This window comes from Roseospira marina (assembly GCF_014197855.1).
GTDB classification, from domain to species: Bacteria; Pseudomonadota; Alphaproteobacteria; order Rhodospirillales; family Rhodospirillaceae; genus Rhodospira; species Rhodospira marina.
Genome location: NZ_JACIGJ010000005.1, coordinates 1 through 115,343, shown reverse-complemented (window position 1 = coordinate 115,343; position 115,343 = coordinate 1). Strand labels below are relative to the sequence as shown.

Genomic DNA, 115,343 nt, shown 5'->3' with positions numbered 1-115,343 from the left:
ACGGCCGGCCGCATGGTTCTGTTGCGCGTCGTGGAACCGCCCGATTTCCAGCACTTTGGGTTCATTGGCGACAAGATGCAGTCGGAGGCGCTGGGCGACGCGGAAAAGCGCCTTCAGCGGCTGGCCGCCGAGGTGCAGAAGGACTCCGGCCGCATGCCTATGGTGATGGTCCGCCAAGGCAAGACCACCGACGAGATCGTGGCCATTGTCCAGGAAGACCCGTCGATTTCGGTGCTCGTCCTGGCCGCCGGCAAGGGCAAAGACGGCCCCGGTCCCCTGGTCAAGGGCCTTGCCGGTTCGTTCGGCGCTCGCCTGAAGGTTCCGGTCCTGGTGGTGCCTCCCCATCTCACCGACGAGGATCTCCAACGCCTGACGACCTGACGCAAGGGGCGCGGGGTCCAGACCGGCACGACAACGTGAGGGAGGCACCACGATGAACGGATCCTGGCGCATGGAGCAAGGCGGATCCCTGCTGACAGTGGGCGAGATGACGCGCGCCGATGCGCTCGCGGTCGAGGCCGGTGTGCCGTCCCTGCGCCTGATGGAGGCCGCCGGCTTCGCCGTGGCCCGCGCGATCCGCCACCGCTGGTCGCCGCGCCGTGTGACCGTGCTGTGCGGTCCGGGCAACAACGGCGGCGACGGCTTCGTGATCGCCCGCCTGCTGCGGGCGGCGGGCTGGCCGGTCACCGTCCGCCTGCTGGGGGCGCGCGAGCACCTGACGGAGGACGCGGCCGTCAACGCCGCGCGCTGGCACGGACCGGTCGCCCCCCTCGACCTAAGCGCGCTGCATGGCGCCGATCTGTTCGTGGACGCCCTGTTCGGGGCGGGCCTGTCGCGGCCCGTCGATGGCGTGGCCGGCTCGGTCCTGGATGCGCTGAGCGCCCATCCCGAACGCCCGGTGGTCGCGGTCGACGTGCCGAGTGGCCTGGACGGCGACACCGGGCGCATTCGGGGCACCGCGGCCCGCGCCGCCCTGACCGTGACGTTCTTCCGACCGAAGCCCGGCCATGTGCTGGGCCACGGGCCGCGCGTCTGCGGGGATCTGGTGGTGACCGACATCGGTATTCCGCCGACGGTGCTGGACATGATCGGACCGGCCGCCGCGCTGAACGGCCCGGCGCTCTGGTCCCTGCCGCGTCCCGGCCCGGGCGATCATAAGTACACGCGGGGGCACGCCGTGGTGTTCGGCGGCCCGGTGATGACCGGCGCGGGGCGGCTGGCGGCTCGGGCGGCGCGGCGGCTCGGTGCCGGCCTCCTGACGGTCGCGGCCGCGCCGGAGGCCCTCCCGCTGTACGCTCAGGACGCGCCCGGCGTGCTCTGCCGCGCACTCCAGACACCCGAGAACGTCGGCGCCCTGTTGGACGATGCGCGTCTCAACGCCCTGCTGATCGGTCCGGGGGCCGGGCGCGGCCCGCACACCGCCGCGCGGGTCCTATCGGTTCTGGAGCGCGGCCGGCCCACCGTGCTGGATGCCGACGCCCTGACGAGCTTCGCCGACGATCCCGGCGCCCTGTACGACGCCATCACCGGCCCGGCTGTGATGACGCCACACGACGGAGAGTTCCGCGCGCTGTTTCCCGATCTGGCCGACGAGGACACGCACACCGGCGACCGTCTCGCCCGGGTGCGGATGGCCGCCCGCCGCGCCGGCGCGGTCGTGCTGCTGAAGGGGCCGCGCACCCTTATCGCCGCCCCGGACGGCCAGGTGATCGTGAACGCGAACGCCCCCGCCACGCTGGCCACAGCCGGCAGCGGCGACGTTCTGGCCGGCGCGATCCTGGGGCTGCTGGCGCAGGGGCTGCCGGCGCGCGCGGCGGCGGCAGCCGCGAGTTGGCTGCATGGGGCCGGCGCGCGCCTCGGCCCGCCCGGCCTGCTCGCCGAGGACCTGCCGGAGGCGATGGCACGAGCCGCGGCGGAGGGGACCGGAGAGGGGGCGGCCGGGACGGCCGTCTGAGCCGTGCCTTTCATCCGGGTATTTTACGCGGGTATCATCCGCACCAGATAGAGGGAGCGGCCGGGGACGCGGCCGCGTTGCGCACACGGGCCGTCAGGAGGGACTTGGCTGATGAACAAGGAGGTTTCGCCGGGGTTTTTTGGTCGCCTGATGACCTGGGGCGGCCTATGGCGGGACATCGCGGACAAGGTGTCCGGCGCCGATGACCTGGACAATCTGAACCCCGACCTTCCGGAAGACGACGCGCGCAAGATCCGCGCCGGCATGGACGATTGCCTCGCCTCACGCGGCGGCGAGGTTTCGGCGCGGGCCCGCGCCGCCACCCTTGGCCGCGCCTATCTCAGCCTCAACGACCAGGGCCGCGCCCGCTTCCTGGAAATGTTGGCGCGCGAGTATGCCACCGACCATGACCGCGTGCGCGACACCGCCGCCGCGCTGATGTCGGTGGACTCCGAGGATTTCACCGCGCTTCAGGCGGCCGAGGGCCAGATGCGCGACGCCCTGGTGCCGCCGCGCCTGCGCCTGCTGAAGCAGTTCAACGCCCTGCCCCGGGGCATCAAGTTCCTGGTGGACATGCGCGCCGAACTAAAGCGTCTGGCGCGCGAGAACCCGGCCCTGCGCGGCCTGGAGCGCGATATGCGCGACCTGCTGGCGTCATGGTTCGACATCGGCTTCCTGGAGCTGCAGCGCATCACCTGGAACTCGCCGGCCGCGTTCCTGGAGAAGATCATCACCTACGAGGCCGTGCACGAGATCCGAAGCTGGGCGGATCTCAAAGACCGGCTCGACCATGACCGGCGGCTGTATGCGTTCGTGCATCCGAACATGCCGGAGGAGCCGCTTATCTTCGTCGAGGTGGCGCTGGTCCACGGCATCGCCGGCAATGTCCACGACCTGCTGGACATGTCGGCGCCGGCCCTGGACCCGGAGGACGCCGACACCGCTATTTTCTATTCGATCTCGAACGCCCAGGAAGGTCTGGCTGGGATCAGCTTCGGCAACTTCCTCATCAAGCAGGTGGTCGAGCGGCTGAGCCACTCCTTCCCCAAGGTCACGACGTTTTCCACCCTGTCGCCGATTCCCGGCTTCCGGACCTGGCTCGACCATCGGCTGGCAGAGGGCGAGCCCGGCCTGCTGCTGCCCGCCGAACGCAAGGTCCTGACCCAGTTGTCCGAGACCGGCGGGGACGAGGGCGATTCGACCGGCACGCCCAGTGGCACCAAAGGGCAGTTCAAGGCCCTGATCGCCGACCCGGAGTGGCCGAATCACGAGCCCGTCGCCAACGCGCTGAAGACCCCGCTGACCCGGTTGTGCGCACGCTATCTGGTCAACGAGCGGCGACCGCCGCGCGTGGAGGGACGGCCGGCGACCGTGCTGGATCCGGTGGCGCACTTCCACCTGACCAACGGGGCCCGGGTGGAGCGCCTGAACTGGTTGGGCAACCGGTCGTCAAAAGGGCTGGCGCAGTCGGCCGGCCTGATGGTCAACTACCTTTACAAGCTCAACGAAATTGAGAAAAACCACGAGGCGTACCAGGGTCAGGGCAAGGTTCCGACCTCCACGGCGATCCGCTCCCTGGCCCGCACCTGACGCAGGGCGCGACGCGGACCGGGGCGTGGGGCGACGCACAGCCCCGCACGTCCGGAACCCGCCGAACGCCAGCGCGGAACGATCGGGAGGACGATCGTTCCGCAAGTGACCCGCGCGGTGTGGTTTGACTTCCGGGCGCTCCCGTCGTTCCATTGATGGGCGCGGTCACGGCGCAACGTCCGGGGGGGTCGGAAAGACTTCGGACCGGGGGATTGGAACAGCTCATGACATCCACGGTCGCGGACAGCCGATCCGGCGGCGACGGCGGGCTCGGCCACGCCGTCCACGGATCCTCCTGGCTGCGGTACACCCCGCGCCCCGGCGTCTTCGATGAGATGATGGCGCCGGACGGCACCGTACGTCCGCACTGGCGCGACCTGATGGCTCAACTTGACGCCCTGGGTCCGCGCGAGATGGCCCTGCGCGCCGACCGCTCGCGGCGCCTGATCCGCGACAACGGGGTCACCTACAACGTCTACGACGACCCGGCGGGCCATGATCGGCCCTGGATGCTCGATCCCGTGCCCGTCCTGATGGAGGAGCGCGAGTGGATCGACCTGGAGCGCGCCCTGATCCAGCGCGCCCACCTGCTCAACGCCGTGCTGAAGGACCTCTACGGCCCGCGCCATCTGCTGTCCGAGGGCATTCTGCCGTCGGCGCTGGTGTACGCGAACCCGGCTTACCTGCGCCCGCTGGTCGGCGCCAAGCCCCGCAACGACCGCTTCCTGCATGTTCTCGCGGTCGATCTGGCGCGCTCGCCCGACGGCCGCTGGTGGGTGGTGGACACGCGCACTGAAGCCCCCTCGGGCATGGGCTATGCGATTGAGAATCGCATCATCATGAACCGCGTGCTGCCGGAGGTGCTGCCCGCCCTGCCCGTGCACCGCATCCGCAATCACCTCTCCGTCATCCGCGACGCCCTGATCGCCAGCACCCCGCGCACCCGCGAGAACCCGCGCGTGGTGCTGTGGACGCCCGGCCCGCTGAACGAAACCTATTTCGAGCATGTCTACCTCGCCCGCTACCTGGGCCTGACATTGGTCGAGGGCGAGGATCTGACGGTGCGCGATGGCCGCGTCTACCTGAAGACACTAGAGGGCCTGCACCCCGTCGACGTCATCCTGCGCCGCAATGAAAGCAGCTTCTGCGACCCGTTGGAGCTGCGCGGCGAGTCCGCCCTCGGCGCCCCTGGACTGGTGGAGGCGGTCCACGACGGCTCCGTGACGCTCGCCAACGCGCTCGGATCCGGGCTGGCGGAGAGCCCCGGCCTGATGCCGTTCCTGCCGGCCTTATGCAACCGCCTGCTGGGCGAGGACCTGTACATGCCGTCCGTGGCCACGTGGTGGTGCGGGCAGGCGCGCGAGCGGGCCTACACTCAGGACCGGATGGCGGAGCTTCGGGTGCGCTCCGCCTTCGACCCGACCGGTCCCGTGCTTGAAGGGTCCCAGTTGGACGCGGCGGGCCGCGAGGCGCTGCGCGAGGCGCTCGACCGTCACCCGCACGCCTGGGTCGGGCAGGAGTCCGTGGCGCTGTCCACCGCGCCAGCCTGGACCGAGAACGGGCTGGCGCCGCGCACGCTGGTGCTTCGCGTGCACGTCTGCGCCAGCCGCGACGGCTACGTCGTCATTCCGGGCGGCCTGGGACGGTTCGCCGGCGGGGATGATTCCTCCAATGTCTCCATGCAGAACGGCGGCGGCAGCAAGGACGTCTGGGTCCTGTCGCGCCACCCGCTTGGTCTGCCCCCGCGCTTCCGGGCCGGCGAACACCCGATCACCGTGGTGCGCGGGGTGCGCGATCTGCCCTCGCGCGTCGCTGACGATCTGTTCTGGCTGGGCCGCTACGTCGAGCGCTGCGACGCCACGACGCGGATGCTCCGGGCGATGGTCGGGCGGCTGGCCGAGCACGGTGCCGGATCCGTGGCGCTGGATGTCGTGCTGCGCCTGATGTGGCCCATGGGGCACCCGCCCTTCGCACCGCCGCCGGGGTCGGAGGCGGGCGATCACGCCCAGACCGTCCGCGCCATCCTGGACGCCAACCTGCAACCCTACAACCCGACCGGGCTCGCCTCGATGGTGCTGAATGTGCACCGGATCGGCGTGCGGGTGCGCGACCGCCTGTCGGTCGACAACTGGCGCGCCATTGATGCCCTGATCGATACCCTCGCCCTGTGGCGCCACACCAACAGCGTGCCGGTCGCGGGCGCACCGCCGCCGTCCACGGCGGCGACCCTGACCCTGCGGCCGGAAGAGGCCGCACCCCGCCTGTCCGCCGTGCTGATGCCGCTCCAGGTCATGGCCGGGCTGGCCAACGAGAACATGACGCGCGGGCTGGGCTGGCGCTTCCTCGACACCGGGCGCCGCATCGAGCGCGCGCTGCACATCCTCGAGACGTTCGAGAACGTCGCGCGCACGTCCGGCGAGACTCGCGACGCCGCGCTCGACATGGCGCTGGAACTGGGCGACAGCCAGATGACCTACCGTGCCCGCTATCTGGATGCGCCCCAAACCGTGCCGGTGCTCGACGTGATGATCGCGGACGAGAGCAACCCACGTTCCCTAGCGTATCAGTTTGCGCGGCTGGGCCTGCACATGGATAGCCTCGCCCCGGATCAGGCGTTCGGCCTGCGCACCCATGAACAGCGCCTCGCGGTGCGGCTGCTGGGCATCACACGCACCGTGGACCTGGACCGCATGGACCTGATGGAGCCGGCGGACGGCCGCAGGCCGCCTGGCGATTCCGCCACAAATCGGTCGCTCCACGACACGGCCGCGATGCCACCGCCCGAAGACCTGCCCGCGCTGTTGCGGCTGTTGCGCAGCCTTCTGACCGCGCTGTCGGAATCGCTGGCCCGGCAGTACTTCGCCCACGCGGTCGAAATGCGCCACGGCAGCGGCGCGCCCCGGTTCCATGTCGCGGACGATGTCCTGGGGGCACAGCCATGAGCGCCCCACGCCCCATGGACTACCACGTCCGTCACGTCACCACGTACCGCTACGCTGGAGCGGTCACCATCAGCCACCATGCCGGCCGCCTGATTCCGCGCGCGTTTGCCGCGCAGAAGGTGCACAGCGCCGGGATCGAGATCTCTCCAACGCCGTCGCACCGCTGCCAGCGCAAGGACTTCTTCGGCAACACTCTGACCAACTTCACATTGACGGAGCCCTACAGCACCCTGCGCGTGACGGCCACGGCGCGGGTGTCGGTGCAGCCGCCGCCCCTGCCGGAGGCCCTGGCCACCCCATCGTGGGAAAGCGTGGCCAGCCGCCTGTCCTCGGCCGTGGGCGCGGATCTGGCCGACGCCTGCCAGTTCACCTTCAATTCGCCACTGATCACCGGGTCGGACGCGCTGCGGGCCTATGGCGCAGAGGTGTTCACGCCCGGCCGGCCGATCCTGGACGGCGCGGTGGAGCTGTGCCGGCGCATCCACACGGATTTCACCTACGACCCTACCGCCACCACGATCGCCACACCGCTGGGACAGGTGATGCAGGACCGCCGCGGAGTCTGCCAGGACTTCGCCCACGTCATGATTGGCGCCATGCGCTCGTTGGGCCTTGCCGCGCGCTATGTCAGCGGCTACGTGCTCACGCAGATGCCGGGCACGGGCGACCACCTGGAGGGGGGCGACGCCTCGCACGCCTGGGTCTCGGTGTTCGTCCCGGTGGCGGGCGCCCCGAACGGCGGGTGGATCGACATCGATCCCACCAACAACAAGATCGTGACCCATGAACACATCGTCACGGCCTGGGGGCGGGATTTCGATGATGTGTCGCCGATCAAGGGAGTCATGCTGGGCGGCGACGCCGGCACGCCGGAGGTCTCCGTCGCGGTCACGCCGATCAACCCGGACGGGTCAACGATGACCGGCAACAATCTTTGATATAAAGATATTTGGGGTTGCACTGAACCCTGCATTTCTTCTCTAGTAGGCAAGTGGCTGCGTCGCCCACCGCCTCTGTGTGGCGAGCCTAGCCTATTTCAACGATAGCGTTTTTCTTGAAGAGGCGCGCGCTGAACACCGCGTCCGGGAGGAGCCCGATGTCCCGTGTCTTGACCGGTCCCCTCCGGCGGACCGCCGCCACCGCCACCCTGCTGGCCGGCGTCGCCACCCCCGCCGCCGCCGACAGCCTGTGCCAAGGCTTCGGCCCGCAAACCCCGCGCGACATCGCCAGCACGGCGGGCACCAATCCCCGCGTCTTTCCGGTGGCCCCGCCCGCGAGCGAGATGACCCTGTGCAACATCCATTTCCACGTGAACGCCGAACACAAGGGCCCCGGGTTCTCGATCTCCGCCGGCGACGGCGAGCACGGCGGCTTCCAGTGCAACGAGACCGGCAGCCTGACCGGCGCCGAACTGAGCGCGCCGGAGCACGGCAGCTCCGAATGCCATGGTGTCAAACCGGGCGACACCATCGAGGTGCACTGGGTCCACACCACCTGCGACGTGACACCCGGCCCCGGCCTGACCTCCTGCGTCTCCGACACCTGCCGCAATCCGCAGCTTCGGGTGGAAGCGCAGGTCTTCCTGGTGGTCAATGACCCGACCGCCCTGGACTTCGCCGATTTCGTCTATGGCGGTCATGTGGTGGAGGGGCGATCTCAAGCCAAGGCCCTGCCCACGGGCACGGGCGCCCCCGTTCAGTTCCTCGGCTCCACCACCGGCCCGACGTACACCGACGAGGCGTGCTCGCCGATGGAGGTGACGTGGAATGTTCGGCCGAGCTGCGCCAAGGTGAACATCGTCTCCCTGAACGCCTGGTGTGGCGGCAACGTGTTCGAGGAGGACCATGCCCACGGCGTGCGTCATCTGGTCACGGCCCCGGACTTGCTGTCCGAGATCCACTGACCGCGCCCGCCACACCGCGCGTTTGGCGGAGTGCGCCCCTGAGCCGCCGAACGGTTCCCTTTCGGCGGCTCAGGGGCGTTTTTCTTCAGCCCCCTCCGGCGCTCAGCGCCCGTCGGCGGCGGCCATGCGCGCGAACCCGGCCTCCAGATCCGCAATCAGATCGTCGGGATGTTCCAGACCAACGTGCAGCCGCAACACTGGACCGTCGTGAGTCCATGCGGTCGCCGAGCGGCTGATCGACGCCGTGGTGTCCAGGATCAGGCTTTCAAAGCCGCCCCAACTGAAGCCCATCGAGAACAGACGCATGCCGTCCAGCAGGGCCGCGATCGCCTCGGGCGACGGCCCCTTCTTGAGCCGCACGCCGAACAGCCCGCACGCCCCGGTGAAATCGCGTTTCCACAGGGCGTGACCCGGATCCTCCGGCAGCGCCGGATGCAACACCCGCTCCACCTCCGGCCGCCCCTGAAGCCAGCGGGCGACTGCCACACCGGACTCCCCATGCTGGCGCAGGCGCGTCGGCAGCGTGCGAAGACCGCGCAGGCCCAGATAAGCCTCGTCCGCGCCAACGGCATGCCCGACCTGCCCGGCGACCGTCTTGACGCGCTCGAACAGCGCCCGGTCGGTCATGGTGATCGTGCCCAGCATGGCGTCGGAATGCCCGACGATGTACTTCGTGGCCGCCTGGATCGACAGATCCACACCGTTCTCGAACGGACGGAACAGCACAGGGCTCGCCCAAGTGTTGTCGAGCGCCACAAGGGCACCGGCGGCATGGGCCGCTTCGGCGATCGCCCGCACATCCTGCGTCTCGAAGGTCAGCGAGCCCGGGGATTCCGTAAACACGAGGCGGGTTTCCGGCTCGATCAGGTCGCGAATACCCGCGCCGATCAAGGGATCGTAATACGTGGTGCGCACACCCATGTTCTTCAGAAGGGTGTCGCAGAAGTTCCGGGTCGGCCAATACACGGAATCGACCATAAGAAGGTGATCGCCGGCCTTGAGAAGCGCCATGAGCGTGCAGGACACGGCCGCCATGCCGGACCCCACGGACACACACCAGCGCCCGCCCTCGAGATCCGCCACCGCTTCGTCAAAGGCGCGGGTGGTCGGCGTGCCGTACCGGCCGTAATAGACATCATCGAACTTGCGGCCGTTTTTTTCCTTCAGGGCCGCCACAGTCGGAAATGTGATGGTCGAGGCGTGGTACACGGGTACGTTCACGGCGCCATGCGTATCGTCGGGATGGCGACCGGCGTGAGCGGCCCGGGTTTCGGTATGGTGCTGGGCTGTGGCCGTGTTCTGGTCGCTGTTGGTGTTGCTCATGGGGCGGAAACTCCGAATCGCTCGCTAGGACATGCGCACCTTCGGGGATCGCCGGCCAGGGCGCAAGCGACCCGCGCTCCGTCGTGTGTCGCTCCCCTCAAAAGACGCATGACAGGCCCCCGTTCGAAGCAGGGCAAAGGCGCTTCTGTACGACCCCTGACAAAGGATATGGTCCGTTGGTCGGTACATACGCCTTTTGATAAAACTCAAAGCCGAAACAAAACCGATGACAGGACCTTCGTTAGAAAACCCGCTTTGGAACCAGGGCCACTTTTGCCCGCAAGTCTAATCAAGCCCTGATTTTATTAGGTCATACCCGAGTACTAAGACTTTCGGCCAGCCAGAAGACCCTGGACAGTTCCTGCCCCCTGCGATATGTTGCACTGCGAAAAAGACGGGGGTCGCGGACGGTCGATGTCATATGCTATGACGCGCCTCAACCCGACAGCCCTACGAGGATCAACGTCCTTGGCCAATTGTCCAAGGGTGGAGTCAATCACATGAGCCATACGCCCACGTCCTACCACGCGTTCAACCTGTTCACCCTGACCATGGAAAGCCGCTACGGGGCGCGGTGGCGCAATTCCGTGGAGCCCGAGACCGTCGCCGTCATGGCCGACGAGATCGCGCTCGGCTTTGGGGGCATTGCCGAAACGCCGACCAGCACCGTCACGGGCGGGAGCGCGCCGACCGTGTGGCGCCTGCCGGACGAGTCGCGCGTCCGCACCGGCCGATTCGGTCTAAAAATGGAGCTGGAGGACGAAGGTCACCTCGCTGCCGGGTGAGCGCGGTCGCTCCCGGTCTTCGGATCGGGCGCCGTCCCACGTCAACCCCGGGGTCAGGATGCCCCGCACCGTCCCCCAGATCCTCCGCCCCGGTTCCGATCCAACACTCTCCGACCCCAGCGAACGCCCCGTGCCCGTCTCCGTGATGGCCGGGGCGTTCGCTGTCAGCGCCCCGGCGATTCTCGCACATAGGGCTCTCGCCGACGCTTTGCGCGGTCAGCGTGTGACCGGCAAGTCGACGCGATCGCCCCATTCGGCCCAGGATCCATCGTAGACGGCGACGTCGTCGCGCCCGATGCAGGCCAGCGCCAGCGCGCTGTAACAGGCCGTCACTCCCGATCCGCACGACGTCACGATCGGCTTGGACAAGTCCACGCCGGCCTCTTTGAACTGTGCCTGAATGACGTCGGGCGCCGCCATCTGGTTGAACGGACCGGTCTGCAACGGCCCGAACGGCGCGTTGATCGCCCCGGGCATGTGCCCGGCCCGGGAACTCGGGCGAGGCTCCACCACCTCTCCGCGAAAGCGCTCCGGACCCCGGACGTCCAGCACCTGCGCGCTGCCCGCCTCCAGATGACGCAGCACATCGTCCGCGCGGGCGAGCAGCCCGGCGTTCATGCGCGCCGTGAAATGCCGGCGGGTGGCGAACACCTCGCGGTCATCCACCGGGCGCCCCTCGTGCTGCCATTTGGGCAGGCCGCCGTCGAGAACGCAGACCTCCCTATGGCCGAAGGCCCGGAACATCCACCACACCCGCGCCGCCGCGCAGGCGCCACCGACGTGGTCGTACACCACGATACGGTGCCCGTCCCCCAGGCCCAGATCCCGCACCCGAGAGGAAAACAGCTCCGGGCTCGGCAGCATGTGCGGCAGCGTGCTGGACGGGTCGCAGATGGCATCAATGTCGAAGAACACGGCACCGGGAATATGCGCGCGGGCGTATTCCTCCGCCGCCTTGTGCGAATCGCCGGGCATGTAGAAGCGCGCATCGACGATGCGCACGTCGGGGGCCGTGAGGTGTTCGGCCAGCCAATCGGTGGTGACCAGGGGACCGGTCGTGGCATGCGGCATGAGATATCCGTCCTTGTCTCGAGCGCGTTTCGCGGAGCGCAGGGCTCCCTCGGTCAAGCAGCACCGGCTTCCATCCAGGGCGGAACGGGCAAGCCCTTCTCGCGCAGAAACGCTGGGTTGTAGATCTTGCTTTGATAGCGCGCGCCCTGATCACACAGAACGGTGACCACCGTGTGACCGGGGCCCAGGGATTCAGCCACCCGCATGGCGGCGGCGACATTGATGCCGGACGACCCGCCGAGCACCAGACCATCGTGCCGGACAAGGTGGAACAGCACGTCCAGCGCGTCGGCGTCGGCGATGCGAACGGCGTCGTCGATCGGCGCCCCGTCCAGATTGGCGGTCACCCGGCCCTGGCCGATGCCCTCGGTGATCGAGGAGCCATCGGCGCGCGGCTCGCCCTCGGTGATCCAGGCATACAGGCCGGAGCCGTGCGGATCGGCGAGAACCGTCCGGATGCCAGGATCCGCCGCCTTCAGCGCCAGAGCCACGCCCGCCAGCGTGCCGCCGGTCCCGGCCGCGCAGGTGAAGGCGTCGAGGCGCCCGCCGGTCTGCCGCAGGATCTCCGGCCCGGTGGTGCGGCGATGCCCCTCGCGGTTGGCGGTGTTGTCGAACTGGTTGGCCCAGAAGCCGCCGGTCTCCTCCGCGAGGCGGCGCGAGACATGCACGTAGTTGCCGGGGTCCTTGAACGGCTTGGCCGGAACGAGCCGCAGATCGGCACCACACAGGCGCAGGGCGTCCTTCTTTTCCTCGCTCTGGGTCTCCGGCATCACGATCACGGTCTTGTAACCCAGGGCGTTCCCCACCAGCGTGAGGCCGATGCCCGTGTTGCCGGCCGTGCCCTCCACGATGGTGCCGCCCGGCTTGAGCAGGCCCCGCGCCTCGCCATCGCGGATCAGCGCCAGGGCCGCGCGGTCCTTCACCGACCCGCCGGGGTTCAGGAACTCCGCCTTGCCATAGATGGCGCAGCCGGTCCGGGCCGAGGGCCAGGGCAGACGAATCAGAGGAGTCTCGCCGATGGCGGAAAGGAAACCGTCGCGGATGTCCATAGATATCGCAGCCTTGTCTTGAACGTGTCGGCAGGCGGAGCCGCCGTGGAGCGCACAGGACAGCACACCGCCGGGTCCCGTCAGGTAACCCGCGAACGCGACGCGATCAAGACGATCCGAGCCAGCGCGCCCGAAGAGCCGCCCGGTTCAACGCCAGCCACTGCGCGGCAATCAGGACGGTGGCGTTGTCGAGCCGGCCCTGATGCAACAGATCGAGGAACGCATCGGCGGCCATCGCGACCGGCCGAATATCCTCGCCCTCCTGCGCCAGACCATGGACGCCCCCCACACGGCTGCTGTCCACGCGGCCCACGAACAACTCGACCGTTTCCGAGGTGCAGCCGGGCGAGGACAGCCAGCGCGCCACCGACTCCAGGTCCGCCACGTGGCAGCCGCTTTCCTCCTTGGTTTCGCGTGCCGCCACGGCCTCGGCCGTCTCACCCGGATCGATGACCCCGGCCACGACCTCCAGCAGCCACGGCCCCATCCCGGCGGCCAGAGCGCCGATGCGGAACTGCTCCAGCAGCACCACCTCATCCCGCACCGGATCGTAGGGCAGCACGGCGACGGCGTGACCGCGCTCCAGCAGCTCGCGCGTGATCGCCGAGCCGAGCCCGCCGGCGAACTGGGCATGACGCAACGTGTAACGATCAACGCGAAAATACGCCCTGAACGCGACGTCTTTAGATTCAACCACCACCGCGTCGGTCCGGGCGTTGAGATCCCCCGCCGTTTGGGTCGGTTCGGCGGCTTTTGTCATGCGTTTGCCCTCCTGTCGCCCGGTTCGATCGGGCTTATATCATGGATAGGGGGCACGCGACGGCTGTGGACCGGGCGGCTCCCGTCTTCCATCGTGTTCCCTGCCTCCAGGATGGAGCCCCCATGCACCCCTCGTACACTCCTGCGGAACGCTGGCTCGACGGCGCGGTTCATGTGACCGGCGTCGTGCTGGCCATCCTAGCCTTCGTGATCCTTCTCGTCCGGGCCATCCCCACCGGCGACGCCCAGACCATCAGCGCAGTGACCGTCTACGGCCTCGGCATGCTGGCCAGTTTCGGCATGTCGGCGGCCTACAACATCACCTGGGCGCCGCACTGGAAGGAACGGCTGCGCCGCCTCGATCACGCCGCGATCTACCTGCTCATCGCCGGCACCTACACCCCGTTCGCCCTGGTAAACCTGAGCGGCTGGGTGGGCAACGCCCTCCTCGCGGCGATCTGGCCGGTCGCCCTGCTCGGGCTGGTGCTGAAGCTGATCTGGCCGCGCCGGTTCGAACGCCTGTCGCTGGTGCTGTACCTCGCCCTCGGCTGGATCGGCCTGAGCGCCGTGGGCGCGATGATCGCCGCTCTGCCCGTCGAATCCCTCGTCCTGCTGCTGATCGGCGGCCTGCTGTACAGCGGCGGTGTCGCCTTCCATCTGGCCAAGCGCCTGCGGTTCCACAACGCGATCTGGCATATGTGCGTGCTGGTCGCGGCCGTGTGCCACTACGTCGCCGTCAGCGAGGCGGTTCTGCCGGGTTAACCTCCACCGGGTCCCGCCGCCGGCCGTCGTAGAACAGATGCGCGGCGGCGGCGGCCCAGGTCAGGCCCACCGCCGTCCCGGCGCGCACCGCCACCTCAGGGCCGAGACGCGCCACCACGGGCTCCCCGCCCTCCACGTCCACATGGACCAGGAGGGACTCCCCCAGGTGTTCCACCAGCGCGACCGGGCCCGCAATAAACCCCGCTTCGGATTCGCAGGGCGCCAGCGCCTCCGGCCGGATCCCGACCTCGACCGCTGCGCCGGAGGGCAGCCCGCGCGCGGCCTCCAGCGTCACGCGCCCGCCGCCCTCCAGGGCCACGGTGCCCTCCCCATCCACGACCGTGCCCGCCCGCAGGTTCATGGGCGGCGTCCCCAGAAAGCGCGCAGCGAACGGCGTCGCCGGCCGGCCGTACAGCTCCAGCGGGGGGCCGATCTGCACCACCCGCCCCGCCTCCATCAGCACCATGACATCCGCCAGCGTCATCGCCTCCGTCTGGTCGTGGGTGACATGCACCATGGTGGTGCCCAGGCGCCGATGCAGCGTGGCCAGCTCCCGCCGCACGGCGAGGCGCAGGCCCGCGTCCAGGTTGGACAGCGGCTCGTCCAGCAGCAGCACCGCCGGATCCCGCACCACCGCGCGGCCGATTGCGACGCGCTGGCGTTGCCCACCGGACAGGGCCGCCGGCCGCCGGTTCAGCAGGTCCTCCAGGTGGAGCATGCGCGCGGCTTCCCGCACACGACCGGTAATCGCCGCCCGGTCGCGCCGGCCGTCCCGCAGGCGCAGACCGAACGCCATGTTCTCGAACACCGTCATATGCGGATAGAGCGCATAGGACTGGAACACCATCGCGATATCGCGGTGTTTCGGGGGGCGCGCGGTCACGTCCGCGTCCCCGATACGGATGGTGCCGGCGTCCGGCTCCTCCAGCCCGGCCAGCAGGCGCAGCAACGTCGACTTGCCGCAGCCCGACCGGCCCACGATCACGGCATAGGTGCCGTCGGCCAGCGTCGCCGTCACCCCGTCGAGCGCCGCGACGCGCCCGAACCGCTTCACCAGTCCCTCGACGGCCACGCCCGCCATGACGCCTCCCCCTACCCTTTCACCGCACCGGCCGTCAGGCCGGAGACGATCCAGCGCTGGAACACCAGCACCAGCAGGACCATCGGCACCGTCACGATCACCGACGCCGCCATGATGCGCCCCCACGGCAGTTCGTGCTGACTGGCGCCGGAGATCAGCGCGATCGCCACCGGCACCGTCCGCGTCTCCGCCGTCAGCGTGAAGGTCAGCGCGAACAGGAACTCGTTCCACGCCACGACGAAGGCCAGCAAGCCGGTGCTCACCAGCGCCGGCCACAGCAGCGGCAGGAACACCCGGCCGATGATCGTCAGCGGCCCGGCGCCGTCGAGGATGGCCGCCTCCTCCAGCTCCTTCGGAAGCTGCCGCAGGAACGTCGTCAGCATCCACACCGTGAACGGCAGGGTGAGCATCAGATAGCTCAAGCCCAACCCGGCCAGGGAGTTGTAGAGGCCCAGCGATCGTATCAGTAGGAACATCCCGGACAGCACGGCCACTTGCGGGAACATCGACACGCACAGCACCGTGCCAAGCAGAAGGCCCCGACCTCGGAACGCCACCCGCGCCAGCGCATACGCCGCCGTCAGCGACAGCAGCAGCGACACCGCGACCACGCCACCCGCCACCACAATGGAATTGAGAATGTTGCGCCCGAAGGGCTGGTCCGCGAACACGGCGGCATAGTTCGCCAGCGTCGGTTCATCGGGCCACAAGCCGGCGGTGAACAGGCCGCCCCCGCCCTCCAGGCTGGTCAGGATGGCGTACAGCAGCGGCCCGACCGCCACCGCGACGATCAGCGCCACGACCAGCGCGAGCCCGAGACGTCGTATCATGGCGCGCCCTCCAGGGGACGTCCGACGCGGCGCAGGCGACCGGCCATCAAAATCGTCACGGCCGCCAGCGCGATCACCAGCACCACCAGCGTCGCCGCCGCCGAGCCGGTCCCCGCCGACTGGAAGTCGATCAACTCCCGCCGGGCGTAGACCGACATGGTCATGGTGGCGGGGCTGTTGGCGGTCAGCACGTAGACCAGATCGAACACCCGCAGCGCATCCAGCGCCCGGAACACGATCGCCACGATCAACGCCGGCCGGATCAGCGGCAGGGTGACGCGGAAGAACACCCGGACCGGATGGATGCCGTCGACCCGCGCTGCCTCGTAGATGTCGCGCGGCAGCATCTCCAGCGCCGCCAGCACCAACAGCGCCATGAAGGGCGTCGTCTTCCACACGTCCACGGTGATGACCGCGACCATCGACAGCAGCGGGTCGGCCGTCCACGCGAGGGGCGTGGCGATCAGACCCAAGTCCAGAAGGACAGCGTTGATGATGCCGAACTGGTCGTTGAGCATCCACGCCCATATCTTGGCGGAGACCACAGTGGGAATGGCCCAGGGCACCAGCACGGCTGCCCGCACCCAGGCCCGGCCCGGAAAGCGCCGGTGCAGCACCAGCGCGACCAGCACGCCGAGGACGGTCTCCAGGCTGACCGACACGCTCGCGAACACCAGCGTGTTGCCGACCGCGCGCCACCACTGCGGATCGGCCAGCACCCCGAACGGCTGGCCACCGAAGACGGCGTAGTAATTCTCCCAGCCGACGAACGCCGCATCCGCGCCGCCGCCCGTGAGGCCGGCATCGGTGAAGCCGAGCGCGACCGTCCGCGCCAGCGGCCACGCCGCGACCGCCAGCAGCACGATCGCCATGGGCGCGATCAACGCCCAGGCCTCGCGCACACGGCGACGAGCCAGCGGCGGCATCCCGGCCACGGTGCCGGCCCGGCCTACCAACCGGCCCGCTTGATGTGCGCCAACCGCGCGGCCAGAACGCCCACGGCCGTGGACCCGTCGGACTCCCCGCTGAGGACATCATGAACCGCGGTAAAGACGGCGGCACTGACGCGATTGTACCGCGCCCCCGTCACCGTGGCCGGGCGCGCGACCGCACCGTCGATCACCGTGGCCATCTCCGCAAGAACGGGCAAGGCGGCCAGGACCTCGGGATCCTCATAAAGCGCGGGCCGCGACGGATTGAAGGCCGCCGCGATGGCGCGCCGCTTCTGTTCCGCCGCGCTGGTCAGATACCGCACCAGATCGGTGGCGACCTCGATCTGCTCCGAATACCGGGAGACGGCGAGGTGGGCCCCGCCCAGTGTCGCGGTGGAGTGCCCCTCCGGACCGGCCGGCAAGGGCGCCACGCCGATCTTACCGGCCACGGCACTGTCCTCGTCCTGCGCCAACGCCCAGGCGTAGGGCCAGTTGCGCATGAACACCGCGCGGCCGGATTGGAACAGACCGCGCGCCTCCTCCTCCCCGTGGTTCAGCACGCCACGCGGCGAGATGGTGCCGACCCAGCCGGCGGCGCGATCAAGCGCAGCGGCGGCGGCCGGATTATCGATGGAGATGGCGCCATCCGGCGCCACAATGGTGCCCCCGCCGTAGCTGGCGATCCACTCCAGCGCGTTACAGGTCAGGCCTTCGTAAGCCCGCCCTTGCCAGACGTAGCCCCACAGTTCATCCGCGCCCGCCGCGCGCTCCTGCTCCTGGATGTACGCCGCCGTGTCGGTCAACGCGGCCCAGGTGGTCGGCACCGGACGATCGTAGGTCTCCAGAAGGTCGGCGCGGTAGTACAGCACTCCGACGTCGATGAACCACGGCACCGCGACCAGACGCCCGTCGACAGTGTCGTTGGCGATCAGGGCCGGCAGGTGCGCCTCGGCCTCGGCGCCAAGGACCGGCCCCAGATCCAGCAGGTGCTCCGCCAGCAACCCCGGCCAGACCACGTCGATCTGCAACACGTCGATGTCACCCGCCCCGGCCGCGAGAAGCTGCTGGTACAACCCCAGCCGATCCGTGGCGGAGTTGGGGATGGCCACCAGTTCAACCGTATGCCCCGTCGCCTCGCCCCAGGCCTGGGCGCCCTCCTCGCACAAAACCCGCTGCTGGCCGAGGGCGGAACAGGCGATGCGCAGGGGCTCCGCGTCGCCCGACCCGGCGCCGCCCCCCAGCAGGGCCAGAAGCACCAGTCCCGCCAACCGTCCCCTCGGCCGTCCCCTCGGCCGTACGGGACACCGCTGGATGTGTCGTCCGACGCGCATGCGGTTGCTCCTCCCCTGTGTCCGCGCCGTTTGCGACAGACGCCCTTTTTGGTTACCGCAGATCGCGCACTGTCCGCCAGGATAGAGACCCTCAGCCCACCAGGAAATCCGTCACGCGGACCATCCCTCCAACGACCGCTAACGCCCCAAAAGGATCGCCGCGATGCGATCGCCCTGGCGGCGGGCGTCGTCCGCATCCGTCGTCGGCGCCAGCAGGTTCTGACCGAAAACGTAGGCATAAAACAGCCGGGCGCGCGCGGCGGCCTCATCCGGGCCGAAACCCAACGCCTCGAACAGGGGGGCGACATGCGCCAGTCGGGCACGATCGACCGCCGCGACGGCCTCGGCGGCGATCGCATCGTGCCGCGCCCAGTCCCGCACCGCCATCTCGAGGGCCGTACCACGCGGATTCGGCTGCTCAAGGTAGCGCGCCAGCAGACGGCGCAGCACCGCCTCGGCGGTCTCTCCCTCGCCCGGGGCCACATGGCGGGCAATGACATCAACGCGACCATCCCGCCACCGGTCGAGCATGGCCGTCAGCAAATCGGCCCGGTCCTTGAAATGCCAGTAGAACCCGCCTTTGGTCACCGACAGCCGGCGCGCCAGCGGCTCGATGCGCACGTTTTCGGCGCCGCCCTCGGCCAGCATGGCGAACCCCGTTTCAAGCCAGGCCGCCCGTTGTGTCTTCGCTTCGCGCAGCGTTCGCACTCCCCTCCCGCAGTCCACGGCCCCGGTCCGCCCTGCGGCCGCGGGACGCTTGACCGGACCCGAGCTCATCCATACGCTTACGTATAGTACTTCCACCGACCGGAACCCGTCCGCCATGACCGACCGTTTTCCGACCACGACTCCGTCCTTCTCGCCCGGATGCCCGGACTATGTCCAGCGAGTCCGCGACAGCTTCGCCCGGCAAGCCTTCATGACCGCCCTCGGCGCGCGTGTGGCCGATGTGGCGCCGGGGGCCGTCGACCTGGAGCTTCCGTTCCGTGCCGACCTGACCCAGCAGAACGGGTTTTTGCATGCCGGGGTGACCGCCGCCCTGGCCGACAGTGCGGCAGGCTACGCGGCCTACAGCCTGATGCCGCCAGACAGCGACGTTCTGAGCATCGAGTTCAAACACAATTTGCTGTCGCCGGCCGTCGGGTCCCTGTTCCGGGCGCATGGTCGCGTATTGCGTGCGGGGCGCCAGATCGTCGTGGTTCAGGCATCGGTGGTCGCCGCACTGGATGACGATACGGAAAAGACCGTCGCCTTGATGCAAGCCACGATGATGCAGGTGCGGCGGGACGGATAAAGCGGTGACGCAGTGCGGGGATGACGGCTAGAATAAAAGGGCTGCCGCGCGTCGTGAGGGGATGGTGCGCGACGTTCGTTCCGTGTCCGGCCCCGCCTCGGAAGGTGAGGGCCTGGACCGGATGCGGAAACGGGCGCTCAGCCTCACGGGACACCGTGTGACGCGGGACACCGTGTGACGATGGTAGGGAGCGGTGCTTTGAAGGTGAGTCGCAAGATATGCGCCTCGGCGGTTCAGTACGGCTCAAGGTCTTCAGTGTTTCAGCCCTGTTTCTGGCAGCCCTGGTGGGGGCCGCCACGGGAATTCTATGGCTGGTGGTTCACCCCAGCTTCCTGAATCTGGAAGCCGCAGGCGCCCGCGATCACGGGACGTTGATCGAGACCATTCTGCGCCGCGATATTGCCGACCTGGACGCCCTCGTGTGGGACTGGGCGTCCTGGGACGACACGTATACGTACGTGATCGACCGCAATTCCGCATATGAGACCAGCAACCTAGTGGCCTCGACGTACACCGGCACGTCCATCGATTTGATCGCGATCTACGACGCGAGCGGGCGCCCGGTCTGGAGCCGGCAGTACGACCTCGAAAGCCAGGCGTTCGTCCAGACATGGGAATTCCAGATCCGAAGCCCCCTGGTCTTACGCTTGCAAGCGCGAATGCTGGCGTCACCGGACGGGTTCCATGGACTCCTGACCAGTTCGCGCGGCCTCATGATGATCGCCGCGCGTCCCATCCTCACGAGCCAGGACGAAGGTCCCTCCGTGGGAATGCTGGTCATGGGCCGCAGTCTGAGCGAGAGACTGCTCGCCGATCTTGGAGCCGCGACCGGATCCGCGCTGAAGGCGTGGTCCCCCGATGACCCCGACCTGCCGCCCGCCGCGCGGCAGAGTCTCAGCCTTCACGCCGAAGAGCGCATTCAGATCCGCCCGCGGAACGATGACACAACCGACGTCTATGTTGGGTTCTCCGACGTCTTCGATGGCCCCGCCCAAGTTCTGGGCACCACTCTGCCCCGCGACATCGCCGCCGCCGGAACCGCCGCCGTCGCCTCGGCCGCCGCTCTGATCGCTGCGGCCGGAAGCGTGCTGATCGCCGTGTTCCTCGGGTGCCAGCAGTTTGTCGTCCTTGGCCCCCTGAACACGCTGACCCGCCATATCCAGGGCGTGGCGGACAGCGGGGAACTCAACCGGGACATCGACATGCCCCGGAAAGATGAACTCGGCACTCTGGCCCGCGCGTTCAATCACATGCAGGCCCGCATTGCCCAGCTTGCCTACTTCGATACCGTGACGGGCCTGCCCAACCGGCGCTTGTTCGAGGACCGAGCCGACCAGATCCTGCGGAACGCGCGGCGGACCGGAAACCGCATGGCGATCCTGTTCCTCGATCTGGACACCTTCAAGGCAATCAACGACACGCGCGGCCATTCCGTCGGGGATGCGCTGCTGCACGCAGTGGCCCGGGAACTGGACGCGCTTGTGCGGGCGTCCGACACCGTCGCCCGCTTCGGCGGGGATGAATTCGTCATCGTGCTGCGTGAGTTGACCGGGCGCGCCCAGGCCAACGAGCTGGCCGAACGCTTGCTGGATCGATTTGCGCTTCCGATTCAGGCTGGCCCGGACGCCCTGTTCACCGGCGTCAGCATCGGCGTCGCCGTCTACCCGGAGGACGGCGCCACCATCGAAACCCTGGTGGCGCACGCCGACGCCGCCATGTATCAGGCGAAACGGGACGGTGGCCATCGGGCCGCGGCCTATGACGCCATCCGCCACCAGGACACGACGGCCGAATTGGACCTTGCGCAGGCCTTCCGCGATGCCCTTGTGGCCGATCGGCTGTTCCTCGAATTCCAGCCGCAAGTCGACCTGGCCACCGGGGCCGTGGTCGCTCACGAGGCCTTGGTGCGCTGGCGGCACCCGGAGCGCGGGGTGCTGAAAGCGGAGGCCTTCATCCAGGTCGCCGATCAGGGCAACCTGTACGCCTTGCTCGACGCCTGGGTGCTGACGGCGGCCTGCGCCGCGTTGGCCCAGTCGCTCGCCAACGCCCAAAACGGCCCCCGGCTCGAGCGGATCGCGGTCAACATCCATGGTGCCCACGCCGCGAGCGAAAACCTGCCGGCCTTCGTGGATGCCGTTCTCAAGGACATGAATCTGCCCCCCGACCGTCTGACCCTGGAGATCGCCGAACGGGTCTTGATCGGCCGCACAGACACCGTGGCCCCTGTGCTGACCGCGTTGCGGGCCATGGGCGTGCGGATCGCCATCGACGATTTCGGCGCGGGCCGGGTGGCCATCGAAGCCCTGCGCCAGTGCCCGGCCGATGTCATCAAGCTCAACCGCACCTTCGTGACCGACGTGCCCGGCGACACCGTCGCCGAAGCCATCCTGTCCGCAACTCTTACGCTCGCCGACGCCCTGAACCTGTCGGTTGTCGCCGTGGGCGTCGAGACGGCGGAGCAACGCGATGCCCTGCGGACCGCCGGATGCCGACGGGCCCAAGGGTATTTCCTGGGCGGGTAAGGAGGGGTCTTGGCCGGATCGGCCAACGCAGGGCTCCGCTCCGGCATACCACACCCGCATCGGGTGACATTCGAGGCCTCCACACCGCTGGCACTTGGCAGGAGCCGTTCGGGCTGCCTATGATCGGGCCACCCTCCGAGCGCGTTCACGGGCGCGGCGCGCGCCCTTTCCCCGTGACCCGCCATCACGGCAAAGGACAGCAGACACTTGGCGATTCCCATCGACGTCCACTTGTGGCTGACGCTGGCGGTGACCGCCGTCGTGGTCACGCTTTACGTGACCGAGTGGGTCTCCCTCGAACTGACCTCGCTCGGAACGATCGCGGTCCTGCTGGTGGTGTTCCAACTGTTCCCGATCACCGGGCCGGATGGATCCCTGGCGCTGACGGCCCAGGACCTTCTGGCCGGCTTCGCGAATCCGGCGCTGCTCACCGTTATGGCCCTGCTGGTGGTCGGCGAAGGGCTGATCCGCACCGGGGCCCTGGACAGCGTCGCGCATTGGGCGGCGCACCCACGGCTGTCGGCGACTTCATCCGTCGTGCTGATCCTGAGCGTGGTCCTGGGGTTGTCGGCGTTCCTGAACAACACCCCGGTCGTGGTGATTTTCATCCCCATCCTTCAGGCCATGGCGGTACGGCTGAAGGTCAATGCCAGCCAAGTGATGATGCCGTTGAGCTACGTCGCCATTCTCGGCGGCATGACCACGCTGATCGGCTCGTCCACAAACCTGCTGGTCTCCAGCGCCCTGATCGACCTGGGTCAGGCCCCGCTGGGCTTTTTCGAGATCACGATCCCCGGCCTGCTGATGGCCGTGATCGGCTTCGTCTACGTGGTGCTGGTGCTGCCGCGCCTGCTGCCGGAGCGGGCCGGCATGGCAAGCCACCTGACCCGGCACGGCAAACAGTTCATCTCCCAGATCATCGTGCCGTCCGATTCGCATCTCGTCGGACAGAAGGCGGTCGCCGGAACCTTCAAGTCGCTGCCGGACGTCACGGTGCGCCTGATCCAGCGCGGCGAGCATGCCGAGTTGCCGCCGTTCGACGATTACTCCATCCAGGCCGGCGACATGCTGGTGATCGCGGCCACCCGCGGCACCCTGACGGACCTCGCCGGGCGCCATCCGGGCCTTCTGCACCCACCGCGCCCGAGCGGCGAAGAGGACCGAACCCGCGACCGCCTGCGGGACGGCGAAGCCGACGCCGGCGACGCCCCTCGCCGCGACAGCAACGGCAACGGTGGGGGCGATACGGACCGGCCGGGACAGGCCGAACAGGTCATGGTCGAGGCCATGATCACCCCGTCCTCCCGCCTGATCGGGCCGAACCTGCAGCAGCTGGCGTTCCGTCAGCGCTATCGGTGCCTCGTCATCGGCATCCAGCGCCGCGCCCGCATGATCCGGGCCAGCATGACGCAAATACGGCTGGAAGCCGGCGACAACCTGCTCATCATGGGCCGGCAGGCCGATATTGAGTCGCTGGGGCGCGAACGGGATCTCGTCGTGCTGTCCGGCTCCACCGGCACCCTGCCCCGGCGCCACCACGCCGGGCTGGCGGCCGGCATCTTCGCGGTGGCGGTCGGCTTGGCGGCGTTGGGTATTGTGCCCATCGTTGTCGCGGCCATCGTCGCGGCCACGCTGATGATCTCCATTCAGGCCCTCAACCTGCGGCAAGCGACCCGCGCGCTCGACCGCAAGATCCTGCTGGTGGTGGTCGCCGCCCTGGCGCTGGGGCAGGCGCTGGAGGCGACCGGAGCCGCCGCCTTCGTCGCCAACGGCGCCCTCGGAGTCTTCGCCGACCTCGGCCCCGCCGTCATCCTGTCGCTGTTCTTCCTGATCGTAGCCGGGTTCACCAACGTTCTGACCAACAACGCCTGCGCGGTGCTGTTCACGCCGGTCGGGATCAGTCTGGCCGCGGAACTGGGCGTGGACCCGCATGTGTTCGCCATCACGACGCTGCTGGCGGCGAACTGCTCCTTCGCCTCGCCGGTCGGGTACCAGACCAATCTGCTCATCATGGGGCCGGGCCACTACAATTTCGGCGATTACACCCGGGTTGGGCTGCCGCTGCTGCTGCTGATCTGGGTGGCCTACAGCCTGTTCGCCCCCTGGTATTTCGGCCTCTAGACGCGCCAGCATGCGCGCCAGGGTTGGCGGAACCGCCCCGGGCGCGCTACGCTGGTCGCGTTCCTGCCCTGGTCGAAAGGCGCACCCCATGGATACCATGACTCCGTTTGGCTACGTCGTGCTCGGCACGGCGTTGGTCGCCAAGATCATGATGGCCATTACAGCGGGCGGCCTGCCCATCTGAGGCGTCGGTCCGCGCGCCGGCCGCCCAGACCATGTCTGCCCCCCTAACCTCGCCTGAACCCTGACTTCGTTTGAACCCTGACTTCGTTTGAACAGGGGGCGCGCCCCCGGGAAGGTGCTGCATGACTCCGAACACGCGCTCGGCCGCGCTGGTGCTGGCCGCTTTTTTCGTGGCCGGCCTTGTTGTGTTTGGCAACGCCGGACATCTCCGCACCACGGTGGCCACCGCGCCCGAGCCCGCGCCCGAGGTCGCGCCGGGCGGCGAGACCACAGAGGGCGGCAGCGTCGTGGCCCACGACTACATGGTCGCCGCCGCGAACCCGCTGGCGGCGGAGGCGGGCCGCGCCGTTCTGGCCGACGGCGGCTCGGCCGCCGACGCCGCCGTCGCCGTGCAGATGATGCTGAACCTCGTGGAGCCGCAGTCCAGCGGCATCGGCGGCGGCGCCTTCCTGCTGTACTGGGACGCATCCGAGCAGACTCTGACGACCCTGGACGGCCGCGAACGGGCGCCCTTGGCCGCCGACGAGACCTATTGGCTCGGCCCGGACGGCGAGCCCGTGGCGTGGTGGGACGCGGTCGTGGGCGGTCGTTCGGTCGGCGTGCCGGGCACGCTGAAGCTGCTGGAGACCCTGCACACCCAATTCGGCACGAAGCCCTGGGCCGATCTGCTGCAACCGACCATCGCCAAGGCCGACGCCGGATTCGCGATCTCACCCCGGCTGGCGGAGTCCATCGCCGCCGCGCAGGACAAGAAACTCGACCTGTTCGATACGGCGAAGGCCTACTTCTTCAACTCCGACGGCACGCCCAAGGCCGCCGGCACCCTGCTCAAGAACCCCGCGTTCGCCGAAACGCTGCGCCGGATCGCGGCGGAGGGCTCGGCGCCGTTCTACACCGGATCGATCGCCGCCGACATCGTGGCCGCGGTCAAGACCGACATCAATCCGGGCATCCTGACCCTGGACGATATGGCGGCCTACACGGTGGTGCAGCGCGAGCCGGTCTGCGTGCCCTATCGCGGCGACACGGTGTGCGGCATGGGGCCGCCGACCTCCGGCGGCCTGACGGTCGGGCAGATCCTGGGCATGCTGAGCACCTACGACCTTCCGGCGCTGGGTCCGTCGGTCGAGGGGTGGCACCTGTACATCGAGGCCGCCAAGCTCGCCTACGCCGACCGCGCCTTGTACATGGCGGATTCCGACTACGTGCCGATGCCGACCTACGGGCTGATCGACGCCACCTATCTGGCCGAGCGCGCCGCCCTGATCGACCCCGACTCCGCCATGGAGATGGCCGAACCGGGAGTCCCGCCGAAGGACCACGCCACCCTGTGGGCGCCCGACACCCAGGTGGAACGCCCGGGCACCAGCCATTTCGTCATCGTGGACGCCAACGGCGACATGGTGTCGATGACCACGACCATCGAAACCGGGTTCGGCAGCCGCGTCATGACGAACGGCTTCCTGCTGAACAACGAGCTGACCGACTTCGCCCGCGCGCCGGAGGTCGACGGCCGCCCGGTCGCGAACCGCGTCGAGGGCGGCAAGCGGCCGCGCTCGTCCATGTCGCCGACCATCGTGCTGCGCGACGGCACCCCGGTGCTGCTGGTGGGCTCGCCCGGCGGTTCCCGGATCATCAACTACGTGGCCAATGCGCTGGTGGCGATCCTGGATTGGGGCATGGATCCGCAGGGGGCGCTCGACATGGGACACGTCGTCAACCGCAACGGCCCGACGGAGCTGGAGGACGGCACCGGTGCGCTGGCCCACGCCGATGGTCTGGTCGCGCTGGGGCACGCGGTGAAGACGGGAGCGCTGGAGTCGGGCCTACACGCCATCCTGATCCAGGACGGCCGCCTGATCGGCGCCGCCGACCCGCGCCGCGAGGGCGTCGCCGTCGGCGAATAACCCTCGCCCAGACACACAACGACCGGGACCCGGTATGCCGGGTCCCGGTCGATTCCGGGAGCGCAAGCCCGATTGGGCCGCCCTCAGAACGGGAACAGGATGTCGTAAAGCTGCTGGCCGTAGCGCGGCTCGGTCAAGTCGGTGACCGAACCCCGGCCACCGTAGGAGATCCGAGCCTCGGCGATCTTATCCCAGTCGATCGTGTTGTCGGACCGAACGTCCTGCGACCGGATCACGCCCGACACGGTCAGCTCGCGCAACTCGCCGCTCACCCGCACCTCCTGGCGGCCCGAGATCACGAGGTTGCCGTTCGGCAGCACCTGGATCACCACGGCGGCGAGGCGGATGTTGATGGTCTCCGCGCGCGCGATGTTGCCGGAGCCCTGATGCTCGCTGTTGGAGCCGAAGTTGACCAGGTTGGACGGATCCAGCTCGTTCGGGAAGATGTTGGTCAGCCCCGCCTCATAGCCGAAGAAGTTGTCCAGCCCCGCGCCTTCGCCGCTCGTGCGGCCCTGCGACAGCGAATTGTTCAGGCTCGCCTGCTCGTTCTCGATATCCACCACGACGGTCAGAATGTCACCGACGTCGCTGGCGCGCTGGTCCTTGAAGAACGCCCGCGCGCCAGGCCGCCACAGGCTGTTCGGGTTCGGCGTGGCCACCTGCGGTGTCGGCATCGGCATCGTCACGGGCTTATAGTCGCGCCGCAGCGTGGGGTTCTCCACCTCCGACATGGAGGGCGGATCGCCGATCTCGGCCAGCCGCTGAAGCGTGTTGCAGCCGGCCAGCGCGCTCCCCAGAAGGCCAACGGCGGCCAGCGTGCCCAGACCCCGGGCCAAACGGCGCGCAGGCGGGGAAACGGTCGCGAGATGGGAACAGCGGGGGGCGGTCATCGGTCTTCTCCCAAACGATGGGTCGTCTGCGCGCGCGGCGCCGCGTGTCGTGGCATCAGCGGGTGGCCACGGTCACCAAATCCATGCGGACCTGGACCGTGTCGCGCCCCGTCACAACCGCCAGAACCTCCTTGTCCGACGCCAGATTGGCGATCCGCACGGTTTCGCCCCTGGCGCCGCTCTCCAACGCGCGACCGCGCGCGGTCACCGTCATAAAGGGGGTTTCCAGGACCATGGTCACGAGACCGTTGCGGTGGATCAACTCGGGCAGCCGCACTTGGTTGACGCGCACCGGGCGCCCGGCCTGGATGCCGTACCGCGCCGCACGGCCAAGCAGATCCTCGGGATCCAGCAGGATATCCGGCCGCAGGTCGGACCGACGCACCGAGTCCCAGCCCAGGTCCGCCTCCGTGATGACCATATCCCGCCGGATCGGCCGGATCAGCACGGGCACGTCCACCGAAACATGGACCGAGCCGGTCAGACGCACCGGCCGGGCGTTCGGTCCCTCGGCGGGAACCTGCAACAGCGCGTTGAAGCGGCCGGTGCGGTTGTCATAATACAGGTCGCGCACCGCGACTCGCGCCTCCTCCGGCGTACCGACGACGGCCTGAATCGTGAACATATTGACGTCCACCTCGGCCTCGGGTGGCATGCCCTCGTCGAGCAGCCGCGCCCGCAACGCCTCGACCGCATGCACCCGACCGATCGGATACCCAGTGCGGGACACGATCGCCTGAACGAACCGGCTCGCCGGACGCCAGTCCACGCCGTAATCGGTGGCCAGGGCTTCCAGATAGGCCGCATCCAGCACCAGCCGGCCGCCCGGGTCGGGGGCATGCCCGACCGGAACGCTCGCCACCTCCTTGGGCAGACCGCCGAACACATCCCCCAACTGGAGCAGGGGCCGTTCAATGGTTACCTCGGGCCGCAGAACGGCGCGGACCATACCGCCGACGCCGCGCCCGTCGCTGGAGGTGCCGTCGAGAACGGAGCGGCGCGTGGCCGCGTTCACCAAAGCGTCGGCCAGCGCCGTAATGTCGGGAAGAGGGGCAGCGGCCTCGGCACCCGCCGGCGTTCCGCCCGGATCGGCCGACACGGCCCCAGCAGCGGCCACCGGCATGACCACCTCGTTCGCGTGCGCCACCCCGGAGCCCCCAAGGGGCGCCGTTAGGAGCAGGGCCAGCCCGGCCGCCAGACCGAACGCCGCGCCAAACGCGAAGCCACGCCCCGTGCGGATCCGGCCATGCGCCGCCCCGCACCCACGCGACAGCCGTCCCCACCCCAACCGGGCGGGCGACGGAGAGCAACGGCGACGGAAACGGCGGTCGATCATGGTGGACTCTCCCTCCCGGACTCGGCGCCCGGGTGGCGTGGCAGATCGGGTGGTTACTGCATCCGGGAGATGGTGGACATCATCTCGTCGGACGTCGTGATGGCCTTCGAGTTCATCTCGTAGGCGCGCTGGGCGCTGATCAGTTCGGTGATCTCCGAGACCACATTGACATTGGAGGTCTCAAGAAATCCTTGAAGCACGGTGCCATAGCCCGGCTGACCTGGGTTGTTCGTGCTGGGCGCCCCCGAGGCCTCGGTTTCGGTAAACAGGTTATCGCCCTCGGGGTTCAGGCCGGCCTCGTTCGGGAACAGCGCAAGCTGGATCTGCCCGGCGTTCACCAGCGCGTTCTGACCGTCCAGCTTGTACAGCACCTCGCCCGACTGGTTGATGGTGATGCTGACCGCCTCGTTCGGGATGGTCGACACACCCTGGACCTTGTAGCCGTCGTGGGTGACCACCTCGCCGTCGGGGCTGAGCTGGAACGACCCGTCGCGCGTGTACCCGGTCTCGCCCGAGGGCAGATCAATCTGGAAGTAGCCCTTGCCCTCAATCGCGAGGTCGAGACTGTTGTTGGTGGACAGCATGCTGCCCTGTTCCGTGATGCGATAGACGGCCGCGGTCTTCACACCCAGGCCAAGCTGAACACCGGCCGGCACGATATCGCCGGTATCCGACGACGTGGACCCCGCGCGCCGCAGGCTTTGATACAGCAGGTCGTGAAATTCCGTGCGCCGACGGGTGTACGCCGTCGTGTTCATGTTGGCGATGTTGTTGGAAATGACTTCCACGTTCTGTTGCTGGGCCAACATGCCGGTGGCGCCGATGCTCAGCGAGCGCATGGTCTCCTCCGCCCCTTCCTGGAACCTAAGGTCCTGTTCATAATGACGCACACCGTGGGCGCGATCTGTGTTCGATCGCTCGCGACGTGCTCTAAACTTGATCTGCGCCCGTCAGGGCCTTGATAGCCCGTTGCTGGCGATCGGATTCGTCTTCGATCAGCTTCTGCACCGCCTCATAGGCCCGCTGGGTATCGATGAGGCGGGTAATCTCGCGGGTCGGCTCGACGTTGGACCCCTCCAACATGCCCTGCTCGATGGCCAGCCCCTCGGCGGCCTGTGGGTCCTGCTCGCCGGCATCGTACAGGCCCGCCTGCACCCGTAGCAGCGCCTGCTCGTCCTCGAAGGACACGATGTTCAATTGGCCGATGGCGCCGTTCTCGGTGGAGACGGTGCCGTCCCGTGCAATCACGATGTCGCGTTCGTTCGGCGCCACGAAGAACGGCGTTCCGTTCGTGCTGAGGACCGGATGGCCCTGCCCGGTGACGACCATGCCGTCGGCGTCGAGCATGAACCGACCATTGCGGGTGTAGAAGCGGCCGAAATCCGTCTCGACCTCGAAGTAGCCCGGTCCATTGATTGCGAGATCGAGGGGGTTCCCCGTCTGCTCCATGGGCCCCAGGGCGACATCGCGGTGCGAGCCGAAATCGTAGGTATAGGACAGCATGTCCGCGAACGCGCTGTCGGTGCCGCGCGACGGAGTCCGATACTCCGAGAACATGAGGCTCTCGCCCTTGAACCCCGGGGTGTTCATGTTGGCGATGTTGTTCGCCACCACATCCATCTGGCGCCACAGCGCGGTCTGACGGGACAGGGCGATGTAAGAAGGCGTCTGCATGATTCGACCGGCCTGTTGCTGTCCGACACGGGGAGTCCCCGGCATGGACCCATAGGTCCGGCTGGTCCCTAGCAGGCGGCGTGCCAGCCGTCGCCCTCAGCCCGAAGCTGGCCGGTTTCCGCGCCCTGCCGGCCCCGCGGCAGACCACGCCAGGACGGACCGGATGCCGCAGCACAGGCCCCCTGACGGTCCCCCGGCGGGCGTTGCCGGGCAGTTCTTGCCGGGTCCATGGGCACTGAACCATTTCTTAAGGAGTGGAGCCTACGCTTTGCTCCGGCGGCGGATTGGTGGTCCCATGCGCGATGCGCACAGGCCGCGCCCGCCCGCTGCCGGACCCGGCGGAACCGGCCGGATCCCGGGGCATTGCCCCGCCGGTGCGCCCGTCTGGCGCCGAACCCATGGACGGACGCGCGACCGTGCCCTCCGCCGTCAGGCCGGACCGGCACGTCCCTCGCGCCAGTGGATGCCGGAAGCGATGGCTGACGATCTGGAAGAAGACGACTACGACGCCGAAGGCGAAGACGGGCTTGACGACGGCGGCAAACGATCGGGCGGGAAGAAAAAGCTGCTGCTGATCGTGCTGCCGATCCTGCTTCTTGTGGGCGGGGCCGCCGGCGCATTCTTCACGGGCCTGCTGGATCCCATCCTAGGCGGCGGCGATGACGCGGCGCACGGGTCCGCCTCGGCGGGCGACGACGGCCATGGCGGCGGGGGCGATGGTCACGGCGGCGGTGGAGGCCACGGGGGCGACGACGGCCACGGGGGCGGTGGCGCCCTCGGCGGCACCGTGTTCTACGACCTGCCGGAAATGGTCGTTGACCTGAACACCGGCTCGCGCAAACCCCACTTTTTGAAGGTACGGGTCAGCCTCGAACTGGCCAACCCGGCAGACGTCAGCCGCGTCGAGGAGGTCATGCCGCGCGTGATCGACAACTTCCAGGTCTTTCTCCGCGAGCTGCGGGTCGAGGATCTGCAAGGCGCCGCCGGCATCTACCGGGTCCGCGAGGAGCTGCTCCGCCGCGTCGGAAATGCCGTGCGGCCAGCGCGCGTCAACGCGGTGCTGTTCAAGGAAATGCTGGTGCAATAACGGCGGACGCGGGCCACAGCGCCCGCCGCCACCATCCGACGCGTTCGAGGACCGGGGATACGCGCAGACATGACGCCTTCCGACGAACCAGGCCGCGAGGTCAGCCAGGAAGATGAGGAAGCCATGATGGCCGAATGGGCCGCCATGGTGGACGAGGACGAGGGCAAGGACGGCGGAGGGGACGGTGGTGGCGGCGGGGACGCCGATGCCAACGCCGCCGCCGAGTGGGAGGCCATGCTCGGCGATGACGACGGCGGTGGCGACGGTGAGGCGGCCGCGGGTGGTGGCGGCGGCCGGGAAAGCACCCGGGTTCTGAACCAGGACGAGATCGATAGCCTGCTGGGCTTCGACGAATCCGACGACATCAGCACCGACAAGTCCGGCATCCAGGCGATCCTGAACAGCGCCCTGGTCTCGTACGAACGCCTGCCGATGCTGGAGGTGGTGTTCGACCGGCTGGTGCGCATGATGTCCACGTCGCTGCGCAACTTCACGTCCGACAACGTCGAAGTCTCGCTCGACAACATCCTGTCGCTACGCTTCGGCGATTATCTGAACTCGATCCCCCTGCCGGCCATGCTGTCGGTGTTCAAGGCCGAGGAGTGGGACAACTCCGGCCTGCTGACCATCGATTCGTCGATGATCTATTCCATCGTGGACGTGCTGCTTGGCGGGCGGCGCGGCACGGCAGCGATGCGGATCGAGGGGCGGCCCTACACCACCATCGAACGCAATCTGGTCGAGCGGCTGGTGCATGTGGTGCTGGCCGACCTGTCGGCGGCCTTCGACCCCCTGTCGCCGGTCACCTTCCGGTTCGAGCGGCTGGAGACCAATCCCCGCTTCGCGACCATCTCGCGGCCCGCCAACGCCGCCATCGTGGCCAAGCTGCGCATCGACATGGAGGACCGCGGGGGGCGCCTGGAGCTGCTGATCCCCTACGCGACTCTCGAACCCGTGCGTGAACTTCTGCTTCAGATGTTCATGGGCGAAAAGTTCGGTCGCGATTCCATCTGGGAAACTCACCTTGCGGAGGAGATGTGGTTCACCGAGGTTGAAATGGAGGCCATCCTTGACGAGGTAGAGTTGCCATTGCGGCATATCCTGAACCTTGAGGTCGGCTCTCAGATCATGTTCAACGCCACACCGGACTCCACCGTGATGCTCCGCTGCGGCGACGTGCCGATGTTCGCCGGCCGCATGGGGCGTCGCGGCGCCAACATCGCCATCCGGGTGGACCGCAAGGCCCACCAACGGGCCAAACCGATGTGATGGTCCTGGTGATCGCATCCTGCCGCCAGACCCTGCCGGTGCCGCGTTCCGTGCTGCGCACCGTTGCACCCGAGAGGCCACCATGTCGTTGAGCACGTTCCTCGATATCGCCATTGTGGCACTGCTGGTTCCGACCATCGTGTTCGCGTGGATCCTGAACAGCCGGCTTGCGGACCTGCGTCGCAATCGCGATGAACTGGCGCGGCTGATCGGCAGTTTCAACGAGGCCACGCACCGCGCGGAATCGGGCATCCCCAAACTGCGCAAGGCGGCCGACGACGCTGGCCGCGCGTTGCAGGACCGTGTCGAGAAAGCGCAAACGCTGCGCGACGACCTCGCGTTCATGGTGGATCGGGCCGAAACCACGCTCGGCCGGCTGGAAACCGGCACGCGCGCCCCGCGTGCGTCCGGCGGGGGCACGAACGGCGCGTCGTCGGCGGCGGCCGAACGCCGCGAACTCACCCGCGCGCTCAACGAGGCCCGCGGCCGCGCCGGCCGTCCCGGGGACACGACAGCGGCCGGCAGCGGCGTGCCCGCGCCTCCCCCGGTTCCGGGCCGACGCCCGCGCGGGCTGAACCCGGCGCCTCCGGCACGGGACGACGCCGAGGAGGACGATTTTTTCATCGAGGACGAGCGCTCCGAGGCCGAGCGTGAACTGTTGCGCGCCCTTCAATCCGTGCGCTGACCCGACCGAACCGTGCCGTCGCCTCAGCCCCTACACGGGCGGCGGCGGTCCCTGCCCAACCGATCCCGCCCGCCGAATTCTCCCACATGTGCCTGGAAATACGCGCGTGGCCAGCGTAAGACAGACAGGCCGTCGTGGAGAGCGTCGGACTAAAGCGGGGGAGTGATACGCGGACTCATGGACCAGAGCCTTCTTGCATGGGTCACCGACCTGCTTTGGGTCCTGTTGTTCTGGGTCCTAGCCCTGTTTCTCGTCACGGCCGGCGTTTATATGACCGTGGGGCCGGCGTTGCGCCAGGGCCGGGCGAAGCGCCGGGTTGCGCGCGCCATCGCCCAGGCGGACCTGCCGGCGCTGCACGATCTGGTGTTGCGCGGCCGACGCGGCGGACCGATCCAGGTGGATCATGTGGTGCGCCTGCCCACGGGCTTTGTCGTCCTGGAAACCGTGGTCCGCACGGGCCGGCTGGTCGGCACGGAGCGGTCGCGCGCCTGGCATCAGTCCATCGGCTGGCACCGCCACACCTTCGGCAATCCCCTGCGCCGCCTGGAACGGGTCATGGCCGCCGTGCGCCGCGCCCTGCCCGCCCCCACCGAAGCAACCGAGCCGGTGCTGGTGACCGGCCAGGTGCTCGTGCCGGCACGCACCCGCTTCACCCGGGGCCGTCCGGAGGGCGTGTCCGGCCTGGGCGACTTCCTCGACCACCTGCGCGCGGCGAACGACGCCAACAAGGATCAGCCACCGGTTCCCGAGCTGGATCAGGCGTGGCATGCCCTCGCCGAGGCCGGGCTTGCCAGCGCCAAGGCCGGCGGCGACCCGACCTGGACCACGGCCCCCCGCCGCGTCCTGCGCCATCTGCTGGCCGACCCGCGCACCGCCACCGGCGTGGTGTGCGCCGTCACGGGCGGCCTGATGGCCCTCGGCCTGGGCCTCGGCCTGCTCCCGTAATCCTCCGTCTCTCCGTCCGAGACCGCCTCACCCGAGTGCTTTATCATGTCCAATCCGCCCCTCGACCTGGACGCCGTCCGCGCCTGGTTCCCCGCGTTTGACGCGCCCACCGGCGCCGGCTGGGCGTTTTTCGAGAACGCGGGCAGCGCCTATGTGCCGCGCCCGGTGATCGACCGCCTGACCCGCTTCATGATCGAGGCCAAGGTGCAGCCTGGGGCGCCCTTCCCCGCCTCCGCGCTGGCGACGCGGATGATGGCCGACGGCGTTGCGGCGATGGCCGCGCTGGCGAACACCGCGCCCGAGTCCCTGGTGATCGGCGCCGACACCTCGACCAATCTGCATGTGCTCGCCAACGCGCTCGCCTGCCTGCTGGCGCCCGGCGACGAGATCGTGGTCACGAACCTGGATCACGAGTCCAACATCACGCCGTGGCGTCGCCTGACGCGGACCGGCGCGACCCTGCGCGAATGGCAGTTCGATCCGGAGACCGGCGCCCTGGACGTCGCGGACCTGGAAGCCCTGCTGACCGAGAACACCCGCCTCGTCTGCCTGCCGCATGCCTCCAACATCACCGGCGCGGTCAGCGAGGCGGCGCGCGCGGTGCGGCTCGCCCACGAGGCCGGGGCACTGGCCGTGGTGGATGGCGTGTCGTTCGCCCCCCATGCCCTGGTCGACGTCGCCGCGCTGGACGCGGATGCCTACACCTTCAGCGCCTACAAGGTGTTCGGCCCGCACGTCGGCGTAATGGCGCTGCGGCCGGAACTGCTGGGGCGACTGGAGAATCAGAACCACATGTTCCTGTCCGGCACCGGAGCGCTGACTCTCAACCCCGGCGGCCCGTCGCACGAGCTGTGTGCCGCGCTGGGCGGCGTCACAGACTATCTGGAGGCGCTGGACCGCCAGCGTGGCGGCCCGGACGAGGCGTCACCCCGGGACCGGGTCGCCCGCTGCTTCGCCGCCTTCGAGGCGCACCAGACCGCCCTGACCGCGCGGCTCCTGGACGGCCTCGCCGCCGTGCCGGAGATCCGGATCATCGGTTCACCCAGCGTGGGCGCGCACCGCTCCCCCACCGTGGCCTTCACGCACGCCACCCTGTCGTCCCGCACCGTGGCGGAGCGGCTGGGGGAGCACCGGGTTGCGGTGCGGCACGGGGCGTTCTACGCATGGCGCGCCGTACACGCCCTCGGGCTGGACCCGGCCGACGGCATCGTGCGGGCCAGTCTGGTGCACTACAACACCGCCGATGAGGTGGACCGCCTGCTCAACGCCCTGCCGAGGGCGTGACCCCAAGGCACGCGGTCCCGGGGTCAAGGGGGCGGGCTGTCAATCCGCCAGTTCCTCGCGGTCGGCGAACTCGTCCAGCGCCTCCGGATTGGCCAACGCTTCCTTGTTCTTGACCGGGCGGCCATGCACCACCTCGCGCACCGCCAGTTCGACGATCTTGTTGGACTTGGTACGCGGGATGTCCGTGACCTGCACCACCTTGGCCGGGACATGGCGCGGGGTGCAGTTGGTGCGGATCTGGCGCTTGATGCGGTCGATCAGACCGTCGTCCAGCTCCATGCCCTCGCGCAGCCGCACGAACAGGACCACGCGCACGTCGCCGTCCCACTCCTGGCCGATCACCAGCGCCTCAACCACCTCGTCGAGCCGTTCGACCTGCCGGTAGATCTCGGCGGTGCCGATGCGCACGCCCCCGGGGTTCAGCGTCGCGTCGGAGCGGCCGTGGACCACGAAGCCACCGTTCTCGGTCAGTTCCACCCAATCGCCATGGGTCCAGATGCCGGGGAACCGCTCGAAGTATGCCGCCATGAACTTGTGGTTCTGCGGATCGTTCCAGAACCCCACTGGCGTGGAGGGGAACGCCTGGGTACAGACCAGTTCGCCCTTGCGGCCAACGACCGGCGTACCGTCCTCGTCGTAGACCTCGGCCTTCATGCCCAGGCCGCGCTTCTGGATCTCGCCGCGATAGACCGGGCTGATCGGACTGCCGAGCATGAAGCACGACAGCAGATCGGTGCCGCCCGAGATCGAGGACAACTGCACGTCCGGCTTCACGTCCTGATAGACGTAGTCGAACGACTCCGGCACCAGCGGCGACCCGGTGGAGGTCATCACCCGCACCGTCGCCAGGGAATGGGTCTCGCGCGGCGTCAGGCCCGCCTTCTTGATCGAATCGATCCACTTCGCCGAGGTGCCGAACATCGTCATGCGCTCGGCGTCGGCGTAGTCGAACAGCACGTTGCCCGAGGGATAGCCGGGGCTGCCGTCGTAGAGCAGCAGGGTCGCCCGTGACGCCAGCGCGGCCACCAGCCAGTTCCACATCATCCAGCCGCAGGTGGTGAAGTAGAACACGCGGTCGCCCGGCTTGATGTCGCAGTGCAGAACGTGCTCTTTCGCCTGCTGAATCAGGGTGCCGCCCTGGCCGTGCACGATGCACTTGGGCACACCGGTCGTGCCGGACGAATACATGATGTACAGCGGCGTCGCGAACGGCAGGTCATCGAAGCGGATGTCTCCGGCCGCGTGCGGCGCGATCAGGTCGCCCCACCAGACGCCCCCGCGCACACCGGACAGATCGGCGGACGCATCGCCGCTGTCGCGGGTGTAGGGCACGATGACCGTATGTTCGACCGTCGGCATGCGCTCGACGATGGCCGCCACCTTCTCCAGGCAGTCGTGCGCCTTGCCGTTGTAGTAGTAGCCCTCCGCCGCGATCAAAACGCGCGGCTCAATCTGCCCGAAGCGGTCCACGACCCCTTGCACCCCGAAATCCGGCGACGCCGTCGACCAGATCGCTCCGATCCCGGCGCAGGCCAGCATGCCGATGATGGTTTCGGGCATGTTCGGGAGGTAGCCGGCGACCCGATCACCCTTCTGAATGCCCAGGCCGATCAGCGCCTTTTGGAACCGCGACACCGCGTCCCACAGCTCCTGATAGGTCATACGCCGCCGCACGGCCTGCTCGCCCCAGAACACAAGCGCGTCGGCCGCCGGATCCCAGTCCGGCCGGAGCAGATTGCGCGCGAAATTGATCTGGCCGTTCGGGAACCACGCCGCGCCCGGCATCTTCTTCGGGTCGTCCACGACCACGTCGCCCTTGGTCCCGATCAGCCCGCAGAAATCCCAAATCGCCGACCAAAAGGCCGCCGGCTCATCCACCGACCATTGCCACACGGAGTCATAGTCATCCAACGCCAGATCATGGTCGGCGTTCACCTGCGTCATGAACGCCGTCAGATTGCTGTTGGCGATGGCGTCCGCAGTCGGGGTCCAAAGGGGTTCGGTCACGGCAAGAATCCTCCCGGAGATCGTGTGTGCCGCTTGAGGGACGGCCTTATTTTTGTTTCTCGGCCGACATTGTGCCGCAACGCAACGATGTGGAAAAGAGGAAGGACGCCCCTCAATCGGGGCCTCGCCCGGTCACAGCAGCGGATGGAGCGCCGAACCAAGCGTTTCCGCCGCACGGGCGAGGTCATGGTGCGCCGCCACCATCGCCCGCGCCTGCCGTCCGTGCGCCGCACGCGCCGCATCGTCGGCCAGTTCGTCCCTCACCGCGTGGGCGAACGCTTCGGGCGAGTCAGGCGGGACAAGCCGGCCCCCCTGGCCCTCGTGCACCACGTCGGCCACGCCACCGCTGTCGCAGGCCACCACGGGCAGGCCGTGCGCCTGGGCCTCCAGGAAGACCATGCCATAGCCTTCTTTGAGGCCGGGCCAGACGAACAGGTCGCCGGCCGCATACAACCGGGACAGCGCCGTCTCCTCCAGCGCGCCCAGGAACACGACGGGCAGACCCGCGAACGCGGTCTCAACCTCAGGCCGGGCGCGGCCGTCTCCGGCGACCAGCAGGCTCCAGGGCGGTCCGTCCAGCCCGCGCAGCGCCCGGGCGAGCGCCTGAAAGGACGCGACCTTGTCGCCCGGCCGCATCATGGCGACGGTCACCAGCCAGCGGCGATCGGGATCGAGACCGAGCGCGGCCGCCAGGGCCGCGCGCGCCGCCGCCCGATCGGCCCCCTCCGGATCACACGCGACCGGATCATCGGCCAGAAACGGCGCCAAGCGCACCAGACGGTTGCCCACCACCGGTGCCACGCCACGCGCGCCCCGCGCGGTCATCGCGAACACCCGATCGGCGCGCGCCATGGCCGCGTCCGCGGCGGCGAAGCCGTCGGACCAAGGACCGTCCGCCTGCTTGAGGGCACGGCTGGCCTCCGCCACCGCATAGGGAATGCCGAGCCGCGCGCTGACCGCCAGCCCGAGCCAGTCCGGCGCCTTATGGTACAGGTGATAGGTGAACCACAGACGGGGCCGCTCCGCCGCAGGCCGACGAACGAACGACGCCGCCAGATGCTCCGCCAGCCACAGCCCGGCCCGCCGCAAGCGCGCCTGCCGCGCGGGATCGCCCTGCCCCTCCCAGGCGCGGAACCGGCAGGCCAGTTCAACCGTGAACCCCGCCGTTTCCAGCGCCGCCATCAGCCCCCGACCAATCCGCCGATCGCCGGAGGGCACCGGATGGTCCGGCGCCTTCATCGGCGCATAGAACGCCACGCGCGGTCCCCTGCCCCTGTCTGGACCGGAACGCACGCCCGCGCTCATGCCAGCAGGTCCGACACCATCGCGGCCAGCCGGTCGAGGCCGGCGCGGGCGTCGAACAGCGCCCGAACGCGCGTTTCCCCGGCCGCCCCCAGGCGCGCCCGTCGCGCGGGATCCCCGATCAAGGCCGCCAGCGCGGCCGTCAAAGCCGGCACGTCTTCCGGTTCCACCAGCACGCCGGTCGTGCCGTCCTCGATCAGTTCGGGAATGCCGGACAGGCGCGTGGACAGGCAGGCGAGTCGCTGGCTCTGCGCCTCCATCAGCACATTGGGCAGCCCGTCGCGGTCGCCGTCGGTGTCGATCCGGCACGGCAGCACGAACAGGTCCGCCGTCCGGTACATCGCCAGCACCTCCGCCTGATCGCGGGCGCCGTGCCACGTCACCCGGTCCGACAGGCCCAACTCGTCCGCCAGGGCCTTCAGCGCCCGCGACTCGGCCCCACCCCCGATATGGTCCAGGCGCCAGTGCACCCCCTCTGGCAGCGCCGCCAGCGCGTGCAGCAGCAAATCCAGGCCCTTCTTGCGCACCGCGCGACCCACGGCGAGCAGACGAACCGGCACCGCCGGGTCCGTGCCGTCGCGATCGGACGCAGGGGGCTCCTCGGGCGACGGAAAGCGGGTCAGGTCCAGCCCATGATGCAGCAGCGTCACCCGACCGGGCGCGAGGCTGTCCAGATGCGCGGCACCGGAGGCCGTGCAGGTCACCGTCCAGCGCGTCTCGGCCAGCTTCTCCGCCTTCTCCCAGTCCGGAATGGTCCAGATGTCGCGGGCGTGGGCGGAGATCGCCAGCGGCCGCCCGCGCAGCCGCGCCGCATAGCGCCCGACCGACCCGGGCGTGTGCAGGAAGTGGACGTAGACCGCGCCCACCGCCTCCGGCATCTCCGCGGCCAGGACCAGGGCCTGCCCCCAGCGCCGCACGCGGTTGCGCGTCGGATCCCGGCGCAGATCGCGCCACCACAGCCGCCACGCGGCGCGATAAGCCGCCCGCCGCCGCACCCGCCACCATGCGCGCAGCACGCGCCCCGGCTCCTGGTGCAAATACTCCGGCAGATAGGTCACGGGCGCGGCGATCTCACCATGGACCGGGTGCGTCTTGGCGTCGGTCGGATGCCGCAGGGAATACAGGTGTAGGCGATGCCCGCGCCGCTCCAACCCCAGAAGCTCCTGGGCGATGAAGGTCTCGGACAGGCGCGGATACCCCTTCAGGACAACGGCCACAGTGCCAGGCATGAACGGTCTCTCAGCCCCCGCCCACCTGCGCGGCCAGCGTCGTCGGCGCGTCGGGCGCGACGGCACGTTCCCCGCTGACCCGCCGGGCGATGACGTCGAGCCCGTCCATCCAGCCGGCCGGCAGCACCTCCGACGGCGGACGGCGCCACGCCAACCCCCGCAGGGCCTGGACCATGGTGGCCGGGCTTGCGTCTTCCTCGTACACCCGCATATCGACGAGCCCCAGCGCGGCGGCGCGACGCGCCCGCACCAGCTGTTCCTCCCGCGGCTCCGTGCGCGGCACCATCAGGGCCGGCTTGTCGAACGACAGCATCTCGCAGAACGTGTTGTAGCCCCCCATGCACACGATGGCCTGGGCGCCCGTCATCAGGTACTCCGGCGCAGCCTCGAACTCAAGCGCCGCGCCCCGCCCCAGCGCCCGCACCCGGTCGCTGAAGCTTTCCCGGCGATCCGCGTCCATGAACGGCCCGAACAGGAACACCGGCGCCAGTGGAATCGCGGGGTCCGACTCATAGGCCGAGAGCACCCAGTCGATCAGATCGGCGCCGTCGCCGCCCCCGCCTGCCGTGACCAGCACATAAGGCTCGCGGGTCGGCGGTTCGGTCGGTCCGGCACGCTCGGCGGGCGCGGTGGTGCGCTGGAATCCCGTGAACACCAGCTTGTCGCGCACGGCCGCCGGCATCGCGAGACCCTCCAGCGGATCGTGAAAGCCCTCGGGACCGTACACCCAAATCTCGTCGTACAGCTCGCGCAGGGCGGGCATCACGTGCTTGCGCGCCCACTCCGCCTGCAAACGGTCGGGGCTGTCCATGACCTCGCGCAGCCCCAACACCAACCGGGTTCCGCGCTGCTTGAGGCGGCGCAGCGCCGGCTCAACCTCACCGCCCAGACCGAGCGGCTCCTTGTCCACCAGGAACAGGTCCGGCGCGAACGCCAGCGCGGTGTGCTGAATGATGGAGGCCCGCAGATCCAGCGTTTCCTCGATGTCAATCAGTAGATTGAGGGGGGTGTAATTGCCGTTGCGCAGCTTCACCACCCCCGGCACCCGCACGAAGTCCACGCGGGCGCGGAAATCGAAGCTGCCGATGATTGGTGACCCGGAAATGATGAGGGCGGTCAGGTTCTTGTCCGCGCCGACCAGGGCGTGCGCGATCCGCCGACAGCGGCGCAAATGACCCAGACCAAAGCTGTCATGGCTGTATATCAGGACCCGCATGGGCGCCCCTTTCCGGGTGGATCCCGGTCGGGTGTCTCCCGTCCGGGTGGATCCCGGTCGCGGTCCGGAGCCCGGGTCGCGCGCGGATGATCGGTTCCCCCGACGGCCACACAACGACCAGCACCGGCCCGGCTCGGCGGATCCGCCGCATCCCGTGCACGACCGACCGGTCCCGGACCGACCCACACACCGTCGCCCAGGCCGGAGGCGCCAGCCTAGGCAATGTGTGCAGCGCAATCAAGCCGCACGCGCGGACACGGTCGGTATCGACGACCCCGAACTCGTGCTAGATATTCGTTCCGCTCAATCCGGCTCCGATGGATCCCACACCGAGGGATCCGGCCCCCGTGGTTCCGGTATGGATCCGGCGCCGCACTTCGGCACGCCCTGGGCTTGAGAGGACGCGATGCGAGGCACGCGACGTCAGGTTTTGCGGCTCATCCCGGCCCTGGGTGCCACCTACGCCGGCGCGGTGCCGTTCGGCATTCAGCGCGCTGGAGCGACGGTGCCGGCTGGACCGCCGCCCGGCCTGCCGCTCGACATCGACTTCCGCACCGCCCGGATCGGCCGGATCGCCGGCCGTAAGGTCGTGCTCGACGGCGATGGGCATATCCTGTTGAAACCGTTCGACGGCGGGGTGCCGACGGGCCAGACCCTCGTTCGCGTGGACCCGGAACGCGGGCTGGTGCTGCGCGGCTTCATCGATCATCGCGGCCTGGGGGGGCGCACCGACGCCAAGGCCGGCTCTCACTACCAGGCCATTCAGCCGCTGCCGAACCCAATGTGGGTGGTGCCACCGAACACCACCCTCTCCTGGTGGGCCCGCTGCCACGACCTTCCGACCTGGGCCGCCTTCGCTCTGTGGACCTTCAGCACGGACTGGCTCAGCCCCAGCACCGACCGGGCGCGGACGACCGGCGAGCCCGGCTATGCGCTCGAATTGGACTTCGAGGTCGGGGGCGGGCGCGCCTCCCGGATCGGCGGCGGCACGTTCGGCGCCCACCGGCTCAACATCGGCGCGCGAAGTTGGGGCCTGAACGCGGCGGGCACGGTCTGGACTCCGCAGGACCCGCCCTGGACGGTCGACGGACGCAAACGCGATGCCCGGTTCGTCCTGCCAAAGGACCGTGAGATCCATTACGAACTCCGCCGCTCTCATGTGGCCGGCGACGACGACGCCACCGGCGTGGACTTCCTGGTCAATGGTCGGCTGATGTTTCGGGTGCGCACGCGCGATATGGCCGACGCGCCGTTTTCCGTGGGCGACTCGCCCAGCCCGCTGTCCCCGCGCGCGATCTTTCGACGCACGGCCGGGCAGGATCAGGTGGTGCGGATCACCGCCGGCGGCTACGAGGACTTTTTCTTGTCGGACCCGCCGACGGAGCCGGCGCCGCCTCGCGACATCCTGTCGGTGCGCCGGCTGCGGGTGGCGGCTCTTTAGCGCCGGCCAGCCCCCGCCGCTTATCCCTTGCTGATGGCCGAATGCAGCGCCTTGGTCTCGGCGTAGGCCTGCTTCTGCGCCGCCGTCGCCTCGCCCTGATGCGCCGCTTTCCAATCCGCGTAGTCCATGCCGTAGACCCAGCGCTGCGCCTCCGCCGCGTCCAGATCGGCGCCCTGCTTTTCGGCAGCGGCCTTGAGCCACTTCCACAAGCAGTTGCGGCAGAACCCGGACAACGTCATGAGGTCGATGTTCTGTACATCGGTGCGCCACTGCAGGTGCGCGACCAGACTGCGGAAAGCGGCGGCCTCGATCTCGGTTCGGGTGCGCGCGTCCATGACGAAACCCTCCTTTATGCGTAGCGCCCCCTTCGGCGAGGGGCGGTTGTATCGGGTTCCCGTCCGGGTGCGCCCAACGGATGATTGCCCCGAACACCCGGGTGATATAGGACAGGCGCACGATTCGGTCACGGCCCTGTCACGTTTTTGCGATCCTCGGAGGGAATACCGCCCGGTGCCCACCACCGTCCTGATCCTCAACGGCCCCAACCTCAACCTGTTGGGCCGGCGTGAGCCGACCGTCTATGGTCGCGAGACCCTGGACGACATCGCCATGGCGTGCCGCGCGCACGGTGACCGCCTGCGTCTGCGCGTCGACTTTCGGCAGAGCAACCACGAGGGCGAGCTGGTCGATTGGATCCAGCAGACCCACGCGGATGTGCGCGGCATCATCCTGAACGCCGCTGCGTATACGCACACCTCGATCGCGATTCCCGACGCGCTGCGGGCCGTGGGCCTGCCGACCATTGAGGTCCACCTCTCGAACATTCACGCCCGCGAGAGCTATCGCCACCATTCGTTCATCGCCCCGGTGGCACGCGGAAGCATCATCGGACTCGGCAGCCAGGGCTACCTCCTGGCCCTCGACGCCCTGGCCCGCATGATCGCCGACGAGCAGAGCGGTGTCGGTCCTATCGTATCGCCCGTTCCGACCTGAGCCGGTGCCTCCCCCGATGGCACCGAACCGATCCTCCTGACCCGAGACCAAAGACACCACCATGGCCACCACCCCCATCGATACCGACGCGGTTCGCGCCCTCGCCGAACTCCTCGGCGACACCGGACTGTCCGAGATCGAGTACGACACCGGAGAGCTGCGCATCCGCGTGGCCCGCACCGTAACGGTCACCGCCACCGCCCCCGCGGCACCGGCCGCCCCCGCCGCCGACACGGGCGCTTCGCCGGCCGCCAGCGGCGAGGCGCACCCGGGCGCCGTGACCTCACCGATGGTCGGCGTCGTCTATCTGGCGCCGGAACCGGGCGCGCCCAACTTCGTCAAGATCGGCGACACCGTCGACGAAGGCGCGACACTCCTGCTCATCGAGGCGATGAAGACCTTCAACCCGCTGCGCGCGCCGCGTGCCGGCCGGGTCGCCGCCATCCTGGCCAGCGACTCCATGCCGGTCGAGTATGGCGAGCCCCTGGTGATTATTGAATAAGGGGTGCCGATGTCCTCGATCCCGGCGCCCGAGCGCGCCCCCATCACCTTCGAGAAGGTGCTGATCGCCAACCGCGGCGAAATCGCCCTGCGCATCCTGCGCGCCTGCCGGGAAATGGGCATCCGCACGGTCGCGGTCCATTCCACGGCCGACGCCGAAGCCATGCACGTCCGGCTGGCCGACGAATCGGTCTGTATCGGACCGGCGTCCGCCCGCGACAGCTACCTGAACAAGGCCGCCATCCTCGCCGCTGCGACCATCACCGGCAGCGACGCAGTGCACCCCGGCTATGGCTTCCTGTCCGAGAACGCCGACTTCGCCGAGATGGTGCACGACCACAACATCGCCTTCATCGGTCCGCCCGCGCGCCTGATCCGCATGATGGGCGACAAGATCGCCGCCAAGAAGGCCGCGACCGAGGCGGGGCTGCCCTGCGTGCCCGGGTCTCCGGGCGGGGTCGCCACGGCCGAAGAGGCCCGCGCGCTGGGGGCGGAGATCGGCTATCCCGTGCTCATCAAGGCCGCCGCCGGCGGTGGCGGACGCGGCATGAAGGTGGCCGAGTCGGCCGATACGGTGGTCGAGGCGTGGCAGACCGCGCGCGCCGAAGCGACGGCGGCGTTCGGCAACGGCGAAGTGTACATGGAGAAGTACCTGGCCCGGCCGCGCCATATCGAGGTTCAGGTTCTGGCCGACACCCACGGCACCGTGGTGCACCTGGGCGAGCGCGATTGCTCACTTCAGCGCAAGCATCAGAAGGTGCTGGAGGAAGCGCCTTCCCCGGTCCTGAGCGCCGAGGAACGCGCCCGGATCGGCGGCATCGCCTGCCGGGCGGCGGCGACGCTGGGCTACCACAACGCGGGCACCATGGAGTTCCTCTACGAGGACGGCCAGTTCTACTTCATGGAGATGAACACCCGCCTGCAGGTCGAACATCCCGTCACCGAGATGATCACCACGCTGGACCTGGTGAAGGAACAGATCCGCGTCGCGCAGGGCGAGACCCTGGGCTACACGCAGGAAGACATCCGCTTCCACGGCCACGCCATCGAGTGCCGCATCAACGCGGAAAACCCGGTCACCTTCGCGCCGTCGCCGGGCACCATCGGCCGCTATCACGCGCCCGGCGGCATGGGCATCCGCGTCGAATCGGGCCTGTACACCGGCCTGAAGGTGCCGCCGCACTACGACAGCATGATCGCCAAGCTGGTGGTGCATGGCGCGAACCGGAACGAATGCCTGATGCGCCTGCGCCGAGCCCTGGGCGAATACGTGATCGAGGGTGTCGAGACCACGATTCCCCTGCACCAGCGGCTGATGGAGGCGGAGGCCTTCATCACGGGCGACTACGACATCCGCTGGCTGGAGAGCTTTGTCACCACCTCTTAGGGCACCCTCCCGGGGGATCTGGAAGAGATCGCGTCAGCGATGGACCGGACGAGTCCGGTCCATCGCCGTTCGGGTTTAAGGACGCGCCCTCGACGGACCGCCACCCGGCCCGAAATCCAGCATGTCATCGTCGTGGCCCGCCGGCCCCATCGGGCCGGCCTCGGGCCATGCTGCGGCGTCCCCGTTCGGCCCATCCGCATTCAGACCGGCCCGGTCGTGGGCGCGCGTCTGCCCGTCCAGGTGGGCCAGCGCATCGGCCACCATGAGGCTCGCGTCCCGCACCCGGTCGGCCACATCCGGGTGAAAGGCATCGAGAAGAGCCAGGGTTTCCTCCTCGGGATGCGGAAACACCCGGACCAGGATCGAGGCCGGCCCATCACCGCGGCGCCGCACACGATATAGGCGCACGTGCGGCGTCGTTCGCGCCAAGACGGCCAGCACCCCCAGAAAGACCACCGGATCGGGACAGAACGGCGACGGGTGCACAATCGTCGCCTCGGGATCGACGTCATCCAGGGTGAGGCGAACCGCGTTGGCGTCGAGGCCCGCCATGCGCGCCGCCGCCACCAGATCGACCATGGGGCCAACCAGTTCCCAGCGGGCATCGTCGTCGTCACGGGTCAAGGCATCGAAATCGAGCTCCTCGCCCCGCACAGGTCCGAGGCGCTCTGGCTCGTCGCCGGCACCGTCATCCTGCGGCGCGGCGCCGGCGGCCGGCCCGTCGCCCCGCGACGCAGCGGTCTCATGGGCATCGGAGGGGGAGCCTGTGGGGGGATCCGCCGGATGATCGGGCAGAGCGTCCCGAAGGGCGTCCGAGGCCGATGACCGCGACTCCGGAGCACGGGTTACGACCTCAACCCCATCGGTTGGCACCGTCGGCGCCACCGGCGGCGGCGCCGCCGCGCCCACATCCCCCAGGGCCCGGCGGCCGAACGCCGATCGAACGGGCGTTGACGCCACGGCGGCCCGCCGCGCAAGCCCCGCCGGATCCACACCGTGCCGAAGCATTACGCGGGCCAGGGCCGCCTGGGCCTCCGGTGGCCCCTTGGCGACCGCTTTCATCAGCGCGAGCCAGTCGTGGACACTGACGGTTTCGATGTCTCCCGCCATAGCGGCCTTCCGTTCGTGGGTCCCAGGATGACCATGCGTCCAGCCCGAAACGGAGACGATCAGCCCACACCATCATGACCCGGGAGCCGATGCCGGGACAAGGGCCTGGCCCAGGGCGCCGTCGCGCCGACACCGCTCGCCGCGCCTTTGCGCCGAGGCGGCACCCACGCAGCGACACCGGCCCGGGACTTGCGTTCCGACGCGGGATCGGAAACAGTGCCGCGCGCCGGGGGCTCCGTTGTCTCCGCCATCCGAACGCCGTCGGCGAGCCCCGCCACGGGCGTGATCGTGTTGTTGTTCGAGGAGCGTCATGAAGGGCATCATCCTGGCCGGCGGCTCCGGCACCCGCCTCCACCCCCTGACCCGGGCGGTGTCGAAGCAACTTCTGCCGGTGTACGACAAGCCGATGATCTACTACCCGCTGTCGGTTCTGATGCTGGCCGGAATCCGTGAGATCCTCGTGATTACCACGCCGCATGACGCCCCGATGTTCGAGACCCTGTTGGGCGACGGCGCGGACTGGGGCATTTCGATCCAATACGCCCAACAGCCACGCCCCGAGGGGCTCGCCCAAGCATTCCTGATCGGGCGGGAGTTCCTGAACGGCAGCCCCTGCGCCCTGATCCTCGGGGACAACATCTTCTACGGCCACGGCCTGACCGACCAGCTGCGCGCCGCCGTGAGCCGCGAGCGGGGGGCCACGGTGTTCGCCTATCACGTCCCGGATCCGCAGCGGTACGGGGTCGTCGCCTTCGACGCCGACGGCCGGGCCACGTCGATCGAGGAAAAGCCGCCGCAGGCGCGCTCCAACTGGGCGGTCACGGGCCTGTACTTCTATGACGACCGCGTCGTGGAGGTGGCCGAAAACATCCGGCCGAGCCCACGCGGAGAACTGGAAATCACCGACGTCAACGCGTTCTATCTGAACGACGGCTCGCTTGCGGTCGAACGCATGGGGCGGGGGTATGCGTGGTTCGACACCGGCACCCATGAAAGCCTGCTCGACGCCGGCAACTATGTGCGCACGATCGACCGGCGGCAGGGCCTGAAGATCGCCGCGCCGGAAGAGGTTGCGTTCCGGATGGGGTTCATCGACGCGGAGCAGTTGGACCGCCTGGGGCACGCTCTGGAAAAGACCGATTATGGGCGCTATTTGCGCCAGATGGCGACCGATGGCGCGTGAGATACCGCGCCGGACGCCCGATGGCGCCGGACAGCCCCTTTCGGCCGGACCCGCCGAGCGACGGCGACCCGATGTCCGGCGAACACATGTGAGGACGGGCCTTGGCTGAGGCGAGCAGACCGGCGAAATCATCCGGCGGGCGGGCGCCGTCCCGCATCGACGAACTAACCTCGGCGCTGGGGGCGGCTCGTATGCAGGTGCTGATGGCGGGCGCCTTCAGCCTGTTCACGACCGTCCTGATGATGGTCCTACCGATCTACGTGTTTCAGATCTTCGAACGGGTGCTGACCAGCCGGTCGATCCCGACGCTCACCATGCTGATGCTCATCACCGCCGGGGCAATGGTGGTGTTGGCGCTGCTCGATCTTGTCCGGCGCGTGGTCCTTCGGCGCGCCGGGGCCGTCCTGGAACACCGGCTGACGGGACCGATTGCCGAAATCCTGTTCGACGCGAACCGGCATGGCCCCCGCCCAGGACTGCGCCAGACGCTGGCGGATGTCGCGACACTCCGGGACGCCCTGTGCGGCCCGGCGCAGCGCGCGGTCACCGAACTGCCCTGGCTGGTGCTCTTCCTGATCCTGGTGCTGCTGTTCCATCCCGCCGTGCTCCTCGTCGCCGCGATCGTCACCCTCCTTCTGGTGGCCGTTGCGGTGCTGGCCCGCCCGCTGACCATTCGCCGGGCCCGGGACGCTCAGACGCATGCCATCCTCGCCGACACCGAGTTGGAGGAGCGCCTGCGGCACGCCCCGACCCTGGCCGCCATGGGCATGACGCCGATGATCATCCGGCGGTGGCGCACGACCTACGACACCGCGCAGCGCGAGCTGCTCACCATCCACCACCGCCTTGCGCTGCTGGACATTACCGCCACGCTGCTGCGCCACCTCGGAACCATGGGCGTTCTGGGGATGGCGGCGTGGCTTTTCATCGAAAGCGACCTGACGGCGGCCGGGGTCATCACCGTCGGCCTTCTCGCGGATCGCGCGTTCGGCGTCCTCACGGCGCTGGTGGCGGGCTGGCCGGCGTTCGTCCACACACGCGGCGCTCGGGACCGGTTGCGCGCTCTGTTCGAGCAGGCGAAACCGCCGGCGGAGCGTATGACCCTGCCGCCGCCGACCGGCGCAGTCGCGGTCCAGCAGGTCATGGTGGCGCCGCCCGGTGCGCGTCACGTGGTCTTGAAAGGCGTGTCGCTGGAGCTTGCAGCCGGTGGCTCGCTTGGCATCATCGGCCCAAGCGGCGCCGGCAAGACGGCGCTGGCCCGGACCCTGGTCGGGCTTTGGTCGCCCGCGCAGGGCACGGTTCGACTCGACGGCAACGACCTGGCCAACTGGAACGCTGACCAGCTCGGCCATCACGTCGGCTACCTCAGCCAGGATATCGCCCTGACCAACGGCACAGTCGCAGAGACCATCGCGCGCATGGGGCCCGTGGATCCAGAGGGCGTAATCGAGGCGGCCCGCCGCGCCCACGTCCATGAGGTTCTGCTGCGCCTGCCGAACGGGTACGACACCGATATTGGCGAGAACGGGCACGTGCTGCCCGCTGGCCTACGCCAGCGCGTGGCGCTCGCCCGCGCCCTGTACGGCGATCCCCGGCTGATCGTTCTCGACGAACCGAATGCGTTCCAGGATACGGAAGGCGAGCAGGCCCTTACCAAGGCACTTCAGACCATGCGGGAGGACGGACGCACGGTCGTCATGATCACGCAGAAGCCAACCCTGCTCACAGCCCTGGACTCCGTGCTGGTGCTGCGGGAGGGGCAGATCGAAATGATGGGGCCACGGGATTCCGTTCTGTCACGCTTCGCGCGCGGTGCCGGGTCGGCGCAAGGCCGGGGTCGCATCGCGCCGCCCAAGGACAGCCCCCCGGGCGACGGGCCGAACCGGTGAGGATGTGTGGCCAGCGTGACACACCGAAAGGCACCCCACGGACTCACGGGAGCACCATTTCTTGGCACGCGCGAGCGATTGGGGTACCGTCAACCGGTTTTTTAACACGGAGGCAAGTGCTTGCGGACACCTCCGTAGACACCGCAAACGTGCGGCCACGGGGCGCGGGCGCCCAGGGAACCGGGCCGACTGATCGCACGCCGACAGAGCGCGTTGACCTATGGATCAGGATCGGGCTGCATGGACCCAATCCAAAGCGACGGTGGCCCATTGGGGCCCCGTGGGGTCTTCGCGCCGGTTCGGATGTGGGTCGATCCGGCCCTGTGGAGGGAACCGGTAAGGGTCCATATCGGAATGGGCCATATCGGAATGGGCCATATCGGAAAGGGATTGTGACCTCATGGTCGCTTCGCTCGTATCGATGCCGGAGTTCCTGCGCAGCCGAACGGCGCGCACGCCGAACGGCCCCTGGACCAACCAGGAGTTGGCGGAACTGTCCCGGGTCGTGAACCTTTTGGCCCGTGCGGGCCTGACGGTCGAGACCGATTCAGGCATGACGGATGAAGGCGATCCCTGGTTCGTTTTCGCAAACCCAAACACAGGCGATGTCATCGCGCATCTGGCCCGCATCGACGGGCGATTCGTCGCGGCCGGCGCGAACGCGGGCGTGGTCCTGGATGGCCGGGATTTCCGCGATGTCGTCGACAAGATCATGGCAAGCCAACCGCTGGCCTTCGGGCAGCCCCAAGCCCCATCCGAGCGGCCGTCCAGCCGTGCATACCGGCGCGACGAGGCGGCTCCCACGGGCATGGGCCTCGGCGAGCGGCTAACCCCGCGGGACACCAACGCCGAAAGTGGATCGGGCAGCAATGTCACGACGCTGTTCACGCACCCGAGCATTGTTCTGGCGGCGTTCGTCGCGACCGCACTCATGCATGGCCGAAAGAGCGGAGATTCGGGAACATCCAGCAGCACCACCGGACCGACGACGAAAGGCGCTCTGGATGCCCGGTCGTCGGCCCCAAACGCCCGGGCCCAGCTTACCGATACCCTGACATCCTTGGCGGTGTCCGAGTCCGCCGCGGGCGGGAACGCCGGCACAGGCGGCTTCATGCTGCACAGCACCGGCATGGCATCCGCCGTGGCGATCGTCGTGGCCGCCGCCACGCCCATCAGTTCGGGGGCGGATGGCTCCGGGACGACGATGCTGGCCACGCTGTCTCACGCTCTCACCGGGAACGGATCGGGGGACGAGTCCGCGAACCAAACCGGCAGTGCTGACGACTCGCACGCGCAGGGGCGCGACGACCCGACCCACAGTCCGCGTCCGTTCGACTCTCTGTCCGCCGGGCCACGCGCCGATGGCGGAGAGGCCGCCTCGGTGCAGACAGCCCGGTCGGTCGGCGACGGGCCGGCCGCTCACCACGGCCATCCCGACGGCGATCCGGGAGCCCCCGACACTTTGGTGGACGCCGATCTGTTTCTGGTCGCGCTCAAGGCGGAATCCCGGGACCGGAACGCTGAGCCCTCGGCTCCGCATCCGACCGGCGACGGGTCGTCCTCGGACGCAGCGTCGGCGGATGGCGCCCACGACGGCGACGCCGGATCCGGGACGTCAACGCAGGGCAACGCCGGCCGCGCCACCACCGTGGCCTCCGCCGCCACCACGGCACCGAGCGACGGCAGCGGCGCGGGCGACGACGGTGGTGGCGGATCAACCGCAGTGGCCAACGCGGGGAACACCGCCGGATCCGAAGCCTTCAGCATCACCGTGTGGATCGAATCGCCGACCGACTCCGAAAACCAACTGGCGCTGAACGACGCGACCAGTGAGACAGACGGGGGCGGGACGCACGACACCCCAGCCTGTGAGTTCGGTGCCGGCCCCCTGGATACCATCGAACCCACGGACGCGCTTCTTCTGATCTACCAGTCCGCCGCCCGCCCGACGCACGGCGCGCCGATCGGCGATACGCCGGATGTCGGGGGCGCTGGCGGACAAGACATCGTCTACGCCGGCGGGCTACTCCAGGTCGATACGTTCGACCCGATTCACGATACGCTGTCGATTACCGGGGAGCCGGCAACGCAGGCCTTCTATCAGGTGATCGCGACCTACGACGGCGTGGAGTTCCGGTTCGACGCGGACAACATCGTGACCCTCACCGGGGTGGGCCTGGAGGACCTCGGGTTCGCCTGAGGCCATGACCGATCCGGCCCTCCCCCCCCGTTCCCCGTTGGCCTGACGGGGCCCCTTATCGTCGGCCGGTCGTGATCGGCGGCCGGTCGTGATTTCGACCGAAAGGGGTCCGGTGTATTACGCGGAGTCCGGAGGAAGCGGTGCGGGTGGACTGCCGCCGCGCGCCACGGTCAGGGTCGCGAAGAAGGTCGTGCCGACCCCGACCTTGGACTCCAGCCAGATCCGCCCGCCGTGGCTTTCACAGATGCCCTGGCAGATGCTCAGGCCGACGCCGGTGCCGGGGTAGGTGTGCGCCGGATGAAGGCGCTGAAAAATCTGGAAAATTCGACCGTGGAACGCCGGGTCAATGCCCAAGCCATTGTCGGCGATGGCGATGGTGGCCTCATCGCCCGACACCGTCCCGTGAACCTTAACCGAGGCCGGTCGCTCCGGATGCCGGTACTTGATCGCGTTTTCCACAAGGTTCTGGAACAGACTGACCAACAGCGCCGGCCGGCCCATCACGATCGGGAGGTTCGGGGCAACGTCGACGATCACGTCAGCCTCCCGGATACTGGCATTCAGGTTGCTTAGCACCCGCGCGAGCACGGTATTGAGATCGACCACTTCGAACGGGGAATCCGCCCGCTTGATCCGAGAGTATTCGAGCAGGTCGCCGATCATGTCATGCAGGCGCCGCGCCCCATCGGTCACGAAATCGATAAAGGTATCGGCATCGCTGTCGAGTTGCCCGCGGTAGCGCCGTCGCAGCAAGCCCGCGTAACTCGACACAATGCGCAGCGGTTCCCGCAGATCGTGGGACGCGACGTAGGCGAATCGCTCCAGCTCAGCGTTTGATTTCTCCAGTTTGCGCGTTTGCTCTTCCAGCGCCGCCTCGGCCGCGTCGCGCCGGGCCACCATGCCCCGGACCGCAACGGCGAGCTGGTAGGCTTCCGCGTGGCGCATCGTGGTGGGATCCAGATCGGTGGCTTGCCGGCCGTCCCCGGCCAGGAACGCCTTCAGGGTCCCGATGTCGTGCCCGATTCGCCGGGCGCTGTGCACGGCGATGGCATAGCTGGCGGCGGCCAGAATGACGACCAGAGCGCTCCCGATTGCCAGACTGCGCAAGGCATCCGCGCGGATCTCATCGCGCATTCGAGCAATGTTGGCGTTGATGTCATCGATCGCCACGCCCGCCCCGATGTACCACCCCCATTCGGGCACGGGCAGAACGTAGCTCAGCCGTTCCGAAACCGGGTACTCCGGGTCCAGTTGAGGCCGCACGTACCGCACGTAGCCGCCGCCGCCCTTCGCGGCGGCCACCAGTTCCTGCACCACCCTGACACCACCCCGGTCGATGAGGTCCCAGGCGTTCGTGCCCTTGCCCGGCCCGAGCAGACTGCGGCCGGTCCAGGTTCCGGCGAAGATGTAGCCGTCGTCACCGAAGTGCATGGCCTCGAGTTGGGCCAAGGTCTCGGCCTGGACCTGACTCGTCATATCCTTGATGTAGTCCCCGGTGGCGATTCCCCAGTTCAGCGGCGCGAAGCGGCAGACGTAGGACACTTTCGCGTGCTCTGTGCCGGGCTTGTTCGGATGCTGCCAGAGGTAGGGATAGAACCCCTCCCCCTCGGTTCGCAGCATCTTGATCATGGCCCGGACGATGGGGCGCCCCTCCGGATCGACCGCGTCGCGGAGGTCCGTGCCCTCCAGCTCCGGCATCGTGCTATGCAGGATGGTGGCCCCGGTGTCGACATCGAAGATGAAGTAGTAGCCGCGCCCCTGATCGAACCGAATGGACCGCAAGGCCTCGCGGATGATGCCCCGCATGGCCTCCTCGTCCGCGCCGGGAGGCCGGCTCTCCCACAGGGCGCGGACAATACTGACGCCCTGCTCCCCGCGTTCGCGAATGACCCGGCGGGCCCGCGCCTCCACGGTCTGCCGCTGATGTTGAGCGCCGTTCACAGCGGTCTCGACGAGCGCACGAATGTACGTGCGCCGTTCTTCCATCAGGATTTCGGCGCGCAACTCAACCTCGCGCGCCATCGTGCGGTACAGATCAAAGCCCCAATAGGCGTACAGACCGACGAACGCCGCCGCAAACGCCAGGAACAGGCGCAGGGACAGTGCCCGCACAAGGCCAGGACGCCACCCGGTATCACGGCCTGCCTCGGCTACCGACACGGCAGGCGAGGGCCTCATCTCGGCCTCCGTATCGGGCGAGGTCATATCCGTTACTCTTCGGTTGCGCGTGCCGCCTCCAGGCAGTCTACCGTACGGCTTTTGCGTTGCCCAGCAGCACCTTCACCCCGCGCAACGATCAGCCACCCGCGCGGATCTGGCTCAGGGTCCGGGTCGGGGTGATGGCCTCGGGGTCCAGGTGGATGTCGAGCAGCGCCGGTCCCTTCTGCTGTTCGACATGATCGCAGGCCCGGGCGAACGCCGGCGCGAACGCCGCCGTCTCCGTCACCGTCTCGCCGAACGCCCCGTAGGAGCGCGCCAGCATGGCGAAATCCGGGTTCGTGAGATCGGTCGCCGAGATGCGCCCGGGGTACGCCCGCTCCTGATGCATCCGGATGGTGCCGTACATGCCGTTGTTCACCACCAGGATCAGGATCGGCAACCGATTCTGGGCCATCGTGCCCAGCTCCGGCAGGGTCATCTGAATATCGCCGTCGCCCGTGACGCAGACCACGGGCCGGTCCGGACAGGCCAGTTGCGCGCCGACCGCCGCCGGCATCGCGTAGCCCATCGATCCGGACGTGGGCGCCGCCTGGGTTCCATAACGGCGGAAGCGGTGGAAGCGATGCACCCATGTGGCGAAATTGCCGGCCCCGTTTGTGATGATCGTGGTGTCCGGCAGCACCTCCTGAAGGTGCGTCATGATCGGCCCCATGTGGACCGCGCCGGGGCCGGTCTCGGGCGGCGTCGACCACATGCGGTAGGCGTGATGCGCGGCGCGAACCACGCCGTCGTCTCGGCGGCGCAGCGGCGGCGGCAGAGCACCCAACGCGGCGCAAAACGCCCGGGGTGTCGCCGCGATACCCAAGGACGACCGGTAGACGCGCCCCAGTTCCTCCGGATCCGCATGCACGTGAATCAGCGTCTGGCGCGGCCGGGGAATGTCCAGCAGCGTGTAGCCCTGGGTCGGCACATCGCCAAGCCGGCTACCCACGGCGAGGATGACATCGGCGTCCCGCACCCGCTTCAGCAGCGCGGGATTGGCCCCCAGCCCCAGATCCCCAGCGTAGTACGGATGCGCGTGATCGAACAGCATCTGACGCCGGAACGCGCAGGCCACCGGCAGGCCGCGCACCTCGGCGAAGCGGGTAAAGGCCGTCACCGCCGTCTCGTCCCAACACGAACCGCCCACGATGGCGAGCGGCCGCTCGGCCCCGTCCACCAGTGCCGCCAGCCGAATCATATCCTGATGCCCGGGGTGCAGCTCCGTCGGCGCGAACCCTTTCGGCAGGGTGATGTTGGTGGCGTCGTCACGCAGCATATCCTCGGGCAACCCGAGAACCACGGGGCCCGGGCGCCCGCCGGTCGCGACGTGAAAGGCCCGCGAGATCATCTCCGGCACCCGGTCCGCCCGGGTGATGTCCGCCGCCCATTTGGCCACGTCCCCGAACAGGCGGGCGACGTCGACTTCCTGAAACGCCTCGCGATGCCGCGTCCCGCGCGCGATCTGCCCGACGAACAGGACCAGGGGCGTCGAGTCCTGCTGCGCCACATGCAGGCCCGCCATCGCGTTGGTGGCCCCGGGGCCGCGCGTAACAAAGGCGACGCCGGGACGCCCGGTGAGCTTGGCCTCGGCCTCTGCCGCCATGGTGGCGCCGCTCTCGTGGCGGCAGCCGACAAACCGGATGGCGGAGTCGTGCAGCGCGTCCAGCACCGGCAGGAAGCTCTCACCGGGCACGCCGTACACTCGGCGGACACCAAGGCGATTCAGGCAGCCCACCACCCATTCACCGCCTGTCGCCGTGATACGCTCCATCACACCCCTCTCCCTGCGTTTCCTGGGTCCGCGTTTCACGGAGATGTCATGCGGGGAGCGTGTACGGTGTCCGGGCCGCCCGAGTCCAGCCGTTATCGACACGCAGTGCACGTGTTGTCCGACCACAGAACCACGGGGATCGCAGGGTCACCCCGACGCCGAACGGGACGACAGCAGGCCGGTCGTCATCCACCGTACGGCCATGGCCAGATCGAACACCGGCGCGTCGGCCTCCATGCGGATGCGACGGCTGTACGGCCCCAAATTGGTGCATTCGAGGATGACAGCGCCGAGTCGGCCGCCCGCCCGGCCCCGCAGGCGTTGCGCCGCCATCGCGGCATCGCCCTCGGCCAGGGCCGCGTCCAGCGTGGGCTGGTCCTCCGCAATCGCTGGATAGAACGTCCGCGAACTCTCCAGGCCCTCGACCAGAAGATCCGGATCCCACATCGCGCCGAAATGGGCAGGCTTCAGCGCCCGCGCGTCGAACGTCAGCACGCCGAGGCTCCCGCGCGGGCCGTACGCCGCCCGCAGCAGGGGAACCAGCACCAGGGCGCTCGACAGCACCGGAACCGACACGGCGGCGCGCAGGCGCTCCTGCAACGCCCCGAGGAACCCGCAACTGGTCGCGATCACCCGCGCCCCCTCCGCCTCCAGCGCACGGGCGGCGTCGATCAGGTCGCGGACCAGCGGTTCCTCGACCGCCTCCGACCGAACCACCGCACCGACCCGCGCCCGATCCACGCGGCGGTAGAGCACGCGCCCTTCGAAGGTGTCGGGATGCCCGATGTCCCCGGGCAGGCGGGGAAAGCGCGTGTTCAGCATGATGACGCCGACGGGGCCCATCGCCTCGGGAACCGGCGCGTTGGACAGCGGATGCGTCTCGGCAAGACATGGTTCGGGGGCACACCGCTCGAAGGGATCGATCATGGCTCTATCCGGAACAAGGGGGACGCAGAGGATTGGCGCGTCTTTACAGTGCGGGCGCGGAGTCGGGCGACGCAAGGGTCACACGGCGCGGCGCACGCCAGCGGCCACGCCCTGGCGCCGTGGGCTTTGACCGCACCGCCGTTGGTCGCTAACACTTCACAGGCGACGACTCGCTCGGTCATCCGGCCGGCCGCCTACGGCCCGTGCGGCACGCACCGGGCTCAAAAAACGGGAGTTTCACGACCATGCCGCATCCGTTTCCCCGCCGCTGTGGCCTGATCCGCACTGCCTCGCTGAGCGCCGCACTTGCGCTGCTCCTGGGCCTCGGCCTGGGAGCCACGAGCGCCCGGGCGGAAACCTGGGACATGCCGATGGCCTACGCGGCCTCCAACTACCACTCGGAGAACAACGCAGCCTTCGCCGCCGCTGTCACCGAGCGAACCGGCGGCGCGCTGGAGATCAAAACGCACCCGGGCGGCGCGCTGGTGCCGGGTGGGGAGATCTTCGGGGCGGTGCGGCGCGGAATCGCCCCCATCGGCGAGCGGCTGATGTCGGCGCTGGGCAACGAGGACCCGATCTTCGAAATCGACGCCGTGCCGTTCCTGGCGACCAGCTTCGAGGAGGCCCGCGCGCTCTACGACGCCTCGAAGGCGGCGACCGAGCAGGTGCTGGCGGAGAAGGGTCTGAAGCTGCTGTATGCCGTGCCGTGGCCGCCGCAGGGCCTGTATTCGACCAGGCCGATCGAAAGCATCGCCGACATGAAAGGGCTGAAGTTCCGCGCCTACAACCCGGCGACCTCGCAACTGGCCGAACTGATGGGCGCCATCCCGACCAGCATCGAAACGGCCGAGCTGTCCCAGGCCTTTGCGACCGGCGTCGCGGAAAGCATGATCTCCTCCGGCTCCACCGGCTATGATCGCAAGATCTGGGAGTTCGTCGACTACTGGTACGACGTCCAGGCGTGGCTGCCCAAGAACATGGTCATCGTCAATCAGGCCGCCTGGGACGGTCTGGACGAGGCCACCCAGGCCATCGTGCTGGAAGAGGCCACCAAGGCCGAAGACGCCGGCTGGGCCGAGGCGCAGCGCTTGGCGGACTGGTACAAGGAGCAGTTGGCGGCCAATGGCATGACCGTCGCCCCGCCCTCCCCCACGCTGAAGGCGGAGTTCCGCGATCTGGGCGCCACCATGGCGGCCGAGTGGAAGGACCGCGCCGGCGACCTGGGCGCCGAGGTCCTTGAGGCCTACAAAGCAGAATAAGCGCCGCTGAGCCGGGTCCAGGCGGGCGAAGACGGCCGCGTTGCGATGCGCACGCGGGGACTTCGCCCGCCCCGCCCCACCACATCACACACCCCGCCCCTCGCCCCGCCCCTCGCCCCGCCCCTCGCCCCGCCCAGGACCGCCACATGACCCGAGCCTTCGCCGCCCTGGCCTGGGGCCTCGACCGCTTCTATGTCGCCTGCGGCGCGGTGGCCGCCCTGCTGCTCGTGGTGCTCACGGGCCTGATCCTCGCCAGCATCGTCTCCCGCCTGATCGGGGTCTATCTGGGTGGGGTGAATGCCTACGCCGGGTATGCCATGGCCGCCGGGGCGTTCTTCGGCATGCCCTACGCCTTCCGCTCCGGCGCGCACATCCGCGTCACTCTGCTCCTCACCAATCTCACCGGGTGGACGCGCTGGGCGTTTGAGCTGTGGGCGCGCGCGATCATCGCCGCCGCCGCCGGTTACATGGCGGTCTACTTCGGGCGCCTGACGTACTACTCCTACGTCTACGGCGACATCAGCCAGGGCGCGGACGCCACGCCGCTGTGGATACCGCAAAGCGTCATGGCCGTCGGGGCGGTCTGTTTCGCCATCGCGACGGCGGATTCCGCGGTCCGGTGCCTGGTGGAGGGGCGGCACAGCCTCACGGCCCCCGAGGCGGACGGAGGCCGCGACACATGAACGAAGGCCTCCTGATCGCGATTTTCGTCCTGTCTCTGTTTGCGTTTCTCGGGTCGGGCGTGTGGGTGGGGGCGAGCCTGCTGGCCTGCGCCTGGATCGGGATGGAGCTGTTCACCAGCCGCCCCACCGGCGATTCCATGGCGATGATCCTGTGGAGCGCGCAATCCTCCTGGACCCTGACGGCCCTGCCCATGTTCATCTGGATGGGCGAGATCCTGTTCCGCTCCCGCCTGTCGGAGGTGCTGTTCCAGGGCCTGACGCCGTGGCTGGCCCGGCTGCCCGGGGGCCTTCTGCATGTGAACGTCGCCGGCTGCGCGATCTTTGCCGCCATCTCCGGATCCTCGGCGGCCACCGTGGCCACGGTCGGCAAGATGTCGATCCCGGAGCTGCGCGCACGCCAGTACCCGGAGCGTATGGTGGTCGGCACCCTGGCCGGAGCGGGCACGCTGGGCCTGCTGATCCCGCCGTCGATCTCGCTCATCATCTACGGCGTTTCGGTCAACGAGAGCATCGCCAAGCTGTTCATCGCCGGCCTGCTGCCCGGGGCCTGCCTCGCCCTGATGTTCATGGCCTACGTCGCGCTCTGGGGTCTGCTGTCGAAGCACAAAAGCGCCGATCGGGTGGTGTACACGATGCGCGAACGGCTGCACGGCCTGTGGTTGCTGCTGCCGGTGGTGTTGCTGATCCTGGGTGTGATCGGATCGATCTATTCCGGCGTGGCGACAGCGACGGAGGCCGCCGTGCTCGGCGTGGTCGGATCCTTGGCGCTGTCGGCGTTGCACGGAAGCCTGTCGTGGGAGGCGTTCCGGGACTCCCTGCTGGGTGCGGTGCGGACCTCGGCCATGATCGCCTTCATTCTGGCGGGCTCGACGTTCCTGTCTCTGGCGATGGGGTTCACCGGCATTCCCCGCGCGCTGGCGGAGGGCATCGGCGGCCTGAACCTGTCGCCGCTTGAACTCATTGCCATGCTGACGGTGTTCTACATCATCCTGGGCATGTTCCTGGACGGCATCTCCTCCATCGTCTTGACCATGGCGGTGATCGAGCCCCTGGTGCGGCAGGCCGGGTTCGACATGGTGTGGTTCGGCATCTACCTGATGATCGTGGTGGAGATGGCGCAGATCACCCCGCCCATCGGATTCAACCTGTTCGTCCTGCAAGGGATGACCGGCCACGACATGGGGTTCATCTCCAAGGCGAGCGTTCCAATGTTCCTGATCATGGTCCTGGCCATCGTCGGACTGGTGTGGTGGCCCGACGTGGCGCTGATTCTGCCCCGGAACATGTAACCCTCCTGTTGCCACCGGGGCGGTCATGGGGTACTGCGCCCACACCTCTCCCCACATTCAACCGAACAGGCGACCGATGGGATTCAATTGCGGCATCGTGGGCCTGCCCAACGTGGGCAAGTCGACGCTCTTCAACGCGCTCACCTCGACGGCGGCGGCGCAGGCGGCCAACTTCCCGTTCTGCACCATCGAGCCCAACGTGGGGCGCGTGGCGGTGCCCGACGACCGCCTTGACAAGCTCGCCACCATCGCCAAGTCGGCGAAGGAAATCCCGACCCAGCTTGAGTTCGTCGACATCGCCGGGCTGGTGCGCGGCGCGTCCAAGGGCGAGGGCCTGGGCAACCAGTTCCTGGCCAACATCCGCGAGACGGACGCCATCGTCTCCGTCCTGCGCTGCTTCGAGGACGAGAACGTCACCCACGTCGACGGGGCGGTGGACCCGATCCGCGACGCCGAGACGATCGAAACCGAACTGCTGCTCGCCGACCTGGAGAGCCTGGAAAAGCGCATCGTACCGCTGGGCAAGAAGGCCAAGGGCGGCGACGCCCTCGCCAAGGCGCAGATCGCGGTCATGGAACCGGCCCTGGCGCTGCTGCGCGAGGGCAAGCCGGCCCGCCTCGCCCGCCCGACCGATCCGGACGCGCTGAAGCAGTTCCACCAGTTGAACCTGCTGTCGTCGAAGCCGGTGCTATACGTCTGCAATGTGGACGAGGAGAGTGCCGCGGCCGGCAACGCCCTGTCCGCCCGGGTGGCCGAGAAGGCCGCGGCCGAAGGCGCCGTCTCCGTTGTGATCTCCGCCGCCATCGAGGCCGAGGTCGCCCAGCTTGAAGACCCGGAGGAAAAGGCGGCGTTCCTGGAAGACCTGGGCCTGTCGGAAACCGGCCTGACCCGGGTGATCCGGGCCGGGTACGACCTGCTCGACCTGCTGACGTTCTTCACCGTCGGCCCGAAGGAGGCGCGTGCCTGGACCGTGCGCCGAGGCGCCAAGGCGCCGGAAGCGGCCGGGGCGATCCACACCGATTTCGAACGCGGCTTCATCCGGGCCGAGACCATCGCCTACGCCGACTTCATCGCCTGTGGCGGCGAGCAGGGCGCCAAGGACGCAGGCAAGATGCGCTCCGAGGGCAAGGACTACGTCACCCAGGACGGCGACGTGTTCCACTTCCTGTTTAATGTTTAACGCTAGGCGGCTATGAGCCCGCCTCATCGCCGCCGCGCTTTTCGCGCCCTACGGCGCGGCGGCCGGTCGGCCTTGCCAGCCTGCGGTGATTTTTCCTCACCGCAGGCTGGAAGAGGACGGATCCGCCATCAAACAGACGACTCCGTTTGATGCTCGCTTGGCGCCGCCGGTACCGGTTTACCCGTCATAACCTCCGCCGGGGACTCCACCGGCTCGATGACCTTCTGAAAGCAGCGCGACCGGGTGTCGTGGTACCCAAGGTGTTCGTAGAACGCGGACACGGCGGTGTTCTCCGCCCGGACCAGAAGCTGCAGCTTCCAGACGCCACGCGCGCGCAGCCACGCCTCGGCCGCCTCCATCAAGCGGCGGCCCAAACCGCTGCCTTGCCGGTTCGGCGCGACGGCCACGTAATAGGCCCAGCCCCGGTGGCCGTCCTCCCCCACCATCAGCGAGCCCACCAGGCGCCCATCGTCGTCCTCGGCCACCAGAATCGTGGAGTGATGGTCCCGAACGGCAAAGGCGATGTCGCGCTGGGGATCGTTGTAGGCGCGGTACAGGCCGGTCTCGTGCCACAGGGCAATCACGGGCGCCACGTCCCGGCTTTCCATCTCGCGGATCATCGAACCCTCGTTCCGTCGCGTCCTGGGCGATCCCGCTACAGCCCCTGCCCCCGCAGCCAGTGCAGGACCGGATCGGCCGCCTGCCGCCAGGTCTCCTCCAGCATCATGGCGTGCGACATATCCGGCACGATGAGGTGTTCGGCGTCCAGGTAGCGCGCCGTCCGCTGCACCATGGAGCGCGGGATGAACGCATCGTCGCCCGCCCCCATAACCAGGGTCGGCAACGGGGTACGGGGTGGCTGGCGCGGCACGTCCCACAGGCTCAGATCGAGAATGACCCGTTGCGACTCCCGCTGGAACAACTGCAGAAAACGGGCCGCGCGCGCGGGCGGCACAGCCGACGAGAACAGACCATCATAGAACACGTCAGCGCTCAGCACCGGCTTGCCCATCATCTGCATGAGCGAGATGCCCTGCATGAGCCCCGGGCTGCTGAGCATCATGTGCCAGGAGCTTTCCAGCAGACCCCATGGCCCGACCGAGGCCATCAGCACCATGGCGGCGGCGGAGCGGGTTTCCAGGTACTTCTGCACCACCATGCCGCCCATCGAGTGCCCAATCAGCACCGGCGGCTGGTCGAGCCCGGCCACCACCCGGGTCAAGTCGTCGACATAGTCGCCCAGACTGGCCAAATCGAGCAGATCCCAGCCCTCGCTGTTCCCATGCCCCCGCAGGCTGAAGGTCACGGTGGTGTAGCCCATGCGGCTGAAATAGGGGGCGAAATACTCCTCCCAGCACCAGGCCCCGGCGAACGCCCCGTGGACGAACACCAGCGGCGGCCGCGCAGGCTGGCTCGCGCCCACGGCCGATGGGGGCCGCGCAGGCGGGGTGATGTGGATTTCCAGGGCAGGCGGGGCGCAATCGATGACAGTCATACTCGCGTTCGGTTGTTTCGGGCGGTCGCTGGCCGGCCGCGCGTTCCGGGAGCCTCAGGACTGGCGATGCCCGGTCCTCGCGCGTATCGGCCGGCGCGCCCGCACGGGGCCGGCCGCCGACCGACTCGTTATCCTAGCACGTGATGGGATATGTGTGAGTCTTCATGAAAAAAATGCGGGACAGGCCTGCGCATTCTGCGTAGTAGGGTCCCTATCCTTCCTTGCCCCACCCCTATGTCACGGTGATATATATCGCCGCGAAATATATGGGCTCGTCGCCTTTCCGGTGACCCGGCCCGCCGGTGTGCCGCTCTGAGGTCACCGTGCCGCGCGCGCCCACGGCCGATCAAAGGACCGCTTGCGTCATGCCCCTGGACTCGAAAATCCTATGCCTCGGCGCGCTGGACGCCGGCTTCAACACCGGCTACGACATCCGCAAGGCGTTTGAGGAAGGACCGTTCCAACTGTATCAGAGCCTGAGTTACGGCTCGATCTACCCAGCCTTGAACGCCCTGCTCGCGGAGGGGCTGGCCACCTGCACGGAGCAGGCCCAGGACGGACGCCCCGACAAGAAGGTTTATGCCATCACCGACGCTGGCCGCGTCGCCCTGCGTCAGGCCCTGGTGCGGCGGTTCGCCTTCGACCGCCTGCGGTCGGATTTCATGTTCGCCATCGCCTTCGCCCATTTGATGAGCCCGGATCAGGTGTCGACGCTGCTGGACGAATACGCGCAGGGCTATCGGGATCTGGCGCACACCCTGGCGAAGGAAACCGGCACGCCACCGCCTGGGCGCCAGTTCCTGCTCGACATGGGGCGGGAGGGCTGCCTGAGTTGGGCGCGGTGCATCGAAGAGCATCGTAGTGCCCTGGAAGAGGCCCTCCGGACCGGGCCCGGCCCCGATGATAACGCCATCAAGGCACCGGCCGAGGAAGAGCCCGCCACGCCGTCTCGCCTGACCGAGGCCGCTGCGGCGACGACGGCTGCCGGGAGCCCCTAACCCGCGTCCAACTCGGATGCGCCGTTTTCCCGCCGCCGTGACGCCCGACCGTCGCGGGGCTCCGCCGCAAGACGGACTGCGAAACCCATGAGATCATCGTTGCTGATCGCCGCTCTGATCGTGCTGGCCACCGTGGTGTGGGTGGCCTCGGGCATTGTGGGCCAGCCACCGGACCCCAGCACGACGCAGGCCGCCCTGCAACCACCCGGAGCGGACCACCGCGACGCCGTCGTTCCGCGCGTCCGCGTTACCCAGTTGAACGCCGAATCGCGCGTCGCAACCCTGTCGGTCCTGGGCGCCACGGAAGCCTCGCGCACGGTCGAGGTTCGGGCCGAAACCGCCGGCCGCGTCGCCGAGGTCGGCGCCGAGGAGGGGCGTGCCGTTGAGACCGGCTCCCTGCTCGCCCGGCTGGCCAAGGATGACCGCATGGAACGCCTGAGCCGGGCGGAGGCCGCCGTGGCCCGTTGGGAGGACCGCTACAAAGGCGACCAGCGCCTCGCCAATCGCGACTTCACCAGCCGCCAGCGGGTGCTCGAATCCAAGGCCTCGCTGGAGGATGCGCGTGCCACCCTCGCCGCCATGCTCCTGGACATCGACCGTACCGAGATCACCGCCCCCTTCGCCGGTGTGGTCGCCGAACGCCTCGTGGAGGAGGGCGACTACGTGTCGATCGGCGAGCCCATCGCCCGCATCGTCGATCTGGATCCGCTGGTCGTGCGCGCGAAACTCGCCGAGGCGGACATCGCGCAGGTCCATCTGGGCCAGCCCGGCACGGCCACCCTTGTCACCGGTCGCACGCTGGAGGGTACGGTATCCTTCATCGCGCCGGTCGCCGACGGCGTGACCCGCACGTTCGCCATCGAACTCTCGGTCGCCAATCCCGACCCGCCGGTCCCCGAAGGCATGACGGCGGACGTGACCCTGCCCGTGGACAGCCGGCCGGCGCACCGCATCTCGCCGGCCGTCTTGGGCCTGGACGACGACGGGCGCGTTGGCGTGAAGATCGTCGATGACGAAAACCGGGTCGTGTTCTATCCGGTGAATCTGGCCGGCGACGACGAGAACGGCCTTTGGATCGAGGGCCTGCCCGACCCGGCCACGGTCATTATCGTCGGTCAGGAGTTCGTGCGTCCCGGCCAGATCGTCGAGCCGGTCGACACCGAGACCATCACCCGCAACACCGCCGCGCTCGCCGCCGCCGACAAGGCCGCCCTGGCCGAGGGCCACACACCCTCCACGACGGTCAACGACGTTGAGAGCGACGGAGCGGAGGGAGGCCCGAACCCATGACGGGCGTGATCGACGCCGCCATCGGCCGGTCGCGCACGGTTCTCGCGTCGCTGGTCCTGGTGCTGATTGCCGGCACCATCGCGTTCCTGGAGATTCCCAAGGAAAGCTCCCCCGACGTTCCGATTCCGATCATCTACGTGGCGATGTCGCATCGCGGCATCTCGCCCGAGGACGCCGAACGCCTGCTCGTCCGCCCGATGGAGCAGGAACTCAAGGGCATCGAGGGCGTGAAGGAGATGCGCTCCACCGCCTACGAGGGCGGCGCCAACGTGCTGATGGAGTTCGAGGCCGGTTTCGACAGCGAGAAGGCCAAACGCGACGTTCAGGAAAAGGTCGATATTGCCAAGGCCGAGCTGCCGGACGAAACGGACGAGCCGACCGTCAACGAGGTCAACATCAGCCTGTTTCCCATCGTCGTCATCACCCTGGCCGGCGACATCCAGGAGCGCGCGCTGCTCCGCATCGCCGATGATCTGTCCGATGAACTGGAAAAGATCCCCTCCGTCCTGGAGGTGGACATCGGCGGCGACCGCGAGGAGCAGGCGGATATCATCGTCGACCCGGTACGCCTGCAAAGCTACGGGTTGGCCAACGCCGATGTCGCCGAGGTCATCGCGCGCTTCAATCGACTGGTGGCGGCGGGCACCCTCGACACCGGCCAGGGCCGGTTCGCCATCAAGGTCCCCGGCCTGTACAAGGACCTCGACGACATCCTGGACCAGCCGGTGAAGTACACCGAGGATTCGGTGGTCCGGCTGCGCGACTTCGCCACCATCCGCGCGTCCTACAAGGACCCGGAGGGGTTCGCCCGGGTCAACGGCCAGCCGGCCGTGACACTGGAGGTCAAGAAGCGCGTCGGCGAGAACATCATCGACACCGTGAACGCGGCCCGTGCCGTCGTCGAGCGCGAGCGCGCCCTGTGGCCCGACGGCCTGGAGGTCAATTTCATCCAGGACCAGTCGGACGACATCCAGACGATGCTGTTCGACCTTCAGAACAACGTGATCGCCGCCATCCTGCTGGTCATGGTGGTGGTGGTCGCGGCGCTCGGCTTGCGCTCCGGCCTGCTGGTCGGGGTGGCGATTCCCGGCTCGTTCCTGATGGCGATCCTGCTGCTGGCCGCCATGGGCCTGACCGTCAACATGGTCGTGCTGTTTTCGCTGATCCTGGCGGTGGGCATGCTGGTGGACGGCGCCATCGTTGTGACCGAATACGCGGACCGCAAGATGGCCGAGGGGCTGGACCGCCGCACCGCCTATTCCCTGGCCGCCCAGCGCATGGCGTGGCCCGTCATCGCCTCCACGGCGACCACCCTGGCCGCCTTCATGCCGCTGCTGTTCTGGACCGGCACGGTCGGCGAATTCATGAAGTACATGCCGATCACCCTGGTCGCGACGCTCACCGCCTCGCTGCTGATGGCCCTGATCTTTGTGCCCACATTGGGGGCCCTGTTCGGCAAGGCGGGCGCCGCCGATCCCGAAACCATGCGCGCCCTGGCCGCCAGTGAGCGCGGCGATCTGACCGATCTGAAGGGCATGACCGGCGCGTACGCGCGTCTTCTGAACGCCTCCCTGCGGCAACCCGGCCTGATCGTCATCCTGGCCGTCGTTGGTCTGGTGGCGAGTTGGATGGCCTATGCCCACTTCGGCCGAGGGGTCGAGTTCTTCCCGGACGTCGAACCGGAACAGGCACAGGTGCTGGTTCATGCGCGCGGCAACCTGTCCGTGCATGAAAAAGATGCGCTGGTCCGCGAGGTTGAGGAGCGGGTGCTCGCGCTGCCGGACTTTGACGCGGTCTACGCCCGCTCGTTCAACCGCGCGCCGCGCGACGCCGCCGAGGACGTGATCGGCGTCATCGGCTTGACCTACAAGGACTGGCAGATGCGGCGGCCCTCGGACGAGGTGCTGGACCTGATCCGCGCCCGCACCAGCGATCTCGCCGGCGTGCGGGTGGAACCGAAAGAGCCCGACCCAGGCCCTCCGGTCGGCAAGGAAATCCAGGTGCAGTTGACCGCGCGCGACCCGGCGATCCTGCCGGACGCCGTCGCGACGGTGCTCGAGGCCTTCGACGACATCGGCGGGCTGGTTGATATCGAGGACAGTCGGCCCATTCCCGGCATCCAGTGGGATCTGGACGTCGATATGGGTCAGGCCGCGAAGCTGGGCGGCGACGTCGCCAGCGTGGGCAACATCGTCCAGCTCGTCACCAGCGGCCTCAAGGTCTCGTCCTTCCGCCCGGATTCGGCCAAGGACGAGGTCGATATCGTGGTGCGTTATCCCACCGAATACCGCTCGCTGTCGCAGCTCGACCGGCTGCGGCTGAACACGCCGCGCGGACTTGTGCCGGTGTCGTCGTTCGTCACGCGCGAGGCCAACCCGAAGATCAGCCAGATCGAGCGGGTCGACGGCCGTCGTGTCATGACCGTCGAGGCCAACGTCGCCAAAGGCCTCCTGCCCAACGACAAGATGAAGGAACTGCGCGCCTGGATGGCGGAGCACCCGGAACGGTTCCCGCAAGGGCTGGAGATCGACTTTAAGGGCGAGGACGAGGAGCAGAAGGAAAGCCAGGCGTTCCTGAGCAAGGCATTCGCCGTCGCCCTGTTCATCATGGCCCTGATCCTGGTCACGCAGTTCAACAGCTTCTACGCCGCCTTCCTGATCCTGTCGGCGGTCGTGATGTCCACCGTGGGCGTCATGCTGGGATTGCTGGTCACCGGTCAGGCGTTCGGGATCATCATGTCCGGGGTCGGCGTGATCGCGCTCGCCGGCATCGTGGTGAACAACAACATCGTGCTGATCGACACCCACGACCGGCTCAAGATGGAGTTCGACGATCCGCGTGAGGCTATCCTGCGCACCGGCGTCCAACGCCTGCGGCCCGTCATGCTGACGTCGGTCACGACCATGCTAGGCCTGCTGCCGATGATGTTCATGGTCAACATAGACTTCATCGGCCGGACGGTGAGCTACGGGGCGCCGTCCATGCAGTGGTGGACCCAGCTCGCGACGGCCGTGGTGGTCGGCCTTCTGTTCGCCACCGTGCTGACCCTGGTGGTGACCCCGAGCGCCCTCATGCTTCAGGCCCGTGCGCATGCCTGGGTCGAGCGGCGGCGCGCCCGAAGGAGGGCGCGCATCGAAGCGCCGCACACCGGCACGCGGGGCGGCACCACATCGCCGCCGGCCGACGACGGTCCGGACTCTGACGAAAGCGGAGACGGCCCGCGGAACGGTGGGGACGATGGGAGTCCGGACGGGGGACCTCGGGACGGGGGACCTCGGGACGGGGGACCTCGGGACGGGGGACCTCGGGACGGGGGACCTCGGGACGGCGGAGACCGGACCGATGAAGACCGGCCGGACCGCCCGGACGTGCCGCACGCAGCCCAGTTCACGTGGCGTCCTGCTTAGGGGCGTCCTGCTTAGGGGCGTCCCGCTTGGGGAGACTGGCTTGGGGCGCCCCTAGGCGGCGCCCGAGGCCGCGAGCGCGGTGCTGTCGGTCAGGGTGACCCCGGCGGCGTGCATTTCACGCAGGGCCGCGTCCAACGACCCGTCGAGGTCGATCGCCCGGCATGCGTCCTCAACCAGCGTCACCGCCAGACCGACGCGGCGGCCGTCCACCGCCGACCAGCGCACGCAGAAGTCCGTCGCAAGGCCGGCCATCACGACGTGCCGGATGCCCAGATCGGAGAGCGCGCCCGCCAGACCGGTGGGCGTGGTGTGGTCGTTCTCGAAAAAGGCCGAATAGGAGTCGATCGCCGGGTCCGTCCCCTTCCGCACCACGAAACGCGCGCGGTCCGTCTCCAGGCCGGGATGGAAGCCGGCGCCCGGCGTGCCCTGGACGCAGTGGTCCGGCCACAGCACCTGGGGGCCGTAGGGCATGGCGATGGTCGAAAACGGCGCCGCACCGGCGTGGCTCGTCGCGAACGAGGCATGACCGGCCGGGTGCCAGTCCTGGGTCAGAATGACGGTCCGAAACAGCGGCGCCAGCCGGTTGATGACCGGCACCACGGCGTCCCCATCGGCCACCGCAAGCGCGCCCCCGGGGCAGAAATCCGTCTGAACATCCACGATCACGAACGCGGTATCGTCACGCATTTTGGCGGGCAGTCCGGCGGGCATCAGCGAAACTCCCATCAGGCCAAGGCAGCCTTTTCCCCAGGGCACCTTTTTTCCCAAGGCACCCTTTTCCATAGTCGCCGCGCGGGCTCCCGTCAAAGGTGAAGACCACCGCACACGTACATCGGGTTCGAGGTCCCCACTAGGGGTCCCCGCCCTGGCCCCCACCCCGGGGATCCCGTTGACGTTTCCGGCAGCCTCGACGAGGATCCCGGTATGTCCACCCCCGCTCTGTCGCCTTCCTCCTCCCGAATCGGCCTGCGTGCCCTGCTTTGGATCCTCCGGAGCTGCGGCGCGGCGCAGCCGGCGGCCGTGTCGGCACGACAGACCCGGGGCGAGCCTCTCCCCTTTTCAAGGACCTGACCGACCCGCGCCATGGATGCCATGCCCGCCCCTCCCGCCACGCCGCACGACGCGGCCCACACCGAGCCCGACGACGGCGCGGGTCCCGTTCTCTCGGCCATGCTCTGGACCATGGCGCCCCCCGGCGGGACGCCGGCGCCGGACGACGCCGACCCCGCCGCCGCGCCCCGGCCGGACCCGAAGACCCTGCGCGCGGCTATTTCCGAGAACGAATGGGCGCGCGTGGCATCGTTCCGCGACCCATCCCACGCTTGGTCCAGCGCCGCCACACGCGCCTTGCTGCGGGCCATGCTCAGCCGCTATCACGGCGCCGATCCGATGGCGTGGCACTTCCTGACGGAACCGGGTGGCCGGCCGCACGTCGACATGAGCCGGCTGCCCCAGCCGATGACGGCCGAGACCCGACCGCGCTTCAGCCTCAGCCATACGCGCGGTCTGGCCGCCTGCATGGTCAGCCTGGGGCCTTGGCCGACCGACGCGCATGTGGGCGTGGATGTCGAATACACCCACCGAACCCTGCCCGCCGGTCGCCTCGCCGCGCGCTTTTTTCACCCGGACGAAGCCGCCGCGCTCGCGACCCTGGAGCGGGGCCCGCCACGCGAGCAGTATTTCCTGTCCCTGTGGACGCGCAAGGAGTCGGTCCTGAAGGCGCTGGGCATGGGCATCGCGAATCATCTCGCGCTGTACGCCTGCTTGGGCGATCCCCCGGATGTGGTCGGCCCCGCGGCCGTCGTCGGACCTGCGGACATGACCGGCGCGCCGGCCGACTGGCGCATGTCCACCGGCGATCCCACCGCCGCGCACCGCTTGTCCTGGGCCGTGTACTGGCCCGGATCGCCGAACCCTCACCGCCCGTGGCGCGCCAAGGTCACATGGCGCCATTTGAGCGCATGGCCGCCATGACATAACGTCATACCTCAGGACTCAGCAACGCCTTCGCCAGCACCCAGGACCGCTCTACGGCCTCGGGATCCTCGGTGAGGGTGTTTTCCAGCCACACGCGCACTCGGGCCGGATCGGCCGGCGTCACGGCCTGTTGCGCCGCCGCGATGGCCTTCAGCGCCATGATGCTGGCCGCCAGATCGTCCAGCGCGCCAAGGATGGCCTCCGATTGCCGGGCATGCGCGTCCCCCATGCGCTGAACATCCCGCGCAAGGTGCGTCAGCAGCGTTGCGATCTGATCGTTGGGTGCATCGGTCATAGTCCGTCCTTCGGTCGGAAGCGATGAGGGCAAGCCGGCCCGGCGCGCCCCACAGGCGCATTGCATTTGAGCCAAGGTCAATCAAGCTTGGGCTCGATAGCCCACACACATTCCCATTGATTGATGAAACGACTACGTGTAATGTCCCTACACCGTCAGAAGGCGGTAAACCAAAGGGCGGACTGTGGGCGCAGGCGCTTGCAGACAGGGGCCGCATCAGGCCTTGGCCGTACCTCCAGAAAGGATAGAGTATCATGAGTGGCATTACGCTCTCCACCGGCATTCAGAAGAACCTGCTCTCCCTGCAGGGGACCACGACCAATATCGAGAAAACCCAGTTCAAGCTGTCCACCGGCAAGAAGGTGAACACGGCGCTGGATGATCCTATCGCGTTCTTCAAGGCCCAGAACCTGAACTACCGCGCCAGCGACTTGTCCGCTCGTAAGGACAGCATCGTACAGGCGCAGAAGACCGTCGAGGCCGCGTCCCAGACCCTGGAGTCGATGCTTGATCTCGTCGATCAGGCCCGGTCGATTTTCGAGACGATGGCGTCCGATACGTCCGCCAAGGCCGTCACCGGCTACGAAAAAGACCTGAATTCCATTAAGAGCCAGATGCAGTATCTGGTCGGCGATGGTTACTATCAGGGCGTCAACCTGCTGCAGACCAGCGACTCCCTGACCGTCAAGTTCGACGAGAACGGGTCCAGCTCCCTGGCGATCCAGGGTGTGGCGGCGTCCGCGGCTGGCATGTCGTCCATCAAGTACGTGGACGCCGTGGCCAGTCAGGCCGCCGCCGGCGCCGCGGAAATGGAAACGTTGCGGGACTCGCTGCGCTCCTTCGCGCAGTCGTTCTCGACGCAGAACGCCATCCTCGACACCCGTCGCGAATTCACCGACAACATGGTGTCAACCCTCAACACCGGCGCGAGCGAACTGGTGAACGCCGATATGAACGAGGAAAGCGCCAACATGCTGGCCCTTCAGACCCGTCAGCAGCTTGGTACGATCTCGCTGTCGATCGCCAACCAGGCCGATCAGTCGGTCCTGCGGCTGTTCTAGGTTCGGATTTGGGGCGGTCGCCTTGGCGATCGCCCTCCTCCGTTCTTCGTCAAACGCCGGTGTGCGTCCCCACGGGGACCACCCGGCGTTTTTTTTGGCCGAATCGCCCCGCTTTGTCCAACCGAACAGGATCGCACCGCCGCGCCGGACAGGCGCGTCGTGCCCAGTCCGCCCTTCGGTCCGACACATTATGAGCAGACGGGCACCGCACGACCGCCCACTTGAATGGCATTTTATCATAACTCGTCCGATATTCTGGAATCATAGCCCCTATAAATTTCGATGTCTTTCCGTAACAGATTCCGATTGATTTCCGAAACGACCGCATGTACGGTCCGTACACCGTCAGAAGGCGGTGTACCCAACGGTGGCCACGAGCACAGACGCTCGCACATAAGGCCCGCATCGGGCCTTGGCCGCACCTCCAGAAAGGAAGAGATCCATGAGTGGCATTACGCTCTCCACCGGTATTCAGAAGAACCTGCTTTCCCTGCAGAATACCGCGAGCAACATTGGGGACACCCAGTTCAAGCTGTCCACCGGCAAGAAGGTGAACACGGCGCTGGATGATCCCATCTCGTTCTTCAAGGCCCAGAACCTGAACTACCGTGCCGGCGACCTGTCCGCTCGTAAGGACAGCATCGTGCAGGCGCAGAAGACCGTCGAGGCCGCGACCCAGACCCTGGAGTCGATGCTTGATCTGGTCGATCAGGCCCGCTCCATCTTCGAGACGATGGCGTCCGACACGTCCTCCAAGGCCGTCTCGGGCTATACGAAAGACCTGAATTCCATCAAGAGCCAGATGCAGTATCTGGTCGGCGATGGTTACTATCAGGGCGTCAACCTTCTGCAGACCACCGACTCCCTGACCGTCAAGTTCGACGAGAACGGGTCCAGCTCCCTGGCGATCCAGGGTGTGGCGGCGTCTGCGGCCGGCATGTCGTCCATCACCTACGTGAACGCCGTGGCCAGTCAGGCCGCCGCCGGCGCCGCGGAAATGGAAACGTTGCGGGACTCGCTGCGCTCCTTCGCGCAGTCGTTCGCGACTCAAAACGCCATCCTCGACACCCGTCGGGAATTCACCGACAACATGGTGGCAACCCTCGAAACCGGCGCGAGCGAACTCGTCAACGCCGACATGAACGAGGAAAGCGCCAACATGCTGGCCCTTCAGACCCGTCAGCAGCTTGGTACGATCTCGCTGTCGATCGCCAACCAGGCCGATCAGTCGGTCCTCCAGCTGTTCTAGGTTCGGATTTGGGGCGGTCGCCTTGGCGGGCGCCCCCTCCGTTCTTCGCCAAACGCCGGCGTGCGTCCCCACGGGGACCACCCGGCGTTTTTTTTGGCCGAACCGCCTCGCGTTCCCCGCCCCGCCCCACCGGCCGGGCCGGCCCCGGGCCTATCGCGTCGTGTGGCACCACCGCAGATATGGTATGATGCCCACGCTTCGGGGTATTCCCGATCCCGCCGTGACACTCGCCGCACACAGGTCCGGTTGTCCAGCGGGCGTTCCGAAGGGCGGCCACGGTCGTGTCCTGGCCGCGGACCCCAGACGATGGTTCAGATGATGGTTCAGACGATGTTTCGGACAGGACGTCCAGCCTCGGCGTCCCGATGTGAATGGACAACCGGCTTCCTGGCATGACGGACTCACACGAGCTTCTCGACGATCCCCGCGCCGACCGCGCCCTTAATGTCTTGCGGCAGATCGACGCCGTGGCGCTGTTCGATCTGGACAGCGCCCTGAACAGTGCCGCGCTGGACAACCTGCCGCCCGTCGTGGCCCTGGCGGTCGCCCTGTTCCAATTCGATTTTCGCACGGTGCAGACCCTGCTGCCCCGGGTGCCCGACCCCGACATCCAACGCGGTGTCGTCGCGGCGATCCTGCTGGATCCCGACACCGAACCCGATGGCGAGGCGGACGCGCCCGCTTCGGACGACTCGGGCCCCTCCGTCACGCCGGCCGCGCGCCATATGGTGTTCACGTTGCTGGAGCTGTTCGACACCGCCGCCGGCGACGTCCTGCGCGGGGTCTGGCCGGACACCTGGAACTCTCCGCTGCACCGCTACATCCACCTCCGGATGCGGCTGCATATGCTGCCGGAGATCGACGACACGTTCGGCCGTCAGATTCCGAAAGTGTCGCTGACCGAGGGTGAACTGTACTGCCTCCTCCGGTTCCAGATCGCGCGGGGCGACCCGGGGGTCGCCAAGATCGCCCTGTCGCGCCTGATGGGCCGCCACCGGCTGAGCGGCCACCTCTTCTATCTGCATCACCTTCTGCACCTGGGCGCCAACAATGCGACCGCCGCCAAGGCGTGGCTGTTGAACGCACACGCCTGCCGGGGCATCGACGAGCGGCTGGACGAACGCCTGTACACGCTGTTCGGCGTGGAACCGGCGGCGGCCCCCTCGCCGGACCGGGGATTGCGCGCGTTACAAGCGGTCGGCCACCGCGGCGCCTTCGCGGTGCGACGGGGCGACCTTCGCCACCACTCGCGTCCGGATTCACCGGACGGCGGGCCATGCCTGGCGTACGCGGACGAAGACCTCCGGTCGGACATCGAGGACCTGCGCTCCGCGCTGGTCGCCGCGCCCTCGCCTTGGCCGGTGCCGCGTATCGCGGTCACGCCGGAGACCCGACTGATTGGGCTCGACAAGCGGTTTCTCTTCATCGCACCGGCCAAGTCGGCGGTCGATGTCGGTCTTGCAGCGTCCGCGCAGACCACGGCACCGATCCTCTGGGTCGATTGCTGGTCCGAGATCATGACCAACGCGCACAAGCTCGAGCCCGATACCGACACCTTGGACGCGGCGTTCGTTAAACGGCACATTTCCTTCCTGCGCTCGATGTGGTCCCGTCTCGAACAAACCCAGTTGGGCGTGTCCGTCGGCCGGGTGGTGATTCACGTCATCCCAGACACCCGAATCGCCGGCGTCCTGCGTCTGCTGTGGCCGGCCGCCCGATTCACTCTGTGCGTGCCACACGCCGGGGTCGTTGACGCCCTGGCAGCGGGCGCGGTTGATCCGGCCTGGTTCGACCGTGTGCTGCAGTGGCGCACCCCCCGCCACGTGCCCCGCTTGTTGTGGGAACTCGGCCTGCCCCCGAAGGCGCGAGCCGACGCCGTGCGCAACGGGCGCCACCTGCGCCACCTGTTCTACCCGGTCTGACCCGGCGCCCACCGCACCAGGCCGCGGCGCCTCGCTCTCGCCTGCTCACGCTATAAAGGACACCCGGACCATGCCCCAGCCGGACCCCACCCGCGACGCCGCCCCCGCGACGGCGGCCACCCCGGCATCTCCGGCCGCACCCGCGCCCTCCCCGGCGGACGACGCCCTGGAGCACATGCTGGCGGCCCACGAAGCCGGCCAGCACAAGCACGCGGAGCTCATGGCCTCCTTCGCCATGAAAACGCATGCGGACAGCGCCGTGCCCTGGCTGGTGTTCCTGGAAAGTCTTCTGGCTCAAGGCCGTGCCGAACGCGTCGCGACAGCGGCGCCCATCCCGTTGAAGGCGTTTCATAACCAACCCGAGCTGTTGCGCCTGCTGGGCGAGGCCATGCTGGCGGCCGGGCAGCCGCAGGCGGCGGAACCCTGCCTGCGCGCGTGCCTGCGGCGAAACCCCACCAACCCGGTCGCATTGCAAGCCTTGGATCGCATCCTGACCGACGCGGGCCGCCCGGACCCCGGCGTTCAGGCCCTTCTTGCGACGCACCCGGACCCTGCCGACGCTACGGCCGCATGGCGACGCGACGCCCCGCGCGCCTGGCTCGCCAAGAATACACCGATGACCGATGCGGCGGCGTGTCAGCGCGCCATAGCCATCGCCCCCGCCTTCGCCGAGGCCTATGAAGCCCTTGCGGAGCGGTTGGCCGAGACCAGCGACACCGGGCGCGCGATCATGGCGGCCGATCGCGCGCTGACGCTAAACCGGGCCGGAACCACGGCCCGCCAGATTCGCTCCCTGCTGCTCGTCCGGGAGGGCCAGATCGCGCGTTCGATCGGGGACGCGCGGGCGGCCATCGCGCTTACCCCGGACAGCGCCCAGCCGTATTTCGTGTTGGCCTACGCATTGCTCAACGGGCTGCGCGACGACGCCGCCGCTGCGCAGCATGCCCGCGGCCGGACGGTGAACCCGAATCACCCATCCGGCCAGTTCGCCATGAAGGAATGGCGCGACCGCGGGGCCGACGCGGATTTCTCCTGGTATTTCGCCTCGTAGCGCCCGGCCCGGCCGTCGCGGCCGGGCCAGCATCAGCCGCGCGCGGGGTCGTCCGCCGGAATGGCGTGGATCCCGTGGCGCAAAAGGTCGCTCAACTCCGTGTGCATGGCCTCCACCCCCTTGAGGACGGCGGCCCGCAACGCGGGCTCATGGGTCCGGCGCTGCTCGTCGTCCATGCGCATAAGGACTCCGAACACGCTCGCCACCATCTGGGTCACGCTGCCGCGCACAAGCCGTTGATAAGGGTGAGAGGCCTCGCGGGTCCACAGAAGGTTGTTCAGGGACATGACGACCGATTGCCGCGTCTTCCAAGAGAGGTCCGCGCAGGCACCGGCGATCGCGTTCATGTACCGGTCGCACTCATCCGGATCGTAGTTGTAGTGGTCCTCGTCGAACGGATCCGCCTCGACCGTCACCGGCGGCTCCGCCGGTCGGCCGACGGGAAAGACGCGCGTCAAGAGCGCCCCATTGACGGGCATGACCGGCGTGACGGAGGGAATAACGACGCCATCGGAGACATTAAGGATGAACAGGTGGTCGAAGACCGTCGCGAAATCCTCGATCCGCGCGCGCGTCCACTCGAACACCCAGGTGGTATGCGCCGGACCGCCGAACGACCCCGTGGTCTTGGTCGGAAAATCGAGAATCTTTTGGTCTTTCAGCGCTTTGTCCACGTAGTACGGCGTATGATCGCTGTGGTGTTTGTTTTGATCCAACGAGCCGACATCAACGCCGAACAGCAGCATGCGGCGGAACCCCATATACTCCGCCACGGACAGGCCGGTGTTTGACACCGTGGGATCGCAGCCTTGCACCACATGATGCTTGCCGCGCCCGAAACCTTCGGCCACGTTCAGGCCCGGGCGGAAAAAATAGACCCCGCGCGCGAAATGCTCTTCGATCTGATCGTTGATGGTGGAACTGGCGACCATGACGACGGAACTGAGGTCAACGCGGCTGGCGATGCCGTCGAACACGGTCTTGACCATCTGACCGCGCTCCAGAATCACGCAGACGTCCACACGGATGCCCTGGGAAAGCAAGGGTTCGACAGCGCTCCCGCAGGCCACGACCAAGCAGGACTCACTCAGGGCACGGATGGTCTCGAACGACTGGTCCAGCGACGGCCCGGACCCGACCACCAGCGCTGTGCCCGCGTGGGCGCGTTGGCGCCGCAGCAGGGGCCGCTTGTGGTCCAGAATGTTCACCATGGAGTTTTCAAGCATGATGACTTCGTCGCGGAAGAACCCGACACCGAAGGTCGAGGTCGCGAACTCCTCGATCAGGCTGCGACCGAAATCCGTGCTGGCCGCACTCTCCTTGTGAAGGTAGACGGGGATGTTGTCGGGCAGCATACGCGCGGCCCGTCGAATATGCTGCAAAACCTCACGCACCGCTTCTCGCCCCTGAGGAAGCAGGCGAATCCAGAGTTCTGCATTCCTCTTTTCGCAGGTCTTATAAATCTCCGACCAATCCATGAGATGGAGAGCCGCGATGAACAGATTGATATCGGAAATGCAGTACACCAGGATATCGAGATCGGGGAGGCAATCGATGAGGGCCTTCATTCCCTCGGTCGATGCGTGGTCGACCACCACGGCCGTCATGGCGCCCTTCATGTCTGGAACACGGCGCCAGAACGCCTGATCCGTTACCGGCAGAACCGATTGCAGATGATCGGCCCAACAATGGGCGTCGAGGTTCACATTGATGAGAGGCCGAAAGGCCGTCAGGACGATGGCCCGGCGTTCGAACACCGCGAACCGCTGGTTGGAATACTGCGGCTCGGGCAGCGGCAACACGCGCTCGCCCCGGGAATCCAGGATGACAACGCCGCCCTCGGCCTCCTGCAAGGTGTAGTCACACCGGCCGGATTCGAGAAACGACTGGATCGCCGGCGCCCGCCGCGCCAGCAGGGCGACATTCCGGTCGTACAGCGCCGGGTTCGTGTACGGCTCTTGCGTCAGTTCCGCGTGCATGCGGCCCCTCCCTGGCGGCAGCGGATCGTCGCGCACGCCTGCCACGACGCGCCCGAACGATTGGCTCTCACGGCGCCGCCCCCTCACGGTCGAGCGCGAACAGCCGTTCGGCGATAATCCAGTCTTCCTCGGTATCGATGTCCTGCACCCGCCGACGCGGCAGCCTCACCGGCACGGAATCGGGCGCGAATCCGGACCGCAACTCGACCCAGGCCTCGTAGGTCCCCCAACAGAACTGACCGGCGTCGTGATAGGCCGGTTCCAGGTCCTGCGAGCGCGCCGTCCGGAACTCCGGGTAAAACAGGGCCACGCCCCCCGTGGCGGGCAGGCGCAACGCGCGCTGGATCGGATAGGCGAAGTCGGTCACCCCGAACGCATAGGACGCACCCTCTGCCTCGATCGCCGCGCGCCCGCGCCGCAGGTCGTCCGGCGTCACGAACGGCGCCGTCGCGAAGATACAGCAGACAAGGTCCGGCGGACCGTGGTCCGCCGCCCAGCGCTGGGCCGCATCGGCGATGATCGGTGGCATCCCCGTATGGTCGTCCGCGAGATCGCGAGACCGGCGAAACGGCACGACCGCACCGTGCGTCTCGGCCACGGCGGCGATCTCGTCATCCTCGGTGGAGACCACGACGGCGTCGAAACAGCCGGACACCAGCGCGGCCTCGATCGCCCACACCATGATCGGCTTACCATGGAACGACCGCACGTTCTTCCGCGGAATGCGCGTGCTGCCGCCGCGCGCCGGGATCACCGCGATCGCCGTCATTGCAGCGCCTCCCTCAGCGCGGCGGCGACCCGGTCCACATCGCCGTCCGCCATCGCGGGAAACAGCGGCAGGGACAGACAGCGCGCATAGTATGCCTCGGCCCCCGGAAGATGCAGATCCGGGTCCCGGGCGCGGTAATACGGCTGGCGGTGCACGGGGATGTAGTGCACCTGAGTGCCGATGCCCGCGGCGGCCAACGCCGCCATCACGTCCGCGCGTGAACGGCCCAGCCCCTCGAAATCGATCAACACGACGAACAGGTGCCAGCCATCCGCATCCGTCGGACCGCGCGGGATCGGCCGCACATGAGGGGCCAGCGGCGCCAGAGCCTGCCCGAGCGTCGCCGCGAGGCTCCGCCGCCGCGCCAGGAACGTCTCCAGCTTGGTCAACTGGCTCGCCCCCAGCGCGCAGTGCAAATCCGACGCGCGGTAATTGAACCCCGGCTCCGCCATCTCATAGTACCAGGGGGTCGGCGCGCCATCGGCGCCGAAGGCCAGGGCGTGCTCCTGGAACACGCCCGGATCACGGCTGATCCCATGGGTACGCAGACGCCGCAGGCGGTCGGCCAGGGCGCCGTCCCGGGTGGTCACGGCGCCGCCCTCCCCCATCGCCACGGTCTTGACCGGGTGGAAGGAGAAGCAGACCGCCGCCGACGCGGTCGCGGCCCCGACGGGCACGGACGCACCGTCCAGGACGGCCGCGCCGCCCAAGGCGTGACAGGCGTCCTCGACCACGCTCAGACCATGACGCTCCGCGACGGCGGTCAGACCCGCCATGTCGCAGACCTGCCCGTTCAGATGCACCGGGAAGACGGCCCGGGGGCGCCCCGGCCCCGGGCGCGCCAGGGCCTGCTCCAGCGTCTCCGGCGTCATCAGGCCGGTGTCGGGATCGACATCCGCAAAGCGCACGGTGGCGCCGACATAGGTGGCGGCGTTCGCGGTCGCGACAAAGGTCAGGGAGGGGACCACCACGGCATCCCCCGGCCCAAGACCGAGGCCGAGCACCGCCAAGTGCAGCGCCGCCGTGCCGGACGCGCAGGCCACCACATGGGGCGCGCCGGTGACCGCGCCGAGCGCCGCCTCGAACCGAGCCACGGCCGGCCCATCGGTCAGGCGGTCCCCCTGCAGGACGTCCACCACCGCCGCGATGTCATCCGCGTCGATGCTGTGGCGCCCGTAGGGAATCATGACGCCACCGGCCGGGTCAGAATGATGGCGTACTCGGGCTTCAGCACCGGAATGCCCTGCAGGATGGGATAGGCGTACAGGCCCCCCGGGCTCCAATAGCAGTCGTCCAGCCGAACCAGCGGCTCCCCGGAGACCGGACATATATAGGCCATCTCGGGGGGGGCTTCCGGGGCCGTGTCCGAGGCGGGGGCCGGATCATCGGGGGCACCGTCGCCCGTGCACTCGCAGACCCAACAGACCGTGGGGTTCAAGGGCTTGTGGTTGACGGTAAGGCCCGTGCGCTCGACCACCTTGGCGCCCAGCGCCTTCAGGTGCGCATCCAGGTCCCGCACGTAGCCCAGGGAGTCCATGCGGCGGCGGCCTTCCTCCGACGTCTCCTCGTAGCATGGCTCGAACAGAACAAGATAGCGGCGGGCCACCCGCAAAAGTTCCCGCAGCAGCACCGCCTCCTGGCCCCGGTTCGGCTCAACCGCGTGACTGGTCATCACCACGTCGACGCTGGACGACGCAAGGGGAATGCGATCCATGCGCCCGCAGAACACCGTGATCCGGTCGGCGGCCGTCTCGCCCCAGTGCTGGCGGACGTACCGGCGCCCCGCCACGAGCCGGCTCACGCTGAGGTCAAACCCATAAGCGCGAACCGAAGGCGGGATCTGATCGACGAACGCGCAGGTGTTGGTGTTCTCCCCGCACCCGGCGTCGAGCAGCGTATCGCCCGGACGCAGATAGCGGTTCAGAATGGGGGTGCGTTCGCGCGCCTCGTCGACCCAGTTGGCCGGATTTTCAAGGGCTGCGCGCGCGTAGGAGCCGGCCTGCAAATCGTAGGCGATCTCTATGCTGCGCGTCTCGTTGATGCCGGGCTCGGTCTGCAACAGCCGCGTGATGTTGTCGCCGGCCTCGTAGCGCCGCTTTAACTCACTCAGAAGCATCACGATGTGCTCCCTTGCATGGCGTTCGAGCCAACGCACGGGGTCCCGGTCCGTGCGACGGTCATCGAAACCGGCCCCGATCCGCGAACAGCTCTGCGCCCGACAGCCGATCCGTATTCATGTGAGCGCCTCCCCTTTCCGATTCATCCTGTCCATCCGGCGACCATCCAAGCGCCACAGTCCGCGCGTCTGGGCGACAGCCGGCCACCACGGCGACCGTACCGAGATTTACGTGGGGGACACGCTCCCCGCGCAGTGCCGCAACGTCTCCTGAACGAGGCGGTTCAGGTCCTCAACCGTCAGAAAGACGTCGTTGTCGCTGGAATTGTATTCGAAATCCGGATCCACGGCGGTGCCACACTCGCCCAGGGCATTCCGGCTGTAATCGACGCTTAAATCATTGAAGCGGATGGTCGGCTGGATCACAAAATGATCCTCGAATTCCAGCGTGATGTGGGCGTAATCGCGCGGGCACATGATTTCGTGCAGCTTCTCGCCGGGCCGGATTCCGATCATCTTCAACGGCGCGTTGGGGGCCATCGCGGCGGCCAGATCGACCACCCGCATGGAGGGGATCTTGGGCACGAAGATCTCCCCGCCCACCATGCGCTGGAAGTTCTTCAGAACGAAGTCCACGCCTTCCTGGAGGGTGATCCAGAAGCGGGTCATGCGTTCGTCGGTGATGGGAAGATGGTCGCTGCCGCCCCGAATGAGGCGATCGAAAAACGGCACCACCGACCCCCGCGACCCGGCGACGTTGCCATAGCGGACCACGGCAAAGCGCGTCGGCTTCTTGCCCGTGATGTTGTTGGCGGCCACAAACAGCTTGTCGGAGGCCAGCTTGGTCGCGCCATACAGATTGATCGGGTTGGCGGCCTTGTCGGTGGAAAGGGCGATCACCCGCTTCACCCGCGCGTCCAGACTGGTGCGGATGACGTTCTCCGCACCGTTGACGTTGGTGCGAATGACCTCCGTCGGGTTGTATTCCGCCGCCGGCACCTGCTTCAGCGCCGCCGCGTGAATGACGTAGTCCACGTCTTCCATCGCCTGGCGCAGCCGCTCCCGGTCGCGCACGTCCCCTAGGAAGAACCGCATGCAGGGATCGTGGAACTCGTCCTGCATTTCGAACTGTTTCAGTTCGTCCCGGGAATAGATGATAATGCGACGTGGTTTGGAGCGCGACAGAAGTGTTCGGGTGTATTGCTTGCCGAACGATCCCGTTCCGCCCGTAATCAAAATCGATTGCCCATCGAACATTGGGGCAGACTTTCACTGTTTTGCGTTTGGTGCCCAGTCTGACCGTAGCGGACAATCGTTAACGTTCCGTCTATCGGGGACCCCGCCCGTCGCACGCGGCGGTCACGCCGGATCGGCCACCAGATCCCAGCTCATGCGCTCGCCCCGTTCGATATCACGGGTCGCTACTTTTCCGAGCACGTCTGGCAAATGCATCGGGGCCATGCCGTAGCACGGCCGGATCGACCGCACCGTGTCGCGAGTGAACACCTCCCCTTTGCGCATGGCGGCCACGACATAGAGGGACCGCCGGCCGCTGAGCGAGGGCCGCGCGATCTCGGGAATCTCCATCGTCGCCGTGCCGACGGACGCGGCGGCGTCCGCCAGCGCCTGCTTCATCTCCGGCAAGCGGTCGAGGTCGAGCGAGAACTTGGCGTCCACCGACGTGTCGTCGCCGGGCAGCTTGAAGTGCTTTTCCACCAGCCGGGCGCCGAGGGCGGCGGCGGCGCAGGCCGCACCGAGGCCGACCGTGTGGTCCGACAGCCCGACCGCGCAGCCGTAGGTCTCCCGCAGCCAGGGAACGGTGGCCACGTTCATGTCCTCGGCCGGGGTCGGATAGGCGGACACGCACTTCAGGATCATCAGCGGCGCATCGAACCGGCGGATCGTGGCGACGGCGCGGTCCAGGTCCTCCTTCGACGCCAGCCCCGTGGACAGGATGACCGGCTTGCCGGTGCGGGCGCAGGCCTCGATCAGGCCGATGTCGCCGATCTCCGGCGACGCGATCTTGTAGATCGGGCAGCCCAGGCGCTCCAGCAGGTCGACGGCGGTCTCGTCGAACGGGGAGGCGAACACCGGCAGTCCAATGGCCTCGCCGTGGCGGAACATGGCCTCGATCCAGTCCCAGGGCGTGTGCGCGTGCGCGTACAGGTCGTAGAGCGTGCCGTATTCGGACCACGTGTCGGCCGCCGGCAACCGGAAATCCGGCCGGTCCGAGTGCAGAGTGATGGTATCGGGCCGGTAGACCTGGACCTTCAGCAGGTCGGCGCCCCTCGCCTTGGCCTCGTCGACAAAGGCGAGCGCCGCTTCCAGACGGCCCTGGTGGTTGCCGCTCATCTCCACGCACATCAGGGGGGCCATGGGCCGGTCCGGATCGAACAGGGTGACGATATCGATCATGGCTTCGCTCCTGCTGGCCATCCCCCGCGCGCGGGGGAGCTTGGGTGTGCCGCGATGGCGGCAGCGTGCTCGGGATTAAAGGGGCGCCCATCCGCCAGGGCACGCAGGGCGCGGGCGACGCGGGTCGCACCGTGCGCGTCGAGCGCGCGCGACCCGGCGGCGAGCGCAGCGCGCAGCGCGGCGTGTTCGGTCACGGCGCGCTCCAGCATAGCCTCGGCCCGCCCGGGACTCGCCATTTCGGCGCGGTCCATGTGCAGCGTGTGGCCCAGATGGATCCACTGGTCCCGGCCCGAGGTCTGGGTGTCGGAGATGGCGAAGGAGACCGGCAGGGCGCCCTGAAGGATCGCCTCATACAGCGACGTGCTGGCCGGTCCGACGACGATGTCGTACCCGGCCCACAGAGGACCCGGGTCGCGGCGCCAGAGGTCGACGGCGTGGTTCGGCGCGGCGAGCCCATCGCGCCGCAGCGACTCGGCGACGGCCGGCCCCGGGCACAGCCACGTGACGTCCAGGGTGTGACGTGCCGCCACGTCCCGGATGGCCGCGAACATGGGGCGCGCGGCCTCGAACGCGCCGGTTCCCCCGGCATGCGCGATGAGCCTGCGCGGCCGGACCGGCGGATCGGACCGACGCCCGTCGGGGCTGTCGGTGATCATATAGGCGGGACCGACTAGGCGAATCGGCGTGTCCGCGTCCTCCGCCGCACCCGATTTCGCCCCGGTCTCTGTTCCTGGGGCGTAGGTCACGGTCAGATGCGCACCGCCCGCCGTGCCCAGATCATCAAGTGCCGCCACAATCCGGCCCGCCGCGCGCACCGTCTCAAACCAGCGGGGACCGATCCGATACGAATCCACCAGAACGACCCGCGCACCGAGAGCCACCGCCCGCGCCGCCACCGCCACCGCATCCCGCGCCTCGTCGAAGCGCGGCCCGACCGGCACGCCCTCCACCGCCACGCCAGGATCCAGCGGCAAAGCGCTCTCCAGGCTCTCCGAATCGATCAGAAGGCGGGGTGCGAAGCCCTCCGCCTCCAGGGCGTGGGCCAACACCACGCAGCGTTTCAGGTGGCCGGCGCCCGAGCCCGGGAACAGGTCGCATCGCAGCACGATCGGATCCGCCATCAATCCCCCCAAGGGAACAGAGACCCAGGGTGAGACCGGCCCCACCCTTCCTTCTCCTCCGGCCCGCCGGACACCCTGGACGCGCCAACCCGGCCCTCCTCTAAGGGCCGCGACGCGCAGCCTACATCACGATCGTTCACAGATGCTTGCCGACACGGCAGCCGACGTTTATAAACGGGGATCCGAGCCGGCGGGCACACGCGGGTGTAGTTCAGGGGTAGAACGACAGCTTCCCAAGCTGTATGTCGTGGGTTCGAGTCCCATCACCCGCTCCAGACTTTTCCTAGCCGGATCAGAACTTTACGGCCCCATAACGGGGCCGTTTTCTTGTGGAACGGTCCGGCGGGACACGCACACGCCGCGCTCCGCCCCCACGACGCGGCACGGATCCCGCGCCCGGTTCTGGACGCACCCGCATCGCGCTGCTATGCGGGAGGAAGCCTCCACCGCTCCCCGAGCGCCGCATGCCGCGCCCCACCCCGCCCACACCCTCCACGCTCCCGGCCGCATCGCAACGGCCGCCGCCCGGACGCCGCCTGCGCCACGGTGCCGGTGCCCTGGGCCGCTTGGTCCTCACGCTGGCGATCACGGGGCTGGGCCTGCTGGCGGTCACCTTCTTCATCGGGCGGGTCGTTCCGGTCGATCCGGTGTTGGCCGCCGTGGGCGATCGGGCCAGCGAGGCGACCTATCAGGCGGCGCGCGAGGCGCTCGGTCTCGACCGGCCGCTGTGGGAGCAGTTCCTGACCTACGTCGGCAACGCCCTAACCGGCGACTTCGGCACCTCGGTGCTGACGTCGAACCCGGTCGCGGTCGATATCGCGCGCGTCTTCCCGGCCACGCTGGAGCTGGCCACGGTGGCCACGATCCTGGGCGTGCTGCTCGGCGTGCCGGCCGGTATCATCGCGGCGGTTCGCCAGGGCACATGGACCGATCACGTGATCCGCGTGCTCGGCCTGATCGGGTATTCGGTGCCGGTGTTCTGGCTTGGCCTGATGGGGTTGCTGGTGTTCTACGCCAAGCTCGACTGGGTCGCGGGTCCCGGGCGGCTCGATCTGCTGTACGTTGGTCTGGTGGAGCCGGTCACGGGCGTCATCCTGCTCGATTCCGCGATGGCCGGCGCCTGGGACGTGTTCCGCGACGCGCTGGCGCATATCGTTCTGCCGGCCTCGATCCTCGGCTACTTCAGCCTCGCCTACATCAGCCGGATGACGCGCAGTTTCATGCTGGAACAGCTCCGCCAGGAGTACATCACCACCGCCCGGGTCAAGGGCCTGCCGGAGCGCACCGTGATCGGACGCCATGCCCTGGGCAATGTGTGGGTCCCGTTGGTGACGGTCATCGCCCTCTCGTACGCGACGCTGCTGGAAGGCTCCGTCCTGACCGAGATCGTGTTCTCCTGGCCCGGCCTGGGCTTTTACATCACCAACTCGCTGCTCAACGCGGACATGAACGCGGTGCTGGGCGGCACGGTCGTCGTCGGCGCCGTGTTCATCGGGTTGAACCTGCTGTCCGATGGGCTGTATCGGCTTCTGGACCCGAGGGCGCGACCATGAGGATCCGGGCATGAGCCCCCAACGCGCCGGCCTGCGGGCGTGGCTGCTCAGCGAAGCCCCCGCGTCGCGGGGGCAGGCCCGCCTGGGGGACCTGTACCGCAGCGGCCTGCGCTTCCGCCGCAATCCCCTGGCTCTGGCGGGTCTGATCATCATTCTGCTGCTTCTGCTGATCGCCGCGATCGGTCCCCTGCTGGCCCCGTTCAGCCCCACGGACCAAGCCCTCGACCTGCGCCTTCTGCCTCCGGGCGCCGAGGGGCACTGGCTCGGGACCGATGGCCTGGGCCGCGATATCCTGAGCCGCCTGCTGCACGGCGGCCGAATCACGCTCGCCGTCGTCGTTCTGGTGGCCATCATCGTCGCCCCCGTGGGCCTGCTGATCGGCACCGTCGCAGGCTACGCGGGCGGCCTGATCGACAGCGTGCTGATGCGGCTGACCGACATCTTCCTGGCCTTTCCGCGCCTGATTTTGGCCTTGGCCCTGGTGGCCGCGCTGGGGCCGGGGATCGAGAACGCGGTGATCGCCATCGCCCTGACCACGTGGCCCCCCTACGCCCGCATCGCCCGCGCCGAGACCCTGACCATCCGGAACAGCGATTTCATCGCCGCCGCGCGCCTGCAAGGCGCCTCGCCCGCGCGCATCATCCTGCGGCAGGTCATGCCACTGTGCACCAGTTCGGTCATCGTGCGGGTGACGCTGGACATGGCGGGCATCATCCTAACGGCCGCCGGCCTGGGCTTCCTCGGTCTGGGCGCGCAACCGCCGACGCCCGAGTGGGGCGCCATGGTCGCCGACGGCCGCAAATACCTGCTGGACCACTGGTGGGTCGCCACCATGCCCGGCCTCGCCATCTTCGTGGTGGCGCTCGGCTTCAACCTGCTGGGGGACGGCCTGCGCGACGTGCTGGACCCGCGGGGGGACCGCTGAGGCCATGGCGGACCTGCTCGTCCTCGACGATCTGCATGTGACCTTCCACAGCGACACCGGCCCGGTCGAGGCGGTGCGGGGCCTGTCGCTGGCGGTCCAGCGGGGGGAGCGGGTCGGCATCGTGGGCGAATCGGGCTCCGGCAAGTCCATGACCGGGCGCGCCATCCTGGGCCTGATCCGACCGCCGGGCGAGGTGCGCGCCCATCGCTTGGCGTTCGACGGCCAGGACCTGAGCCACCTGCCCGAACGCCGCTTCCGCCGACTGCGGGGCCGCCGGATCGCGATGATCCTGCAAGACCCGAAGTACAGCCTGAACCCGGTCATGCGAGTCGGGCGTCAGATCGTGGAGGCGTTCCGCACCGCCGACCCCGCGCTATCCCGCCGCGCCGCACGGGACCGCGCCCTGGCCGCCCTCGCCGCCGTGCAGATCCCGGAGGCGGACCTTGGCCGGGTCTACGACGCCTGGCCGCACGAGCTGTCCGGCGGCATGGGCCAACGGGTCATGATCGCGATGATGGTCGCGCTCGGCCCCGACCTGCTGATCGCGGACGAGCCCACCAGCGCGCTCGACGTGACGGTGCAGATGCAGGTTCTGGCCATTCTCGACGATCTGGTGCGGGCCAGCGGCATGGGTTTGATGTTCATCTCCCACGATTTGAACCTGGTCGCCGGGTTCTGCGACCGCGTCGTGGTGATGTACGCGGGGCGGGTGATGGAGGAATGCCGCGCCGCCGACCTGCATGCGGCCCGCCATCCCTATACGCGCGGGCTGCTGGCTGCCCTGCCCTCCATCGAAGGCGACCGGGGCGACCTGCCGGTGTTGCAGCGGGACCCGGCGTGGCGGGAGGCGCCGCCGTGATCGTCCTTCGCGACCTGACCGTGACCTTTCGGGCCGGCGCGCGCGATGTGCACGCGGTGCGCGGCGTGTCGCTCGACGTCGCCGAGGGCGAATCCTTCGGCCTGGTGGGCGAAAGCGGCTCCGGCAAGTCCACGGTGTTGCGGGCGCTGTCCGGGCTTAACCCGCACTGGAGCGGGCGCATCACGGTCGCGGGCCAGGACCAGGGCCGCCGCCGCCCGAAAGCGTTCCACAAGCGGGTGCAGATGGTGTTTCAGGACCCCTACGCCAGCCTGCATCCGCGCCAGACCGTGGACACCGCCCTGTCGGAGCCGCTGCGCATCCATCGTCTGACCGACGCGCTCAACGCCCGGGTGGAGCGCGCGCTGACCGACGTGGGTCTGGACCGGTCGTTCCGGTTCCGCTACCCGCACCAGCTTTCGGGCGGCCAGCGGCAGCGCGTGGCCATCGCCCGGGCGCTGATCCTGGAGCCGTCCATCCTGCTCCTCGACGAGCCGACCAGCGCGCTCGACGTCTCGGTGCAGGCGGAGATCCTGAACCTGCTGCGCCGCCTGCGCGCGGCCCGCGCCCTGACCCTGATCCTGGTGAGCCACAACCTCGCGGTCGTCGGGCATATGTGCGAGCGCATGGCCGTGATGAAGGACGGCGCCGTGATCGAAGAGCTGACGGTCGCCCAGCTTCGCGCCGGCACGGTGCGCCAAGCCTACACCCGCGATCTCCTGCGCGCGGGGCGGGGATACACCGCCGGCGCGGGCGCAAAGCCCCCCGGATGCGGGACTCCCTGGACCTGAAGCCGATGCAAAACCGTCACGGCCGGCGGTTCCCGTTCCCCCGCGCACCAGACCCATCATTGACAGCCTCGGGTCCGGCTCTATAGTGCGCGTGGTCGGAGACGCGCGCCTGCGGCTCGTTCGGGCGTGAAGATCGCCCCGCAAGAACGAGCCCGACCGACTTCCTGCGTCCGATGCGACCGGGCGCCAGCATGAACGGGATCGTCTCCCGTTGATGCGGGCGCCTGGCGTAGCGTGACGGTGGGACCGCGTGATCCGAGCGATCCCAGGCCGTGCCGGTGCGTATCGTGTAGGCGATGCCCCCTTGGCACGGCGCCCCGCGGGCCGTGGCGCGGTTGATCTCAACCCCCACGACAGCCCGACCAGAGTCCGAGGACCGACCTGACCACCATGAAATTCGTCGATCTCGGCCTTTCGCCTGAAACCCTCAGGGCCATTGAGGACGTGGGCTATGAAACCCCCACGCCGATCCAGGAAAAGGCCATACCCCACGTCCTGATGGGACGCGACGTTCTGGGCATCGCCCAGACCGGAACGGGCAAGACCGCCAGCTTCACCCTGCCGATGATCGAGATTCTCGCCAACGGCCGGGCGAAGGCACGCATGCCCCGTTCGCTAATCCTGGCGCCGACGCGCGAGCTGGCCGCCCAGGTGTCCGAGAACTTCACGCTGTATGGCAAGTACCATAAGCTCGACATGGCGCTGCTGATCGGCGGCGAGAGCATGGGCGACCAGATGCGCGCGCTCGACAAGGGCGTGGACGTGCTGATCGCCACGCCCGGGCGACTGCTCGACCTGTTCGAGCGCGGTAAGGTGCTGCTGCGCGACGTGAAGGTGCTCGTCATCGACGAGGCGGACCGCATGCTCGACATGGGGTTCATCCCCGACGTCGAGCGCATTGTCGGTCTGCTGCCGCCGCTGCGTCAGACGCTGTTCTTCTCCGCGACCATGGACAAGGAGATCCGCAAGCTGGCGGACGCCTTCCTGTCCAACCCGCGCGAGGTCAGCATCGAACGCCGCGCCACCGCCGCCGAGACAGTGGCCCAGCATCTCGCCATTGTGCCCCGCATCGACAAGCGCGAGGCGCTGCGCCACATCCTGCGCACCGAAAACGTCCGCAACGCCTTCATCTTCTGCAACCGGAAGCGCGATGTGGATGTGCTGAACCGGTCGCTCAAGAAGCACGGGTTCAACTGCATCTCGCTGCACGGCGACATGGACCAGGCCACCCGTCACGAGATGCTGCGCCGCTTTAAGGACAACGAAGCGGACTTCCTGGTGTGCTCCGACGTGGCCGCGCGCGGCCTGGATATCGACGACGTGTCGCACGTCATCAACTTCGATATCCCGACGCACTCCGAGGATTATGTGCACCGCATCGGCCGCACCGGGCGGGCCGGAAAAGACGGCGCTGCGTTCAGCCTCGCCACGCCGGACGACGCGAAGTATGTGGCCGGCATCGAACACCTGCTGGGCCGCACCATCCCGCGCCTGTCGCTGGAAGGGCTCGGCGCCGACGACGCGGATGCGAAGTCGGAAGCGGACACGGACGCCGACGGCGGACGGGACAGTAATCGCGAGCACCGGGCCTCGGACGACCGCCCCAGCCGGGGCCGCCGGGGCGGCCGCCACCGCAGCGGCGGCGATCGCGGCGAACGGGCCGCGCGGAGTGACCGTGCGGAGCGGACGGAGACGGCGGAACGACCCGAGCGTGCCGAGCGCCCCGAACGGTCCGAGCGACCGGAACGGGCCGAGCGTCCCGAACGGCCGGAGCGTTCCGACCGATCTGATCGCAAGCGCGCGGACGACGGCGGGGGACGGTCCCGGCGCGGGCGCGGCCGGCGCGACGACGAACTGCCCGCCATGAAGCATCCGGATAATGCTCTGGCCTTCGGCGATCACACGCCGGCGTTCTTCACCTTCGACACCCTGGTCCCAATGGGCCGGCCGATGTCCGACTCCGCAAGCGACGAGGACGACGAGACCGCCGAAGCCGAAACCGAGCGGCACCCGACGTCGGACCGGGCCGACCGGTCCGACCGGTCGCGCGGCCCCCGCAAGGCGTCCCCCAGCCGGTCCACCAGCCGACGTGGCGAGCGGCGTCGGCACGGCCGCAAGGGCACGGGGCCCGATACGGACGAGGCGACGGATGCAACGGCGGAGACCCCGGCGCCGGAGGCCTCCACAGCAACGCCGGAGGCGGCGGAGGACACGGCACCGGTCACGGTCGAGGCCGAAACGGCGGCCGCCGACACGGGCGCGACCTCCGAGACGCCGCCCGACGTCACCCCGCGCAAGCGCCGCGCCACCCGACGCAAGGCTAAGGCAGACGACGAAACGCCGGCGACGCCCGAGACTGAGGCGACGGCGGAGACGGCGGCGAACGACACCTCAGCCGAAGCGAGCGAAGCCCCGGCCTCTGCGTCCTCCGAGACGAAAGCGGCCTCGGATGGGTCGACAGAGGAGGCCCCGGCCAAGCCGAAGCGCACCCGCCGCAAAACCACCAGGGCCACTAAGGCCGCGACCGAGGGCGACGGAACCGAAGCCACGGCTGAGACCGCAGCCGAAACGGGGGCCGAAACCGAAGAGGCACCGAAGCCGAAGCGCACCCGGCGCACGACCAAAAAGGCCGCGACCGAGGACAGCGACGGCACCGCAGCCGAGGTGACCGAGGCCAAGCCGAAGCGCACCCGCCGCAAAACCACGAAAGCGGCGGAGGCCGACGGCGCCGAGGCCACGGCGGAGACGGGGTCCGAGGCCGAAGAGGCACCGAAGCCGAAGCGCACCCGGCGCACGACCAAAAAGGCCGCGACCGAGGACAGCGACGGGACCAAAGCTGAGGCCAAAGCTGAGACGGGGGCCGAGACCGAAGAGGCACCCAAGCCGAAGCGCACCCGGCGCACGACCAAAAAGGCCGCGACCGAGGACAGCGTTGGCACCACAGCCGAGGCGACCGAGGCCAAGCCGAAGCGGACCACCCGTCGGCGCACTACAAAGGCCGCCGCCAAGACGGAGAGCACGCCCGAGGCCGACGGGACGCCGGCTTCGTCCGACTCCCCGGACGAAGGCGAGTCTCAGTCCCTAGACGGCGACAGTTCGCGGGAACATCTGGCGTCCTGACCGGCTGCGTTCGGCCTTTCGAATCGGATCCGGCTCCCTGTACCGTAGGGGCGGCCCCGCACTGGGGTCGCCCCGTTTCGCCTGTCCGGAAGGCCCCTCGACCATGACCGCCGCCGCAACTCCGCGCCCTCTGTTTTCCTGGCGGAAGCACTGGGCACACCGCTTTGGCACCGCGCCGTTCCTGCCCACCAGCCGCGCCGAAATGGACGCGCTCGGCTGGGATGCCTGCGACGTCCTGCTGGTGACCGGTGACGCCTACGTGGATCACCCCAGCTTCGGCATGGCCATCATCGGCCGCCTGCTGGAGGCGCAGGGCTTCCGCGTCGCCATCCTGTGCCAACCGGACTGGACCGACCCGACGGCGTTCACCGCCCTGGGCGCACCGACCCTGTTCATCGGCGTCACGTCCGGCAACATGGACTCGATGGTCAACCGCTACACGGCGGACCGGCGGCTGCGGCACAACGACAGCTACACCCCGGAGGACGAGGGCGGCCGGCGGCCCGACCGCGCCACCATCGTCTATGCCCAGCGCTGCCGGGAGGCGTTCAAGGACACCCCGATCGTGCTGGGCGGGATCGAGGCATCGCTGCGCCGCGTGGCGCACTATGACTACTGGAGCGACACGGTCCGCCGGTCCATCCTGATGGACGCCAAGGCCGACCTGCTGGTGTTCGGTAACGCCGAACGCGCCATTGTGGAAATCGCCCACCGCGCCGCGCGCGGCGAACACCCGCGCGACATGACCGACCTGCGCGGCACCGCCCTGGTGCGCCCGGCGGTGCCCGACGGCTGGTCGGTCGTCGACTCCAGCGCCGTGGACACCCCCGGCCCCGTGGAGGCCCCGACCAATCCCTACGCCGACACCGGCGAGCGCGATGGCCGCACGCCGGGGCTTTGTCAGGATGGGGGTGAAGCCGCCGACACGCCCGCCGATCCGGCCGGTCCGGCTGAACCCGACGCCCCCGCTGCACCGCAGCCACCGACCAACCGCGGCACCGTCGTCCGCCTGCCGGCCTTCGAGGCCGTCAAGGCCGATCCGGTGCTGTACGCCCACGCCTCCCGCGTCGTGCATCTGGAAAGCAACCCAGGCAACGCCCGCGCGCTGGTCCAGCGCCACGGCGACAAGGACATCTGGATCAACCCGCCGCCCTGGCCGCTGACCACGGCGGAGATGGACGCGGTCTACGACCTGCCGTTCGCGCGCGCCCCGCACCCGATGTACGGTGACGCCCGCATTCCGGCGTGGGACATGATCCGCTTTTCCATCACCATCATGCGCGGCTGCTTCGGCGGCTGCACCTTCTGCTCGATCACCGAGCACGAAGGCCGCCAGATCCAGAGCCGGTCGCAGGACTCGATCCTGCGCGAGGTGGAGCGCGTGCGCGACACCACGGCCGGGTTCACGGGCGTGATCTCCGACCTGGGTGGCCCGACGGCCAACATGTACCGTCTGGCCTGCAAGAGCCCGGACATCCAGCGTGTGTGCCGCCGCCTGTCCTGCGTCTACCCCGCCATCTGCAAGAACCTGAACACCGACCACTCCGCGCTGATCGCGCTGTACCGCGAGGCCCGCGCCATCCCGGGGGTGAAGAAGATCACCATCGCGTCGGGCCTGCGCTATGACCTCGCGGTGCACTCGCCCGCCTATGTGAAGGAACTCGTCACCCATCACGTCGGCGGCTATCTGAAAATCGCGCCGGAGCATACCGAGGCCGGCCCGCTGTCCAAGATGATGAAGCCGGGCATCGGCACCTACGACCGCTTCAAGCAGATGTTCGACCGCTTCTCGCGCGAGGCCGGCAAGGAGCAGTATCTGATCCCCTACTTCATCGCCGCGCACCCTGGCGCCACCGACGAGGACATGATGAACCTCGCCCTGTGGCTGAAGCGGAACGGCTTCCGGGCCGATCAGGTGCAGGCCTACCTGCCCTCCCCGATGGCGCTGGCGACGGCGATGTACCATTCGGGCCGAAACCCCCTGCGGCCGGTGCGGCGCGTGGTCCGCCCCGACGGCGACGAGGTTGTGACGACGGTCAAGAGCCTGCGGCAGCGCCGGCTGCACAAGGCCTTCCTGCGCTATCACGACGCGGAAAACTGGCCGCTGCTGCGCGAGGCGCTGAAGCGCATGGGCCGCGCCGACCTGATCGGGCCCGGCAAGCGACACCTGATCCCCGCGCACCAACCGGCCGGCACCGGTCGCAGTGGTGGCGAGGGGACCCGCACCGGGCGTAAAAAGGGACCGCAATCCTTCGTCACCACGCACGCGGGCCGTGGGCGACGCCTGTCCCAACGATCACCCCAAAAATCGACTCCGGGCGGGTCCCGCCGCTCCGGCGACTGACCTCAGGCCAGGCACCACTCGAACGAAAGACAGGCATGAGCAAGGCCCTCAGAAGCGCCGTGACGCGGGAAGCGCGGGCATTCACCCAGGTTCGCACCACCGACCGCCCGTGGCACATGCCGGTGGCGGCGGCGCTGGCTACGGGCGCGCCCATGCTGACCGGGGCGTGGTTCGGGCATATGGAGTTCGGCCAGGCCTCCGCGCTGGGCGGGCTGGTGCTGGTCTACCTGCCAGCCACGCCGATGGCCCACCGTATGCTCGTGCTGATGGGCTGCGCCTTCGGCATCACCGCCGGGTTCACTTTGGGGGTCATCAGCCACTTCTTCGCGCCGGTCATGATGCCGGCGCTGGCCGTGATCGGCATCCTGGCGCTGATGATGGCGCGACTCTACGGGCTGGGCATGCCCGGCGCCCTGTTCTTCGTCATGGCCGCCTCGATCGGCGCTTATGCCCCCGTGGATGTGCTGGAGGTGCCGCTGTACGTGGGCCTGGTCAGCATGGGCTGCCTGCTGTCCTGCATCATCGGCTTCGTCTACAGCCTGTACGACCTGCGCACGCGAGCGCCGAAGCCGGTGCCGCCGCCGCCGCCCCGCACCTTCGATTTCATTGTGCTGGAGCCGGTGGTGATGGGCCTGTTCGTCGGTCTCGCCCTGTTGCTCGCCCAGGTCCTGGAGATGGAAAAGGCCTACTGGGCGCCGGTGAGCTGCCTAGCCGTGATCCAGGGCGCCACCCTGCGCGCGGTGTGGGAGCGCCAGTTGCACCGCCTGATCGGCACGACCCTGGGCGTTCTGCTGGCGGGCGCCATTCTGATGCTGCCGCTCACACCCTGGACCCTGGCACTCATGATGATGGCGCTGTCGTTCATCATCGAGACCATGGTGGTGCGCCATTACGCCGCCGCCGTGATCTTCATCACCCCGCTGACCATCCTGCTGGCGGAGGCCGCCACCCTGGGCCACGGTGCCTCACCCGACGCCCTGATGTCCGCCCGGCTCTTGGACACCCTGCTTGGCTGTCTGGTCGGGCTGGCCGGCGGGGCGTTCCTGCACCACGACGGCATCCGCCGCCGTGTCCGGCACGGGCTGAAACGGCTCGCGCCGCGCCGCCTCGCGGAGCCGGACCCGACCGAGGGGTGACCCCCGCCGACGGCGCAACGGCGTCCGTGGTCGGCCGGACTCACGCCGCCATACGGTGGGACAAAAGCTGGTCGAGGGACGCCCGGTGCGCATCGGTCAGATCCAGCCGGACATGCGTGGCCACGTCCGTCCGGGCGACGAAGGCCCCGGAGATCTCGCCCAGCCCAGGCAGGCTCAGCGTGAACGTCTGGCCGCGCGCCCCGGTAATGGACGGATCCAGGGTCGCGACCCCGGACCGAGCCAGCCCCCGCAGCACGCCACTGCGTGCGCCGCCGCCCGCCCCGTCGATCGTCAGCGTCACGCGCAGGTCCACCCGTTGCAGGACGTCGGCCTGCTGGTCCCGGCTGTTGCCAGCGCGGATGATCCGTTGCAACCCCTCCTGCATCTGCTGGATGCGATCCAGAAGGTCGCGCGCCGTCGTCTCGACGTCGCCGGCGTGACCGCGCGACGCTTCGGCGGCCCCGGCCACGGTGTCGATGTTCTGCGAGGCCTTCTGCGTGCTCATGGCCGCCCGCTGGGCGTTGTGGCTGATCTCGGCGGTGGCGCTCGACTGCTCCTCGATGGCCGCCGACAGCGCGGTGGTGATGGTGTCGATGTCGCCGATGACCGCCACGATGCGCGCGATGGCGTCCACCGACTCCTGCGTGGCGGTCTGCATGTCGCCGATTTGGGTGCCGATCTCTTCCGTGGCCCGGCCGGTCTGATTGGCCAGCGTCTTGACCTCGTTGGCGACCACGGCGAAGCCCTTGCCCGACTCCCCGGCGCGCGCCGCCTCGATCGTGGCGTTGAGCGCCAGCAGGTTGGTCTGCTTGGCGATGTCGCCGATCAGCTCGACCACATCGCCGATGCGGCCGGCGGCCTCGGCCAGCCCCTGAACGCGCGCGTTGGTCTGCTCCGCCTCGGCAACCGCACGACGCGCGGTGCCAGATGCGTTGGAGACCTGCCGGCTGATCTCCTGGATCGAACCGGCCATCTCCTCGGCGGCGGCGGCCACCGCGTCCACATTCGCGGCCGAATCGCGGGACGCCCCGGCCGCGGCACCCGCGCCGGCCTCAGTGCCCTCGACCTCTTCCGACAAGTGCCGCGCGGCGGACCGCATCGCCTCCGCCCGGTCGCGCACCTGATCGATGATCCTGTTGACCTCCTCGTCCAGGGCGTTGGTCAGGGCGACCATTTCCCCGCGCACGCGGGCCTCGTTGCTGCGGTGGGTGTCGGCCTGATCCGCACGCATGCGCTCGATTTGTCGGCTGTTGTCCTTGAACACGTCGACGGCGGTTTGCATCGCGCCGATCTCGGCGCCCTGATCCCGCGCAACGTCCACATCCAGGTCGCCCGCCGCGAGACGCCGCATGTCCTCGGTCAGCCGACGGATCGGCCGCGCTATGCCGCGCCCGATCAGCGCCGTAGCACTCGCCAAGCCCAGCACCACGACCAGCGAGGCCAGCCCATAGCGCCAGATCAGGGCATTGACCGCGGCGTCGATGTCGTCGGTGTAGACACCCGAGCCGACGTACCAGTTCCACGCCGGCACCGCCTTGACCACCGTGACCTTCGGCACGGGCGTGTCGCCGCCCAGCTTGGGCCAGACGTAGCGCACCGCGCCCTCTCCGTCGGTGCGGGCGACCCGGGTCATCTCGCGAATGAACGCCAATCCGTTCTCGTCGGTCAGCCCGGCGAGGTTCTGCCCCACCAGCTTCGGCGCCGCCGGTTGCACCTGGACCACATTGCTGAAATCGATGGCAAACACATATTCGTCCCGGTCGTAGCGCAGGGAGTCCAACGCTTGGCGCGCCGCCGCCTTGGCCTCGGCCTCGGTCATCGCGCCGGACGCCGCCTGCGCCGCATATCCCGCCAGAACGGAATGGGCCGACTCCACGGCGGTGCGCACACGACCCAGCAACGCGGCGTTGACCTGATCGGAATAGCTGCGGACATTCAGGGCGAGGTTCACCAGCGCCAGAACGACGATCAGCAGAACAATGGACCACAGACGGATCGCAATGGGGGTCCGGCGGAACAGCCGTAGCATGGGTGCGCCCTCCTGTCGCATGACGGGAGGGCCTGGACCTCCTGTCGCCTGTTCACCGCATTCTTGCGGGATCCCGCGCCGGCTCTCGTGGGCCGCGGGTGATATCGGGTTGATCCTGGCGCCAAGGCGCAACCGGAGTCCACAGCCTTTCGTGGGATGACCGTAACAAGTATCTGGATTTTTCGGGCGCGTATTGACATCGCACAACCGTCACCCCCGCGCGCAGGCGGGGCCGTCGGCATCACGGCCATGGGCTGCGAAGGATCAGTCGCCGCTGGAATAGGCCAGTCTGGCCCCCTGGGAGACGCGGAAAAAGCGATCCAGGGAGCGGACCACCGACTGCGCGAGCTTGGACCGATAGGCGCGCTGGCGCAGAAGTTTCTCGTCCGTATGGTTGGACAGATAGCCCATTTCGAGCAGGGCGGAGGGCACGTCGGGCGCCTTCAGGACCGCGAATCCGGCGAATCGGCGGCTGTGATTCAGCGTCCGCACGTCCGGCGGCAACTCGTCCAGCAGGACGTTGGCGAACTGGACGGAGCGGTTCATGGTCTCGCGCTGGGCCAAATCGATCAGGATATTGGTGACGTCCTGGCTTTCATGGCTGAAGTCCATGCCGAGGATGATGTCCGACTTGTTCTCCCGCTCGGCAAGGGCGGCGGCCTCCGAGTCGGATGCCTGCTCCGACAGCGTGTAGACGGACAGGCCCCGCACATTCGGATTGCCGATCGCATCGGCGTGGATGGACAGGAACAGGTCGGCCCCCGCCTGCCGCGCCCGGCGCACCCGCTCCCGCAGGTGGACGGACACGTCGCGGGTGCGCGTCATCATGACCCGATAGCGCCCGGTGCCCGCCAGCACGGCGCGCAACTCCTTGCCCATGGCCAGGGTGATCTCTTTCTCATACATCCCGCGCACGCTGATGGTGCCGGGATCGCGCCCACCGTGCCCGGGATCCAGGGCGATCATGGGCTTGCGCGGCACCGGCGGTTTCCGCGCCGGAATGGGAATGAAGGCAGCCGGCTTTACCCCGCCCGCAACCACGGTTTCGCTCGCGGCGTTCACGGAGGGTACGACCTCCGGCCGGACCGGCGGCACCACCGTGGCGGCGGCATCCGTGGGCAGGTCGGGGCGCGGCCGGGGCACGGGCGTCCCATCGGCCGCCATCACGGTCGAGGGCTGCGAGGACAGCGGATCGGGGTCCGGGGGCGGAACCGGGGCGGAGGCGTCCGCGACCGGCGCCCCACTTGGCGCCTCCGGCCCCCACCGTCCGCCCAGGATGGCATGATCATGCCCGGCCGTGGCGGCGAAGGCACGCGCGGGGGTCTCCGTCACGTCCACGACCAGCCGCCAGTCCAGACCGTCGCGGGGCGACAGCGCAAACGCCTCCAGCACCCGGGCCGGCTGCGCCAGATCCAACACGATTCGGGTCACGCCCCCTTCGAGCAGGCCGTAGCGCAGCCCGCCGATCAGACCGGTGGCGTCCGGTAGAGCCCCGGCGGGCACCAGCCAGTCCGAGTCCTTGAGGTCGAGCACCAGACGGGGCGGGTCGTCGAGGGTGAAAAGGCGGTAGGCCGGCGGCTCCGTCAGATCGAGGACCACCCGGGTTTTGACGTCGTGCCGCCCGAAGCGCACCCCCGTCGCCCGGTTGCCCGCCAGCGCCGGAAGGCTCAAGGTCGGCCCGAGAAGGGCTCCGGCAGCCCCCGCACCCAGCACCTCGCGCCGGGTCACCGGCGCCAGGGCACAGACCAGCGCCGGCCCCCGCGCCCCCACGCCGGGGGTGCGGTGCTCTCGTAGTCCGTGCGGCGGACGGGCTGAACGGGACGCCATGGCTGTGCCCCTGCGTGTCGCGGTTGCGTTCCGGGTCCCAGCCCCTACCGCCGGGAACGGTCCGCTCAAGGTGCGGCCTCGCAACAAATCTTCGACCAAGATATACGCGAAAGGATACAACCCTTCAACATCCAAAGACTTTATGACGAAAGGCAGGGTCCGGTACCCGGGGCTGTCGCCGGTTCGGCCCGCAATCCACGCCCGCCTCGGGACTCCGGATGCATCGCCCCGGATCGGCCGGGGCCGCGTCCCACGCGGACGACCCGAACGAATGCCGGGGGCGACCATCCTACGGGTTTAGTCTCCGCTATTGTATCCTCTCTAGACCCCGACTATTCTCACAGGTGGTTTTCTGTCGTCGCTTGGAACGGACCCGCGCAGGCGGGCCGGTCTTCTGCTGGCACGGGAAGGGAAACGCGCCCGGTGGCCAAATGGTCTCCGGCGTCATGAACGGTCCGCAGGCGTTGGCTGATCCTGCGGAAACACCCCCTTCTACGAGCTATGGCGGGCACGGCACTGCGTTCGCGATGCACCCCATCATGCTTTGGGGCCCCGGACAAGGCGGTTCTCCGCTCGTTTGGGTGCGCATCGCGCCGCCGTGGAGCGACCGACCGAGAGTTCGCATCACCCCTTCGAGACCGGACCACCAGAATCCGGGCCAGAGGTTTTCCGCCATGCCCGCAGTCCTGATACCGCCCCCGCCCCGAGCCGCGCCACGGTCGCTTGCGACCGCGCCGCGCGGTGCCGGCCGTCGGGGTGGGTCGGATCGCGTGGCCGAATCCATGCGCGTTACCGGTCCAGGGGCGCGGGATGGAACACGATGGAGCCTTTCGGGCCGGCCTGACCTCGGTCTCGCGTCAGGATCAGGCGTCGGCGCCCCCCCTTCGGCGGGGTTGCGGCCGGCGGCCCCACGGAGTTCGTCCCTGCATGGCAAAGAGACTTTTGATCGATACGGGCCACCCGGAAGAGACCCGGGTGGTTGTTCTGGATGGAACACGCCTCGAAGAGTTTGACGTCGAGACCAGTACCAAGAAACAAATCAAGGGAAATGTCTATCTGGCCAAAGTGGTCCGGGTCGAACCCTCCCTTCAGGCTGCGTTCGTCGAATATGGCGGCAACCGCCATGGCTTCCTCGCTTTCAGCGAGATCCATCCCGATTACTACCAAATTCCCGTCGCGGATCGGCAGGCCCTGCTGGCTGAGCAGACGGAGCGGGAGCGCGCCGCCGAGGCCGAGGACGACCACCACGCCGACTCCCGCGATGGGGATGGCGTCGGCGGAACCGACTCGGACGGCGGGGACGACGTGTCGTCGGGCGGGGCGCGCGACGTCGAAGATCTGGGGGGCGAGGAAACCGTCTCTGCGGCCTCCCCGCAGCTTCAGGCCAACATGCTGCGGAACTACAAGATCCAGGAGGTCATCAAGCGCCGCCAGATCCTGTTGGTCCAGGTCGTCAAGGAAGAGCGCGGCAACAAGGGCGCGGCCCTGACCACCTATCTGTCGCTGGCCGGCCGGTATTGTGTGTTCATGCCGAACACGGCGCGGGGCGGCGGCGTCTCCCGCAAGATCAGCAGCCAGACCGACCGGCGGCGGCTGAAAAACATCCTGTCCGACCTCCAGGGGCCGCCCGGGGGGTCGGTAATCCTGCGCACGGCGGGCGCGGAACGCAGCAAGGCCGAGATCAAGCGCGATTTCGAATACCTGATGCGGCAGTGGGAACTGATCAAAGAGACCACGCTGCAATCGGTGGCCCCCGCTCTGATTCATGAGGAAGCCAACCTCATCAAGCGGGCCATCCGCGACATCTACACGCGCGACGTCGAGGAAATCCTGGTGGACGGCGAGGAGGGATACCGCGCCGCCAAGGACTTCATGAAGATGCTCACCCCGTCGCACGCGCGGAAGGTGAAACCGTACCGAGACACAACCATGCCGCTACTCCACCGCTATCAGGTGGAAAGCCAGCTCGACGCCATGCACAGCCCGGTGGCACAGCTCCGCTCCGGCGGCTATGTGGTCATCAACCAGACCGAGGCGCTGGTTGCCATCGACGTCAACTCCGGCAAGTCCACCAAGGAACGCCATATTGAGGAGACGGCGCTCAAGACCAACCTGGAGGCGGCCGACGAGATCGCCCGCCAGCTTCGTTTGCGCGATTTGGCCGGTCTGATCGTCATCGACTTCATCGACATGGACGACGGCCGCAACAACGCCGCGGTCGAACGCCGCATGAAGGAGGCGCTGAAGCAGGACCGCGCCCGGATCCAACTCAGCCGGATCAGCGCCTTCGGCCTGCTGGAAATGTCGCGCCAGCGGCTGCGCCCCAGCCTGATGGAAACGGCGTTCCACACCTGCGGCCACTGCCACGGCACCGGCGTGGTGCGCTCGACCGAGTCCACGGCCATCGCGATGCTGCGCGTGATCGAGGAAGAAGGCGTGCGCCGTCGCTCGTCGGAGGTCACGCTGCGGGTCCCGACCCCGGTCGCGCTGTACATCCTGAACAACAAGCGCGCGATGCTGACGGCGATCGAAAGCCGCTATGACTTCCGCGTCGCGATCGAGGGCGACGACAGCCTCATCATCCCGGCCTACACCATGGACCGCGTGCGGGCGGAAAACCGGCCGGAGACCGCGCACGACACCACCGTCGGCGTGCCGGATACCCTCGCGCCCGAGGACGTGACGGACGATGACGAGGTCTCCGAGACCGACGAGACCGAGGACACCGACCGCGAGGCCGAATCCCACGACACCGGTGGGCCGCGCGACGATGACGACGGCGGCAGCCGGAAGAAGCGGCGGCGGCGGCGGCGGAAACCCCGCCGCGACGGCGACGGGACCGACGACGGCACCGACAGCGGGGCCGATGGCGAGGACCGCGACGCCGGCGACAGCGGGGACCGTGAGGACTCCGACGGCGAGGGGGCCGACAGCGACGGATCCGAGGACGGCGCTGACACCGGTGGCGACGAGGACGCCAATGCGCGCCGGTCGCGCCGCTCGCGGCGACGGCGCGGCGGTCGTCGCAACCGCAGCCGGTCAAGCGGCACGGATCGCATGGAGGGCGAGACGCTGGAGTCCGCGCCCACCGACACCCCGAACGAGAACGATGGTGGCGCGAAGGATGCCCCTGCCCCGGCGGTCGCCACAGAGAGCCCGGACCCGACGGACGACGAAACCGTCACGGCAGAGCCCGGGGCCGCGGCACCTGAACCGGACGGCGCCCAGGACCGCGAGCCGGACGCCGAAGCGGCCTCCCCAGACGCGACGGAGATTCCGGCCCTCCTGATGAGCGAGGCCACGCCGACCCCGGAGGAGACCGCCGAGGTCCCCGCCGCCGCGGCCGAATCTGTGGAGGACACCGGATCGGACGACGCGGCGCCCGCCGCCACCGATATCGAACCGGTTCCCCGTGAGACGGATGACACCGCGCCCGTCGAGACCCAGCCGGACGATGCAGCGGCGGAGCCTGAAGTGGCCCCCGAGCCGACCGACACCGCGCCCGCCGAGGTCGAGGCGACAGCCGAGGCCGAACCGGACGCCGATGCCGACGCCGAACCCCAGCCGGTGCGCCGGGGGTGGTGGCGCCGCTAATCCCTGTGCTCCCCGGACCGGGCGCCGTCCCGCGTCGGGTCTGGGGGGCACCGGTACGGCGGCACGGCGGAACGACGCGATCGCCACGGGGTTGCCCCACCGATGCCACCTCCGGGCTGGCGGCCAGCCTTGAGCACGCCACATTCCCCCCGTATCACCGCATACGGATAGAGGGGCCGATGCCTATCGCGTGCCCGTGTGGCGCCTGCCCCCACCCTCTCCCTGACTCCTCTGGCGAAAGCGCGGCGGCTCGATGTTGAAGCTCTTCCGGCTGTTTCTCAGCACCATGATCGTCCTGGGCCTCGTCGGCATGGTGTCGGTCGGCTACGTGTTCTATCATTACAGTCGTGACCTTCCGGCGTACGACCATCTGAAGACGTACGAGCCCCCCATTACCACGCGCGTGTACGCCGCCGATGGCCGCCTGATGGCGGAATACGCCATCGAAAAGCGGGTGTATCTGCCGATCGACGCCATCCCGAAGCGGGTCCGAAACGCCTTCATCTCGGCCGAGGACAAATCGTTCTACAGCCACCCCGGCATCGATGTGCAGGGCGTGCTGCGCGCCGTGGTGACCAACCTGCGCAACATGAGCACAGGGCGGCGGCCGGAGGGCGCGTCGACGATCACGCAGCAGGTCGCAAAGAACTTCCTGCTGACCAACGAGGTGTCGATCGAGCGCAAAATTAAGGAAGCCCTTTTGGCGTTCCGGATCGAACAGGCCTACTCCAAGGACTACATCCTGGAGCTTTACCTGAACGAGATCTATCTCGGCTTCCAGTCGTATGGGGTCGCCGCCGCCGCCCTGAACTACTTCAACAAGTCGGTGGATGAACTGACCATCGGCGAGGCTGCGTTCCTCGCTGCCCTGCCCAAGGCACCGAACAACTACAATCCGGTGCGCCATCCCGACGCCGCCTATGCCCGCCGCAACTGGGTCATCGGGCGCATGCTGGAGGACGGCCACATCACGCCCGAGCAGGCCCAGGCCGCCCTTGCCGAGGACATCATCCTACGCCGCCGCGACGAAGCCCAATCGGTCTATGGGGCCGGGTTCTTCTCGGAGGAGATCCGCCGCACGCTGGCCGCCCGCTACGGCGAGGACGCGCTGTATCAGGGTGGACTGGCGGTGCGCTCGACCCTCAACCCCGACCTTCAGAAGATCGCCGGCCGCGTGCTGCGCGAAGGCCTGATCGACTACGACCGCCGCCACGGCTGGCGTGGCCCCGTGACCACATTGCCGGTCGAGGCGGGCTGGGCGCAAGCCCTGTCCGAACTGGAGCGCCCGGCCGGGGTCCCGGACGCGTGGCGGGTGGCGCTGGTCCTGCGCGTGGAACCGCGCACGGTCACGCTGGGCTTCTCCAGCGGCACCCAGGGCACCATGGACCTGGACACCATGACCTGGGCCCGTCCCTGGCGGGAGGAGCAGCACGTCGGGCCGCAGCCCGACAGCGCCGACGATGTCGTGGCTGTCGGGGACGTGATCCTGGTGGAACCGGCCACCGACGATTCGGGCGAGACCATCCCCAACGCCTTCGCCCTGCGCCAGATGCCGAACGTCGAGGGCGCGCTGGTCGCCATGGACCCCCACACCGGGCGCGTGCTGGCGATGATGGGCGGCTTCTCCGCCGACCGGTCGGAGTTCAACCGCGCCACCCAGGCCCGCCGCCAGCCGGGCTCGGCCTTCAAGCCGTTCGTCTATCTCGCGGCGCTGGAGGACGGCTATACCCCGGCCTCGATCATCCTGGACGCCCCGTTCGTCTACGACCAGGGTCCCGGCCTCGCCAAGTGGAAGCCCAAGAACTACTCGAACCGCTTCTACGGCCCCTCGACCCTGCGCATGGGCATCGAGAAATCGCGCAACCTGATGACCGTGCGGCTCGCCCAGGCCGTCGGCATGGACCGGGTGGCCGACGTGTCGGAGCGGTTCGGCGTCGTCGACGACATGCCGCAGAATCTGGCCGCGTCGCTGGGGTCGACGGAAACCACCGTGCTGCGCCTGACCACCGCCTACGCGATGATCGTCAACGGTGGTCGGCGGATCGAGCCCACCTTGATTGACCGCATCCAGGACCGCCACGGCACCACGATCTACCGGCACGACGGGCGCCCCTGCAGGGAGTGCGAGGAGGTCGACTGGACCGGACAATCCGTGCCCTGGCTGCCCGATCCGCGCCCGCAGGTCATCGATTCGCTGACCGCGTATCAGATGGTGTCGATCCTGGAAGGGGTCGTGCAGCGCGGCACCGGCGTGCGCATCGGCCGCACCGTGGACAAGCCGGTGGCCGGCAAGACCGGCACATCGAACGATTCCGTCGACACCTGGTTCGTCGGGTTCTCGCCCGATCTGGCGGTGGGCGTGTTCGTCGGCTTCGACGAGCCCCGGACCCTGGGGTCCCGGGAACAGGGTGCGCGCACCGCCGGACCGATCTTCGCCGCGTTCATGAAGGACGCCCTGGCGGACACGCCGGCCCGCCCCTTCCGCGTGCCGCCGGGCATCGAGTTCGTAACCATCGACCGCATCACCGGCCAGCGCGCCAGCGGTGGCGAAGGGACCATTACGGAAGCCTTCAAGCCCGGCGAGGGTCCGGTCCGCAACCCGACCGTGCTCGACGGCTCCGGCGCGCTGGCGGGCTACGGCGCGGAGTACGGGGTCCCGTCGACGGCGGGCGTGGGCGTCGTGCCCATGCCGGGCGCCTGGAACAGCGGCGCTCCGGTGTCGGACGGGTCCTATCAGGGCCAGCCCTACCCGGGACAGCCGTCGAGCGGACAGCCCTATCCCGGGTCGGCGCCGGGGAGCGCATCCGGCGGACAGGCCGGCACCGCTCCCCCCCCGCCGCCGGCCGGCGGGTCGGGCGCGCCTCAGGCCGGCGGTCTGTACTGAGGGAGAACGAAGGAGACGGCGCCCGTCCCCTCGGCCCAGGCCGGGGGAGCGGGCCCCGCTTCCGCTTACACGGTCCCGAACACGCGACGGAAGATCGTGTCCACGTGTTTGGTGTGGTGGCCCAGGTCGAACATACCGGCCAGGGTCGCCTCATCCAGGGCCGCCACGACCTCTGCGTCGCCCTTCAGCAGGGTCAGCAGGTCGCCCTCCCCGTCCCACACCCGCATGGCGTTGCGCTGAACCATACGATAGGCGGTCTCGCGGCTGACACCGGCCTGGGTCAGCGCCAGCATGACCCGCTGCGAGAACACGAGGCCCCCCATGCGGTTCAGGTTTGCCTCGACCGCGTCGGCGTGCACCACCAGCTTGTCGACCACCCCGGCCAGCCGGGCCAGCGCAAAGTCGAGGGTGACCGTCGCGTCCGGGCCGATCAGGCGCTCGACCGACGAATGGGAGATATCGCGCTCGTGCCACAGCGCGACGTTCTCCAGAGCCGGCACCACAAACCCACGGACGATGCGCGCCAGGCCGGTCAGGTTCTCGGTCAGCACCGGGTTGCGCTTGTGCGGCATGGCGGAGCTGCCTTTCTGGCCCGGGGCAAAATACTCCTCGGCCTCCCGCACCTCGGTGCGCTGAAGGTGGCGAATCTCCGTGGCCAGCCGCTCCATGGAGCTGGCGATCACACCCAGCACGGCGAAGAACTGCGCATGGCGGTCGCGCGGAATCACCTGGGTGGAGACAGGCTCCACCGACAGCCCCAGCTTTTCCGCGACATGCGCCTCGACCGCCGGGTCGATGTTGGCAAACGTACCCACGGCACCGGAGATGGCGCAGGTGGCCACATCCGCGCGCGCCGCCAGCAAGCGGTCGCGGGCGCGTTCGAACTCAGCGTAGAAGCTGGCGAACTTAAGGCCCAGCGTCACCGGCTCGGCGTGGATGCCATGGCTTCGGCCCATGCAGACGGTCAGCTTGTGCTCCAGCGCCCGGCGCTTCAGCGCCGCCAGCACCCCATCCAGATCCTCCAGCAGCAGGTCGGCCGCCTGGGTCAACTGAACCGACAGGCAGGTGTCCAGCACGTCCGACGACGTCATGCCCTGGTGGACAAAGCGCGCCGGCTCGCCGACGTGGTCGGCCAGTTCGGTCAGGAAGGCGATGACGTCGTGCTTGACCTCGGCCTCGATGGTGTCGATGCACGCGATCCGGTCCTCGGTATAGGGCTTGTCCCCCTTGGCCCACACGGCGGCGGCGGCATCCTTGGGGATCACCCCCAGGTCGGCGAGCGCATCGCAGGCGTGCGCCTCGATCAGAAACCAGATGCGGAACTTGTTGGCGGGCTCCCAGATGGCGGTCATCGCCGGGCGGGCGTAGCGCGGAATCACGGGCGGGGCTCCTTGGTGGCTGTGTCTTGAGCGTGCGGGACTTATAGGCGATGCTCAGAGTCCTCGCAAAGACTCCGAACGGAAGTGATCCGCCATGGACCGGCCCGCCCTGCCCGCCATCCCCGTTGTGGACATCGGGCACGGCGGCGCGCCCGCCCTTCTGAAGGCCGCCCGGCATCAGGCGGAGGGCCTTCTGCTCCAGGCCCGGCGGACCTTCACCCCCCCGGTGCTGCGGCTGGCGGATCGCCTGTGCGCCCGCTGGCTGGAGCGGAACAACACCCCTTACGCTGATGAGCTGCGCGCCCTTCAGACCGAGGCCGGTCCCGGCGCCCTGGCCCTGAACCTGTCGCATCAATGGGCCTGCACCGCCGCCGCCGCGCCGGATGCGCCGGACAGCGTGGGCCGGCCCGGCGGCGTGACGCTGTTGCGGGCGCTCGACTGGAACATGCGCGGCCTCGACCTGGGCCGGTGGCTCGTCGTCGCCCGCATGCGGGGACCGGCGGGGGCCTTTCTGTCCGTCACATGGCCCGGCTACGCGGGTGTGCTGACCGGCATGGCGCCGGGCCGCTTCGCGGTGGCGCTCAATCAGGCCCCGGTCAGCGGGCCGGGCCTGCTGCCGCTGCGCTGGCTGGGCGACCGACGGCGGGTCTGGTCCAGTGACGCCCCACCACCGGACCACCTGCTGCGCGCGATTCTGGAGACCGCGCCGACCGCCACCGACGCCCTGCACCGGCTGCGCGAGGCCCCCGTCTGCGTGCCCTACCTGCTGACGCTGGCCGGCGTGGATCGGGCCGAGGCCTGGGTGATCGAGAAGGACTGGACCGGCACGCGGATCCGCCAACACCCGGCGGTCGCGGCCAACCACTGGGGCGCGGACATCCCATGCCATCCGCGCGGCGGCAACAGCCGAGGGCGCTGGGCCGCCATGGCTGCGGCCGTGGAAGCCGGCGCCCGCGACTTCACGTGGCTGGCGCCCCCGATCGTCTGGCCGGCCACGCGGCTGGCGGTCGAGGCCAACGCCCACGCCGGCCGGCTCCAGGTCCTTGGCCTAGACGGTGCGCGTCGCGTGACCGCACGCCTTGCGCTCTCGGAAACCCCTTCCCTCGCAGCCTAGCCCGCGCGGCCCCGGAATCCGTTTCGCCGCGAACCAGGCTGGACGCTCCAAAACAACACGGACGATAAAGAGGCCCACACGCGGCCCACAGACTTTAGATCAATAAGAAACAAAATATCGATAAATCACCAAAAAATTACGCCTCGATCCGCTTCGCACCAGCACAGTGCGACCGCGTCTCACCTCAACCCTGTTCACGCCCGGCTTGCTCAAGTACAATCGTTTTACTCGGATATGTGAGATGCCTTCGACTCCTTAAGCGCGTTCGACCCCAATAAATATAACCATAATGAGAATTGCGGCCGTGTTGTGGGGCGGACAGCACCGGAGAAACCGGAGAGGACTGGACGCGCGATGGACGCACCGAAACCCGCCGCTGTTTTCGTGATGATCGATCTTCACCACCAGAGGATGATCGCTCGCGTTCGCAACATTATGGACACTTTGTCGAACCGCGGCAGTACGCCCGGAACCGCCACAGACGAGGTCGGGTTTCTCACTCTGGAGGTCGAGGCCTACCGCACGTTCCTGCAGACCCATGCCGACGATATCCGTGACATGGTGGGACGACGGGAGGATCCCGGGCCCGGGATCGATGCCGATAGCCTGTTTTTCGATGTCCTAGCGCTCCACGAATTGGTCGGACGCAACGGCGAGCACCACCCCTCGGTGTTGCCCCGCCTTGGCCTGTTTTCGGCCGCGCTGCTTCGGCACGCTTCGCACTTTAATGGCGGACTGACCGATCACCGGCGTGCCTGGCTGGCACAACTCCGGATGTCCATCACGGCGCAGGCCCGGACTCAGTCCGCCCGGTCCCGCGACCGAGCCTCATGCACCAGAGGGCCAGAGCGGCGCCCCCGTGTCGCCCCCTGACCCCGATCAGGCGGCGTCGGGTTCCTCGTTCGTCTGGACGGCCCGCAGGAAATCCGATACCTGCTGACGCAGAGCCGCTGTCTGCGCGGCAACCTGCGCCGAGGTCGCGGCGATGGCACCCGCCACCGCATTGGATCCTTCGGCCGATTCCCGTACATCGTTGATCGAGGCGGACACCGTCTGTGTGCCGGTGGCGGCCTCCTGGACGTTGCGGGCGATTTCCTGCGTGGCGGCGCCCTGCTGCTCGACGGCCGCCGAGATCGACGACGAAATCGCACTGATCTCGCGGATAACGGTGGTGATGGCGTTAATGGCCGCCACCGCTTCCACGGTCGAGGTTTGGATCTGCGTGATCTGCGTGCCGATCTCGTCGGTGGCGCGCGCGGTCTGGGACGCCAGTTCCTTCACCTCCGTCGCCACCACCGCGAAGCCCTTACCGGCATCGCCGGCCCGCGCGGCCTCGATGGTCGCGTTCAGCGCCAGCAGATTAGTCTGGCTGGCGATATCGTTGATCAGCAAGACGATCTCGCTGATTTTCTTGACGTTGTCCTCCAGCACACGGATCCCCTGCGACGTCCGGTCGGCCTGAGCATTGGCCTGCCCAGACACGTCGGTGGCTTGACTCACCTGCCGGGCGATCTCCTGAATGGACGACGTCAGTTCGTCGGCCGCGCTGGCGACGGTCTCCACGTTGGCCGAAGCCTGATCCGCCGCACCGGCCACGCTGGCGGCTTCCACCTTCGTGCGCTCGGCGTTGTCCTGGATGTCCTGTGACGTGGCGCGCATGGCCTCCTCGGCCTCATGAAGACGCTCGAACACCGCCGTGATCGCCTGCTCGAACGTGGTGATGAGCTCCCGCACGCGCGCCGTCTCCCGTTCTTTGCGCGCCTGATCCTCGCGCTGCGCCACAGCCAGCCGTTCGGAGCGGATCAGGCCCTCCTTGAAGACCTGAACCGCCTTGGCCATGTGGCCGATCTCGTCGGTGCGGGTCACGGCGGGCACATCGGTCTCGTGCCGGCCCGTCGCGAGAGCATCCATGGCCGCCGTCATACCTGTGATCGGGCGGATGACCGTGCGGAAGATCAGCAGCATCATCGCCGCCGACACCACGATAATGCCCGCGACAAGGCCGATCATGACGAACTGGGCCGTCACCACCATCTGGCTGGCTTCCTGATCGGCCTGGGCGCTCATCGCGCTCGCCTCATCGGCGACCTGGGCCAGGGCGGTCCCGACCCGCTGGCCGTGGTAATCCAGGGTCGTCGCGACCGCCTGCGCCTTGGCCTTGGCGATAAGCATCGCCTTGACGGTGTCGAACAACTGACCCTCGCCGGTCGCGTCCTCCACCCAGGCATCAAACGCTTCGCGGAGCGTCGCGTTCGCCGCCTTTTCCTGATCCGAGCGGCTGTTCCGGCGCAGCACATGGAACTGTGGTTCCGCCTGTTTGACCAGATCGGCGAACGCCGTGCGCTGGGTCTCGACGTCCATGATCGCCTCTGCGCCGGTCGCATCGTGGGCGACGCTTTCCATCCGAACCACAATGGCCTGCAGCTTCAGGGCCGAGGCCACCATCGGATAGTCGACGGTGAACAGCTGACGCATGAGCTTGTTGATGTCGCGCGCGGTGGTCGACGTGCTGATCAGCATCAGGTCCGCGTTGCGCTTGGACTCCGCCATATCGGCCGCATTGTCGGCGCTGAGTTTCTTCAGCCGTTCAAACAACGCTTCCCCTTCACCAGCGAAGGCCTCCAGCTGCTCGGCAACGGCCGCACGCGCCTTCAGTTCATCAATATGCTCGTCACGGGCGGTGCCCTGCTGCGCATTGAACTGTTCGCGGCTCGCCTCGGCGGCCGTCAGAGCCTCTTTGGCCGCATCGGATGTGAGCATACCGACGAGGGTTCCGGTCTGCTCCTCGAACGTCTGGTTCAAGGTCCTCAATCCGGCGGAAACCGCGTCCACGACCGCCGGGCGTTTCTCGGCCAGCATGTCGTTCGCCCGCTTCGTCGCGAGGGCGGTGTTGTCCACCAGCTCATCGGACAACCGGACAATCGGGGCCGTCACGGTGGTAATTTGCCGGAGCTTTTGTTCAATCTGCGAAATATAGAAAAGACTCGCGGCGACCGCGCCCACGGACATGATCGACAGAGCCGCAAGGCCGAGCATGGTTTTCCGCGAGATTGTGAGCCCGCGAGCACGGGACTGTGACGAAGCCTTCGAACGATCGGTGGGCATGGGGCCTCTTCCTGTTGGACGTCGGCTCAGTGATCGTCCGTGATCAGCGTGCGTCGCCCATAGCTCGAACTGCAAAAAATACGATTCAAAAACCTTATGTCTGCTAAGGTTGTAATACAGCATTTATCATCGGGCGTCTTGAAAAGAAAGTGTAAACAAGTATGACTATTGGGTTAACACGCTTTAGGAAAAACAAGGCCCTGTTGATTATTTCAGATGGATCGGACACCGGCCAGCACCCGCCTGCGCTGTAGTCCGCCCTGTCTTCGGTCAGGTCGTGTGCGGACCATGCGGCCCGCACCGCCGGCCGGCCGCGCCCTCCATGCAGCAGCCCGGAGCGCGTCAATTGACTCGTCCCGGGGCGTCGCGCTATCCCCGGTGATCGTTCGTCCTGGAACCAATGCCCCGTGCTGAAACGACAGATTGAGAAGGCCCTGCACGAGACGCGCGGCCGCGTTACCCTCGCCGGCATGCCGGAAGGGCACGATGCGCATGTGCTCGTCGCCCTGGCCCGCGCCCGCAAGGGCCGCCCGCTGGTCCATGTCGCCCGCGATGACGTGCGCCTGTCGACGCTGGTGGACGCCGCCCGGTTCATGGCGCCGGACCTGCGGGTGCTGGACCTGCCGGCCTGGGACTGCGTGCCCTACGACCGGGTCTCGCCGCACGCCGACATTCTGGCGCGGCGCATCGACACGCTGGCGGCGTTGGCCGCCCTTCCGGTCGAGGGGCCGGGCCCCGCGCCCCTTCTGATCGTCACCACCGTCAACGCCCTGAGCCAGCGCCTGCCGCCGCGCGAGTCCCTGGCGGCCGCCGCCTTCGTCCTGACCAAGGGGGCGGCGCTGGACATGGACGCCCTGCTCGGCTTCCTGGCCCGCACCGGCTACGTCCGGGCCGAGCAGGTGATGGAGCCGGGCGAATACGCCGTGCGCGGCGGCCTGATCGACCTGTTCCCGCCGGGCCACGCCGATCCGCTGCGCCTGGACCTGTTCGGCGACGAGGTGGATGCGATCCGCGTGTTCGACGCGGTCACCCAGCGCACCACGGGCGACGCGAAAGGGGTCGTGCTGAAGCCGATGAGCGAACTGACGCTCGACGACGCTTCCGTCGCCCGCTTCCGCTCCGGCTACCGCGAGCTGTTCGGCGCGCCGAAGCGGGACGATGCCCTGTACGAGGCCATCTCCGCCGGGCAGGCCTTCGCCGGCATGGAGCATTGGCTGCCGCTGTTCCACGAGGGCATGGACACCCTGCTCGCCTACGCGCCCGACGCCGCCGTGACGCTGGACCCGGACGCCGAGGCCGCGCGCGCCTCCCGCTGGGAGCAGATCCAGGAGTACCACGCCGCCCGCCGCGACATCGCCCTGTCGGGCTCCGGCGAGGGCGGCATGATCTACAATCCGATCCCGCCCGACCGGCTGTATCTGACCGAAGAGGACTGGACGCGCCTGCTGGCGGCGGCGCCGCGCGTGTTCGACCTGTCGCCCTACGCCCCGGCCGAGGGCGCGCCCGATACGCTCGACATGGAAGGCCGCCCCGGTCGCGACTTCGCCGATGTGCGGGCCCGCACCGGGGAGAACGTGTTCGCCGCCGTCGCCGCCCACGCGGCGGAGCGCATGGGTCAGGGCAAGCGGGTGGTGCTGGCCGCGCACTCGCTGGGCTCCCGCGACCGTCTGGGCGGGCTGATCCGCGACAACGCCGGCGAGAGCGACGCCGCCCGCATCGAAACCATCGAGTCCTGGGACGACCTCGCCCGCGCGCCCAAGGGCGCCCTGGCGCTGGTGGCGCTGGGGTTGGATCGGGGCTTCGAGACGCCCGAGATGGCGGTGATCGCCGAGCAGGATGTGCTGGGCGACCGCCTCGCCCGGCCGCAGAAAAAGAAGCGCAAGGCCGATTCCTTCATCCAGGACGCCTCCACCCTGGTCGAGGGTGATCTGGTCGTGCACGTCGATCAGGGCATCGGCCGCTACGACGGGCTGGAAACGCTCCAGGTCGGCGGCGCGCCGCACGATTGCGTGCGCGTGATCTACGCCGGAGAGGACAAACTGTTCGTCCCCGTCGAGAACATCGAGGTCCTGTCGCGCTATGGCTCCGAGACAGCCGGCGTGCAGCTCGACAAGCTGGGCGGGGTCGGCTGGCAAGCGCGCAAGGCCAAGCTGAAGAACCGCATCCGCGACATGGCGGACAAGCTGATCCAGGTCGCCGCCGCCCGTCACCTGCGCAAGGCCGAAAGCTACATCGCGCCGGACGGGCTGTACGACGAGTTCGCCGCCCGCTTCCCTTACGTCGAGACCGACGACCAGTTGCGGGCCATCAGCGAGACCATCGAGGATCTGGGGCGCGGCAAGCCCATGGACCGCCTGATCTGTGGCGACGTCGGGTTCGGCAAGACGGAGGTCGCGTTGCGCGCCGCGTTCGTGGCCGCGCTGTCCGGACAACAGGTGGCCGTGGTGGTGCCGACCACCCTGCTCGCCCGCCAGCACTTCAAGGTGTTTCAGGAGCGGTTCGCCGGCCTGCCGGTGCGGGTGGGCCAACTGTCCCGGCTGGTCACCGGCAAGGCTGCCACGGCGACCAAGAAGGAGATCGCCGACGGCACCCTCGACATCGTCGTGGGCACCCACGCTGTGCTGGCCAAGGGTATTTCGTTCAAAAACCTCGGCCTGCTCATCATCGACGAGGAGCAGCACTTCGGCGTGGCGCACAAAGAGCGGCTGAAGCAGCTCAAGAGCGACGTGCATGTGCTGACGCTGTCCGCCACCCCGATCCCGCGCACCCTGCAACTGGCGCTGACCGGCGTGCGGGAGATGAGCCTGATCGCCACCCCGCCGGTGGACCGGCTGGCGGTGCGCACCTTCGTGCTGCCGTTCGACCCGGTGGTGATCCGCGAGGCCATCCTGCGCGAGCGCTACCGCGGCGGTCAGTGCTTCTACGTCTGTCCGCGCCTGAAGGACATCGACGAGGTGGCGGAGCGCCTGGAAGCCCTGGTGCCCGAGGTCAAGGTCGCCATCGCGCACGGCCAGATGGCGGCCAAGCAGCTCGAAGACGTCATGACCGCCTTCGCGGACGGGCAGTACGACATTCTCCTCGCCACCAACATCATTGAGTCCGGCCTCGACATGCCGCGCGTCAACACGATCATGATCCACCGGGCCGACATGTTCGGGCTGGGGCAGCTTTACCAGTTGCGCGGGCGTGTCGGGCGGTCGAAGGCGCGCGGTTATGCCTATCTGACCATCCGGCCGAACCGAAAGCTGTCCAAGGCGGCCGAGAAGCGCCTGGACGTCATGCAGACGCTGGACACCCTGGGGGCGGGCTTCACGCTCGCCAGCCACGACCTGGACATCCGGGGCGCCGGCAACCTGCTGGGCGACGAGCAGTCCGGCCACATCAAGGAGGTCGGCATCGAGCTTTACCAGCACCTGCTGGAAGAGGCCGTGGCCGCCGCCCGCGCCGGCGAGGGCATGGAGACGCTGGACGACGCGTGGTCGCCGCAGATCACCCTGGGCTCGCCGATTCTGATCCCCGAGGGGTACGTGCGGGATCTGGGCGTGCGGCTGTCGCTCTACCGGCGCATCGGCGACGTCACCGAGGATGCGGAGATCGAGACCCTGGCCGCCGAGATGATCGACCGCTTCGGCCCGCTGCCCACGGAGGTGGAGAACCTGGTGAAGGTGATCCGCATCAAGGTTCTGTGCCGCACGGCCAACGCGGAGAAGATCGACGCCGGGCCGAAAGGCGCCGTCATCACCTTCCGCAACAATGAGGTGCCCAATCCGGCCGGTCTGGTGCAGTTCATCGGCAAGAACGCCGCCGTGGTGAAGCTGCGACCCGACCACAAGCTGGTCGCCAAGCGGGACTGGGCCGATCCCGCCCGCCGCCTGCAAGGTCTGCACCGGCTGATGACGGAACTGGCCGAGGTGGCCAAGGGTTAGGGGCGCGGGGGTCGCCCACGCCACACCCTCCGTCACGCCTCAGGTGTCGGCGAGAGCCCGTGCGAACGCGCCTTCGTCGAGATGCTGAACCGCCATTCCGGACGTGCCCGCCGCCGCGTCGAGCGCGGCGACCAAACGGGTGCGATCCGGCGGCGTTGCGGTCAGAAGGCCGGCGGCCTTCGCATAGGGGTGCCGCGAAGCGGGATCGCGCCGCGCCCGCCCGCCGGTTGCAGCCCCTGCCAGATAACGTACCATTTCTTTCGCACTTTCGGATTGGGCGGCTCCTTCTATCCTGATGGAAGGAGCTTGGAATGGACGATCAGAAGGGCGTGACACC

General features: G+C 68.4%; 86 protein-coding genes and 1 tRNA gene (1 of these 87 running past the window's edge). 49 read left to right on the top strand and 38 right to left on the bottom strand.

Annotated elements, in window-relative coordinates:
- The 6 genes from GGD82_RS08540 to GGD82_RS08515 all read left to right on the top strand — a co-directional run.
- Window positions 1-381 carry the 3' portion of a universal stress protein gene (locus tag GGD82_RS08540; protein ID WP_246163728.1) on the top strand. Its footprint begins 141 nt before the window's first position, so the window shows 381 of its 522 coding nt (coding positions 142-522); the start codon falls outside the window, past its left edge; the stop codon is at window positions 379-381.
- Window positions 382-433: 52 nt separating this feature from the next.
- A complete protein-coding gene (locus GGD82_RS08535) occupies window positions 434-1,954 on the top strand; it encodes an NAD(P)H-hydrate dehydratase (protein WP_246163729.1) in 1,521 nt (506 codons plus the stop codon).
- 111 nt (window positions 1,955-2,065) lie between these two features.
- Window positions 2,066-3,544 carry a malonyl-CoA decarboxylase gene (locus tag GGD82_RS08530; protein WP_150061339.1) on the top strand — a complete coding sequence of 493 codons (1,479 nt, stop codon included), beginning with the start codon at window positions 2,066-2,068 and terminating at the stop codon, window positions 3,542-3,544.
- A 224-nt stretch (window positions 3,545-3,768) separates the two neighbouring features.
- Window positions 3,769-6,486 (top strand): circularly permuted type 2 ATP-grasp protein, encoded by a 2,718-nt coding sequence (locus GGD82_RS08525; protein ID WP_170284174.1) that lies wholly within the window; start codon window positions 3,769-3,771, stop codon window positions 6,484-6,486.
- Window positions 6,483-7,424 carry a transglutaminase family protein gene (locus GGD82_RS08520; protein WP_150061341.1) on the top strand — a complete coding sequence of 314 codons (942 nt, stop codon included), beginning with the start codon at window positions 6,483-6,485 and terminating at the stop codon, window positions 7,422-7,424. The genes GGD82_RS08525 and GGD82_RS08520 overlap by 4 nt, the downstream gene beginning before the upstream one ends.
- Before the next feature lie 158 nt (window positions 7,425-7,582).
- Window positions 7,583-8,389, top strand: a complete 807-nt coding sequence (locus GGD82_RS08515; RefSeq protein WP_150061342.1) for a delta-class carbonic anhydrase — start codon at window positions 7,583-7,585, stop codon at window positions 8,387-8,389.
- Between the two features lie 102 nt (window positions 8,390-8,491).
- On the opposite strand, the gene metC is transcribed toward GGD82_RS08515, so the two are convergent.
- Window positions 8,492-9,712, bottom strand: coding sequence for a cystathionine beta-lyase (gene metC, locus GGD82_RS08510; RefSeq protein ID WP_150061343.1), 1,221 nt, complete (start codon window positions 9,710-9,712; stop codon window positions 8,492-8,494).
- Between the two features lie 500 nt (window positions 9,713-10,212).
- On the opposite strand from metC, the gene GGD82_RS08505 reads away from it, so the two are divergent.
- Window positions 10,213-10,497, top strand: coding sequence for a hypothetical protein (locus tag GGD82_RS08505; protein WP_150061344.1), 285 nt, complete (start codon window positions 10,213-10,215; stop codon window positions 10,495-10,497).
- A gap of 216 nt (window positions 10,498-10,713) precedes the next feature.
- Here the strand turns inward: GGD82_RS08505 and sseA are convergent, their stop codons facing one another.
- From sseA to GGD82_RS08490, 3 genes are all read right to left on the bottom strand, one after another.
- On the bottom strand, window positions 10,714-11,568 hold the full coding sequence (gene sseA, locus GGD82_RS08500; protein WP_150061345.1) for a 3-mercaptopyruvate sulfurtransferase: 855 nt from the start codon (window positions 11,566-11,568) through the stop codon (window positions 10,714-10,716).
- A 53-nt stretch (window positions 11,569-11,621) separates the two neighbouring features.
- Entirely contained in the window at window positions 11,622-12,617 is a 996-nt protein-coding gene (locus GGD82_RS08495; RefSeq protein WP_150061346.1) for a cysteine synthase A, read from the bottom strand.
- 106 nt (window positions 12,618-12,723) lie between these two features.
- Window positions 12,724-13,377 (bottom strand): NUDIX domain-containing protein, encoded by a 654-nt coding sequence (locus GGD82_RS08490; protein ID WP_150061347.1) that lies wholly within the window; start codon window positions 13,375-13,377, stop codon window positions 12,724-12,726.
- Window positions 13,378-13,499: 122 nt separating this feature from the next.
- On the opposite strand from GGD82_RS08490, the gene trhA reads away from it, so the two are divergent.
- Window positions 13,500-14,138 carry a PAQR family membrane homeostasis protein TrhA gene (gene trhA / locus GGD82_RS08485; RefSeq protein WP_150061348.1) on the top strand — a complete coding sequence of 213 codons (639 nt, stop codon included), beginning with the start codon at window positions 13,500-13,502 and terminating at the stop codon, window positions 14,136-14,138.
- On the opposite strand, the gene GGD82_RS08480 is transcribed toward trhA, so the two are convergent.
- The 5 genes from GGD82_RS08480 to GGD82_RS08460 form a co-directional block, all read right to left on the bottom strand.
- Complete coding sequence (locus tag GGD82_RS08480) at window positions 14,113-15,219, bottom strand: ABC transporter ATP-binding protein (RefSeq protein ID WP_150061349.1); 1,107 nt, start codon at window positions 15,217-15,219, stop codon at window positions 14,113-14,115. The two genes, trhA and GGD82_RS08480, sit on opposite strands and share 26 nt — an antisense overlap.
- Before the next feature lie 11 nt (window positions 15,220-15,230).
- Window positions 15,231-16,049 carry a carbohydrate ABC transporter permease gene (locus GGD82_RS08475; RefSeq protein WP_150061350.1) on the bottom strand — a complete coding sequence of 273 codons (819 nt, stop codon included), beginning with the start codon at window positions 16,047-16,049 and terminating at the stop codon, window positions 15,231-15,233.
- On the bottom strand, window positions 16,046-16,975 hold the full coding sequence (locus GGD82_RS08470; RefSeq protein ID WP_150061351.1) for a carbohydrate ABC transporter permease: 930 nt from the start codon (window positions 16,973-16,975) through the stop codon (window positions 16,046-16,048). Before GGD82_RS08470 ends, GGD82_RS08475 begins: the two co-directional genes overlap by 4 nt.
- Before the next feature lie 23 nt (window positions 16,976-16,998).
- Window positions 16,999-18,249 (bottom strand): ABC transporter substrate-binding protein, encoded by a 1,251-nt coding sequence (locus GGD82_RS08465; RefSeq protein WP_260178359.1) that lies wholly within the window; start codon window positions 18,247-18,249, stop codon window positions 16,999-17,001.
- 201 nt (window positions 18,250-18,450) lie between these two features.
- Window positions 18,451-19,020 (bottom strand): TetR/AcrR family transcriptional regulator, encoded by a 570-nt coding sequence (locus GGD82_RS08460; RefSeq protein ID WP_170284175.1) that lies wholly within the window; start codon window positions 19,018-19,020, stop codon window positions 18,451-18,453.
- A 115-nt stretch (window positions 19,021-19,135) separates the two neighbouring features.
- Here GGD82_RS08460 and GGD82_RS08455 point away from each other — a divergent pair, with 115 nt between their 5' ends.
- The 4 genes from GGD82_RS08455 (at window position 19,136) to ggt (ending at window position 26,339) form a co-directional block, all read left to right on the top strand.
- The gene (locus GGD82_RS08455; RefSeq protein ID WP_150061354.1) at window positions 19,136-19,606 is read left to right on the top strand and encodes a PaaI family thioesterase; all 471 of its coding nucleotides are present in this window, start codon (window positions 19,136-19,138) and stop codon (window positions 19,604-19,606) included.
- Window positions 19,607-19,824: 218 nt separating this feature from the next.
- Entirely contained in the window at window positions 19,825-22,128 is a 2,304-nt protein-coding gene (locus GGD82_RS08450) for a putative bifunctional diguanylate cyclase/phosphodiesterase (RefSeq protein ID WP_150061355.1), read from the top strand.
- Window positions 22,129-22,335: 207 nt separating this feature from the next.
- Window positions 22,336-24,249 carry an SLC13 family permease gene (locus GGD82_RS08445; protein WP_246163731.1) on the top strand — a complete coding sequence of 638 codons (1,914 nt, stop codon included), beginning with the start codon at window positions 22,336-22,338 and terminating at the stop codon, window positions 24,247-24,249.
- Window positions 24,250-24,554: 305 nt separating this feature from the next.
- Window positions 24,555-26,339 (top strand): gamma-glutamyltransferase, encoded by a 1,785-nt coding sequence (ggt, locus tag GGD82_RS08440; protein WP_150061356.1) that lies wholly within the window; start codon window positions 24,555-24,557, stop codon window positions 26,337-26,339.
- Between the two features lie 83 nt (window positions 26,340-26,422).
- Here ggt and flgH read toward each other — a convergent pair whose 3' ends face one another.
- The 4 genes from flgH to flgF all read right to left on the bottom strand — a co-directional run bounded on the left by flgH (window position 26,423) and on the right by flgF (window position 30,239).
- Window positions 26,423-27,229 carry a flagellar basal body L-ring protein FlgH gene (flgH, locus tag GGD82_RS08435; protein ID WP_150061357.1) on the bottom strand — a complete coding sequence of 269 codons (807 nt, stop codon included), beginning with the start codon at window positions 27,227-27,229 and terminating at the stop codon, window positions 26,423-26,425.
- A 55-nt stretch (window positions 27,230-27,284) separates the two neighbouring features.
- A complete protein-coding gene (gene flgA / locus GGD82_RS08430; RefSeq protein WP_150061358.1) occupies window positions 27,285-28,565 on the bottom strand; it encodes a flagellar basal body P-ring formation chaperone FlgA in 1,281 nt (426 codons plus the stop codon).
- Window positions 28,566-28,618: 53 nt separating this feature from the next.
- Window positions 28,619-29,404, bottom strand: a complete 786-nt coding sequence (flgG, locus tag GGD82_RS08425; protein ID WP_150061359.1) for a flagellar basal-body rod protein FlgG — start codon at window positions 29,402-29,404, stop codon at window positions 28,619-28,621.
- Between the two features lie 91 nt (window positions 29,405-29,495).
- On the bottom strand, window positions 29,496-30,239 hold the full coding sequence (gene flgF / locus GGD82_RS08420; RefSeq protein ID WP_150061360.1) for a flagellar basal-body rod protein FlgF: 744 nt from the start codon (window positions 30,237-30,239) through the stop codon (window positions 29,496-29,498).
- A gap of 475 nt (window positions 30,240-30,714) precedes the next feature.
- Here flgF and GGD82_RS08415 point away from each other — a divergent pair, with 475 nt between their 5' ends.
- The 5 genes from GGD82_RS08415 (at window position 30,715) to GGD82_RS08395 (ending at window position 35,509) form a co-directional block, all read left to right on the top strand.
- A complete protein-coding gene (locus GGD82_RS08415) occupies window positions 30,715-31,326 on the top strand; it encodes a flagellar basal body-associated FliL family protein (protein ID WP_150061361.1) in 612 nt (203 codons plus the stop codon).
- Between the two features lie 69 nt (window positions 31,327-31,395).
- Window positions 31,396-32,595, top strand: coding sequence for a flagellar motor switch protein FliM (gene fliM, locus GGD82_RS08410; protein WP_150061362.1), 1,200 nt, complete (start codon window positions 31,396-31,398; stop codon window positions 32,593-32,595).
- A gap of 82 nt (window positions 32,596-32,677) precedes the next feature.
- Complete coding sequence (locus GGD82_RS08405; RefSeq protein ID WP_150061363.1) at window positions 32,678-33,280, top strand: DUF6468 domain-containing protein; 603 nt, start codon at window positions 32,678-32,680, stop codon at window positions 33,278-33,280.
- A 177-nt stretch (window positions 33,281-33,457) separates the two neighbouring features.
- Window positions 33,458-34,225: a nuclease-related domain-containing protein gene (locus GGD82_RS08400; protein ID WP_150061364.1), complete on the top strand. Its 768-nt coding sequence runs from the start codon at window positions 33,458-33,460 to the stop codon at window positions 34,223-34,225.
- Window positions 34,226-34,270: 45 nt separating this feature from the next.
- Complete coding sequence (locus GGD82_RS08395) at window positions 34,271-35,509, top strand: cysteine desulfurase-like protein (protein ID WP_150061365.1); 1,239 nt, start codon at window positions 34,271-34,273, stop codon at window positions 35,507-35,509.
- Window positions 35,510-35,548: 39 nt separating this feature from the next.
- Here the strand turns inward: GGD82_RS08395 and GGD82_RS08390 are convergent, their stop codons facing one another.
- The 4 genes from GGD82_RS08390 to GGD82_RS08375 all read right to left on the bottom strand — a co-directional run bounded on the left by GGD82_RS08390 (window position 35,549) and on the right by GGD82_RS08375 (window position 41,263).
- Entirely contained in the window at window positions 35,549-37,516 is a 1,968-nt protein-coding gene (locus GGD82_RS08390; protein ID WP_150061366.1) for an acetoacetate--CoA ligase, read from the bottom strand.
- Window positions 37,517-37,648: 132 nt separating this feature from the next.
- The gene (locus GGD82_RS21395) at window positions 37,649-38,773 is read right to left on the bottom strand and encodes a glycosyltransferase family 4 protein (RefSeq protein ID WP_150061367.1); all 1,125 of its coding nucleotides are present in this window, start codon (window positions 38,771-38,773) and stop codon (window positions 37,649-37,651) included.
- Window positions 38,774-38,817: 44 nt separating this feature from the next.
- On the bottom strand, window positions 38,818-40,047 hold the full coding sequence (locus GGD82_RS08380) for a glycosyltransferase family 4 protein (protein WP_150061368.1): 1,230 nt from the start codon (window positions 40,045-40,047) through the stop codon (window positions 38,818-38,820).
- 10 nt (window positions 40,048-40,057) lie between these two features.
- A complete protein-coding gene (locus GGD82_RS08375; protein WP_150061369.1) occupies window positions 40,058-41,263 on the bottom strand; it encodes a glycosyltransferase family protein in 1,206 nt (401 codons plus the stop codon).
- Window positions 41,264-41,669: 406 nt separating this feature from the next.
- Here GGD82_RS08375 and GGD82_RS08370 point away from each other — a divergent pair, with 406 nt between their 5' ends.
- Window positions 41,670-42,704, top strand: coding sequence for a hypothetical protein (locus GGD82_RS08370; protein ID WP_150061370.1), 1,035 nt, complete (start codon window positions 41,670-41,672; stop codon window positions 42,702-42,704).
- A gap of 20 nt (window positions 42,705-42,724) precedes the next feature.
- Here GGD82_RS08370 and GGD82_RS08365 read toward each other — a convergent pair whose 3' ends face one another.
- Window positions 42,725-43,039: a DUF1244 domain-containing protein gene (locus GGD82_RS08365; RefSeq protein WP_150061371.1), complete on the bottom strand. Its 315-nt coding sequence runs from the start codon at window positions 43,037-43,039 to the stop codon at window positions 42,725-42,727.
- 175 nt (window positions 43,040-43,214) lie between these two features.
- Here GGD82_RS08365 and aroQ point away from each other — a divergent pair, with 175 nt between their 5' ends.
- The 3 genes from aroQ (at window position 43,215) to accC (ending at window position 45,585) form a co-directional block, all read left to right on the top strand.
- Complete coding sequence (aroQ, locus tag GGD82_RS08360; RefSeq protein ID WP_150061372.1) at window positions 43,215-43,697, top strand: type II 3-dehydroquinate dehydratase; 483 nt, start codon at window positions 43,215-43,217, stop codon at window positions 43,695-43,697.
- A 61-nt stretch (window positions 43,698-43,758) separates the two neighbouring features.
- Entirely contained in the window at window positions 43,759-44,199 is a 441-nt protein-coding gene (locus GGD82_RS08355; protein ID WP_150061373.1) for an acetyl-CoA carboxylase biotin carboxyl carrier protein, read from the top strand.
- A 9-nt stretch (window positions 44,200-44,208) separates the two neighbouring features.
- On the top strand, window positions 44,209-45,585 hold the full coding sequence (gene accC, locus GGD82_RS08350; RefSeq protein ID WP_150061374.1) for an acetyl-CoA carboxylase biotin carboxylase subunit: 1,377 nt from the start codon (window positions 44,209-44,211) through the stop codon (window positions 45,583-45,585).
- Window positions 45,586-45,660: 75 nt separating this feature from the next.
- On the opposite strand, the gene GGD82_RS08345 is transcribed toward accC, so the two are convergent.
- Window positions 45,661-46,695: a hypothetical protein gene (locus tag GGD82_RS08345; protein ID WP_150061375.1), complete on the bottom strand. Its 1,035-nt coding sequence runs from the start codon at window positions 46,693-46,695 to the stop codon at window positions 45,661-45,663.
- 310 nt (window positions 46,696-47,005) lie between these two features.
- Here GGD82_RS08345 and rfbA point away from each other — a divergent pair, with 310 nt between their 5' ends.
- From rfbA to GGD82_RS08330, 3 genes are all read left to right on the top strand, one after another.
- Entirely contained in the window at window positions 47,006-47,878 is an 873-nt protein-coding gene (gene rfbA, locus GGD82_RS08340; RefSeq protein ID WP_150061376.1) for a glucose-1-phosphate thymidylyltransferase RfbA, read from the top strand.
- Window positions 47,879-47,979: 101 nt separating this feature from the next.
- Window positions 47,980-49,767 carry a type I secretion system permease/ATPase gene (locus GGD82_RS08335; RefSeq protein ID WP_150061377.1) on the top strand — a complete coding sequence of 596 codons (1,788 nt, stop codon included), beginning with the start codon at window positions 47,980-47,982 and terminating at the stop codon, window positions 49,765-49,767.
- A gap of 400 nt (window positions 49,768-50,167) precedes the next feature.
- Window positions 50,168-51,967, top strand: coding sequence for a hypothetical protein (locus tag GGD82_RS08330; RefSeq protein ID WP_150061378.1), 1,800 nt, complete (start codon window positions 50,168-50,170; stop codon window positions 51,965-51,967).
- 117 nt (window positions 51,968-52,084) lie between these two features.
- Here the strand turns inward: GGD82_RS08330 and GGD82_RS08325 are convergent, their stop codons facing one another.
- From GGD82_RS08325 to GGD82_RS08315, 3 genes are all read right to left on the bottom strand, one after another.
- Window positions 52,085-54,172, bottom strand: a complete 2,088-nt coding sequence (locus GGD82_RS08325; protein ID WP_150061379.1) for a cache domain-containing protein — start codon at window positions 54,170-54,172, stop codon at window positions 52,085-52,087.
- Window positions 54,173-54,263: 91 nt separating this feature from the next.
- Window positions 54,264-55,940, bottom strand: coding sequence for a thiamine pyrophosphate-binding protein (locus GGD82_RS08320; RefSeq protein WP_150061380.1), 1,677 nt, complete (start codon window positions 55,938-55,940; stop codon window positions 54,264-54,266).
- 147 nt (window positions 55,941-56,087) lie between these two features.
- The gene (locus GGD82_RS08315; RefSeq protein WP_150061381.1) at window positions 56,088-56,867 is read right to left on the bottom strand and encodes an aspartate/glutamate racemase family protein; all 780 of its coding nucleotides are present in this window, start codon (window positions 56,865-56,867) and stop codon (window positions 56,088-56,090) included.
- A gap of 245 nt (window positions 56,868-57,112) precedes the next feature.
- Between GGD82_RS08315 and GGD82_RS08310 the strand changes: the two genes are divergently transcribed.
- The 4 genes from GGD82_RS08310 to ychF all read left to right on the top strand — a co-directional run bounded on the left by GGD82_RS08310 (window position 57,113) and on the right by ychF (window position 61,278).
- Entirely contained in the window at window positions 57,113-58,126 is a 1,014-nt protein-coding gene (locus GGD82_RS08310; protein WP_150061382.1) for a TRAP transporter substrate-binding protein, read from the top strand.
- Between the two features lie 146 nt (window positions 58,127-58,272).
- On the top strand, window positions 58,273-58,809 hold the full coding sequence (locus GGD82_RS08305; protein WP_150061383.1) for a TRAP transporter small permease subunit: 537 nt from the start codon (window positions 58,273-58,275) through the stop codon (window positions 58,807-58,809).
- Complete coding sequence (locus GGD82_RS08300; RefSeq protein ID WP_150061384.1) at window positions 58,806-60,098, top strand: TRAP transporter large permease; 1,293 nt, start codon at window positions 58,806-58,808, stop codon at window positions 60,096-60,098. The genes GGD82_RS08305 and GGD82_RS08300 overlap by 4 nt, the downstream gene beginning before the upstream one ends.
- Window positions 60,099-60,174: 76 nt before the next feature.
- Window positions 60,175-61,278, top strand: coding sequence for a redox-regulated ATPase YchF (gene ychF, locus GGD82_RS08295; RefSeq protein ID WP_150061385.1), 1,104 nt, complete (start codon window positions 60,175-60,177; stop codon window positions 61,276-61,278).
- 128 nt (window positions 61,279-61,406) lie between these two features.
- On the opposite strand, the gene GGD82_RS08290 is transcribed toward ychF, so the two are convergent.
- The gene (locus tag GGD82_RS08290; protein ID WP_150061386.1) at window positions 61,407-61,898 is read right to left on the bottom strand and encodes a GNAT family acetyltransferase; all 492 of its coding nucleotides are present in this window, start codon (window positions 61,896-61,898) and stop codon (window positions 61,407-61,409) included.
- A 35-nt stretch (window positions 61,899-61,933) separates the two neighbouring features.
- Entirely contained in the window at window positions 61,934-62,773 is an 840-nt protein-coding gene (locus GGD82_RS08285; protein ID WP_150061387.1) for an alpha/beta hydrolase, read from the bottom strand.
- Window positions 62,774-63,138: 365 nt separating this feature from the next.
- On the opposite strand from GGD82_RS08285, the gene GGD82_RS08280 reads away from it, so the two are divergent.
- The 3 genes from GGD82_RS08280 to GGD82_RS08270 all read left to right on the top strand — a co-directional run bounded on the left by GGD82_RS08280 (window position 63,139) and on the right by GGD82_RS08270 (window position 68,468).
- Window positions 63,139-63,771: a PadR family transcriptional regulator gene (locus GGD82_RS08280; RefSeq protein WP_150061388.1), complete on the top strand. Its 633-nt coding sequence runs from the start codon at window positions 63,139-63,141 to the stop codon at window positions 63,769-63,771.
- Between the two features lie 87 nt (window positions 63,772-63,858).
- The gene (locus GGD82_RS08275; RefSeq protein ID WP_150061389.1) at window positions 63,859-65,061 is read left to right on the top strand and encodes an efflux RND transporter periplasmic adaptor subunit; all 1,203 of its coding nucleotides are present in this window, start codon (window positions 63,859-63,861) and stop codon (window positions 65,059-65,061) included.
- Window positions 65,058-68,468 (top strand): efflux RND transporter permease subunit, encoded by a 3,411-nt coding sequence (locus GGD82_RS08270; RefSeq protein WP_211364709.1) that lies wholly within the window; start codon window positions 65,058-65,060, stop codon window positions 68,466-68,468. The genes GGD82_RS08275 and GGD82_RS08270 overlap by 4 nt, the downstream gene beginning before the upstream one ends.
- A gap of 51 nt (window positions 68,469-68,519) precedes the next feature.
- On the opposite strand, the gene pncA is transcribed toward GGD82_RS08270, so the two are convergent.
- Complete coding sequence (gene pncA / locus GGD82_RS08265; RefSeq protein ID WP_260178358.1) at window positions 68,520-69,179, bottom strand: bifunctional nicotinamidase/pyrazinamidase; 660 nt, start codon at window positions 69,177-69,179, stop codon at window positions 68,520-68,522.
- Window positions 69,180-69,560: 381 nt separating this feature from the next.
- Between pncA and GGD82_RS08260 the strand changes: the two genes are divergently transcribed.
- Complete coding sequence (locus GGD82_RS08260; RefSeq protein ID WP_170284176.1) at window positions 69,561-70,442, top strand: 4'-phosphopantetheinyl transferase family protein; 882 nt, start codon at window positions 69,561-69,563, stop codon at window positions 70,440-70,442.
- Between the two features lie 7 nt (window positions 70,443-70,449).
- Here GGD82_RS08260 and GGD82_RS08255 read toward each other — a convergent pair whose 3' ends face one another.
- Window positions 70,450-70,740 (bottom strand): hypothetical protein, encoded by a 291-nt coding sequence (locus GGD82_RS08255; RefSeq protein WP_150061393.1) that lies wholly within the window; start codon window positions 70,738-70,740, stop codon window positions 70,450-70,452.
- A gap of 254 nt (window positions 70,741-70,994) precedes the next feature.
- Between GGD82_RS08255 and GGD82_RS08250 the strand changes: the two genes are divergently transcribed.
- From GGD82_RS08250 to GGD82_RS08235, 4 genes are all read left to right on the top strand, one after another.
- The gene (locus GGD82_RS08250) at window positions 70,995-71,801 is read left to right on the top strand and encodes a flagellin (RefSeq protein WP_150061394.1); all 807 of its coding nucleotides are present in this window, start codon (window positions 70,995-70,997) and stop codon (window positions 71,799-71,801) included.
- Between the two features lie 442 nt (window positions 71,802-72,243).
- Window positions 72,244-73,050 (top strand): flagellin, encoded by an 807-nt coding sequence (locus GGD82_RS08245; RefSeq protein ID WP_184013255.1) that lies wholly within the window; start codon window positions 72,244-72,246, stop codon window positions 73,048-73,050.
- A 392-nt stretch (window positions 73,051-73,442) separates the two neighbouring features.
- Window positions 73,443-74,972, top strand: a complete 1,530-nt coding sequence (locus tag GGD82_RS08240; protein WP_150063998.1) for a hypothetical protein — start codon at window positions 73,443-73,445, stop codon at window positions 74,970-74,972.
- Window positions 74,973-75,042: 70 nt separating this feature from the next.
- A complete protein-coding gene (locus tag GGD82_RS08235; RefSeq protein ID WP_150063999.1) occupies window positions 75,043-76,023 on the top strand; it encodes a tetratricopeptide repeat protein in 981 nt (326 codons plus the stop codon).
- A gap of 32 nt (window positions 76,024-76,055) precedes the next feature.
- Here the strand turns inward: GGD82_RS08235 and GGD82_RS08230 are convergent, their stop codons facing one another.
- From GGD82_RS08230 to GGD82_RS08200, 7 genes are all read right to left on the bottom strand, one after another.
- A complete protein-coding gene (locus GGD82_RS08230; RefSeq protein ID WP_150064000.1) occupies window positions 76,056-78,002 on the bottom strand; it encodes a motility associated factor glycosyltransferase family protein in 1,947 nt (648 codons plus the stop codon).
- Between the two features lie 67 nt (window positions 78,003-78,069).
- Window positions 78,070-78,771 carry a pseudaminic acid cytidylyltransferase gene (gene pseF, locus GGD82_RS08225; RefSeq protein ID WP_150064001.1) on the bottom strand — a complete coding sequence of 234 codons (702 nt, stop codon included), beginning with the start codon at window positions 78,769-78,771 and terminating at the stop codon, window positions 78,070-78,072.
- Window positions 78,768-79,958 (bottom strand): UDP-4-amino-4,6-dideoxy-N-acetyl-beta-L-altrosamine transaminase, encoded by a 1,191-nt coding sequence (pseC, locus tag GGD82_RS08220; RefSeq protein WP_150064002.1) that lies wholly within the window; start codon window positions 79,956-79,958, stop codon window positions 78,768-78,770. The genes pseF and pseC overlap by 4 nt, the downstream gene beginning before the upstream one ends.
- Window positions 79,955-80,887 carry a class I SAM-dependent methyltransferase gene (locus tag GGD82_RS08215; RefSeq protein WP_246164013.1) on the bottom strand — a complete coding sequence of 311 codons (933 nt, stop codon included), beginning with the start codon at window positions 80,885-80,887 and terminating at the stop codon, window positions 79,955-79,957. The genes pseC and GGD82_RS08215 overlap by 4 nt, the downstream gene beginning before the upstream one ends.
- Window positions 80,888-81,115: 228 nt before the next feature.
- Window positions 81,116-82,144: a UDP-N-acetylglucosamine 4,6-dehydratase (inverting) gene (gene pseB / locus GGD82_RS08210; RefSeq protein WP_150064004.1), complete on the bottom strand. Its 1,029-nt coding sequence runs from the start codon at window positions 82,142-82,144 to the stop codon at window positions 81,116-81,118.
- A gap of 102 nt (window positions 82,145-82,246) precedes the next feature.
- The gene (gene pseI / locus GGD82_RS08205; RefSeq protein WP_246164010.1) at window positions 82,247-83,302 is read right to left on the bottom strand and encodes a pseudaminic acid synthase; all 1,056 of its coding nucleotides are present in this window, start codon (window positions 83,300-83,302) and stop codon (window positions 82,247-82,249) included.
- Window positions 83,299-84,423 carry a hypothetical protein gene (locus GGD82_RS08200; RefSeq protein WP_150064005.1) on the bottom strand — a complete coding sequence of 375 codons (1,125 nt, stop codon included), beginning with the start codon at window positions 84,421-84,423 and terminating at the stop codon, window positions 83,299-83,301. The genes pseI and GGD82_RS08200 overlap by 4 nt, the downstream gene beginning before the upstream one ends.
- 200 nt (window positions 84,424-84,623) lie before the next feature.
- Here GGD82_RS08200 and GGD82_RS08195 point away from each other — a divergent pair.
- From GGD82_RS08195 to GGD82_RS08160, 8 genes are all read left to right on the top strand, one after another.
- A tRNA-Gly gene (locus tag GGD82_RS08195) sits at window positions 84,624-84,698 on the top strand.
- Window positions 84,699-84,887: 189 nt separating this feature from the next.
- Entirely contained in the window at window positions 84,888-85,976 is a 1,089-nt protein-coding gene (locus tag GGD82_RS08190) for an ABC transporter permease (protein WP_150064006.1), read from the top strand.
- Window positions 85,977-85,986: 10 nt separating this feature from the next.
- The gene (nikC, locus tag GGD82_RS08185) at window positions 85,987-86,901 is read left to right on the top strand and encodes a nickel transporter permease (RefSeq protein WP_150064007.1); all 915 of its coding nucleotides are present in this window, start codon (window positions 85,987-85,989) and stop codon (window positions 86,899-86,901) included.
- Between the two features lie 4 nt (window positions 86,902-86,905).
- Window positions 86,906-87,760 carry an ABC transporter ATP-binding protein gene (locus tag GGD82_RS21040; RefSeq protein WP_246164011.1) on the top strand — a complete coding sequence of 285 codons (855 nt, stop codon included), beginning with the start codon at window positions 86,906-86,908 and terminating at the stop codon, window positions 87,758-87,760.
- Window positions 87,757-88,548: an ABC transporter ATP-binding protein gene (locus tag GGD82_RS08175; RefSeq protein WP_246164012.1), complete on the top strand. Its 792-nt coding sequence runs from the start codon at window positions 87,757-87,759 to the stop codon at window positions 88,546-88,548. The genes GGD82_RS21040 and GGD82_RS08175 overlap by 4 nt, the downstream gene beginning before the upstream one ends.
- 390 nt (window positions 88,549-88,938) lie before the next feature.
- Window positions 88,939-91,668, top strand: a complete 2,730-nt coding sequence (locus GGD82_RS21390; RefSeq protein WP_150064009.1) for a DEAD/DEAH box helicase — start codon at window positions 88,939-88,941, stop codon at window positions 91,666-91,668.
- A 103-nt stretch (window positions 91,669-91,771) separates the two neighbouring features.
- A complete protein-coding gene (locus GGD82_RS08165) occupies window positions 91,772-94,012 on the top strand; it encodes a YgiQ family radical SAM protein (RefSeq protein WP_150064010.1) in 2,241 nt (746 codons plus the stop codon).
- Between the two features lie 35 nt (window positions 94,013-94,047).
- A complete protein-coding gene (locus GGD82_RS08160) occupies window positions 94,048-95,148 on the top strand; it encodes an FUSC family protein (RefSeq protein WP_150064011.1) in 1,101 nt (366 codons plus the stop codon).
- Window positions 95,149-95,188: 40 nt separating this feature from the next.
- Here the strand turns inward: GGD82_RS08160 and GGD82_RS08155 are convergent, their stop codons facing one another.
- Window positions 95,189-97,177: a methyl-accepting chemotaxis protein gene (locus tag GGD82_RS08155; protein ID WP_170284469.1), complete on the bottom strand. Its 1,989-nt coding sequence runs from the start codon at window positions 97,175-97,177 to the stop codon at window positions 95,189-95,191.
- 264 nt (window positions 97,178-97,441) lie between these two features.
- Complete coding sequence (locus GGD82_RS08150) at window positions 97,442-99,004, bottom strand: N-acetylmuramoyl-L-alanine amidase (RefSeq protein ID WP_170284470.1); 1,563 nt, start codon at window positions 99,002-99,004, stop codon at window positions 97,442-97,444.
- A gap of 927 nt (window positions 99,005-99,931) precedes the next feature.
- On the opposite strand from GGD82_RS08150, the gene GGD82_RS08145 reads away from it, so the two are divergent.
- Entirely contained in the window at window positions 99,932-102,598 is a 2,667-nt protein-coding gene (locus tag GGD82_RS08145) for an Rne/Rng family ribonuclease (protein WP_150064014.1), read from the top strand.
- Between the two features lie 253 nt (window positions 102,599-102,851).
- Complete coding sequence (locus GGD82_RS08140) at window positions 102,852-105,482, top strand: penicillin-binding protein 1A (RefSeq protein ID WP_150064015.1); 2,631 nt, start codon at window positions 102,852-102,854, stop codon at window positions 105,480-105,482.
- Between the two features lie 65 nt (window positions 105,483-105,547).
- Here GGD82_RS08140 and purB read toward each other — a convergent pair whose 3' ends face one another.
- The gene (purB, locus tag GGD82_RS08135; RefSeq protein WP_150064016.1) at window positions 105,548-106,861 is read right to left on the bottom strand and encodes an adenylosuccinate lyase; all 1,314 of its coding nucleotides are present in this window, start codon (window positions 106,859-106,861) and stop codon (window positions 105,548-105,550) included.
- A gap of 94 nt (window positions 106,862-106,955) precedes the next feature.
- Between purB and GGD82_RS08130 the strand changes: the two genes are divergently transcribed.
- Window positions 106,956-107,975: a hypothetical protein gene (locus tag GGD82_RS08130; protein WP_150064017.1), complete on the top strand. Its 1,020-nt coding sequence runs from the start codon at window positions 106,956-106,958 to the stop codon at window positions 107,973-107,975.
- 354 nt (window positions 107,976-108,329) lie between these two features.
- Complete coding sequence (locus GGD82_RS08125; protein ID WP_150064018.1) at window positions 108,330-108,848, top strand: hypothetical protein; 519 nt, start codon at window positions 108,330-108,332, stop codon at window positions 108,846-108,848.
- Between the two features lie 6 nt (window positions 108,849-108,854).
- On the opposite strand, the gene GGD82_RS08120 is transcribed toward GGD82_RS08125, so the two are convergent.
- Window positions 108,855-111,203 carry a methyl-accepting chemotaxis protein gene (locus GGD82_RS08120; RefSeq protein WP_150064019.1) on the bottom strand — a complete coding sequence of 783 codons (2,349 nt, stop codon included), beginning with the start codon at window positions 111,201-111,203 and terminating at the stop codon, window positions 108,855-108,857.
- A gap of 347 nt (window positions 111,204-111,550) precedes the next feature.
- Between GGD82_RS08120 and mfd the strand changes: the two genes are divergently transcribed.
- The gene (gene mfd / locus GGD82_RS08115; protein ID WP_150064022.1) at window positions 111,551-115,006 is read left to right on the top strand and encodes a transcription-repair coupling factor; all 3,456 of its coding nucleotides are present in this window, start codon (window positions 111,551-111,553) and stop codon (window positions 115,004-115,006) included.
- Between the two features lie 39 nt (window positions 115,007-115,045).
- Here the strand turns inward: mfd and GGD82_RS08110 are convergent.
- A partial coding sequence (locus GGD82_RS08110; RefSeq protein ID WP_221240746.1) for a hypothetical protein occupies window positions 115,046-115,343 on the bottom strand: 298 nt, incomplete at its 5' end.

Bases quoted from the DNA above. Each gene is read 5' to 3' on its own strand.
- GGD82_RS08535 (WP_246163729.1), top strand. From the start codon at position 434: ATGAACGGATCCTGGCGCATGGAGCAAGGCGGATCCCTGCTGACAGTG.
- GGD82_RS08530 (WP_150061339.1), top strand. From the start codon at position 2,066: ATGAACAAGGAGGTTTCGCCGGGGTTTTTTGGTCGCCTGATGACCTGG.
- GGD82_RS08525 (WP_170284174.1), top strand. From the start codon at position 3,769: ATGACATCCACGGTCGCGGACAGCCGATCCGGCGGCGACGGCGGGCTC.
- GGD82_RS08520 (WP_150061341.1), top strand. From the start codon at position 6,483: ATGAGCGCCCCACGCCCCATGGACTACCACGTCCGTCACGTCACCACG.
- GGD82_RS08515 (WP_150061342.1), top strand. From the start codon at position 7,583: ATGTCCCGTGTCTTGACCGGTCCCCTCCGGCGGACCGCCGCCACCGCC.
- metC (WP_150061343.1), bottom strand. From the start codon at position 9,712: ATGAGCAACACCAACAGCGACCAGAACACGGCCACAGCCCAGCACCAT.
- GGD82_RS08505 (WP_150061344.1), top strand. From the start codon at position 10,213: ATGAGCCATACGCCCACGTCCTACCACGCGTTCAACCTGTTCACCCTG.
- sseA (WP_150061345.1), bottom strand. From the start codon at position 11,568: ATGCCGCATGCCACGACCGGTCCCCTGGTCACCACCGATTGGCTGGCC.
- GGD82_RS08495 (WP_150061346.1), bottom strand. From the start codon at position 12,617: ATGGACATCCGCGACGGTTTCCTTTCCGCCATCGGCGAGACTCCTCTG.
- GGD82_RS08490 (WP_150061347.1), bottom strand. From the start codon at position 13,377: ATGACAAAAGCCGCCGAACCGACCCAAACGGCGGGGGATCTCAACGCC.
- trhA (WP_150061348.1), top strand. From the start codon at position 13,500: ATGCACCCCTCGTACACTCCTGCGGAACGCTGGCTCGACGGCGCGGTT.
- GGD82_RS08480 (WP_150061349.1), bottom strand. From the start codon at position 15,219: ATGGCGGGCGTGGCCGTCGAGGGACTGGTGAAGCGGTTCGGGCGCGTC.
- GGD82_RS08475 (WP_150061350.1), bottom strand. From the start codon at position 16,049: ATGATACGACGTCTCGGGCTCGCGCTGGTCGTGGCGCTGATCGTCGCG.
- GGD82_RS08470 (WP_150061351.1), bottom strand. From the start codon at position 16,975: ATGCCGCCGCTGGCTCGTCGCCGTGTGCGCGAGGCCTGGGCGTTGATC.
- GGD82_RS08455 (WP_150061354.1), top strand. From the start codon at position 19,136: ATGACCGACCGTTTTCCGACCACGACTCCGTCCTTCTCGCCCGGATGC.
- GGD82_RS08450 (WP_150061355.1), top strand. From the start codon at position 19,825: ATGCGCCTCGGCGGTTCAGTACGGCTCAAGGTCTTCAGTGTTTCAGCC.
- ggt (WP_150061356.1), top strand. From the start codon at position 24,555: ATGACTCCGAACACGCGCTCGGCCGCGCTGGTGCTGGCCGCTTTTTTC.
- flgH (WP_150061357.1), bottom strand. From the start codon at position 27,229: ATGACCGCCCCCCGCTGTTCCCATCTCGCGACCGTTTCCCCGCCTGCG.
- flgA (WP_150061358.1), bottom strand. From the start codon at position 28,565: ATGATCGACCGCCGTTTCCGTCGCCGTTGCTCTCCGTCGCCCGCCCGG.
- flgG (WP_150061359.1), bottom strand. From the start codon at position 29,404: ATGCGCTCGCTGAGCATCGGCGCCACCGGCATGTTGGCCCAGCAACAG.
- flgF (WP_150061360.1), bottom strand. From the start codon at position 30,239: ATGCAGACGCCTTCTTACATCGCCCTGTCCCGTCAGACCGCGCTGTGG.
- GGD82_RS08415 (WP_150061361.1), top strand. From the start codon at position 30,715: ATGGCTGACGATCTGGAAGAAGACGACTACGACGCCGAAGGCGAAGAC.
- fliM (WP_150061362.1), top strand. From the start codon at position 31,396: ATGACGCCTTCCGACGAACCAGGCCGCGAGGTCAGCCAGGAAGATGAG.
- GGD82_RS08405 (WP_150061363.1), top strand. From the start codon at position 32,678: ATGTCGTTGAGCACGTTCCTCGATATCGCCATTGTGGCACTGCTGGTT.
- GGD82_RS08400 (WP_150061364.1), top strand. From the start codon at position 33,458: ATGGACCAGAGCCTTCTTGCATGGGTCACCGACCTGCTTTGGGTCCTG.
- GGD82_RS08395 (WP_150061365.1), top strand. From the start codon at position 34,271: ATGTCCAATCCGCCCCTCGACCTGGACGCCGTCCGCGCCTGGTTCCCC.
- GGD82_RS08380 (WP_150061368.1), bottom strand. From the start codon at position 40,047: ATGCCTGGCACTGTGGCCGTTGTCCTGAAGGGGTATCCGCGCCTGTCC.
- GGD82_RS08375 (WP_150061369.1), bottom strand. From the start codon at position 41,263: ATGCGGGTCCTGATATACAGCCATGACAGCTTTGGTCTGGGTCATTTG.
- GGD82_RS08370 (WP_150061370.1), top strand. From the start codon at position 41,670: ATGCGAGGCACGCGACGTCAGGTTTTGCGGCTCATCCCGGCCCTGGGT.
- GGD82_RS08365 (WP_150061371.1), bottom strand. From the start codon at position 43,039: ATGGACGCGCGCACCCGAACCGAGATCGAGGCCGCCGCTTTCCGCAGT.
- GGD82_RS08355 (WP_150061373.1), top strand. From the start codon at position 43,759: ATGGCCACCACCCCCATCGATACCGACGCGGTTCGCGCCCTCGCCGAA.
- accC (WP_150061374.1), top strand. From the start codon at position 44,209: ATGTCCTCGATCCCGGCGCCCGAGCGCGCCCCCATCACCTTCGAGAAG.
- GGD82_RS08345 (WP_150061375.1), bottom strand. From the start codon at position 46,695: ATGGCGGGAGACATCGAAACCGTCAGTGTCCACGACTGGCTCGCGCTG.
- rfbA (WP_150061376.1), top strand. From the start codon at position 47,006: ATGAAGGGCATCATCCTGGCCGGCGGCTCCGGCACCCGCCTCCACCCC.
- GGD82_RS08330 (WP_150061378.1), top strand. From the start codon at position 50,168: ATGGTCGCTTCGCTCGTATCGATGCCGGAGTTCCTGCGCAGCCGAACG.
- GGD82_RS08325 (WP_150061379.1), bottom strand. From the start codon at position 54,172: ATGACCTCGCCCGATACGGAGGCCGAGATGAGGCCCTCGCCTGCCGTG.
- GGD82_RS08320 (WP_150061380.1), bottom strand. From the start codon at position 55,940: ATGGAGCGTATCACGGCGACAGGCGGTGAATGGGTGGTGGGCTGCCTG.
- GGD82_RS08315 (WP_150061381.1), bottom strand. From the start codon at position 56,867: ATGATCGATCCCTTCGAGCGGTGTGCCCCCGAACCATGTCTTGCCGAG.
- GGD82_RS08310 (WP_150061382.1), top strand. From the start codon at position 57,113: ATGCCGCATCCGTTTCCCCGCCGCTGTGGCCTGATCCGCACTGCCTCG.
- GGD82_RS08305 (WP_150061383.1), top strand. From the start codon at position 58,273: ATGACCCGAGCCTTCGCCGCCCTGGCCTGGGGCCTCGACCGCTTCTAT.
- GGD82_RS08300 (WP_150061384.1), top strand. From the start codon at position 58,806: ATGAACGAAGGCCTCCTGATCGCGATTTTCGTCCTGTCTCTGTTTGCG.
- ychF (WP_150061385.1), top strand. From the start codon at position 60,175: ATGGGATTCAATTGCGGCATCGTGGGCCTGCCCAACGTGGGCAAGTCG.
- GGD82_RS08290 (WP_150061386.1), bottom strand. From the start codon at position 61,898: ATGATCCGCGAGATGGAAAGCCGGGACGTGGCGCCCGTGATTGCCCTG.
- GGD82_RS08285 (WP_150061387.1), bottom strand. From the start codon at position 62,773: ATGACTGTCATCGATTGCGCCCCGCCTGCCCTGGAAATCCACATCACC.
- GGD82_RS08280 (WP_150061388.1), top strand. From the start codon at position 63,139: ATGCCCCTGGACTCGAAAATCCTATGCCTCGGCGCGCTGGACGCCGGC.
- GGD82_RS08275 (WP_150061389.1), top strand. From the start codon at position 63,859: ATGAGATCATCGTTGCTGATCGCCGCTCTGATCGTGCTGGCCACCGTG.
- GGD82_RS08270 (WP_211364709.1), top strand. From the start codon at position 65,058: ATGACGGGCGTGATCGACGCCGCCATCGGCCGGTCGCGCACGGTTCTC.
- pncA (WP_260178358.1), bottom strand. From the start codon at position 69,179: ATGCCCGCCGGACTGCCCGCCAAAATGCGTGACGATACCGCGTTCGTG.
- GGD82_RS08260 (WP_170284176.1), top strand. From the start codon at position 69,561: ATGCCCGCCCCTCCCGCCACGCCGCACGACGCGGCCCACACCGAGCCC.
- GGD82_RS08255 (WP_150061393.1), bottom strand. From the start codon at position 70,740: ATGACCGATGCACCCAACGATCAGATCGCAACGCTGCTGACGCACCTT.
- GGD82_RS08250 (WP_150061394.1), top strand. From the start codon at position 70,995: ATGAGTGGCATTACGCTCTCCACCGGCATTCAGAAGAACCTGCTCTCC.
- GGD82_RS08245 (WP_184013255.1), top strand. From the start codon at position 72,244: ATGAGTGGCATTACGCTCTCCACCGGTATTCAGAAGAACCTGCTTTCC.
- GGD82_RS08240 (WP_150063998.1), top strand. From the start codon at position 73,443: ATGACGGACTCACACGAGCTTCTCGACGATCCCCGCGCCGACCGCGCC.
- GGD82_RS08235 (WP_150063999.1), top strand. From the start codon at position 75,043: ATGCCCCAGCCGGACCCCACCCGCGACGCCGCCCCCGCGACGGCGGCC.
- GGD82_RS08230 (WP_150064000.1), bottom strand. From the start codon at position 78,002: ATGCACGCGGAACTGACGCAAGAGCCGTACACGAACCCGGCGCTGTAC.
- pseF (WP_150064001.1), bottom strand. From the start codon at position 78,771: ATGACGGCGATCGCGGTGATCCCGGCGCGCGGCGGCAGCACGCGCATT.
- pseC (WP_150064002.1), bottom strand. From the start codon at position 79,958: ATGATTCCCTACGGGCGCCACAGCATCGACGCGGATGACATCGCGGCG.
- GGD82_RS08215 (WP_246164013.1), bottom strand. From the start codon at position 80,887: ATGCTTCTGAGTGAGTTAAAGCGGCGCTACGAGGCCGGCGACAACATC.
- pseB (WP_150064004.1), bottom strand. From the start codon at position 82,144: ATGTTCGATGGGCAATCGATTTTGATTACGGGCGGAACGGGATCGTTC.
- pseI (WP_246164010.1), bottom strand. From the start codon at position 83,302: ATGATCGATATCGTCACCCTGTTCGATCCGGACCGGCCCATGGCCCCC.
- GGD82_RS08200 (WP_150064005.1), bottom strand. From the start codon at position 84,423: ATGGCGGATCCGATCGTGCTGCGATGCGACCTGTTCCCGGGCTCGGGC.
- GGD82_RS08190 (WP_150064006.1), top strand. From the start codon at position 84,888: ATGCCGCGCCCCACCCCGCCCACACCCTCCACGCTCCCGGCCGCATCG.
- nikC (WP_150064007.1), top strand. From the start codon at position 85,987: ATGAGCCCCCAACGCGCCGGCCTGCGGGCGTGGCTGCTCAGCGAAGCC.
- GGD82_RS21040 (WP_246164011.1), top strand. From the start codon at position 86,906: ATGGCGGACCTGCTCGTCCTCGACGATCTGCATGTGACCTTCCACAGC.
- GGD82_RS21390 (WP_150064009.1), top strand. From the start codon at position 88,939: ATGAAATTCGTCGATCTCGGCCTTTCGCCTGAAACCCTCAGGGCCATT.
- GGD82_RS08165 (WP_150064010.1), top strand. From the start codon at position 91,772: ATGACCGCCGCCGCAACTCCGCGCCCTCTGTTTTCCTGGCGGAAGCAC.
- GGD82_RS08160 (WP_150064011.1), top strand. From the start codon at position 94,048: ATGAGCAAGGCCCTCAGAAGCGCCGTGACGCGGGAAGCGCGGGCATTC.
- GGD82_RS08155 (WP_170284469.1), bottom strand. From the start codon at position 97,177: ATGCTACGGCTGTTCCGCCGGACCCCCATTGCGATCCGTCTGTGGTCC.
- GGD82_RS08150 (WP_170284470.1), bottom strand. From the start codon at position 99,004: ATGGCGTCCCGTTCAGCCCGTCCGCCGCACGGACTACGAGAGCACCGC.
- GGD82_RS08145 (WP_150064014.1), top strand. From the start codon at position 99,932: ATGGCAAAGAGACTTTTGATCGATACGGGCCACCCGGAAGAGACCCGG.
- GGD82_RS08140 (WP_150064015.1), top strand. From the start codon at position 102,852: ATGTTGAAGCTCTTCCGGCTGTTTCTCAGCACCATGATCGTCCTGGGC.
- GGD82_RS08130 (WP_150064017.1), top strand. From the start codon at position 106,956: ATGGACCGGCCCGCCCTGCCCGCCATCCCCGTTGTGGACATCGGGCAC.
- GGD82_RS08125 (WP_150064018.1), top strand. From the start codon at position 108,330: ATGGACGCACCGAAACCCGCCGCTGTTTTCGTGATGATCGATCTTCAC.
- GGD82_RS08120 (WP_150064019.1), bottom strand. From the start codon at position 111,203: ATGCTGTATTACAACCTTAGCAGACATAAGGTTTTTGAATCGTATTTT.
- mfd (WP_150064022.1), top strand. From the start codon at position 111,551: ATGCCGGAAGGGCACGATGCGCATGTGCTCGTCGCCCTGGCCCGCGCC.